Annotated in this window: 101 protein-coding genes (2 of these 101 running past the window's edge); 40 read left to right on the top strand and 61 right to left on the bottom strand. The window is 63.2% G+C overall.

All coding sequences use genetic code 11. The annotated features are described in order from the left end of the window. From astA to acs, 9 genes are all read right to left on the bottom strand, one after another. Positions 1 to 168, bottom strand: the 5' end (the start) of a protein-coding gene (gene astA / locus ACTORR_RS21995; protein WP_313365811.1) for an arginine N-succinyltransferase. Its footprint begins 861 nt before the window's first position; the window shows 168 of its 1,029 coding nt (coding positions 1-168); it begins with the start codon at positions 166 to 168; its stop codon lies off the left edge, out of view. A 79-nt stretch (positions 169 to 247) separates the two neighbouring features. Continuing rightward, positions 248 to 1,267 (bottom strand): arginine/ornithine succinyltransferase subunit alpha, encoded by a 1,020-nt coding sequence (gene aruF, locus ACTORR_RS21990; protein ID WP_054886211.1) that lies wholly within the window; start codon positions 1,265 to 1,267, stop codon positions 248 to 250. 138 nt (positions 1,268 to 1,405) lie between these two features. Further along, complete coding sequence (locus ACTORR_RS21985) at positions 1,406 to 2,626, bottom strand: aspartate aminotransferase family protein (RefSeq protein WP_054886212.1); 1,221 nt, start codon at positions 2,624 to 2,626, stop codon at positions 1,406 to 1,408. A 554-nt stretch (positions 2,627 to 3,180) separates the two neighbouring features. After that, positions 3,181 to 4,161 carry a transcriptional regulator ArgR gene (gene argR / locus ACTORR_RS21980; RefSeq protein ID WP_054887051.1) on the bottom strand — a complete coding sequence of 327 codons (981 nt, stop codon included), beginning with the start codon at positions 4,159 to 4,161 and terminating at the stop codon, positions 3,181 to 3,183. A gap of 99 nt (positions 4,162 to 4,260) precedes the next feature. Beyond that, entirely contained in the window at positions 4,261 to 5,025 is a 765-nt protein-coding gene (locus ACTORR_RS21975) for an ABC transporter ATP-binding protein (RefSeq protein ID WP_054887052.1), read from the bottom strand. Positions 5,026 to 5,047: 22 nt separating this feature from the next. Beyond that, a complete protein-coding gene (locus ACTORR_RS21970; RefSeq protein ID WP_054887053.1) occupies positions 5,048 to 5,746 on the bottom strand; it encodes an ABC transporter permease in 699 nt (232 codons plus the stop codon). Continuing rightward, entirely contained in the window at positions 5,743 to 6,432 is a 690-nt protein-coding gene (locus ACTORR_RS21965; protein WP_027921088.1) for an ABC transporter permease, read from the bottom strand. The genes ACTORR_RS21970 and ACTORR_RS21965 overlap by 4 nt, the downstream gene beginning before the upstream one ends. A 91-nt stretch (positions 6,433 to 6,523) precedes the next feature. After that, on the bottom strand, positions 6,524 to 7,309 hold the full coding sequence (locus tag ACTORR_RS21960; RefSeq protein ID WP_054887054.1) for an ABC transporter substrate-binding protein: 786 nt from the start codon (positions 7,307 to 7,309) through the stop codon (positions 6,524 to 6,526). 582 nt (positions 7,310 to 7,891) lie between these two features. Continuing rightward, a complete protein-coding gene (gene acs / locus ACTORR_RS21955) occupies positions 7,892 to 9,853 on the bottom strand; it encodes an acetate--CoA ligase (RefSeq protein WP_054887055.1) in 1,962 nt (653 codons plus the stop codon). Positions 9,854 to 10,273: 420 nt separating this feature from the next. Between acs and ACTORR_RS21950 the strand changes: the two genes are divergently transcribed. Further along, positions 10,274 to 10,528: a DUF2790 domain-containing protein gene (locus ACTORR_RS21950; protein WP_085675843.1), complete on the top strand. Its 255-nt coding sequence runs from the start codon at positions 10,274 to 10,276 to the stop codon at positions 10,526 to 10,528. 88 nt (positions 10,529 to 10,616) lie between these two features. Here the strand turns inward: ACTORR_RS21950 and ACTORR_RS21945 are convergent, their stop codons facing one another. Then, the gene (locus ACTORR_RS21945; protein ID WP_054887057.1) at positions 10,617 to 12,176 is read right to left on the bottom strand and encodes a sigma-54-dependent transcriptional regulator; all 1,560 of its coding nucleotides are present in this window, start codon (positions 12,174 to 12,176) and stop codon (positions 10,617 to 10,619) included. 255 nt (positions 12,177 to 12,431) lie between these two features. Here ACTORR_RS21945 and phhA point away from each other — a divergent pair, with 255 nt between their 5' ends. From phhA to ACTORR_RS21930, 3 genes are all read left to right on the top strand, one after another. Next, entirely contained in the window at positions 12,432 to 13,220 is a 789-nt protein-coding gene (gene phhA / locus ACTORR_RS21940; protein WP_313365589.1) for a phenylalanine 4-monooxygenase, read from the top strand. Between the two features lie 39 nt (positions 13,221 to 13,259). Then, positions 13,260 to 13,616, top strand: a complete 357-nt coding sequence (locus ACTORR_RS21935) for a 4a-hydroxytetrahydrobiopterin dehydratase (protein WP_054887059.1) — start codon at positions 13,260 to 13,262, stop codon at positions 13,614 to 13,616. Positions 13,617 to 14,030: 414 nt separating this feature from the next. Further along, positions 14,031 to 15,215 carry an MFS transporter gene (locus ACTORR_RS21930; protein ID WP_054887060.1) on the top strand — a complete coding sequence of 395 codons (1,185 nt, stop codon included), beginning with the start codon at positions 14,031 to 14,033 and terminating at the stop codon, positions 15,213 to 15,215. A 125-nt stretch (positions 15,216 to 15,340) separates the two neighbouring features. Here ACTORR_RS21930 and ydiJ read toward each other — a convergent pair whose 3' ends face one another. Then, a complete protein-coding gene (gene ydiJ / locus ACTORR_RS21925) occupies positions 15,341 to 18,361 on the bottom strand; it encodes a D-2-hydroxyglutarate dehydrogenase YdiJ (protein WP_441343892.1) in 3,021 nt (1,006 codons plus the stop codon). Between the two features lie 152 nt (positions 18,362 to 18,513). On the opposite strand from ydiJ, the gene ACTORR_RS21920 reads away from it, so the two are divergent. After that, the gene (locus ACTORR_RS21920) at positions 18,514 to 19,398 is read left to right on the top strand and encodes a LysR substrate-binding domain-containing protein (protein WP_313365799.1); all 885 of its coding nucleotides are present in this window, start codon (positions 18,514 to 18,516) and stop codon (positions 19,396 to 19,398) included. A gap of 167 nt (positions 19,399 to 19,565) precedes the next feature. Here the strand turns inward: ACTORR_RS21920 and ACTORR_RS21915 are convergent, their stop codons facing one another. The 6 genes from ACTORR_RS21915 to ACTORR_RS21890 form a co-directional block, all read right to left on the bottom strand. Further along, entirely contained in the window at positions 19,566 to 20,984 is a 1,419-nt protein-coding gene (locus ACTORR_RS21915) for an amino acid permease (RefSeq protein ID WP_313365800.1), read from the bottom strand. Positions 20,985 to 21,628: 644 nt separating this feature from the next. Next, positions 21,629 to 22,693 (bottom strand): 23S rRNA pseudouridine(2605) synthase RluB, encoded by a 1,065-nt coding sequence (gene rluB / locus ACTORR_RS21910; RefSeq protein ID WP_054887064.1) that lies wholly within the window; start codon positions 22,691 to 22,693, stop codon positions 21,629 to 21,631. 274 nt (positions 22,694 to 22,967) lie between these two features. After that, positions 22,968 to 23,738, bottom strand: coding sequence for an SMC-Scp complex subunit ScpB (gene scpB, locus ACTORR_RS21905; RefSeq protein ID WP_313365801.1), 771 nt, complete (start codon positions 23,736 to 23,738; stop codon positions 22,968 to 22,970). Then, positions 23,725 to 24,450 (bottom strand): segregation and condensation protein A, encoded by a 726-nt coding sequence (locus tag ACTORR_RS21900; protein ID WP_441344130.1) that lies wholly within the window; start codon positions 24,448 to 24,450, stop codon positions 23,725 to 23,727. The genes scpB and ACTORR_RS21900 overlap by 14 nt, the downstream gene beginning before the upstream one ends. 125 nt (positions 24,451 to 24,575) lie before the next feature. Then, the gene (locus ACTORR_RS21895; protein ID WP_054886972.1) at positions 24,576 to 25,205 is read right to left on the bottom strand and encodes an L-threonylcarbamoyladenylate synthase; all 630 of its coding nucleotides are present in this window, start codon (positions 25,203 to 25,205) and stop codon (positions 24,576 to 24,578) included. 13 nt (positions 25,206 to 25,218) lie between these two features. After that, the gene (locus tag ACTORR_RS21890) at positions 25,219 to 26,079 is read right to left on the bottom strand and encodes a PHP domain-containing protein (RefSeq protein WP_054886953.1); all 861 of its coding nucleotides are present in this window, start codon (positions 26,077 to 26,079) and stop codon (positions 25,219 to 25,221) included. Positions 26,080 to 26,146: 67 nt separating this feature from the next. On the opposite strand from ACTORR_RS21890, the gene ACTORR_RS21885 reads away from it, so the two are divergent. The 5 genes from ACTORR_RS21885 to ACTORR_RS21865 all read left to right on the top strand — a co-directional run bounded on the left by ACTORR_RS21885 (position 26,147) and on the right by ACTORR_RS21865 (position 29,790). After that, on the top strand, positions 26,147 to 26,740 hold the full coding sequence (locus ACTORR_RS21885; RefSeq protein ID WP_054886954.1) for a septation protein A: 594 nt from the start codon (positions 26,147 to 26,149) through the stop codon (positions 26,738 to 26,740). Between the two features lies 1 nt (position 26,741). Then, positions 26,742 to 27,041, top strand: coding sequence for a YciI family protein (locus ACTORR_RS21880; RefSeq protein WP_008091826.1), 300 nt, complete (start codon positions 26,742 to 26,744; stop codon positions 27,039 to 27,041). 132 nt (positions 27,042 to 27,173) lie between these two features. Then, positions 27,174 to 27,851, top strand: coding sequence for a response regulator transcription factor (locus tag ACTORR_RS21875; protein ID WP_054886955.1), 678 nt, complete (start codon positions 27,174 to 27,176; stop codon positions 27,849 to 27,851). Positions 27,852 to 27,975: 124 nt separating this feature from the next. Beyond that, a complete protein-coding gene (locus ACTORR_RS21870; RefSeq protein ID WP_054886956.1) occupies positions 27,976 to 28,392 on the top strand; it encodes a Spy/CpxP family protein refolding chaperone in 417 nt (138 codons plus the stop codon). A gap of 60 nt (positions 28,393 to 28,452) precedes the next feature. After that, entirely contained in the window at positions 28,453 to 29,790 is a 1,338-nt protein-coding gene (locus ACTORR_RS21865; protein ID WP_054886957.1) for a sensor histidine kinase, read from the top strand. A gap of 116 nt (positions 29,791 to 29,906) precedes the next feature. On the opposite strand, the gene ACTORR_RS21860 is transcribed toward ACTORR_RS21865, so the two are convergent. Continuing rightward, positions 29,907 to 30,464 carry a nitroreductase family protein gene (locus tag ACTORR_RS21860; protein ID WP_054886958.1) on the bottom strand — a complete coding sequence of 186 codons (558 nt, stop codon included), beginning with the start codon at positions 30,462 to 30,464 and terminating at the stop codon, positions 29,907 to 29,909. Between the two features lie 102 nt (positions 30,465 to 30,566). Here ACTORR_RS21860 and ACTORR_RS21855 point away from each other — a divergent pair, with 102 nt between their 5' ends. Continuing rightward, positions 30,567 to 32,021: a TrkH family potassium uptake protein gene (locus ACTORR_RS21855; RefSeq protein WP_054886959.1), complete on the top strand. Its 1,455-nt coding sequence runs from the start codon at positions 30,567 to 30,569 to the stop codon at positions 32,019 to 32,021. Here ACTORR_RS21855 and ACTORR_RS21850 read toward each other — a convergent pair. Further along, positions 31,978 to 33,039: an AraC family transcriptional regulator gene (locus ACTORR_RS21850; RefSeq protein ID WP_099815419.1), complete on the bottom strand. Its 1,062-nt coding sequence runs from the start codon at positions 33,037 to 33,039 to the stop codon at positions 31,978 to 31,980. The two genes, ACTORR_RS21855 and ACTORR_RS21850, sit on opposite strands and share 44 nt — an antisense overlap. Positions 33,040 to 33,193: 154 nt before the next feature. Between ACTORR_RS21850 and ACTORR_RS21845 the strand changes: the two genes are divergently transcribed. Continuing rightward, entirely contained in the window at positions 33,194 to 33,505 is a 312-nt protein-coding gene (locus ACTORR_RS21845; protein WP_054886961.1) for a DUF962 domain-containing protein, read from the top strand. An 18-nt stretch (positions 33,506 to 33,523) separates the two neighbouring features. On the opposite strand, the gene ACTORR_RS21840 is transcribed toward ACTORR_RS21845, so the two are convergent. Continuing rightward, positions 33,524 to 34,336, bottom strand: a complete 813-nt coding sequence (locus ACTORR_RS21840; protein ID WP_054886962.1) for a UDP-2,3-diacylglucosamine diphosphatase — start codon at positions 34,334 to 34,336, stop codon at positions 33,524 to 33,526. A 125-nt stretch (positions 34,337 to 34,461) separates the two neighbouring features. Here ACTORR_RS21840 and ACTORR_RS21835 point away from each other — a divergent pair, with 125 nt between their 5' ends. Together ACTORR_RS21835 and ACTORR_RS21830 are read left to right on the top strand one after the other, a co-directional pair. Further along, entirely contained in the window at positions 34,462 to 35,226 is a 765-nt protein-coding gene (locus tag ACTORR_RS21835; protein WP_054886963.1) for a helix-turn-helix transcriptional regulator, read from the top strand. Between the two features lie 179 nt (positions 35,227 to 35,405). Beyond that, positions 35,406 to 36,296: a DMT family transporter gene (locus ACTORR_RS21830; RefSeq protein ID WP_054886964.1), complete on the top strand. Its 891-nt coding sequence runs from the start codon at positions 35,406 to 35,408 to the stop codon at positions 36,294 to 36,296. On the opposite strand, the gene ACTORR_RS21825 is transcribed toward ACTORR_RS21830, so the two are convergent. Then, the gene (locus ACTORR_RS21825) at positions 36,297 to 36,578 is read right to left on the bottom strand and encodes a SelT/SelW/SelH family protein (protein WP_054886965.1); all 282 of its coding nucleotides are present in this window, start codon (positions 36,576 to 36,578) and stop codon (positions 36,297 to 36,299) included. Between the two features lie 67 nt (positions 36,579 to 36,645). On the opposite strand from ACTORR_RS21825, the gene ACTORR_RS21820 reads away from it, so the two are divergent. Beyond that, positions 36,646 to 38,832: a patatin-like phospholipase family protein gene (locus ACTORR_RS21820; RefSeq protein WP_313365234.1), complete on the top strand. Its 2,187-nt coding sequence runs from the start codon at positions 36,646 to 36,648 to the stop codon at positions 38,830 to 38,832. Between the two features lie 117 nt (positions 38,833 to 38,949). Here the strand turns inward: ACTORR_RS21820 and ACTORR_RS21815 are convergent, their stop codons facing one another. Beyond that, complete coding sequence (locus ACTORR_RS21815; protein WP_054886967.1) at positions 38,950 to 39,387, bottom strand: MarR family transcriptional regulator; 438 nt, start codon at positions 39,385 to 39,387, stop codon at positions 38,950 to 38,952. A 138-nt stretch (positions 39,388 to 39,525) separates the two neighbouring features. Then, entirely contained in the window at positions 39,526 to 41,670 is a 2,145-nt protein-coding gene (gene recQ, locus ACTORR_RS21810; RefSeq protein WP_054886968.1) for a DNA helicase RecQ, read from the bottom strand. Positions 41,671 to 41,916: 246 nt separating this feature from the next. On the opposite strand from recQ, the gene ACTORR_RS21805 reads away from it, so the two are divergent. Further along, positions 41,917 to 42,504 carry a YecA/YgfB family protein gene (locus ACTORR_RS21805; protein WP_099815423.1) on the top strand — a complete coding sequence of 196 codons (588 nt, stop codon included), beginning with the start codon at positions 41,917 to 41,919 and terminating at the stop codon, positions 42,502 to 42,504. A gap of 7 nt (positions 42,505 to 42,511) precedes the next feature. Further along, on the top strand, positions 42,512 to 42,877 hold the full coding sequence (locus ACTORR_RS21800) for a YbaN family protein (protein WP_054886970.1): 366 nt from the start codon (positions 42,512 to 42,514) through the stop codon (positions 42,875 to 42,877). 44 nt (positions 42,878 to 42,921) lie between these two features. Here the strand turns inward: ACTORR_RS21800 and ACTORR_RS21795 are convergent, their stop codons facing one another. Further along, positions 42,922 to 50,073: a retention module-containing protein gene (locus tag ACTORR_RS21795; RefSeq protein WP_441343891.1), complete on the bottom strand. Its 7,152-nt coding sequence runs from the start codon at positions 50,071 to 50,073 to the stop codon at positions 42,922 to 42,924. Positions 50,074 to 50,541: 468 nt separating this feature from the next. Here ACTORR_RS21795 and ACTORR_RS21790 point away from each other — a divergent pair, with 468 nt between their 5' ends. The 3 genes from ACTORR_RS21790 (at position 50,542) to ACTORR_RS21780 (ending at position 55,618) form a co-directional block, all read left to right on the top strand. Beyond that, positions 50,542 to 51,915: a TolC family outer membrane protein gene (locus tag ACTORR_RS21790; protein ID WP_054885664.1), complete on the top strand. Its 1,374-nt coding sequence runs from the start codon at positions 50,542 to 50,544 to the stop codon at positions 51,913 to 51,915. A 75-nt stretch (positions 51,916 to 51,990) separates the two neighbouring features. Next, the gene (locus ACTORR_RS21785; RefSeq protein ID WP_313365760.1) at positions 51,991 to 54,126 is read left to right on the top strand and encodes a type I secretion system permease/ATPase; all 2,136 of its coding nucleotides are present in this window, start codon (positions 51,991 to 51,993) and stop codon (positions 54,124 to 54,126) included. Positions 54,127 to 54,265: 139 nt separating this feature from the next. Beyond that, positions 54,266 to 55,618, top strand: a complete 1,353-nt coding sequence (locus tag ACTORR_RS21780) for an HlyD family type I secretion periplasmic adaptor subunit (RefSeq protein ID WP_099815427.1) — start codon at positions 54,266 to 54,268, stop codon at positions 55,616 to 55,618. Positions 55,619 to 55,750: 132 nt separating this feature from the next. Here ACTORR_RS21780 and ACTORR_RS21775 read toward each other — a convergent pair whose 3' ends face one another. The 3 genes from ACTORR_RS21775 to ACTORR_RS21765 form a co-directional block, all read right to left on the bottom strand. After that, a complete protein-coding gene (locus tag ACTORR_RS21775) occupies positions 55,751 to 56,344 on the bottom strand; it encodes a tRNA-uridine aminocarboxypropyltransferase (protein WP_054885667.1) in 594 nt (197 codons plus the stop codon). 72 nt (positions 56,345 to 56,416) lie between these two features. Continuing rightward, a complete protein-coding gene (locus ACTORR_RS21770) occupies positions 56,417 to 57,982 on the bottom strand; it encodes a methyl-accepting chemotaxis protein (RefSeq protein WP_054885668.1) in 1,566 nt (521 codons plus the stop codon). Positions 57,983 to 58,114: 132 nt separating this feature from the next. Then, entirely contained in the window at positions 58,115 to 59,008 is an 894-nt protein-coding gene (locus tag ACTORR_RS21765) for a LysR family transcriptional regulator (protein WP_054885669.1), read from the bottom strand. A gap of 223 nt (positions 59,009 to 59,231) precedes the next feature. Here ACTORR_RS21765 and speB point away from each other — a divergent pair, with 223 nt between their 5' ends. Both speB and ACTORR_RS21755 read left to right on the top strand, forming a co-directional pair. Then, positions 59,232 to 60,182: an agmatinase gene (gene speB / locus ACTORR_RS21760; protein WP_054885670.1), complete on the top strand. Its 951-nt coding sequence runs from the start codon at positions 59,232 to 59,234 to the stop codon at positions 60,180 to 60,182. Positions 60,183 to 60,443: 261 nt separating this feature from the next. Beyond that, positions 60,444 to 61,823, top strand: a complete 1,380-nt coding sequence (locus tag ACTORR_RS21755) for a sodium:solute symporter (protein WP_054885671.1) — start codon at positions 60,444 to 60,446, stop codon at positions 61,821 to 61,823. Between the two features lie 195 nt (positions 61,824 to 62,018). Here ACTORR_RS21755 and ACTORR_RS21750 read toward each other — a convergent pair whose 3' ends face one another. Then, the gene (locus tag ACTORR_RS21750; protein WP_256215799.1) at positions 62,019 to 62,147 is read right to left on the bottom strand and encodes a PA1414 family protein; all 129 of its coding nucleotides are present in this window, start codon (positions 62,145 to 62,147) and stop codon (positions 62,019 to 62,021) included. 125 nt (positions 62,148 to 62,272) lie between these two features. Then, a complete protein-coding gene (ptrR, locus tag ACTORR_RS21745; protein ID WP_262108882.1) occupies positions 62,273 to 63,166 on the bottom strand; it encodes a putrescine utilization regulator PtrR in 894 nt (297 codons plus the stop codon). Positions 63,167 to 63,272: 106 nt separating this feature from the next. Here ptrR and ACTORR_RS21740 point away from each other — a divergent pair, with 106 nt between their 5' ends. After that, complete coding sequence (locus tag ACTORR_RS21740; RefSeq protein WP_313365611.1) at positions 63,273 to 64,439, top strand: MFS transporter; 1,167 nt, start codon at positions 63,273 to 63,275, stop codon at positions 64,437 to 64,439. Between the two features lie 102 nt (positions 64,440 to 64,541). Here the strand turns inward: ACTORR_RS21740 and ACTORR_RS21735 are convergent, their stop codons facing one another. The 4 genes from ACTORR_RS21735 to ACTORR_RS21720 all read right to left on the bottom strand — a co-directional run bounded on the left by ACTORR_RS21735 (position 64,542) and on the right by ACTORR_RS21720 (position 66,771). After that, positions 64,542 to 65,468, bottom strand: a complete 927-nt coding sequence (locus tag ACTORR_RS21735; RefSeq protein WP_099815966.1) for a DMT family transporter — start codon at positions 65,466 to 65,468, stop codon at positions 64,542 to 64,544. 107 nt (positions 65,469 to 65,575) lie between these two features. Further along, the gene (locus ACTORR_RS21730) at positions 65,576 to 65,971 is read right to left on the bottom strand and encodes a hypothetical protein (protein WP_054885674.1); all 396 of its coding nucleotides are present in this window, start codon (positions 65,969 to 65,971) and stop codon (positions 65,576 to 65,578) included. Positions 65,972 to 66,260: 289 nt separating this feature from the next. Next, on the bottom strand, positions 66,261 to 66,515 hold the full coding sequence (locus ACTORR_RS21725; protein ID WP_054885675.1) for a BrnA antitoxin family protein: 255 nt from the start codon (positions 66,513 to 66,515) through the stop codon (positions 66,261 to 66,263). Continuing rightward, positions 66,493 to 66,771: a BrnT family toxin gene (locus ACTORR_RS21720; protein WP_054885676.1), complete on the bottom strand. Its 279-nt coding sequence runs from the start codon at positions 66,769 to 66,771 to the stop codon at positions 66,493 to 66,495. Before ACTORR_RS21720 ends, ACTORR_RS21725 begins: the two co-directional genes overlap by 23 nt. 289 nt (positions 66,772 to 67,060) lie before the next feature. Between ACTORR_RS21720 and ACTORR_RS21715 the strand changes: the two genes are divergently transcribed. Beyond that, positions 67,061 to 67,333, top strand: coding sequence for a hypothetical protein (locus ACTORR_RS21715; RefSeq protein ID WP_054885677.1), 273 nt, complete (start codon positions 67,061 to 67,063; stop codon positions 67,331 to 67,333). Between the two features lie 68 nt (positions 67,334 to 67,401). Here the strand turns inward: ACTORR_RS21715 and ACTORR_RS21710 are convergent, their stop codons facing one another. Next, positions 67,402 to 68,763 carry a DEAD/DEAH box helicase gene (locus tag ACTORR_RS21710; RefSeq protein WP_099815967.1) on the bottom strand — a complete coding sequence of 454 codons (1,362 nt, stop codon included), beginning with the start codon at positions 68,761 to 68,763 and terminating at the stop codon, positions 67,402 to 67,404. 106 nt (positions 68,764 to 68,869) lie between these two features. Between ACTORR_RS21710 and ACTORR_RS21705 the strand changes: the two genes are divergently transcribed. Then, a complete protein-coding gene (locus ACTORR_RS21705) occupies positions 68,870 to 70,171 on the top strand; it encodes a mechanosensitive ion channel family protein (protein WP_313365095.1) in 1,302 nt (433 codons plus the stop codon). A gap of 54 nt (positions 70,172 to 70,225) precedes the next feature. On the opposite strand, the gene ACTORR_RS21700 is transcribed toward ACTORR_RS21705, so the two are convergent. The 5 genes from ACTORR_RS21700 to ACTORR_RS21680 all read right to left on the bottom strand — a co-directional run bounded on the left by ACTORR_RS21700 (position 70,226) and on the right by ACTORR_RS21680 (position 74,859). Then, a complete protein-coding gene (locus ACTORR_RS21700) occupies positions 70,226 to 71,587 on the bottom strand; it encodes a purine-cytosine permease family protein (RefSeq protein ID WP_313365094.1) in 1,362 nt (453 codons plus the stop codon). Between the two features lie 214 nt (positions 71,588 to 71,801). Next, positions 71,802 to 72,737: an AEC family transporter gene (locus ACTORR_RS21695; RefSeq protein ID WP_313365093.1), complete on the bottom strand. Its 936-nt coding sequence runs from the start codon at positions 72,735 to 72,737 to the stop codon at positions 71,802 to 71,804. 1 nt (position 72,738) lies between these two features. Then, positions 72,739 to 73,614 (bottom strand): carboxylate/amino acid/amine transporter, encoded by an 876-nt coding sequence (locus ACTORR_RS21690; RefSeq protein ID WP_054885682.1) that lies wholly within the window; start codon positions 73,612 to 73,614, stop codon positions 72,739 to 72,741. Positions 73,615 to 73,834: 220 nt separating this feature from the next. Continuing rightward, the gene (locus ACTORR_RS21685; protein WP_313365092.1) at positions 73,835 to 74,434 is read right to left on the bottom strand and encodes an FMN-dependent NADH-azoreductase; all 600 of its coding nucleotides are present in this window, start codon (positions 74,432 to 74,434) and stop codon (positions 73,835 to 73,837) included. Between the two features lie 110 nt (positions 74,435 to 74,544). Next, positions 74,545 to 74,859, bottom strand: a complete 315-nt coding sequence (locus ACTORR_RS21680) for a hypothetical protein (RefSeq protein WP_054885684.1) — start codon at positions 74,857 to 74,859, stop codon at positions 74,545 to 74,547. A 48-nt stretch (positions 74,860 to 74,907) separates the two neighbouring features. On the opposite strand from ACTORR_RS21680, the gene ACTORR_RS21675 reads away from it, so the two are divergent. From ACTORR_RS21675 to ACTORR_RS21660, 4 genes are all read left to right on the top strand, one after another. After that, positions 74,908 to 75,831 carry a LysR family transcriptional regulator gene (locus tag ACTORR_RS21675; protein ID WP_027918709.1) on the top strand — a complete coding sequence of 308 codons (924 nt, stop codon included), beginning with the start codon at positions 74,908 to 74,910 and terminating at the stop codon, positions 75,829 to 75,831. Positions 75,832 to 75,844: 13 nt separating this feature from the next. Continuing rightward, positions 75,845 to 76,657, top strand: coding sequence for an alpha/beta fold hydrolase (locus ACTORR_RS21670; protein WP_054885685.1), 813 nt, complete (start codon positions 75,845 to 75,847; stop codon positions 76,655 to 76,657). Next, positions 76,651 to 77,208 (top strand): peptidylprolyl isomerase, encoded by a 558-nt coding sequence (locus ACTORR_RS21665; RefSeq protein ID WP_054885686.1) that lies wholly within the window; start codon positions 76,651 to 76,653, stop codon positions 77,206 to 77,208. The genes ACTORR_RS21670 and ACTORR_RS21665 overlap by 7 nt, the downstream gene beginning before the upstream one ends. Before the next feature lie 62 nt (positions 77,209 to 77,270). Continuing rightward, a complete protein-coding gene (locus ACTORR_RS21660; RefSeq protein ID WP_099815973.1) occupies positions 77,271 to 79,103 on the top strand; it encodes an ABC transporter ATP-binding protein in 1,833 nt (610 codons plus the stop codon). A 123-nt stretch (positions 79,104 to 79,226) separates the two neighbouring features. Here ACTORR_RS21660 and ACTORR_RS21655 read toward each other — a convergent pair whose 3' ends face one another. Next, positions 79,227 to 80,354, bottom strand: a complete 1,128-nt coding sequence (locus tag ACTORR_RS21655; protein WP_262108894.1) for a GNAT family N-acetyltransferase — start codon at positions 80,352 to 80,354, stop codon at positions 79,227 to 79,229. 261 nt (positions 80,355 to 80,615) lie between these two features. Between ACTORR_RS21655 and ACTORR_RS21650 the strand changes: the two genes are divergently transcribed. Further along, positions 80,616 to 81,860, top strand: coding sequence for a putative porin (locus tag ACTORR_RS21650; RefSeq protein WP_054885688.1), 1,245 nt, complete (start codon positions 80,616 to 80,618; stop codon positions 81,858 to 81,860). Between the two features lie 141 nt (positions 81,861 to 82,001). On the opposite strand, the gene ACTORR_RS21645 is transcribed toward ACTORR_RS21650, so the two are convergent. Both ACTORR_RS21645 and hrpA read right to left on the bottom strand, forming a co-directional pair. Next, a complete protein-coding gene (locus ACTORR_RS21645; protein WP_099815549.1) occupies positions 82,002 to 83,123 on the bottom strand; it encodes a beta-ketoacyl-ACP synthase III in 1,122 nt (373 codons plus the stop codon). A gap of 208 nt (positions 83,124 to 83,331) precedes the next feature. After that, the gene (gene hrpA / locus ACTORR_RS21640; RefSeq protein WP_441343890.1) at positions 83,332 to 87,237 is read right to left on the bottom strand and encodes an ATP-dependent RNA helicase HrpA; all 3,906 of its coding nucleotides are present in this window, start codon (positions 87,235 to 87,237) and stop codon (positions 83,332 to 83,334) included. A 523-nt stretch (positions 87,238 to 87,760) separates the two neighbouring features. On the opposite strand from hrpA, the gene ACTORR_RS21635 reads away from it, so the two are divergent. Together ACTORR_RS21635 and ACTORR_RS21630 are read left to right on the top strand one after the other, a co-directional pair. After that, positions 87,761 to 89,125 (top strand): glutamine synthetase family protein, encoded by a 1,365-nt coding sequence (locus ACTORR_RS21635; protein WP_441343889.1) that lies wholly within the window; start codon positions 87,761 to 87,763, stop codon positions 89,123 to 89,125. 30 nt (positions 89,126 to 89,155) lie between these two features. After that, the gene (locus ACTORR_RS21630) at positions 89,156 to 90,463 is read left to right on the top strand and encodes an NAD(P)/FAD-dependent oxidoreductase (protein WP_313365628.1); all 1,308 of its coding nucleotides are present in this window, start codon (positions 89,156 to 89,158) and stop codon (positions 90,461 to 90,463) included. A 127-nt stretch (positions 90,464 to 90,590) separates the two neighbouring features. On the opposite strand, the gene fadD1 is transcribed toward ACTORR_RS21630, so the two are convergent. Together fadD1 and fadD2 are read right to left on the bottom strand one after the other, a co-directional pair. Further along, complete coding sequence (gene fadD1 / locus ACTORR_RS21625; protein WP_054885692.1) at positions 90,591 to 92,288, bottom strand: long-chain-fatty-acid--CoA ligase FadD1; 1,698 nt, start codon at positions 92,286 to 92,288, stop codon at positions 90,591 to 90,593. 356 nt (positions 92,289 to 92,644) lie between these two features. Further along, positions 92,645 to 94,333, bottom strand: coding sequence for a long-chain-fatty-acid--CoA ligase FadD2 (fadD2, locus tag ACTORR_RS21620; RefSeq protein WP_441343888.1), 1,689 nt, complete (start codon positions 94,331 to 94,333; stop codon positions 92,645 to 92,647). Between the two features lie 210 nt (positions 94,334 to 94,543). On the opposite strand from fadD2, the gene ACTORR_RS21615 reads away from it, so the two are divergent. Continuing rightward, a complete protein-coding gene (locus tag ACTORR_RS21615; RefSeq protein WP_313365262.1) occupies positions 94,544 to 95,488 on the top strand; it encodes an alpha/beta hydrolase in 945 nt (314 codons plus the stop codon). Between the two features lie 33 nt (positions 95,489 to 95,521). Next, on the top strand, positions 95,522 to 95,992 hold the full coding sequence (locus ACTORR_RS21610) for a MaoC family dehydratase (RefSeq protein WP_054885695.1): 471 nt from the start codon (positions 95,522 to 95,524) through the stop codon (positions 95,990 to 95,992). 114 nt (positions 95,993 to 96,106) lie between these two features. Here ACTORR_RS21610 and ACTORR_RS21605 read toward each other — a convergent pair whose 3' ends face one another. From ACTORR_RS21605 to ACTORR_RS21570, 8 genes are all read right to left on the bottom strand, one after another. Further along, complete coding sequence (locus tag ACTORR_RS21605; protein ID WP_313365261.1) at positions 96,107 to 97,345, bottom strand: RNA polymerase sigma factor; 1,239 nt, start codon at positions 97,343 to 97,345, stop codon at positions 96,107 to 96,109. Continuing rightward, positions 97,345 to 97,830 (bottom strand): SRPBCC family protein, encoded by a 486-nt coding sequence (locus tag ACTORR_RS21600; protein ID WP_054885697.1) that lies wholly within the window; start codon positions 97,828 to 97,830, stop codon positions 97,345 to 97,347. The genes ACTORR_RS21605 and ACTORR_RS21600 overlap by 1 nt, the downstream gene beginning before the upstream one ends. A 21-nt stretch (positions 97,831 to 97,851) precedes the next feature. Next, positions 97,852 to 98,196 carry a YciI family protein gene (locus ACTORR_RS21595; RefSeq protein WP_099815542.1) on the bottom strand — a complete coding sequence of 115 codons (345 nt, stop codon included), beginning with the start codon at positions 98,194 to 98,196 and terminating at the stop codon, positions 97,852 to 97,854. A gap of 43 nt (positions 98,197 to 98,239) precedes the next feature. After that, positions 98,240 to 98,665, bottom strand: coding sequence for a YybH family protein (locus ACTORR_RS21590; protein ID WP_313365260.1), 426 nt, complete (start codon positions 98,663 to 98,665; stop codon positions 98,240 to 98,242). Between the two features lie 149 nt (positions 98,666 to 98,814). Next, positions 98,815 to 99,147 carry a type II toxin-antitoxin system HicB family antitoxin gene (locus ACTORR_RS21585; RefSeq protein ID WP_054885700.1) on the bottom strand — a complete coding sequence of 111 codons (333 nt, stop codon included), beginning with the start codon at positions 99,145 to 99,147 and terminating at the stop codon, positions 98,815 to 98,817. Then, positions 99,144 to 99,398, bottom strand: a complete 255-nt coding sequence (locus tag ACTORR_RS21580; protein ID WP_054885701.1) for a type II toxin-antitoxin system HicA family toxin — start codon at positions 99,396 to 99,398, stop codon at positions 99,144 to 99,146. The genes ACTORR_RS21585 and ACTORR_RS21580 overlap by 4 nt, the downstream gene beginning before the upstream one ends. A 47-nt stretch (positions 99,399 to 99,445) precedes the next feature. Further along, a complete protein-coding gene (locus ACTORR_RS21575; RefSeq protein WP_313365259.1) occupies positions 99,446 to 100,411 on the bottom strand; it encodes a threonine dehydratase in 966 nt (321 codons plus the stop codon). A 111-nt stretch (positions 100,412 to 100,522) separates the two neighbouring features. Then, on the bottom strand, positions 100,523 to 100,780 hold the full coding sequence (locus ACTORR_RS21570) for a DUF2790 domain-containing protein (protein WP_054885703.1): 258 nt from the start codon (positions 100,778 to 100,780) through the stop codon (positions 100,523 to 100,525). A 355-nt stretch (positions 100,781 to 101,135) separates the two neighbouring features. On the opposite strand from ACTORR_RS21570, the gene ACTORR_RS21565 reads away from it, so the two are divergent. After that, positions 101,136 to 101,504, top strand: coding sequence for a GNAT family N-acetyltransferase (locus tag ACTORR_RS21565; protein WP_099815550.1), 369 nt, complete (start codon positions 101,136 to 101,138; stop codon positions 101,502 to 101,504). Here ACTORR_RS21565 and def read toward each other — a convergent pair. The 3 genes from def to ACTORR_RS21550 all read right to left on the bottom strand — a co-directional run bounded on the left by def (position 101,459) and on the right by ACTORR_RS21550 (position 103,284). Beyond that, the gene (def, locus tag ACTORR_RS21560; RefSeq protein WP_313365258.1) at positions 101,459 to 101,995 is read right to left on the bottom strand and encodes a peptide deformylase; all 537 of its coding nucleotides are present in this window, start codon (positions 101,993 to 101,995) and stop codon (positions 101,459 to 101,461) included. The two genes, ACTORR_RS21565 and def, sit on opposite strands and share 46 nt — an antisense overlap. Beyond that, the gene (locus tag ACTORR_RS21555; RefSeq protein WP_176507871.1) at positions 101,992 to 102,945 is read right to left on the bottom strand and encodes a YihY/virulence factor BrkB family protein; all 954 of its coding nucleotides are present in this window, start codon (positions 102,943 to 102,945) and stop codon (positions 101,992 to 101,994) included. Before ACTORR_RS21555 ends, def begins: the two co-directional genes overlap by 4 nt. A gap of 159 nt (positions 102,946 to 103,104) precedes the next feature. After that, positions 103,105 to 103,284: a CsbD family protein gene (locus tag ACTORR_RS21550; protein ID WP_054885706.1), complete on the bottom strand. Its 180-nt coding sequence runs from the start codon at positions 103,282 to 103,284 to the stop codon at positions 103,105 to 103,107. Between the two features lie 222 nt (positions 103,285 to 103,506). On the opposite strand from ACTORR_RS21550, the gene ACTORR_RS21545 reads away from it, so the two are divergent. Together ACTORR_RS21545 and ACTORR_RS21540 are read left to right on the top strand one after the other, a co-directional pair. Beyond that, positions 103,507 to 104,982, top strand: a complete 1,476-nt coding sequence (locus ACTORR_RS21545; RefSeq protein ID WP_313365257.1) for a right-handed parallel beta-helix repeat-containing protein — start codon at positions 103,507 to 103,509, stop codon at positions 104,980 to 104,982. 168 nt (positions 104,983 to 105,150) lie between these two features. Next, entirely contained in the window at positions 105,151 to 105,531 is a 381-nt protein-coding gene (locus ACTORR_RS21540) for a hypothetical protein (protein WP_099815538.1), read from the top strand. On the opposite strand, the gene ACTORR_RS21535 is transcribed toward ACTORR_RS21540, so the two are convergent. After that, the gene (locus tag ACTORR_RS21535; protein ID WP_441343887.1) at positions 105,532 to 106,368 is read right to left on the bottom strand and encodes a CvfB family protein; all 837 of its coding nucleotides are present in this window, start codon (positions 106,366 to 106,368) and stop codon (positions 105,532 to 105,534) included. 130 nt (positions 106,369 to 106,498) lie between these two features. Between ACTORR_RS21535 and ACTORR_RS21530 the strand changes: the two genes are divergently transcribed. Beyond that, on the top strand, positions 106,499 to 107,359 hold the full coding sequence (locus tag ACTORR_RS21530) for a DUF6279 family lipoprotein (protein WP_313365264.1): 861 nt from the start codon (positions 106,499 to 106,501) through the stop codon (positions 107,357 to 107,359). Positions 107,360 to 107,430: 71 nt separating this feature from the next. Here ACTORR_RS21530 and aceK read toward each other — a convergent pair whose 3' ends face one another. Then, positions 107,431 to 109,146, bottom strand: a complete 1,716-nt coding sequence (gene aceK, locus ACTORR_RS21525) for a bifunctional isocitrate dehydrogenase kinase/phosphatase (protein ID WP_441343886.1) — start codon at positions 109,144 to 109,146, stop codon at positions 107,431 to 107,433. A 224-nt stretch (positions 109,147 to 109,370) separates the two neighbouring features. Here aceK and ACTORR_RS21520 point away from each other — a divergent pair, with 224 nt between their 5' ends. Together ACTORR_RS21520 and ACTORR_RS21515 are read left to right on the top strand one after the other, a co-directional pair. Continuing rightward, positions 109,371 to 110,246 carry a DMT family transporter gene (locus ACTORR_RS21520; protein WP_313365758.1) on the top strand — a complete coding sequence of 292 codons (876 nt, stop codon included), beginning with the start codon at positions 109,371 to 109,373 and terminating at the stop codon, positions 110,244 to 110,246. A gap of 13 nt (positions 110,247 to 110,259) precedes the next feature. Further along, positions 110,260 to 110,718: a DUF4265 domain-containing protein gene (locus tag ACTORR_RS21515; RefSeq protein ID WP_313365757.1), complete on the top strand. Its 459-nt coding sequence runs from the start codon at positions 110,260 to 110,262 to the stop codon at positions 110,716 to 110,718. A gap of 3 nt (positions 110,719 to 110,721) precedes the next feature. Here the strand turns inward: ACTORR_RS21515 and ACTORR_RS21510 are convergent, their stop codons facing one another. From ACTORR_RS21510 to cysK, 4 genes are all read right to left on the bottom strand, one after another. Then, positions 110,722 to 111,603, bottom strand: coding sequence for a DMT family transporter (locus ACTORR_RS21510; protein ID WP_313365756.1), 882 nt, complete (start codon positions 111,601 to 111,603; stop codon positions 110,722 to 110,724). A gap of 115 nt (positions 111,604 to 111,718) precedes the next feature. Next, positions 111,719 to 111,880 carry a hypothetical protein gene (locus ACTORR_RS21505; protein ID WP_155737893.1) on the bottom strand — a complete coding sequence of 54 codons (162 nt, stop codon included), beginning with the start codon at positions 111,878 to 111,880 and terminating at the stop codon, positions 111,719 to 111,721. Positions 111,881 to 112,041: 161 nt separating this feature from the next. Beyond that, positions 112,042 to 112,977, bottom strand: coding sequence for an aspartyl/asparaginyl beta-hydroxylase domain-containing protein (locus ACTORR_RS21500; protein ID WP_054883959.1), 936 nt, complete (start codon positions 112,975 to 112,977; stop codon positions 112,042 to 112,044). A gap of 172 nt (positions 112,978 to 113,149) precedes the next feature. Continuing rightward, positions 113,150 to 113,575, bottom strand: partial view of a cysteine synthase A gene (gene cysK, locus ACTORR_RS21495; protein ID WP_054883960.1) — the final stretch only. Its footprint extends 549 nt past the window's final position; only the last 426 of its 975 coding nucleotides appear in the window; the start codon falls outside the window, past its right edge; it ends in the stop codon at positions 113,150 to 113,152.

Raw genomic sequence — 113,575 nt, 5'->3', positions numbered from 1 at the left:
GGTGTCACCACGCTCGGCTTCGCCGCGGAAGCTCTTTTCGGCCCAGCCGACGCGGTGGCCAAGGCGCTCCTCGTTGGCCGGCAAGGTGGTCAGCCCGGTGGTGCCGGTGCTGCGGGCCAATTCGATCAGCGCGGGTAAATCGCTGCTGCGTACAGGACGAACGATCATGCTATCTCCTTGTGCGGTGGCCAGTGCCTGCCGCATGACTCTCTATACCTGCCGGTTCTCCCGGCTAGCGCACCGTGGCTCAGGCGGCGACCAGGCGCACGCTGGCGCCTTCCCCAACACCGAGGGCTTCGGCCGCCTGGCTGCTGAGGCTGACCGGCTTGCCCGGCACCCAGTCCAGCTCCAGCAGCACGGCGCGGTAATCCTGCAACTGGCCGTTGCACACCAGGTAAGGACGACCGCCCTTGACCGGGGTGTCGTCCACCTTGACCGGCACCACGCGGCTCTGGGCGATCGAGCGGATGCCCGAGGTACGCGCATGCAGCGTCGGGCCGCCGTCGAAGATATCGATGTAGTGCTCGGTCTCGAAGCCTTCGCGCATGAGGATGTCGAAGGTGATCTGTGCCCGTGGGTGCACCTGGCCCATCGCTTCCTGGGCGTCGTCGGGCAGCAGTGGCACGTAGATCGGGTAATGCGGCATCAGTTCGGCGAGGAAGGTGCGGCTCTTGAGGCCACACAGGCGCTCGGCGTGGGCATAGTTGAGGTCGAAGAAGTTGCGACCGATGGCATCCCAGAACGGCGATTCGCCTTGTTCGTCGCTGTAGCCGACGATCTCGGTAACCACCGAGTCGGCGAAGCGCTCCGGATGCGAGGCCATGAACAGCAGGCGGCCACGGGAGTTGAGCTCGGCCCAGCCACTGTTCACCAGTTCCGGCAACACATAGAAGCTGGTCAGCAGGCTGTTGCCGGTCAGGTCGTGGCACAACGAGAGGACGTGGATCTTGTTGTGAATCTTCAGTTCACGCGAAGCATGCACGAAGGTTTCGTTGCGGAAGCTGTAGAACGGCTCGGAATAGCCAGCCGAGGCGACGATGGCCGAACACCCCGAAAGCTTGCCCGTCTCGCTGTCCTCGAGCACGAAGAAGTAGCTTTCCTCACCGTTGAAGCTGACTTCAGCGGCGAAGGAGGTTTCCGAGGCGGCAATCTTGTCGCCCAGGCGGGCGGCATCGTCCGGCAGCGAGGTGACACCAACGGGGCTGTCGGCAGCCATGCGCTGCACTTCGTTCAGATCAGCCATTTGCGCGGGGCGCATCACCAGCATGGTGTCACTCCTTTGGAAAAACGGGCCATTCACGACGGCACGGAAAATCGGCGGGCGCATCAGCCCCCGCACTGGAATTCGAGGTTCACCGGCCCGAGGCCTCGAACGGCCCCGGCCGGTGAACGGACCGCAGGCCGATCAGCCTTGGGTCAGTTGCGCCACAGCGCGTTCGAAGCGATCGAGTCCTTCATCGATGTCGGCATCTTCGACCACCAGGCTTGGCGCGAAGCGGACCACATCCGGGCCGGCCTGCAACACCATCACGCCGTCTTTTTCAGCAGCGTTGAGCACGTCCTTGGCCTTGCCCTTCCAGGCTTCGGACAGCACGCAGCCGATCAGCAGGCCGACGCCCCGTACCTGGCTGAACAGACCGTACTGCTGGCCGATCTTTTCCAGGCGGGACTTGAAGCGCTCGTGCTTGGCCTTGATGCCCGCCAGGGTTTGCGGGGTATTGACCACGTCCAGCACCGCGCAGGCGACGGCGCAGCCCAGCGGGTTGCCGCCGTAGGTGGTGCCGTGGGTGCCGACCGCCAGGTGCTTGGCGATGTCGGTGGTGGTCAGCATGGCGCCGATCGGGAAACCGCCGCCCAGGCTCTTGGCACTGGTCAGAATGTCCGGGGTCACGCCGAAGTGCTGGTAAGCGTACAGCGAGCCGGTGCGACCAACGCCAGTCTGCACTTCGTCGAAGATCAGCAGGGCATTGTGCTCGTCGCACAGCTTGCGCGCGCCTTCCAGGTAAGCCTTGTCGGCCGGTACCACGCCACTTTCACCCTGGATCGGTTCGATCACCACGGCGCAGGTCTTGTCGGAAATCTGTGCCTTCAACGCTTCCAGGTCGTTGTAGGGCACATGGCTGATGCCGGTGATCTTCGGGCCGAAGCCGTCGGAGTACTTGGGCTGGCCACCGACGCTGACGGTGAACAGGGTGCGACCGTGGAAGCTGTTCACGGTAGAGATGATCTCGTGCTTCTCAGGGCCGAAGCGGTCGTGGGCGACGCGACGGGCCAGCTTGAAGGCGGCCTCGTTGGACTCGGCGCCGGAGTTGCAGAAGAACGCCCGGTCGGCAAAGGTGGCATCGACCAGCTTGTGCGCCAGGCGCAGGGCTGGTTCGTTGGTGAATACGTTGGATACGTGCCAGAGGGTGTTGGCCTGTTCGGTCAGGGCCTTGACCAGGGCCGGGTGGCAATGGCCCAGGGCGTTCACCGCGATGCCGCCGGCAAAGTCGATGAGTTCGCGGCCCGACTGGTCCCAGACGCGGGAACCCTCGCCTCGCACAGGAATGAAGGCCGCCGGAGAATAATTGGGGACCATGACCTGGTCGAAATCGGCACGTTGCACCGGGGCTTGCTCAACGGACATCTGAGTCTCCTGAAGAGGAACGCTGGCCTGGAAGTGGCGAGCGATGGGGGGATTGTAAGGACTGAACCGCGCCTGTCCTTGCGGCCAAGCGACAACTTGTTACAGCGCAAAACCCTGTTTTAGCCAGGCTTTCGGCAATGCGACAAACACTGTCGCAATCGCGCAGTGTACGGGAGAGAGAGGGCTGGGTGAACGGGTGTTCACAAGGGATTGGACGGCTGCAGGCGTATGCCGATAGTTTGGCGGCGCCTGTGAGATCGAGCGCCGCCCGCGCGGCGCATCGCGGGCAAGCCCGCTCCCACATCTGTTTCGGACCAGTCCCTCCTGTGAAGCCAACAGGGACCGCCTTGGTGCATGACAGGAGATTGATGGAAGGCAGCTGCGCAACCCTCGATATCGAAAGGAACAAACAAGGCGGATCCTGTTGGCAGCACAGGAGGGACTGGCCCGAAACAGATGTGGGAGCGGGCTTGCCCGCGATGCGCCGCGCGGGCGGCGCTCGATTTCGGCACCACCATCAAACCCAAGGCATGCGCCCGAAACACACCGACACCTCAGCCTTTTTCGGCCGGTGCCGAGCTCAATTCGAACGGGCTGCTGCTGCGCCGCTGGTTGCGATCCTCCCGCGGCGTGGCGCCGAAGAAGTTGCGATAGGCACTGGAGAAATGCGGCCCCGAGGAGAAGCCACAGGACAAGCCAATCTGGATGATCGACTTGCTGGTCTGCATCAGCATCTGCCGCGCCTTGTTCAGCCGCAGTTCCAGGTAATACTGGCTCGGCACGCGGTTCAAGTACTGCTTGAAAATCCGCTCCAGCTGCCGACGCGATACGCAGACATGCTGGGCGATTTCGTCGGTGGTCAGCGGTTCTTCGATGTTCGCTTCCATCAACAGCACGGCCTGGGTCAGCTTCGGATGGCTCGAGCCAAGGCGATTCTGCAGCGGAATGCGCTGGCGCTCGCCCCCTTCGCGAATGCGCTCGACCACCAGTTCCTCGGATACCGCCCCCGCAAGCTCCGCCCCATGATCGCGGGCCAGCACCGCCAGCAGCAGGTCGGTAACTGCCATGCCACCACAGGCGGTCAGGCGGTCACGATCCCAGTCGAACAAGTGGCTGGTAGCAATCACCTTGGGGAATCGTTCGGCAAAGTCGTCCTGCCAGCGCCAGTGCACCGCAGCGCGATAGCCGTCGAGCAGGCCGAGCATGGCCAGCGGGTAAACCCCGGCGGACAGGCCGCCAATCATGCAACCACTGCGCGCCAGCTGCTTGAGCGCCGCCGCAAGCGCCGAACCCACTGGCTGAGGCAGGTCGTCGGCCAGCAGAAAGAGCTTGTGGCAGCCCTCCAGGCGCCCGTTCCACGGCTCGCCCGGAAGGCGCCAGGCGCCCTCCCCGGCGGGCTCCGCCTGAAGGAAGGCGATCTCGTAGACGACCTCTGGGTGCACCCGCTGGGCCACCAGCAACACTTCCTCAGCCAGCGCCAGGGTCAAAGGCTTGGTGCTTGGCCAGATGAGAAAACCGATTCGCTGGGTGGTCATAGGGTGCGGTCCGAAACCTGGGTTCGTTCGAGTCTGTGGCGCCGGGTCACGCTGCGCTCGCTGCGCAGCATGCCCTATTCTGGTGCAAAGGTGCAGCCTTTACTTCAGGCTGCCGGAGAGGAACTGCTGGAGCCGCTCCGATTGCGGGTTAGCGAGCACTTCACGCGGGCAGCCGGTTTCTTCGACCAGGCCTTTGTGCAGGAACACCAGCTGGTTCGACACCTCGCGGGCAAAGCCCATTTCGTGGGTCACCACCACCATGGTGCGGCCTTCCTGGGCCAGTGCCTGCATCACCTTGAGCACGTCCCCCACCAGCTCCGGGTCGAGCGCCGAGGTTGGCTCGTCGAACAGCATGACCTCTGGCTCCATGGCCAGGGCCCGGGCAATCGCCACACGCTGCTGCTCGCCGCCGGACATATGGCCGGGGAAAGCGTCCTTGCGGTGCGCCACGCCGACCTTGGCCAGGTAGTGCTCGGCCTTCTCCAGGGCCTCCTTCTTATTCACACCCAGCACATGCACCGGCGCTTCGATGATGTTCTCCAGCGCAGTCATGTGCGACCACAGGTTGAAATGCTGAAACACCATCGACAGGCGCGAGCGCATGCGCTGCAGCTGGCGCGGGTCGGAGGCCTTGAGCGCGCCATCCTTGCCTGGTACCAGCTTGAGTTCTTCATTGTTGAGCAGGATCTTGCCTGCATGGGGCTGCTCGAGCAGGTTGATGCAGCGCAGGAAAGTCGACTTGCCCGAACCGCTGGAGCCGATGATGCTGATCACGTCGCCTGCCTTGGCCGCCAGGGACACGCCCTTGAGCACTTCATGGCTGCCGTAGCGCTTGTGCAGGTCTTGGACTTCGAGTTTATACATGCTGTCGGTTCTCACAGAGCGTTCAGTGCTTGCGCGGCGCCAGGTAGCCGAGCCAGCGGCGTTCGGCCATCTTGAACAGGCGCACGAGGATGAAGGTCAGGCACAGGTAGAACACGCCCGCCGTGATATAAGCCTCGAAAGGCAGGTAGTACTGGGCATTGACCGTGCGCGCGGCACCAGTGATGTCGATCAGGGTGACGATCGACGCCAGGCTGGTGGTCTGCAGCATCATGATCACTTCGTTGCTGTACTGCGGCAGGGCCCGGCGCAGGGCCGATGGCAGCAGGATGCGGCGGTACATCTTCATGCGCGACATGCCCATGGCCTTGGCCGCTTCGATCTCGCCATGGGGCGTGGCCTTGAGGCTGCCAGCGATGATTTCCGCAGTGTAGGCACTGGTGTTGATGGCGAAGGCCAGGCAGGCACAGAAGGTCGCGCTGGACAGCCACGGCCAGAAGATGCTTTCGCGCACCGTCTCGAACTGGGCCAGGCCATAGTAGATCAGGAACAGCTGCACCAGCATCGGCGTGCCGCGGATCACGTAGGTGTACAGCCAGGCGCTCAGGTTCACCAGCGGCTGCCTGGATACCCGCATCAGGCCCAGCGGGATCGCCGCCAGCAGCCCGAACAGCAGCGACAGCGCCAGCAGCTTGAGGGTGGTCAGCAGGCCGCCGAGATACAGCGGCATGGCTTCCCAGACGACGTTGTAGTCGAAAATCATAGTTCAGCCACCTTGACGCCAACCGAGTAGCGGCGCTCCAGATACTTCAGCGCCAGCAGCGAAATACTGGTGATCACCAGGTACAGCGCAGCCACGGCCAGGAAGAAGGTGAAAGGCTCGCGGGTGGCGTCGGCCGCCTGCTTGGCCTTGAACATCATGTCCTGCAGGCCGACCACCGAGATCAGTGCCGTGGCCTTGGTCAGCACCAGCCAGTTGTTGGTGAAGCCCGGGATGGCCAGGCGGATCATCTGTGGCACCTGGATGCGGAAGAACACCTGGCGCGCGCTCATGCCATAGGCCACGCCGGCTTCGGCCTGGCCCTTGGGGATACCGAGGAACGCACCCCGGAAGGTTTCCGACAGGTACGCACCGAAAATGAAGCCCAGCGTGCCGATACCGGCCACCAGCGGGTTCAGGTCGATGTAGTCGTCATAGCCGAGCAGCGGCGCCACCCGGTTGATGATGTCTTGGCCGCCGTAGAAGATCAGCAGGATCAGGACCAGGTCGGGGATGCCACGGATCACCGTGGAATACAGATCCCCCAGCCAGGCCAGCCAGCGCACCGGCGACAAGCGCAGCGCCACGCCGATCAGGCCGAGGACGATGGCCAGGGCCATCGACGACAAGGCGAGCTGTAGCGTCAGCCACGCCCCGTCGAGGATGACTGCCCCATAGCCTTTCAACATGATTGGGATTCCTCAGGGCTTGGGAATGAAAAATGGTGCAAACCTCAGAGCCTCTGCTGTTTGCACCATTGCACAGGTGAAACCCGACGTCTTAGTTCGAGTCTGGACCGTAGATGTCGAAGTTGAAGTACTTCTTCTCGATTTCTTTGTACTTGCCGTTGGCGCGGATGGCGTCGATGGCCTTGTTGATGCGCTCGCGGTTGGCGTCGTCGCCCTTGCGCACGGCGATGCCGACGCCGTCACCGAAGTACTTCACGTCGGTGAACGATGGGCCGACGAAGGCAAAGCCTTTGCCAGCATCGGTTTTCAGGAAGCCGTCTTCGAGCAGGGTGGCGTCGGCCACGGTACCGTCGAGGCGACCGGCGGCGACGTCCAGGTAGATTTCGTTCTGGGTGCCATAAGGCACGACAGTGGCACCCTTGGGAGCCAGCACTTCCTTGGCGAAGCGGTCGTGGATCGAGCCGCGCTGCACGCCGATTTTCTTGCCCTTGAGTTCGTCGAGGCTGTCGCTGACAGTGGTGCCTTCCTTCATGACCAGGCGCGCTGGAGTCAGGTAGTAGCGCTTGGTGAAGTCGACCGACTTCTTGCGGTCGTCGGTGATCGACATCGACGACAGGATGGCGTCGATCTTGCGCACCTTCAGTGCCGGGATCAGGCCGTCGAACTCTTGCTCGACCCAGGTGCACTTGGCCTTCATCTCTTCACAGAGGGCGTTGCCGATGTCGTAGTCGAAACCGGCGATGCTGCCGTCTGGCTGCTTGAAGGCGAATGGTGGGTAAGCGGCTTCGATGCCGATCTTCAACGGTTTTTCATCGGCCTGCGACACCAGGGAAAACACAGAAAGCGCCAGGGCGCCAAGCAGTGCGAGCTTCTTCATCAGGTAACTCCATCGGTACGGGGCAATACGAGGCAGGGGTAACAACTGCCCGATATGCGAATGGGTACAACGCGAGCCGCGCAGGTTTCGACCAAGGTCGCAGACCACGAGCGAGTGAGTGGCATTTTAACGACAGCCCGGTAGTCGATATTTCTTCAAAGCGACAACTACTTACAGAAGCGCTTGAAATCGCGGCGGGCGATGTTGACAGCTTTTGCAAAACATGCAAGAGCTCGAGAGAAATAACCTGTAAGCCAAGCAATTACCGGGCCTATTATTGGCAAACCCTTGCGATACGGCAAGTGCAGCGTTTCACCTTGCTCAGAACAGCCAGGCGAACGCACTGAAATGGCACGAACCTGTTTCCCTGCGCCCCGATCCTGTGCGAAATCGGTGACAGAAGAGTTACCGATGATTGTCGGGTAACAGTAAAGCAAAAACCCCGCCGGTTGCCCTGGCGGGGTTCAAGTAGGTCTCCCTCTTGAGGCAGCGGGTTCACCCGCGAAGACGTCGGCAGCGTTACCGGCCTCTTCGCGAGTGAACTCGCTCCCACAGGACAGGCGATCAGCCCTCAGGGCAGGGTCAGGCCGAAGCCAGGCTCATCGCTTTGTGAGTGTCGATCAGGTGTTGCACCACACTCGGGTCGGCCAGGGTCGAGATATCACCCAGAGCATCGTATTCGGCAGTGGCGATCTTGCGCAGAATACGCCGCATGATCTTGCCCGAGCGGGTTTTCGGCAGCCCCGGCGCCCACTGGATCACATCCGGCGAGGCAATCGGGCCGATCTCCTTGCGCACCCAGTTTTTCAGCTCCAGGCGCAGCTGCTCGCTCGGCTCGATGCCGGCATTGAGGGTGACATAGACATAGATGCCTTGCCCCTTGATGTCGTGGGGCACGCCAACCACTGCAGCTTCCGCCACCTTGGCATGGGCGACCATGGCGCTTTCGATCTCGGCGGTCCCCATGCGGTGGCCGGACACGTTGAGCACATCGTCCACGCGGCCGGTGATCCAGTAGTAGCCATCCTCGTCACGACGTGCGCCGTCACCGGTGAAGTACATGCCGCGGAAGGTCTTGAAGTAGGTGTCGACGAAACGGTCATGGTCACCGTACAGCGAACGCGACTGGCCCGGCCAGGAATCGAGGATCACCAGGTTGCCTTCGGCCGCCCCTTCGATCAGGTTGCCCAGGTTATCCACCAACGCCGGCACCACGCCGAAGAACGGACGGGTCGCCGAGCCCGGCTTGAGGGCCGTGGCCCCTGGCAGCGGGCTGATCAGCACGCCACCGGTCTCGGTTTGCCACCACGTATCGACGATCGGGCAGCGCTCCTTGCCAACCGTCTTGTAGTACCAGTTCCACGCCTCAGGGTTGATCGGTTCGCCCACCGAGCCCAGCAGGCGCAGGCTGGAACCGTCGGCGCCCGCTACGGCTGCCTGCCCTTCGGCCATCATGGCGCGGATCGCGGTCGGTGCGGTGTAGAGGATGTTGACCTTGTGCTTGTCGACGATCTTCGACACGCGGGTGATGTCCGGGTAGTTAGGCACTCCTTCGAACAGCAGCGTGGTGGCGCCGTTGGCCAGCGGGCCGTAGACAATGTAGCTGTGGCCTGTAACCCAGCCGACATCGGCAGTGCACCAGTAGACTTCGCCCGGGCGGTAGTCGAACACGCGCTCATGGGTCAGCGCCGCATAGACCAGGTAGCCACCGGTGGTGTGCAGCACGCCCTTCGGCTTGCCCGTGGAGCCGGAGGTATAGAGGATGAACAGCGGTTCCTCGGCGCCCATTTCCTTCGGTGCACAGTGGCTGGAAGCAACCTTCATCAGGTCTTCGAACCAGATGTCGCGGTGCTGGTGCCAGGCGATCTCGCCACCGGTGCGCTTGCACACGATGATTTTCTGCACGCTGTTGGTTTCCGGGTTGGTCAGCGCCAGGTCGACGTTGGCCTTGAGCGGGGTACGACGGCCACCACGCAGGCCCTCATCGGCGGTGATGACAACCTTCGACTTGCAGTCGATGATGCGGCCGGCCAGTGCTTCCGGGGAGAAGCCGCCGAACACCACCGAGTGGATCGCACCGATGCGGGCGCACGCCAGCATGGCGACCACGGCCTCGGGGATCATCGGCATGTAGATGGTCACCACATCGCCACGGTGCACGTCCTGACCGCGCAGGGCGTTGGCGAACTTGCAGACCTGCTCGTGCAGTTCACGGTAGGTGATGTTGCGGTGTTCGGAAGGGTCGTCGCCTTCCCAGATGATTGCCAGTTGGTCGCCGCGCTCTTCGAGGTGGCGGTCCAGGCAGTTGGAGGAGACGTTCAGAGTGCCGTCGGCAAACCACTTGATATCGACATGGTGGTCATCGAACGAGGTCTGCTTGACCTTGGTGAACGGCTTGATCCAGTCAAGACGCTGGGCCTGCTCACGCCAGAAGCCGTCCGGGTTGATCACCGATTGCTGGTACATGGCCTTGTAGGTGGCCTCGTCGGTCAGGGTAGTGGCCGCAACCTCGGGACGAACGGGATACAGTGGAGCCGCACTCATCTGTGTTACCTCGGTGTAATAGTTGTTTTTGTATGGAACCGTTTGTAACTGTACCAGAGCGGGAAAAACCATACGACGATGGTAGTAGCGCGACAGCGAAATCTTCATGCGAACGGCACAGAAGGCTCTAGCCCGCAGCTGTCGGCCCGGCAAGGGAAAAATGCGACAACGCCTCCCGGCGGATTGTTACAGATTATGGAAAAAGGCAAAAAAACTTTATCAAAACGCCATCTGTTTCCCTTAGTTGCCCAGGCATAAGATTCACCTCGCCAGCAACGGCAAGGCGATTAACTACTGGAAACAGCCCCCACGAAGGCAATCAGTTAATCCCTCTCTAATTCTGATAGTTGAACTTTGGCAGTACTCGCGGCGCCACAAGCGCCGCGTGCCCCCTCACGACCTTAGACAGGTAAAATGAAAATGAAAGCTTTACTGGTATTGGTACTTGGCGGTCTTTGCGGCGCGGCGATGGCCGGCGAAGCAAACAATGTCGAGCAGATTCCGGTTGAACAGTACAGTTACTCGCAGCACCTGGACATTGCCCGCGTCATCTCCATGAGCGAAGTGCCCAACGTGTGTGAAGTCGTGCCAGCCCGCATGACCTACGAGGACTCCAAGGGCCAGAAGCACATTCTCGAATACCGCGTGATGGGGAACGGCTGCTCCAACGGCTAAGCCTTGAGATTGGGGCCCCTGCGGGGCCCTTCGCGGGCAAGCCCGCGAAGAATATTGCACAAGATTAACAGGCTATTAATGATCCGGTTTAATCTGCGGACTTGCCCAATGAGTAATCCCTTAACTTATTGGCAATCGTAGTATGCGAAACCCCCAATCTTTTCCCTAAAGCCCGGCTACTTGGAAACTCCCCCATCAGACTTTCCAGTACGGCCTTTTCAAATCGTCCGACAATCTGCGCAAGATCCCCGTCCAGCGAAAACTCGCCCAACGGTTGCCGCACGCCGTAATCCGGCAAGCGAATGTGCTCGCCTTTCACCACCCCGCCTTCGCATAACGAAACCGCCTGGAACAGCACGTTCTCCAACTGCCGCACATTGCCCGGCCAGTGATACTGACTGAGCTTGTCCATGGCCGCCGGTGCCAGGCGTGGCATGGCGCAGCCGATCTGCCGGCTGGCCTGGTCGAGGAAATGCTGCACCAGCCCTTCCAGTCCATCCATGCACTCGCGCAGTGGCGGAATGTGCAGCGACAGGACGTTGAGCCGGTGATACAAGTCCTGGCGGAACTCGCCACGGGCACACAGCTCGGACAGGTCCACCTGGGTAGCACAGATCACCCGCACATCCAGGTACACCTCTTCGTCGCTGCCGACGCGACGGAAGCACCCGTCCTGGAGGAAGCGCAGCAGCTTGACCTGCAAGCGCGGGCTCATCTCCCCCACGCCATCGAGGAACAGGGTGCCGCCGGCGGTCAACTCCAGCAGCCCCAACTTGCCCTCGGCACGTGCCCCCTCGAAAGCCCCGGGGCCATAACCAAACAACTCGGTCTCGGCCATCGACTCGGGCAGGCCAGCGCAGTTGAGGGCCATCAAAGGCGCTTGGCCACGCGGACTGGCCAGGTGGCAGGCGCGGGCCAGCAATTCCTTGCCGGTGCCGGTCTCGCCTTCGATCAGCAGGGGCGCATCCAGCGGCGCCATGCGCCGCGCCTCACGCACCACCGCCGCCATTACCCGCGAACTCTGGAAGATGCTGTCGAAGCCGCGCAATTCCTGTTTGCGCACGTTGTAGATGCGCTCCCCGATGCGGTCGGCGCGGTGCAAGGTGAGCACGGCGCCGGCCAGGGCCTCGCTGTCGTCATGCTCGGACTGCAGCGGCGCAATATCGGCCAGGAACACGTCACCTTTGACCTTGATGCGCAGGCCATTGATGCGCGACTTGTTGGCACGCACCAGTTCAGGCAGGTCGAAATCCTCGACATAGCGCGCCAGCGGCATGCCCGGCACTTCGTCGACGCGAACCCCTAGCAACTGCGCCGCAGTGCGGTTGGCCGCCACGATGCTGCCACCCATGTCGACCGACAATACCGGGAAATCCAGCGCGCCAAGCAGTGCGTTGAGTTCCATATGCCGGCGCTCGCTGGGCATCAGGCCGACGCGCTTGACACCGAATACGCCAGCGATCGACTCGAACTTGGGCCGCAATGCCTGGAACTGCAGATTGATCAGGTTCGGGCAATGCAGGTAGATGGCGTTGCCATGGTCTCCACCCACCTCGCCGCGCAGCACGTTGATGCCGTATTCCACCAGCAGGTTGAGGATGTCGCGAAGAATGCCGATGCGGTTCTGGCAGTGCACTTTGATACGCATGGATGCTCTCGAAGCGGCGAGATTTTTCAACCTCGCTCACAAAATTCGTAAAGATAAGCTGACAAAAACCCCATCAAGGGCAGCTTGATGAGCCGGATTTTCCGGCATGCGCGGCATTTTGTAAAATAATCGTTACGCAACACAGGCCAAAGAGCCCCCGGCAGCAGCGTCGACCCTCGTGCAAATCACCCAGTGAAGGGATATTCCTAGGTCATGTCGTGGACATAACAAGAAAAGCCTCACCAGGAGAGCCACATGAAACAGACGCAATACGTGGCACGCGAGCCCGATGCGCATGGTTTTATCGACTACCCGCAGCAAGAGCATGCGGTATGGAACACCCTGATCACCCGCCAGCTGAACGTCATCGAAGGCCGCGCGTGCCAGGAATACCTGGACGGCATCGACCAGCTCAAACTGCCCGATGAGCGCATTCCGCAGCTGGGCGAAATCAACAAGGTGCTGGGTGCCACCACCGGCTGGCAGGTTGCCCGCGTACCGGCGCTGATTCCCTTCCAGACATTCTTCGAGCTGCTGGCAAGCAAGCGCTTCCCGGTCGCCACCTTTATCCGCACCCCGGAAGAACTGGATTACCTGCAAGAACCGGACATCTTCCACGAGATCTTCGGCCACTGCCCGCTGCTGACCAACCCGTTCTTCGCCGAATTCACTCACACCTACGGCAAGCTCGGCCTGGCCGCGACCAAGGAACAACGCGTCTACCTGGCGCGCCTGTACTGGATGACCATCGAGTTCGGCCTGATGGAAACCGCGCAGGGCCGCAAGATCTATGGCGGCGGCATCCTCTCCTCGCCGAAGGAGACCGTCTACAGTCTCTCTGGCGAGCCTGAGCACCAGGCCTTCGACCCGATCGAGTGCATGCGCACGCCGTACCGTATCGACATCCTGCAGCCGCTGTACTTCGTGCTGCCGAACATGAAGCGCCTGTTCGACCTGGCCCACGAAGACATCATGGCCATGGTCCAGCAAGCCATGCAGCTGGGGCTGCACGCACCGAAATTTCCACCCAAGGTCGCTGCCTGAGCGCCTTGCCGATAACAACTCGAAGCGGAAAACACACCCATGAATGCCTTGAACCAAGCCCACTGTGAAGCCTGCCGCGCTGATGCACCCAAGGTCACCGACGAGGAACTGGCGGTACTGATCCGCGAGATTCCGGACTGGAACATCGAAATCCGCGATGGCCACATGGAACTGGAGCGCGTATTCCTGTTCAAGAACTTCAAGCAGGCCCTGGCCTTCACCAATGCCGTGGGCGAAATCGCCGAAGCCGAAGGCCACCACCCTGGCCTGATGACCGAGTGGGGCAAGGTCACCGTGACCTGGTGGAGCCACTCGATCAAGGGCCTGCACCGCAATGACTTCATCATGTGCGCACGCACCGACAAGGTCGCCGAGACGGCTGAAGGCCGCAAGTAACCACCAACGACAGGGCCTGATGGCCCTGTTTTTTTGCCGCAATCCGTCCGGTATCCGCCCGCAAAACCGACAAGTGACGGGGAAAAATTACAAACTGTCATCCAGACTTGTGTATCCTGCCCACGCTTCATGAAGCTCCAAACGCGCCTGGCGCAGACTTTTCACTCACACTTGCGAGGAATGACGAGATGCATGAAATCCCGAATCTTCCCTTCCCAAGCCTGAACCCCGAAGAGCCATCCGTTACCGTCCACGCCGAACCGACGCCTGCCGTCGATCAGGATGGTGACGACCAATCCAGCGCTGACCAGGAATAAACCGCGCATCCCTCCGACTGTGTGAAAACGGCTGACCTGCGGGCTACCCCCGTCATCACGTTTTCACACCGTCACGAACCTCTGCCACGAAGATCCCATGCCTGACTCACCGCGCCCTCTTGCGGTCACCCTGCAAGTCGTTTCCATCGTCCTGTTCACCTTCATCGGCTACCTGAACATCGGCATCCCCCTCGCCGTACTGCCCGGCTATGTGCACAACGACCTCGGCTTCAGCGCCGTGATCGCAGGCCTGGTGATCAGCGTGCAGTACCTCGCCACCCTGCTCAGCCGCCCTACCGCCAGCCGTATCATCGACAACCATGGCAGCAAGAAGGCGGTCATGTATGGCCTGGCAGGCTGCGGCCTGAGCGGTGTGTTCATGCTGGCCTGTGCCTTCCTCACCCACCTGCCTTGGGTCAGCCTCGGCTGCCTGCTGGTCGGCCGGCTGGTGCTGGGCAGTGCGGAAAGCCTGGTGGGTTCCGGCTCGATCGGCTGGGGCATCGGCCGGGTCGGTGCCGAGCACACCGCCAAGGTCATTTCCTGGAACGGCATCGCCAGCTATGGCGCGCTGGCCATCGGTGCGCCACTGGGCGTGCTGATGGTCAAAAGCCTGGGGCTGTGGAGCATGGGAACGAGCATCCTCCTGCTGTGCGCCCTGGGCCTGCTGCTGGCCTGGCCGAAGCGCGCAGCGCCTGTGGTCAGCGGCAAGCGCCTGCCATTCATGCAGGTGCTGGGCAAGGTGTTCCCGCATGGCTCGGGGCTGGCGCTGGGCTCGATCGGCTTTGGCACCATCGCCACCTTCATCACCCTGTATTACGCCAGCCGCGGTTGGGCCAATGCGGCGCTGACCCTGAGCCTGTTCGGCGCCAGTTTCATCTGCGCGCGGTTGCTGTTCGGCAACCTGATCAACCGGATCGGTGGGTTCCGGGTGGCAATCGTTTGCCTTTCGGTGGAAACACTGGGGCTGTTGATGCTGTGGATGGCGCCCAATGCCGAGATGGCACTGGCGGGAGCAGCGCTGAGTGGCTTCGGCTTCTCGCTGGTGTTCCCGGCGCTGGGCGTGGAAGCGGTGAACCAGGTGTCGGCGGCCAACCGCGGGGCGGCGGTGGGGGCGTATTCGCTGTTCATCGACCTGTCGCTGGGGATTACCGGGCCGCTGGTGGGTGCAGTGGCATCGGGGTTCGGGTTTGCTTCGATGTTTCTGTTTGCCGCGGCGGCGGCGTGCTGTGGGCTGGTGTTGAGCCTTTATCTGTACCGGCGGGCCCGGCTGGAGCGCGGCTAGTAAAGCTGGGAGCGCTTTGCGCTCCTTTCGCGATACAAGGCCGCTCCTACAGGGGATCGCATTCTCTTGTAGGAGCGGCCTTGTGTCGCGAAAGGGCTGCATAGCAGCCCCCGGGGCCCTCAAGGTCAGCGCTTGGCGTACTGCAACACCACTTCCAGCGGGTGGCGCATCTGCCGCTCGGTCATGCGCTTGACCTGGCTGCGGCACGAGTAGCCGGTCGCCAGCGCCTCGCCTTCCTTGTCCAGCTTGGTCGCCCACGACTGCTCGAAGATGGTGCGTGAAGTCGCCTGGTTGCGCGCCTCGTGCCCGTAGGTACCGGACATGCCACAGCAGCCGGTCGCCTCGGTCACCAGCTTCAACCCCAGGCGGGCAAACACCTGCTCCCACTGCTTGGTACTGGCTGGCACGTTGGTCTTCTCGGTGCAGTGCGCCATCAGGCGGAAGTTGCCCGGCGCGGTCGGCGCCTGTTCCGGCAGCACATCCATCAGCCACTCCTGTGGCAGCTTCACCTGCGGGCACTCTTCCAGGCCCGGCACCTTCTGGTACTCCTGGCGGTAGACCAGGGTCATCGCCGGGTCCAGGCCCACCAGCGGCACGCCGCAGTCAGCCAAGGCCTTGAGCTGGGTCGCATTGCGGATCGCCGCCTTGGCGAAGGCGCCGAGGAAGCCCTGCACATGCAGCGGCTTGCCGTTGGCGCTGTACGGCGCCAGGAACACCCTGTGCCCCAAGCGATGGGCCAGCTCGATGAACGCGGCCAGCAGCGGCGTTTCGAAGTAGCGGGTGAAGGCATCCTGCACCAACACGATGCTGCGCTCGCGCTGGGCCGGGGTCAGCTCGCGCAGGGCCGGCACGCTGGCCACGCCGACGCGGCAGCGGGTCAGGGTCGACTGGAAGTTGAAGCGGCTGATCAGCGGGCTGTCGACCATGCCGACCTTGTCCGCCAGCAGCTTGCTGACCCACTTCGAGCCCATCACCGCGTTGTACAGGCCAGGCGCATGGGCCAGGTACGGAATGGTGAATTCCAGCGAGCCGATCAGGTAGTCACGCAGCGGGCGCTGGTAGCGGCCGTGGTATAGCTCGAGGAAGCGCGAGCGGAAGTCCGGCACGTTGACCTTGATCGGGCACTGCCCGGCGCAAGACTTGCAGGCCAGGCAGCCGGCCATGGCGTCATACACCTCATGGGAAAAGTCTTCCTGGCCCTGGTTGCGGGCGCGGTTGTTGCGCAGCCGCGCCGGCAGCCCCTTGAGCCACGACACCTTGTTGCGCGCCGCCGCCAGCACGTCGATGTTGGCCTCGCCCTGCAAGCGCAGCCATTCGCGCATCAGCGAGGCACGGCCCTTGGGCGAATGCTGGCGTTCGCGGGTGGCCTTCCACGACGGGCACATGGCGTCGTTGGGGTCGTAGTTGTAGCAGGCGCCGTTGCCGTTGCAGTGCACGGCGCTGGGGAAGTCCTGCCACACGCGCTCATCGATGGTGCGGTCGAGGTCGCCTCGCAGGGTCACGCCGTCGACCTTGGTCAGGCCTTCGGCGCTGTCTGGCGGGGTGCAGATCTTGCCAGGGTTGAGCTGATTGTGCGGGTCGAAGGCGCCCTTCAGACGCTGCAATGCAGGGTACAGTTCGCCGAAGTACTCCGGCACGTATTCCGAGCGCAGGCCCTTGCCGTGCTCCCCCCACAGCAGGCCGCCATAGCGTTTGGTCAGCGCGGCCACGGCGTCGGAGATCGGCTTGACCAGCGCAGCCTGGGCCGGATCTTTCATGTCCAGCGCCGGGCGCACGTGCAGTACGCCGGCATCGACATGGCCAAACATGCCATAGGCCAGGCCGTAGCCGTCGAGCAGCGCGCGGAAGTCAGCGATGTAGTCGGCCAGTTGCTCTGGCGGCACGGCGGTGTCTTCAACGAACGGTTGCGGGCGCACTTCACCTTCGACGTTGCCGAGCAGGCCCACCGAACGTTTGCGCATGGTGTAGACGCGGGTCACCGCTTCGGCGCCCTCGGCCAGGGTATGGCCCAGGCGCTCGACACTGGTATCGCGCTGCAGGTGGTCGATGAAAGCCTGGACCCGGGCATTGACCTCGGCCGGCTCGTCGCCACAGAACTCCACCAGGTTGATGCCCAGGGTCGGGCGCTCGGGGTCGGCCGGGAAGTACTCGGCAACGCTGTGCCAGACAATGTCCTTCATTGCCAGCATCAGCACCTTGGAGTCGACCGTCTCGATCGACAGCGGCTTGAGCGCCATCAGTGCATTGGCGTCGCGCAGGGCGTCCATGAAGCTGGTGTAGCGCACGTTGACCAGCACGGCATACTTCGGGATCGGCAGCACATTGAGCTTGGCTTCGATCACATAGCCCAGCGAGCCTTCGGCACCGCACAGCACACTGTTGAGGTTGAAGCGGCCTTGTTCGTCACGCAGGTGCGCGAGGTCGTAGCCGGTCAGACAGCGGTTGAGCTTGGGGAAAGTGGTCTCGATCAATTCGCTCTGGGTTTCCTGGATCTCCCGGGCAATGCGGTACACCTCACCAACCCGGCCAGGCGCGGCGCAGGCCTGCTCCAACCCAGCGTCGTCAATCGGCAGGCTGTGCAGGCGCTCGCCGCCGAGCAGCACAGTGTGCAGTTCCAGCACGTGGTCGCGGGTCTTGCCATAGGTGCAGCTGCCCTGGCCGCTGGCGTCGGTGTTGATCATGCCGCCGACAGTGGCGCGGTTGGAAGTCGACAGCTCAGGGGCGAAGAACAGGCCGTGGGGCTTGAGCGCGGCGTTGAGCTGGTCCTTGACGGTACCGGCCTGGACCCGCACCCAGCGCTCCTCGACGTTGATTTCGAGGATCTGGTTCATGTGCCGCGACAAATCGACGACGATACCGTCGGTCAGCGACTGGCCGTTGGTGCCAGTACCACCGCCACGTGGGGTCAGCTTGACCTGCTGGAAACGCGGCTCACCCATCAGGGTGGCGACACGCGCCACGTCATCGGCGTCCAGCGGGAACACCGCCGCCTGAGGCAGGCGCTGGTAGATCGAGTTGTCGGTGGCCAGCACCGTACGGGTGCCGTAGTCAGCGCTGATCTGGCCACGGAAGCCGCTGTTGCGCAGGGCTTCGAGGAATTCGGGGTAGTTGGCGCTCGGCGCAAGGGTCGACAGCTGGGCGATCATCGAAGGATGGCCTCTTGATAGTGGCTAATTCACGGGAATCCTGTCGCTCCGGCATGCATTGCTTCATGCAGGGATGACGTATAGACCAATGTTCCTGTAGTTTCGCTTCAGGGGCAAACGGATAATCCTGCCGCTATCAATGACTTTTATGAATGAATTACCGCCACCTGACTCCATCCATGTCGCTGCTGCTGGCTTTCGAGGCCGCGGCCCGGCATGAAAGCTACACCCGCGCCGCCGCCGAACTGTCGCTGACCCAGAGCGCGGTCAGCCGTCAGGTGCAGGCCCTGGAGCAGCAACTGGGCCTGACCCTGTTCCGCCGCGAGGGCCGCCAGGTGCAGCTGACCGACGTCGGCCGGCTGTACCAGCGCGAGCTGAGCGAGGCGCTGGGGCGCATACGCAGCGCCACCTTGCAGGCGCTGGCCTACCAGACCGGGGTCGGCACCCTGCGCCTGGCGACCCTGCCCACCTTCGGCTCGAAGTGGCTGCTGCCGCGCCTGCATGCGTTCTACAGCGCCCACCCGGGCATGCTGGTGCATATTCATTCACGCATCGAAGCGATCAACTTCGACACCAGCGAGATCGACGCCGCCATCGGTGTGGCCAGCCATGACCTGCCGGGCCTGATCTGCCATCGGCTGCATGCCGAGGAACTGGTGGTGATCCTGCCGCCTGAAGCGGGTGGCGACGCCCAAGGCTGGAGCCCGGCGCGGATCAGTGAAGAGGTACTGTTGAACGTCGCCAACAACCCGCACGCCTGGGGCGAGTGGTTTTCCCACCACGCCCTGCCGCACCGGGCGATGCGCCTGGGGCCGAGCTTCGAACTGACCTCGCACCTGATTCAGGCGGTGCGGGCCGGGATCGGCATCGGCCTGGTGCCGAGGATCCTGGTGGAGGAAGAGTTGGCCAAGGGCGAGTTGTTCAGCCCGGGGGCGACGTTTGCCAGCCAGCGCAGTTATTACCTGATCTATCCGCCCAGGAACGAGGCATTGCCATCCTTGAGGGCGTTTCGCAGTTGGCTGCTGGAACAGATCTGAAACCTGTGCCGGCCTCTTCGCGGGCAGGCCCGCTTCCACAGGTACTCCACAAGTCTCAGGCCTGTGGTGATCCTGTGGGAGCGGGCGCGCCCGCGAAGAGGCCGGTACAGGCAACAAAAACCCGACGCCAGTCACCTGACATCGGGTTTCTTCAACTAGCCAAAGATTTACTTGGCCACGGCACCGGCAGTGCCATTGGCCTGCGGCCGGCGCTTGCCCTTGGCCAGGTACGCCAGCAGTATCGCCGCCAGCCACACCGGGATCGCATACACCGACACCTGGATGCCTGGAATCATCAGCATGATGCCCAGGATCAGCACCACGAAGGCCAGCACCACATAGTTGCCGTACGGGTACCACAATGCCTTGAACAGCGGCTTCTGGCCAACACGGTCAAGGTGCTGGCGGAACTTCAGGTGCGAGTAGCTGATCATCGCCCAGTTGATCACCAAGGTCGCGACCACCAGCGACATCAGCAGCTCCAGCGCATTCTGCGGCATCAGGTAGTTGAGCAGCACAGCTATCAGGGTCACACCCGCCGACACCAGGATCGAACGCACCGGCACGCCGCGCTTGTCGACCTTGGCCAGCGAGGCCGGAGCATCACCCTGCTCGGCCATGCCCAGCAGCATGCGGGCGTTGCAGTAGGTACCGCTGTTGTAGACCGACAGCGCTGCGGTCAGCACCACGAAGTTCAGCAGGTTGGCCGCCACATCGCTGCCCAGCAGCGAGAACACCTGGACGAACGGGCTGCTGCCATAGCTGCCGCCGGACGCATCGATGCTGGAGACCAGGTTGTCCCATGGGGTCAGCGACAGCAGCACGACCAGAGCGCCGACATAGAAGATCAGGATGCGGTAGATGACCTGGTTGATCGCTTTCGGGATCACGGTCTTTGGCTTGTCGGCCTCGGCGGCGGTGAAACCGAGCATTTCCAGGCCACCGAACGAGAACATGATGAACGCCAGGGCCATCACCAGGCCGCTGACACCATGCGGGAAGAAGCCGCCGTGGCTCCACAGGTTGCTCACCGAGGCGTCAGGGCCGCCGTTGCCGCTGGTCAGCAGGTAGGCACCCAGGCCGATCATGCTGACGATGGCTACGACCTTGATGATGGCGAACCAGAATTCAGCCTCACCGAAGAACTTCACGTTCATCAGGTTGATGGCGTTGATCAGCACGAAGAATGCGGCTGCCGTGACCCAGGTCGGGATCTCCGGCCACCAGTAATGCACGTACTTGCCTACCGCCGACAGCTCCGACATGCCCACCAGGATGTACAGCACCCAGCAGTTCCAGCCCGACAGGAAACCGGCAAAGCCCCCCCAGTAGGTGTGTGCGAAGTGACTGAACGAGCCGGCCACCGGCTCTTCGACGATCATTTCGCCGAGTTGGCGCATGATCATGAAGGCGATGAAGCCGCATATCGCGTAACCGAGGATCATCGACGGGCCGGCTGATTTCATCACGCCTGCCGAGCCGAGGAACAGGCCGGTACCAATCGCGCCGCCGAGGGCGATCAACTGGATGTGGCGGTTCTTCAGGCCCCGCTTGAGCTCGCCTGAATGCATGTTTTGTCCACTCATGAACGAAGTCACCTGCATTGTTTTTATCTGTGACGGAATCGGACCCACCGCGCTCGTGGCGCAGCGGAATGGGCAAGGTGGTTACCTTGGGTTTCCTGCCAACGGATACCGCCGGGGCGGATCAGCCAGGTGTGGGCAGGAGTGCGCGGTACGCAAGAGGGTCACAGGTAAAACGCGGCGCACTGTATACCCCTGCAAACGCGCAGGCGTCAACGCGTTGCATCGTTTCCTTGGGAAAAAACGCAGCGATCCTGTGGTAGGAGCCTGAAAAGGCGAAGTGATCGGCGTACATGGCGCCTCCATTTGTTGTTCTGTCGGCCCGGCTCTGTGGACGGGCTTTTGCACATGGCAATGAGCGCTATATCACCGTGGTACGGGGGTTCGGGCAATATGGAGCAATGAGGAAGCTGGGGGTTTGCGGAGGGTGGCGCGGCAAGTTCTGTTTACACCAACAAGAAAAATCCGAATTGCGGGCTAATTTCAGCCCGTTCTGTATAAATTTCTTTACATGGTGGTTTGCAAACTTGCCAGTCGTCCGAAAATTTCTTTTTGTTCAATATCTTGGGGCCGCTTTGCGGCCCCAAATTCTCACAGGCATAAAAAAACCAGCCCGAAGGCTGGTTTCTCATGGCTGCAAAGAGCAATCAACCCCGCGGCTTGCCGCGACCACGGCCGGCCGGCTTATCACCGTCAGGCTTGCCTGGGCGCTTGCGCATCTCGCTCGGGCGTTCGGCCACGGCGCTGCCACGGCTGCCTTTGCGCGGTGCTTCGTCACGCGACTGACGTGCCGGACGCTCGGCCGCGGCCCCCTCATGGGCCGGGCGCAGGCTGCGCACGCGCTCGTTGCGCCCCAGCGGACGGCTCGACTTGCGCTGCAGGCGCTCCATCTTGTCCTTGGCCTTGAGGTTCAGGGTCGGCAGCGCTACTGGCTGCAGGCCCACTTCAGCGGCGAGGATGTCGATTTCGCCCTGGGTCATTTCACGCCAGCGGCCCATCGGCAGGTCGGAGTTGAGGAACACCGGGCCGAAGCGCACGCGCTTCAGGCGGCTGACCACCATGCCCTGGGATTCCCACAGGCGGCGCACTTCACGGTTACGGCCTTCCATCACCACGCAGTGGTACCAGTGGTTGAAGCCTTCGCCGCCTGGCGCCTTCTGGATGTCGGTGAACTTGGCCGGGCCGTCTTCGAGCATCACACCGGCCTTGAGACGATCGATCATTTCGTCATCGACCTCACCACGCACGCGCACGGCGTACTCGCGGTCCATCTCGTAGGACGGGTGCATCAGGCGGTTGGCCAGTTCGCCGTCGGTTGTGAACAGCAGCAGGCCTGTGGTGTTGATGTCGAGGCGGCCGATATTGATCCAGCGCCCTTCTTTTGGCCGCGGCAAGCGGTCGAACACGGTCGGGCGGCCTTCCGGGTCGTCACGGGTGCAGATCTCGCCGTCGGGCTTGTTGTACATGATTACCCGGCGCGTGGCCTCGGCGGCCTCTTCACGCTTGATCAGCTTGCCATCTACGGTAATGGCGTCGTGCAGGTCGACGCGCAGGCCGAGGGTGGCTTCGACGCCGTTGACCTTGATGCGGCCCTGACTGATCCAGGCTTCGACGTCACGGCGCGAGCCGACGCCAATGCGTGCCAGCACTTTCTGCAGCTTTTCGCCGGCTGGTGGGGTAATTTCGGTATTTTGCAGGTCTTGCTCACTCATCTGGGCACCTCCCGGTGTAGGAATGAAATAAGGGTCTTGGCAGCGAACGCGCCAAAGGGCCGCGCATCATACGCGGTTCGCTGAGGGAACGCACTGCAGGGTAGAGGGTTTTGTCGGCTTTGGCAGTGAATTCTGCCTAATGGTGATGAGTAGGCAGTACCGGCCTCTTCGCGGGTAAACCCGCTCCCACAGGTACCATGCCGCATTCAGCCACTGTGATTTCCCTGTGGGAGCGGGTTTACCCGCGAAGAGGCCGGCGCAGGCAGCAGAAGAGTCAGGGCTGCGACTTGCCCTCTTCCTCCCCCGAGGCCTCAGGCTCTTCCTCGCGCAGGTCGTCGAAGTCGGTCTTCAGCCCCTCCTCCATGGCATCGAGCTCCACCAGTAAACTGCGGAAACTGGTCTCTTCCTTGGGCTCAACCTGCACCTCTTCGTCACCCAGGCTGGCATCGGCCAGGGCCTGTATGTGCGCCGGCACCGGGGCATCATCCGGATCAAGCACCGGTTGAGGTTCCATCTCGCGCAGGTCGGCCAGCGCTGGCAGCTCGTCCAGGCTCTTGAGATTGAAGTGATCGAGAAATGCCTTGGTGGTGGCGAACATCGCCGGGCGCCCGGGTACCTCGCGGTAGCCGACCACGCGAATCCACTCGCGCTCCATCAGCGTCTTGATGATGTTGCTGTTGACCGCAACACCCCGCACATCCTCGATCTCGCCACGGGTGATCGGCTGGCGGTAGGCGATCAGCGCCATGGTTTCGAGCAACGCACGGGAATATCGCTGCGGGCGTTCTTCCCACAGCCTTCCGACCCAGGGCGCGAAGTCTTCACGAATCTGCAGGCGGTAACCGGTGGCCACCTCCTTGAGCTCGAACGCCCGCCCGGCGCAGGACTTGGCGAGCACTTCCAGGGCCTTCTTGAACACCTTCGGCTCGGGGCGCTCGGCCTCCTCGAACAGCTCGTAGAGGCGTTCGAGGGACTGCGGCTTGCCCGAAGCGAGCAGGAAGGCTTCGATCAGCGACGCCAGGTCGCGGGGTTCATTCAGGTTCATCAGGTTCTTCGACAGACTCGGGACGCAGCCGCACATGGATCGGCGCAAAGGGCGCATTCTGCACCAGTTCGACCAGCGATTCCTTCACCAGCTCGAGGATCGCCATGAAGGTCACCACCACGCCAAGCTTACCCTCGTCTGAGGAGAACAGCTCGGCAAACGGCACGAAAGCGCCACCTTTGAGGCGCTCCAGTACATCACTCATGCGCTCGCGGGTGGACAGCGTCTCGCGAGTGATCTGGTGGCTCTCGAACAGATCGTTGCGGCGCATGACTTCGGCCATGGACACCAGCAGCTCTTCCAGGCTGACCTGCGGCAGCAGCTTGCGCACCTTGGCCTGGGGGGCCTCCAGACGCGGCACGATGACCTCACGGCCCACCCGCGGCAACTCGTCGATGCCTTCGGCGGCAGCCTTGAAGCGCTCGTACTCCTGCAGGCGGCGGATCAGCTCGGCGCGCGGGTCGCCCTCCTCTTCCTCGACCTCGGCCGAGCGCGGCAACAGCATGCGCGACTTGATTTCGGCGAGCATCGCGGCCATGACCAGGTACTCGGCGGCCAGCTCCAGGCGCACGCTCTTCATCAGCTCGACATAGCCCATGTACTGGCGTGTGATCTCCGCCACGGGAATGTCGAGGATGTTGATGTTCTGCTTGCGGATCAGGTACAGCAGCAGGTCCAGCGGCCCCTCGAAGGCTTCGAGGATGACCTCCAGGGCATCCGGCGGGATGTACAGGTCCACCGGCATTTCGGTGAGTGCTTCGCCGTAGACCAGCGCCAGTTGCAACTGCTGGGGCGAAGCGGCCTGCTCGGCCGGCGCCTCGGCTACTTCCACCTGACTCACACGTTGACCATGAACGGCGTGGGGTCGCCGCAGCCTTCGCGGATCAGCTCAGGTTCGTCGCCGGACAGGTCGATGATGGTCGAGGCCTTGAGGTCGCCAAAGCCGCCGTCGATGACCAGGTCCACATGGTGCTCCAGGCGCTCGCGGATCTCGTAGGGATCGGTCATCGGTTCGGTGTCGCCCGGCAGGATAAGGCTCACGCTCATCAGCGGCTCGCCCAGCTCGGCCAACAGCGCCAGGGTGATGCCGTGGTCAGGCACGCGCAGGCCGATGGTGCGGCGCTTTTCATGCAGCAGCAGGCGCGGCACTTCGCGGGTACCGTTGAGAATGAAAGTGTAGGGCCCGGGCACATGGGCCTTGAGCAGGCGGAAGGTGCCGGTGTCGACCTTGGCGTACAGCCCCAGTTGCGACATGTCGCAGCACATCAGGGTGAAGTTGTGGGTCTTGTCCAGGCCGCGCAGGCGGCGCACGCGCTCGATCGCCGCCTTGTCGCCGATCTGGCAGCCCAGGGCGTAGGCCGAGTCGGTCGGGTAGACCACCACGCCGCCCTTGCGGATGATCTCCACCGCCTGGCGGATCAGGCGCGGTTGTGGGTTCTCCGGATGAATCTGGAAAAATTGGCTCACAAAGTCGTCCTGTTCATAGCGCCATAGGCTGTTCATGGCTGAATCGACGCCACAGAGGTGGCAAGTCCTCGGGCAATGGCCGGTAGGCACCGATCTCGCCCCAGGTGCCGGGGCCGTGGAAATCGCTGCCAGCGCTTGCCAGCAGGCCGAACTCACGGGTGAGGATGGACATCGTGCCCACCTGCTCGGCCGGCATCATCCCGTTGACCACTTCAAGCGCCTGCCCGCCTGCCTGAATATAGTCGGCAATCAGGCGCCTGCGCTTGCTGCGGGTCAGATCGTAATGCATGGGATGCGCAAGGCTCACCCAGGCGTTGGACTGGCGCAGGGTGGCGACAGTTTCATCGAGCGTCGGCCAGTGCTGCTTGACATCGCCCAGCTTGCCGGCCCCGAGCCACTTGCGGAAGGCCTCGGCGCGGTCCTTGACATGGCCGGCGCGCACCAGGAATTCGGCAAAGTGAGGCCGCGCCGGGGCGTTGCCGCTGTCGCCCAGCTCCTGCTGCACGGCCCGTGCGCCGTCGAGGGCGCCTGGCATGCCCTTGGCTGCCAACCGTTTGTCGATTTCCTCGGCGCGCAACCAGCGGCCGCGGTGCAAGGCCTCGATGGCCTGGAGCAGGGGCGGCGCTTCGAGCGGGAAGTTGTAGCCCAGCACGTGAATGGTCGCGCCACCCCAGGTGCACGACAGCTCAACGCCGCTGACCCAGTGCATGCCACGGGCGTGGCAGGCCTGGCGCGCCTCGGCCAGCCCTTCGAGGGTATCGTGGTCGGTCAGTGCCAGCGTTTGCACCCCGTGCTCATGGGCCCGGGCGACCAGGTCCGTAGGCGACAGGGCGCCGTCGGAGGCCGTGCTGTGACAGTGCAGATCAACATTCATGGAGGAGCGCTTTCGCTGGAATCGATGTTTGTTATTATGCCGTCACATCCCGATCCTGGCTGCCATTGTGAAACAATTCATCGATTTCATCCCGCTGCTGCTGTTCTTCATCGTCTACAAGCTCGACCCGCGCCCGGTGGAAGTCGCCGGTCACAACTTCGAATTCGGCGGCATCTACAGCGCCACGGCGATGCTGATCATCAGCTCGCTGGTGGTTTACGGTGCACTGTTCCTGCGCCAGCGCAAACTGGAAAAGGGCCAGTGGCTGACCTTGATCGCCTGCCTGGTGTTCGGTGGCCTGACCCTGACCTTTCACAGCGAAACCTTCCTCAAGTGGAAGGCGCCGGTGGTCAACTGGCTGTTTGCCCTGGGCTTCGCCGGTAGTCACTTCATCGGCGACCGGGTGCTGATCAAGCGCATCATGGGCCACGCCTTGACCCTGCCCGATGCCATCTGGTCGCGCCTGAACGTGGCCTGGGTCGCCTTCTTCGTGTTCTGCGGCGCCGCCAACCTGTTCGTTGCCTTTACCTTCCAGAACTTCTGGGTCGACTTCAAGGTGTTCGGCAGCCTGGGCATGACAGTGCTCTTCCTGGTGGCGCAGGGTGTGTACCTGTCGCGTCACCTGCACGACGACCCCTCCACCTCCAAACCCAAGGATTGACATGCTCTACGCCATCATCGCCAGCGACGTCGCGAACTCCCTGGAAAAACGCCTGGCCGCACGCCCGGCGCACATCGAGCGCCTGCAGCAGCTCAAGGCCGAAGGCCGCGTGGTACTGGCCGGCCCGCACCCGGCCATCGACAGCAACGACCCGGGTGAAGCCGGCTTCAGCGGCAGCCTGATCGTCGCCGAGTTCGACTCCCTGGCCGCCGCCCAGGCCTGGGCCGATGCCGACCCGTACATCGCCGCGGGCGTGTACGACAAGGTCATCGTCAAGCCGTTCAAGCAAGTCCTGCCTTGAGCTGCCACCGCGTCGCCGATCAAGCCGGCGACGCGGTCTCCCCCGCTCGAATTGCACGCTCGCCCTCAGTCTGCGGTATCTTTGCCACTGGCGGACACAGAAGACGCCGTCAATGGTTGAATTGAGTGAGTCATGAGCGAGCTGTTACTGATTGATGATGACCAGGAACTCTGCGAGCTGCTCGGCAGCTGGCTGACCCAGGAAGGGTTTGCGGTACGCGCCTGCCACGATGGCTTGAGCGCGCGCCAGGCCTTGGCCGAGCATGCCCCGGCGGCCGTGGTGCTGGATGTGATGCTGCCCGACGGCAGCGGCCTGGAGCTGCTCAAGCAACTGCGCAGCGAACATGCCGAACTGCCGGTGCTGATGCTGTCGGCCCGTGGCGAACCGCTGGACCGCATCCTCGGCCTGGAACTGGGCGCCGACGATTACCTGGCCAAGCCCTGCGACCCCCGAGAGCTCACCGCGCGCCTGCGCGCCGTGCTGCGCCGCAGCCACCCCACCGCCACCACCACCCAGCTGGAAATCGGTGACCTGGCGTTCAGCCCGGTGCGCGGCGTGGTCAGCATCGATGGCCGCGACATGAGCCTGACCCTGTCCGAAAGCCGCATCCTCGAAGCGCTGCTGCGCCAACCGGGCGAGCCGCTGGACAAGCAGGAACTGGCGCAGATCGCACTGGGGCGCAAGCTGACCCTGTATGACCGCAGCCTGGACATGCATGTCAGTAACCTGCGCAAGAAGATCGGCCCGCATGCCGATGGGCGGGCGCGGATCGTCGCGCTGCGTAGCCGCGGTTACTATTACTGCCTGTAAGCCTGCATGGGGCCGCCCGCGCCCCATCTTTACCCTGCCTTTACCGTGAGCTGACTGCGCTTGACCTTGATCTCCCTAGACTGAGCTCATCCGGTAACCACCGGCCCATGACAGGAGAGACACCATGCGCAAGACCCTTATCGCCCTGATGTTCGCCGCCGCCCTGCCGACCGTGGCCATGGCCATGCCTGACGGCGGCCCGCGTCACGACGGCCCGCATCATCGCGGTGATGCGCCTTTCGCCCAACTGGACCTGAGCCGCGACCAGCGCCAGCAGATCGGCAAGTTGATGGGCGAGCAGATGCACAACCGCCGCGAAATCACCGAGCGCTACCTGAACAAGCTGCCAGCCGCCGAGCAGAAGGCCATGAAAGACGAACTCAAGGCCAGCCATGACAAGACCGACAGCCAAGTCCGCGCGCTGCTCAAGCCTGACCAGCAGAAGAAGTTCGATGAACTGCAGAAGGAACGCGAAGCACGCAAGGCTGAATGGAAGGAATTCCAGGCCTGGAAAGCTGAAAAGGCTGGCAAGGCCCAGTAAGCTGTCAACCCGATGCCCGGCCCGCCCTCAAGCGGGCCGGGCTTTTCCCGTTTTCAGGAGGTGCTCTTGCGTTCTCTGTTCTGGCGCATCCTGGCCAGTTTCTGGCTGGCTATAACCCTGGTCGCGGGCCTGTCGATCCTGCTCGGCCACGTGCTTAACCAGGACGCCTGGATCCTCAGCCGTCACCCGGGCCTCAAGACCATGGCCAGCGATTGGGCCAAGCACTATGAGCAGGAAGGCCTGGAATCTGCCCAGGCCTTTTTGGAACGACGCAAGGAGCGCTACAAGATCGATGTGCAGGTGCTCGACGACAGCGGCGATGCCGTGGTGCCGGGTACCTTCCCGCGCCGCGCTGCGGCGTTCGAGGCGCGCCAGCACAATGACGAGCGCCACCTGCCGTGGCGGCGCCTGACCGAGGAATACACCAGCCCCGAAACCGGCAACACCTACCTGCTGATCTACCGCATCCCGCACCCGGAGCTGGACGCCTGGCACCGCGAGAGCCTGCTCTGGCCGTTGAGTGCGCTGGGCATCGCCTTGGTGGTGCTGACCTTGTTCAGCCTGCTGGTGACCCTGTCGATCACCCGCCCCCTGAACCGCCTGCGCGGCGCCGTGCACGACCTTGGCCAGGCCAGCTACCAACAGAACAGCCTGGCCCGCCTGGCCGCCCGGCGTGACGAGTTCGGCGTGCTGGCCAAAGACTTCAACAAGATGGGCGCGCGCCTGCAGAGCCTGATCGGCAGCCAGCGCCAACTGCTGCGTGACGTGTCCCACGAGCTGCGCTCGCCACTGGCGCGCCTGCGCATCGCCCTGGCCCTGGCCGAGCGCGCCGAAACCGAACAGCGCCAGGCCTTGTGGCCACGCCTGACCCGTGAATGCGACCGCCTGGAAGACCTGATCAGCGAAATCCTGACGCTGGCCCGGGTCGATGCCGAGCAGGCCCACGCCGAGCCTGTCGACCTCAACGCCTTGCTCGGCAGCGTGCGCAAGGACGCTCAGCTCAGCGCACCGGAGCAGGAGGTGAAACTGGAGGCGCAGCCGGGGCTGACGCTGCAAGGCTGGCCGACGCTGATCGAGCGTGCCGTGGACAACCTGGTGCGCAATGCCCTGCGCTTCAACCCGGAGGGCCAACCGATCGAGATCAGTGCGCAGCGCGAGCAGGACAAGATCGTGCTGAGCGTGCGCGACCATGGGCCAGGGGCGGCGCCGGAGCATCTGGCGCAGTTGGGTGAGCCGTTCTTCCGGGCGCCGGGGCAAGAGGCGGCGGGGCATGGGCTGGGGCTGGCCATTGCGCGCAAGGCGGCCGAGCGGCACGGCGGGAGTCTAGTGCTGGAGAATCACCCGCAGGGTGGGTTCGTGGCCCGGTTGGAGTTGCCTGAGAACATTGCTGCCAACTGACAGAATGCCGGGCTGCTTTGCAGCCCTTTCGCGACACAAGGCCGCTCCTACAGGGGATCGCGTTACCTGCAGGAGCGGCCTTGTGTCGCGAAAGGGCCGCAAAGCGGCCCCCTACGTTATTCGCCCCAGCCGCTGACGTAATCGGCGGTTTCCAGAATCGGCGCCGTGCGCGGCTCGGCCATCGGCGTGCCGACATACAGGTAACCGATCAGCTCCTCGTTCTCCGCCAGCCCCAAGCCCTTGTGCACATGCGCATCGAAGGCCATGTCGCCGGTACGCCACACCGCACCGATCCCCTGGGCATGCGCCGCAATCAGGATGCCATGGGCCGCGCAACCGGCCGCCAGGCGCTGCTCGGACTTGGGCACCTTGAAGTGATCCTGCAGCTTGGCGATCACCACGATCAGCAACGGCGCACGCAGCGGCATCGCGCGCGCCTTGTCCAGCGCAGCCTGGCTGGCGTCGCCCTTGTGCTGCAACGCTTCGGCAAACAGTTCACCGAGCTTGTCGCGGCCCTGGCCCTCGATGGTCAGAAAGCGCCACGGCCGCAGCTGGCCGTGGTCCGGTGCGCGCAAGGCGGCCTGGAACAGCGCCTCACGCTGGGCCTCGTTGGGCGCAGGGTCGGTCAGGCGTGGCACGGAAACACGGTTGAGCAATGCGTCGAGAGCCTCCATCGGCTACCCTCCTGGCAGGTAAATGTGCGGCCATTCTAGCGTTTACATCACCAGACCCATAGGTAGAATGGCGCCCTTCCGTTTCGAGTCAGAGCAGATCACATGGCGTTGCCGACCTTAAGGATCATTGGTTTCATCATCGGCATCTTCCTGATCACCCTGGCAGTCAGCATGGTCGTGCCCATGGCGACCCTGGTGGTGTTCGAACGCACCGGCGACATGCCGTCGTTCCTCTGGTCGAGCCTGATCACCTTCATCGCCGGCCTGGCCATGGTGCTGCAGGGGCGCCCCGAGCACGTCCACCTGCGCCCGCGCGACATGTACCTGCTCACCGTCAGCAGCTGGGTGGTGGTGTGCGTCTTCGCCGCACTGCCCTTTCTGCTGACCCAGCACATCAGCTACACCGACGCCTTCTTCGAGAGCATGTCCGGCATCACCGCCACCGGCGCGACGGTGCTCAGCGGGCTGGACAGCATGTCGCCGGGCATCCTGATGTGGCGCTCGATGCTGCACTGGCTCGGTGGCATCGGCTTCATCGCCATGGCGGTGGCGATCCTGCCGCTGCTGCGCATCGGTGGCATGCGCCTGTTCCAGACCGAATCGTCGGACCGTTCGGAAAAGGTCATGCCGCGCTCGCACATGGTCGCCAAATCGATCGTCGGCGTTTACGTCGGCTTCTCCATCTTTGGCGCACTGGCCTTCTGGTGGGCCGGCATGAGCCCGTTCGATGCCATCAACCACGCCATGTCTGCGATCTCCACTGGCGGTTTCTCCACCTCTGACCAGTCCCTGGCCAAGTGGGACATCCCCGCCGTGCACTGGGTCGCGGTGGTGGTAATGATCCTCGGCAGCCTGCCCTTCACGCTGTATGTGGCAACCCTGCGCGGCAACCGCAAGGCGCTGATACGCGACCAGCAGGTGCAGGGTTTGCTGGGCATGCTGGTGGTGACCTGGCTCGTGCTCGGCACCTGGTACTGGCACACCACCAACCTGCACTGGCTCGATGCCCTGCGCCACGTGGCACTGAACGTGACCTCGGTGGTCACCACCACTGGCTTCGCGCTGGGCGACTACAGCCTGTGGGGCAACTTCTCGCTGATGCTGTTCTTCTACCTGGGCTTCGTCGGTGGCTGCTCTGGCTCGACGGCCGGTGGCATCAAGATCTTCCGTTTCCAGGTCGCCTACATCCTGCTCAAGGCGAGCCTCAACCAGCTGATCCACCCGCGCGCGGTGATCAAGCAGAAATACAATGGCCATCGCCTGGACGAAGAGATCGTGCGCTCGATCCTGACCTTTTCGTTCTTCTTCGCCATCACCATCTGCGTAATGGCGCTGCTGCTGTCATTGCTGGGCGTGGACTGGATGACCGCGCTGACCGGTGCCGCCGGAACGGTGTCGGGCGTTGGCCCGGGCCTGGGCGAAGTGGTCGGTCCTTCGGGCAACTACTCGACGCTGCCGGATGCCGCCAAGTGGATTCTCGCTACCGGTATGCTGCTGGGCCGCCTGGAGATCATCACCGTGCTGGTGTTGTGCATGCCGGCGTTCTGGCGTCATTGACCTCGGCAGGCTCCGCACCCAGCCGGGCGCGGTATTCGCTGGGGGTCTCATCGAACCAGCGGCGGAATGCCCGGTAGAAGTTGCTCGGGTCGGCAAAGCCCAGCAGGTAGGCGGTTTCCAGCAGGGTCATGCCTGGCTGGGCCAGATACTGTTCGGCGAGTTCACGACGGGTATCGTCGAGCAACGCCTGGAAACTGGTGCCCTCTTCCTGCAAACGGCGCTGCAGGGTGCGCTGGGACAGGTGCAGGGCCTGGGCCAGGGTTTCACGCTTGGGTTCGCCCTGGGGCAGGATACGGCACAGCACCTGGCGCACCCTATGGGTCACGCGGCTTTCGGAAAAACGCGCCAGGTATTCGCCAGCAAAGCGGTCATGCAAGATGGCCATGGCTTCGTTGGCAGTGGGCAACGGCGCTTCCATGTCGGCCCGTTCGAATACCAGGGCATCGTGCGGAGCGCCGAATACCAGCGGGGAATGAAAGGCCACCTTGTACGGCTCGATATCCTTCGGCTGCGGCCCTTGCACCAGCACCCGCCGCGGCTGCACCGGCCGGCCACTGAGCCATTTGCACAAGGCCAGCGCGCAGGCCAGGGACGCTTCGGCGCTGTGGCGGGTGGGGGGCAGGTGATCACCATGCACGGTCAGAATCAGCGAATAGCCTTCAGGGCCAAGGGTGAAACTCAGGTCGGAGCTTTCGGCAATGATGCGTTGGTAACGCACCAGCCGCCCGAAGCCTTCGGCCAGTGTGCGGCTGGACATCAGTGCGTAACCCACCACATGGAACGAAGCCGGGCGCACCACCCGCGCCATGTTCAGGCCAATCGCCTCGTTGCCCGAAAGTTCGACCGCGAGCTGCCAGAGGCGGGTCATGGCGTCCTGCGGAAAACGTGCATCCGGATCGTCGAGTGCGGCGAAATCCAACCCCAGCTGCTTGAACATCGCCGGGCAATCGAGCCCTTCGAGCTCCAGCGCCTTCACAATCCCTGATGCCCAGCTGGCTGACGTGGTTCTCTCGCTCATGGCAGGCTTCTTGTGCTGACCGCTTCATGCGGTGACCTCAAGGATACTCATTTGGCGCCTATTGTCACTGGCCGGCCCCGCCAATGACTCTAGACTCGATTCAGGCTCCACGCCGTGTATCCTGTCCAGAAGTGATAATCCCGGAGCACTGCCCATGACCCGCACAGCGCAGTTTCGCAGTTTTGCCGAGTTCTATCCCTATTACCTGGGCGAGCACAGCAACCCCACCTGCCGGCGCCTGCACTTCGTCGGCACCAGCCTGGTGATTGCCTTGCTGGCCTACACCCTTGGCAGTGGCAAGTGGTTGTTGCTGCTGGCGGTACCGATCTGCGGCTACGGCTTCGCCTGGGTGGGGCATTTCTTTTTCGAGAAGAACCGGCCGGCGACCTTCAGTCACCCCTGGTACAGCCTGGTTGGCGACTTCGCCATGTTCCGCGACATCCTGCTCGGCAGGATCAGCCTCTAGCCTGGGGGCGCAGCCGGCTCATGCCGGCTCGCGCACCGCAGCAGCTTCCGCGGCCAGCCGCGCCTGGGCATCGGCCAGCCGATACAACGCGATGCTGCCATCCCAATGCTCGATCAGCGCCGTGCACGATTCCACCCAATCGCCGCAGTTGAGGTACTCCACCTCCCCCACCTGGCGGATCTCGGCATGGTGGATATGCCCGCACACCACCCCGTGAAAACCGCGACGGGTGCATTCATGGGCAATCGCATCCTCGAAGTCGCTGATGAAGTTCACCGCCCCCTTGACCTTGTGCTTCAGGTACGCCGACAGCGACCAGTAGCCATACCCATAGCGGGCACGCCAATGGTTGAGCCAGCGGTTGAGCACCAGGGTGAACTCGTAGGCACGGTCGCCAAGAAAAGCCAGCCAGCGGTGATAGCGGGTGATCACGTCGAACTGGTCGCCATGCACCACCAGCAGGCGACGGCCATCGGCGGTCAGGTGCTCGGCCTCGTCCACCAGCTGGATGTTGCCCAGCATCAGCTTCGAGTAACGGCGCAGGAATTCGTCATGGTTGCCGGTGACGTAGATCACCTCGGTGCCGCGCTTGCTCATGGTCAGCAAGCGGCGGATCACATTGGTATGGGCTTGCGGCCAATAGATGCCGCTGCGCAGCTTCCAGCCATCGATGATATCGCCTACCAGGTAGATACGGTCGGCCTGGTAACCCTTGAGGAACTGCGACAGGTGTTCGGCCTGGCAGTCTCGCGTGCCCAGGTGCACATCGGATATCCACAGCGTGCGCACGCGCTGCTTGCGTGACGGGCGAGAAAGTTCGACATGGGTCATGGCAGGCTCCGGCGCTGTTTGCTGGAGACTGGCAGGCACAGATGACAGGTTGGTGGCAGGGATGTGACGAGTGATGGTCTGCCAGGAATGCGGCACAATGGCTGGCAGCCCCACGAGGAAACCCCATGGCCGGCCCGATACTTTCCATGCGTCATTACCGCGATGAGCTGATCGCCCACAGTCACGAACACCCGCAGCTGGTGTTCGGCCTGCACGGTCGCCTGGACTTCGAGGTGCAGGGCCACAGCGCCAAGGTCGCCCGCCAGGGGCTGGTGGTGGTGCCCGCTGGCGCCCATCACACGTGCGGCAGTGACGTCGGCAGCGATTGCCTGGTGCTGGATGTACCGGACGAACGCTGGCTGCACGAGCAGTTGGGGGCGCATGCCGATGCCAGCCGGCGCCTGCTCGACCAGCCTGGCGCACGAGGGCTGAACGAGCGCCAGCAGCAACTGGTGGACTGGCTGGCGGCGAGCCCCATGGACGACCCGCTGATCGCCCGGCAAGGCGCGGTACTGTTGTTGGCCAGCCTCAATCCCAGCGCTTCGGCCATCGTCACGCCCAGCCATCGCCTGCCCTACGCCGCATTCGATGTGCATATCGAACAGCACGCAGCGTACCCCTTGCAGGTGGCCGACCTGGCGCGCATCGCCGGCTTGTCCAGTACCCGGCTGCATGCCCGGTTCAGCGCCGAATGTGGCATGACGCCAATGGACTACATTCGCCAGCGACGTCTGCTCAAGGCCAGGCGGCTGGTCACGCAGACCTTGCTACCGATGGGGGAGATTGCGGCGCAGGTGGGGTACAGCTCGCAGAGTGCATTTTCGGCGGCGATGCTGCGGGCGTTTGGTTGCTCGCCGCTGGCGCTGCGGCGAGCGCCTGGCGACAACTGACAGCAGGATGGCGACAGAACATGTTGGCCTGTAGCTTTACACTTTGCGGCACCGGCCCTTTCGCGGGTAAACCCGCTCCCACAGGGATCTTGCAGAATCTGAAACCAGTGCAGTACTTGTGGGAGCGGGTTTACCCGCGAAGAGGCCAGCAAAGCCAGTAAAGAATCAAAGGACTTGCAATGAACCACCGCACTGCCCTCGGCGCCCTGCACATCGGCGCGCTGTTCTTCGGCCTGACCGGGGTGTTCGGCAAACTGGCCACCAGTGCCAGCCCGACGATCATCGTCTTCGGCCGCGCCGCCTTTGCCGTGCTGGCCCTGGCATTGTTCGCCAGCCTCACCGGCCCCGGCTGGCGGCGCCTGAGTGGCCATGACATGCGCCGCCTGCTGCTCGGCGGCGTGCTGCTGGCAGGGCACTGGGTCAGCTTCTTCATCGCCGTGAAGGTTGGCGGCGTGGCCATCGCCACCCTGGGTTTCGCCAGCTTCCCGGCGTTCACCGTGATCCTCGAAGGCCTGCTGTTCCGCGAGCGCATCCGCCGCAACGAAGGTGCGCTGGTGGTGCTGGTCAGCATCGGCCTGATACTGGTCACCCCACAGTTCGACCTGGCCAGCCAGGCCACCGGTGGCCTGCTCTGGGCCTTGCTCTCCGGTTTGTTGTTCTCGCTGCTGTCACTGACCAACCGCGCCGGCTCCGGCCGTTTGCCGGCCGTGCAGGCAGCGCTGTGGCAAAACCTGGTGGTCGGCCTGTGCCTGCTGCCTTTCGCCGGCCCAGGCTTGAGCCACGTGGAACGCATGGACTGGTTGTGGATCGCCCTGCTCGGAATCTTCTGCACCGGCGTCGCCCACAGCCTGTTCGTGGCCAGCCTGGGGGTGATCAAGGCGCGCACCGCCGCCGTGGTCTTTGCCATGGAACCGGTCTACGGCATCGCCGTGGCCTGGGCGGTGTTCGCCGAAACGCCAACCCTGCGCATGCTGCTGGGCGGCATGCTGATCATTTTCGCCATCGTGCTGTCGAGCCGCATGGCCGCCGAGCAGCCGCCGCGGCACAAGGTCGCGGCCGAGGGCGCCTGATCAGCGATCGTTGTGGCCCAGGTCGCGCTGCGGGTCGATCTGGTCGCGCACGCGCTGCTTCAGCACCTTGGCCTCGGGGAAGCCACCGTCGGCCTTGCGCTCCCAGATCTGCACGCCATTGCAGGTGATGCGGAAGATGCCGCCGGTGCCGGGCTCCAGCGCTACCCGGCCAAGGTCGTCGCTGAAGGTGCTGAGCAGTTCCTGGGCCAGCCAGGCGGCGCGCAGCAGCCATTGGCATTGCGTGCAATAAGTGATGACGATTTCCGGCTTGTTGTCGGCCATGCTGAAGCATCTCCAGGTGAGGGGCCGCTTATACTAGCGGTCTTTAGCCTTCGGTTTGAGACTCACGATGCGCCGCCTGCTGCTCTGCTTTTTGCTGACGCTCACCACCCTCACCGTATTCGCCGCCGAGCCAGCCCGCCCCAAGGTCGGCCTGGTGCTGTCTGGCGGCGCGGCCCGTGGCCTGGCTCATATTGGCGTGCTCAAGGCACTGGAGGAACAGGGCGTGCGCATCGACGCCATCGCCGGTACCAGTATGGGCGCGGTGGTGGGCGGGCTGTATGCCTCCGGCTACAGCGTCGAAGAACTGGAGAAACTCGCCACCACGCTGGACTGGCAACAGGCGCTCTCCGATGCGCCACCCCGCAAGGACGTGCCGTTCCGGCGCAAGCAGGATGACCGCGACTTCCTGGTCAAGCAGAAGCTGAGTTTTCGCGACGACGGCAGCCTCGGCCTGCCGCTGGGGGTGATCCAGGGCCAGAACCTGGCGCTGCTGCTGGAAAGCAAGCTGGCCCACACTGCCGACACCCGCGACTTCGACAAGCTGCCAATCCCCTTCCGCGCCGTGGCCACCGACATCGCCAGCGGCGAAAAGGTGGTGTTCCGCCGCGGCCACCTGCCGCAGGTGATTCGCGCCAGCATGTCGATCCCGGCGGTATTTGCCCCGGTCGAACTCGACGGTCGCCTGCTGGTGGATGGCGGCATGGTCGACAACATCCCGCTCGACGTGGCCCGGGACATGGGCGTCGACCTGGCCATCGTGGTCGACATCGGCACCCCGCTGCGCGACCGCAAGCAACTGGCCACGGTGGTAGACGTGCTCAACCAGTCGATCACCCTCATGACCCGGCGCAACTCCGAGGAGCAGCTGGCCAGCCTGCACCGCGACGACATCCTCATACAGCCGCAGCTGGCGGCCTTTGGCGTCACCGATTTCGGCCGTGCCCACGACATGATCGACGCCGGCTACCGCGCGACTCGCCTGCTCGACACGCGCCTGGCCGCGTTGCGCCAACCGGAGCATGACGCCAGCCTGGCCGTGGCCCGCTCACCAGGCCAGCGCACACCGGTGATCACCGCGATCAGGATAGAGAACGACTCGAAAGTCAGCGATGACGTGATCCGTTACTACATCCGCCAACCCATCGGCGAGCCCCTGGCGCTCGACCGCCTGCAGACCGACATGGGCACCCTGTATGGCCTGGACTACTTCGACCGGGTGCAGTACCGCGTGGTGCACAAGGGCGATGACAACACCCTGGTGATCAATGCCCGTGGCAAGCGCGGCGGCACCGACTACCTGCGCCTGGGCCTGAACCTGTCCGACGACCTGCGCGGTGACAGTGCCTTCAACCTCGGTGCCAGCTACCGCATGAACGGCATCAACCGCTTGGGCGCGGAGTGGCTGACACGCGCCCAGATCGGCGACCAGCAGGAGCTTTACAGTGAGTTCTACCAGCCGCTGGACGTAGGCTCGCGCTACTTCGTCGCGCCTTACCTGGACCTTGGCTCGCAGAACATCGAAGCGACCCTGGACAACGACCCGATCGCCGAGTACCGCCTCGAGCGCTACGGTTTCGGCCTCAATGTGGGCCGCCAGATCGGCACCTCCGGCGAGGTGCGCCTGGGTGTCGGCAAGGCCTGGGGCGAGGCCGAAGTGCGTATCGGCGATCAGGACCTGCCCAGCGTCAGCTTCAACGAAGGCTTCTACGAGCTGAAGTATTCGTTCGACACCCTCGACAATGTGTACTTCCCGCACCGTGGCGAGGACATCGGCCTGACCTTCCGCAAGTACGACAAGTCGCTGGATTCGGACGAGAACTACCGGCAGTGGCTGCTGAACCTGGACAAGGCATTCAGTGTAGGCCCGAACACTTTCGTGCTGGGTGGGCGCTATGGACGCACACTGGACCCAACGGAGGTGGTGACGTCGAGCTTCGTGCTGGGTGGTGCGAGGGAGCTGTCGGGCTTCCGCCAGGACTCGGTGTCAGGGCAGAACGTCAGCCTGCTGCGGATGGTGTACTACCGGCGCCTGACCCCGCGGGCCTATCTGCCGCTGGACTTCCCGCTGTACATCGGTGGGTCGCTTGAGCGTGGGCGGGCGTGGAACAATGACAATGAGTTCGACAGCGGCTACATCAATGCGGCGAGCATCTTCTTGGGGCTGGAGACGCCGCTCGGGCCGTTGAACCTGAGTTATGGGGCCAACACGGCGAATGAGCAGGCGGTGTACCTGAACCTGGGGCACACCTTCTAGATGGCCGGGGCCGCTTTGCGGCCCTTTCGCGACACGAGGCCGCTCCTACAGAAACATGCGATCCCCTGTAGGAGCGGCCTCGTGTCGCGAAAGGGCTGCGAAGCAGCCCCAGAAAACTCAGGATTTTTCGAGGTTGGCGAGGATCTTGGCATGCACCCGCATGCACACTTCCAGATCAGCCTCATCGACGCCGGTGAAGAGCTCCAGGCGCAGGGCATTGGCAATGGTCTCGATCTGCTCGATCAGCGGTTTGGCCGGTGGGCACAGCAGGATCTTCTTCGCCCGCCGGTCCTCCAGCACCGCCTGGCGACGCACCAGCCCCTGGCTTTCCAGGCTGTCGAGCAGCCGCGCCAGGGTCGGGCCTTCGACGCCCACGCTCTGCGCCAGCTCACGCTGGGTGGGCGCTTGTTCGAAGCGAGCGAGGTGCAACAACACCAGCCAGCGGGCCTGGGACAGGTTGAGCCCGGCCAGGCGGCGGTCCAGCTCGGCACGCCAGCCGCGGGACATCTGCGCCAGCTGCATGCCGAAGCGGTGTTGGTTGTCGGTCAGGGGCATAAGCAACTCATAGACTAGAACTAATTATTAGTCAGCTAACCATGCTCCGGAGCATCAGGCAAGGCTGCCCGCCGCCGAAACTTCTGATAATCGTCAAAAAGGATGACAAACATCAGCAGTTGACGGAAATGCCGCCCTTTAAAGCTCGAACTCCGCTGCCAGTGCCGCACGCACGCAGTACAGCACGCCTTCCGGCACCCGAGCGCCGAACAACGGGGCAATCGCCGATACCGGCGGCAGCTCGCCTTCGCCGTCGAGGAAGGCGTCCTGCACCTCCATCATCAGGTCTTCCGGCAAGTCCAGGGCCTGCTCCAGGCTCAGCTCCTGGCGGCCAAGGGCCTCGGCCAGCAGGCTGTAGACGTTCTTCTCGCTGCAGTTGAGCTGCCCGGCGATCTGCGCCGGGGTCATGCCGGCGCGCGCCAGGCTGACCAGTTCGTGGCGCAGGTCGAGCACCACCTTCGGCGCCTCTTCGGTGCCACCAGCGCCGTTGAGCACTTCGAGGAAGGCCTGGCCATAGCGCTCCAGCTTGCGCGCACCGACGCCGCTGACCTGTGCCATGTCGCTGAGGCTGGTCGGCTGGCTGCGGAGCATTTCCAGCAGGGTGGAATCGGGGAAGATGACGTAGGGTGGCACGCTGTGCTCTTCGGCCAGCTTGCGCCGCAGGGTGCGCAGCGCCTCCCACAGTTCGCGCTCCTCGGTGCGCACCAGCTGGCTGGCCGGGCTGCCGCCGCTGGTCGACGTCTTGGCCACGGTCTGTGGCTTGAGGTCGCGACGCAGCTGCAGGTTAACCTCGCCGCGCAGCAGCGGCCGGCAGCTGTCGGACAGGCGCAAGCCACCGTAGCCTTCCAGGTCGATGTCGACCAGGCCGCGTGCCACCAGCTGACGGAACAACGAACGCCATTCGGCTTCGGCCAGGCCCTTGCCGACCCCGAACACCGAAAGCTTCTCATGGCCGAAATTGCGTACTTTCTCGGTGTCCTTGCCCAGCAGCACATCGACCAGATGGCCGACGCCGTAGCGCTGGCCGGTGCGGAACACGGCCGACAACGCCTGGCGGGCCGGCTCGGTGGCGTCCCAGGTCTGGATCTGGTCGACGCAGTTGTCGCAGTGGCCACAGGGTTGTTCGAGGGTTTCGTCGAAATAGGCCAGCAGTGCCTGGCGGCGGCAGCGGGTTTCTTCGCACAGGGCCAGCATGGCGTCGAGCTTGTGCTGTTCGATGCGCTTGTGGCGCTCGTCACCCTCGGAGTTCTGCAGCATCTGCTTGAGCATCACCATGTCCTGCAGGCCGTAGGCCATCCAGGCATCCGATGGCAGACCGTCGCGGCCGGCGCGGCCGGTTTCCTGGTAATAGGCCTCGAGCGACTTGGGCAAGTCGAGGTGGGCAACGAAGCGTACGTTGGGCTTGTCGATACCCATGCCGAAGGCAATGGTGGCGACCATGATCAGCCCTTCCTCGTTGAGGAAGCGATGCTGGTTGGCGGCGCGCGTCTCGGCGGCAAGGCCGGCGTGGTAGGGCAACGCCGGGAAACCCTGCTCGCAGAGGAACGCTGCGGTTTCATCGACCTTCTTGCGCGACAGGCAGTAGACGATGCCGGCGTTGCCTCGCCGCTCACCGAGGAAGGCCATCAACTGCTTGCGTGGCGCCTCCTTGGGCACGATGCGGTAGAAGATGTTCGGCCGGTCGAAGCTCGACAGGAAGCGCTCGGCGCCCTGCAGGTGCAGGCGCTGGACGATCTCCTCGCGGGTCCGCATGTCGGCGGTGGCGGTCAGGGCGATGCGCGGCACATGGGGGAACAGTTCGGCCAGTTGCCCGAGCTGCAGGTACTCCGGGCGGAAGTCATGGCCCCATTGCGAGACGCAGTGGGCTTCATCGATGGCGAACAGCGAAATGTCGAGGCCGCGCAGGAAGTCGAGCATGCGCGGCTGCACCAGGCGCTCCGGCGCCAGGTAGAGCATCTTCACTTCGCCGCGGCGCAGGCGCCCGGCCAGGTCCCGCTGCTGCTCCGGGCTCAGGGTGGAGTTGAGCGCCGCGGCGGCGACACCGAGTTCGTCGAGGGTGGCGACCTGGTCGTCCATCAGCGCGATCAGCGGCGACACCACCACCGTCAGGCCCGGGCGCAACAAGCCAGGCACCTGGAAGCACAGGGACTTGCCGCCGCCGGTGGGCATCAGCACCAAGGCATCGCCGCCATTGGCCACGCATTCGATGATCGCTGCCTGGCGCCCACGGAAACTGTCGTAACCGAAGATATCCTTGAGAACGCGCTGAGCCTGTTCGAGCATGTGCAACTCCACAAATCGCCGTACCATCCTGGACACAGGCTGGACGATAAACCCGCTCCGCACACGCCAAAAGCGTAAGCGGCTTTTGCCAGATGGCCGGGGAAAACCCGGCCCTGGATGAAAAACGGCGGAGTATACCGTAGTGACGGCCCGCACAGGATGCCCGGTGACAGACGTTCCCTTTGCCCCGCTGCCGCCGCATGGTGCTAGAATTCACTATCGTTTATTCCCCAAGGTAGCCCTGTAATGTCCTTCGCCGAGCAACTGACCCGCCTGCAAGCCTTCCTCGACGCCGATGAGCTGCACGAAGAAGCGCTGGACTACGTCGCCGCACACGGCTACCTGACCGCGCTGTCGATCTGCTCCGAGGACGTCCCCGAGCGTGAATGGATCGACGCGCTGTTTGCCGAAGAGCCCCATTACGCCAGCGATGCCCAGCGCACCGAGATCGAAGCGACGCTGGTGGCCCTCAAAGCCCACATCGCCCGCCAGCTGGCCAGCGACGAGGAATTCGACCTGCCCTGCGACCTGGACCTGACCGACGAGCCGGACGATTCCGACCTGCGTGGCTGGTGCATCGGCTTCATGGAGGGCGTGTTCCTGCGCGAAGAGGCCTGGTTCGAGGACGCCGAGGAAGAAGTCAGCGAGATGCTGCTGCCGATCATGGTCGGTTCCGGCCTGTTCGACGAACAGCCTGAGTTCGCCGACATCGCCAGCAATGCCAACCTGCAGGACGACATGATCGTGCAAATCCCGGAAGCGCTGAGCGCGCTGTTCCTGCTGCTGCACGCTCCAGACGAAAAGCCGGCGCTGCTCAAGCCACGTCACCATTGAGTCGGCCGTGCGCTACCTGCTGCTGGCCATCGGCTGGCTCAGTGTTGCGCTGGGGGTGCTGGGGATCTTCCTGCCGGTGTTGCCCACCACACCGTTCCTGCTGCTGGCGGCGGCCTGCTTCGCCCGCAGCTCGCCGCGCTTTCACGATTGGCTGGTCAACCACCCCAAGCTGGGACCGTGGATCCGTGACTACCTGAGCGGCGAAGGCATACCGCTCAAGGGCAAGGTCTACGCCATCGGCCTGATGTGGGCGAGCATCGGCCTGTCCTGTTACCTGGTGCCGCTGTTCTGGGCCAGGGCGTTCATGCTCACCAGTGCGGTGCTGGTGAGCCTGTATATCCTCAAGCAAAAGACCTTGCGCCGGCCGGGCTGAGCCCTGCTACCGCCTGTGCCCGCGAAGAGGCCGGCACAGGCAAATTAGACCGTATCCACCTTCAACGAATGATCATTGATCATCCCGTTGATGATGGTCGCAGTATCCTGCCCTGCCGAAATCACTCCGCCCGCCCCCGCGGTCACCCCGTAATGCTGGGCCAGGTCGACCCCTGCCAGGTCGATGGTCTGGGTCGGCGCCGCCCCTGCCACACTGCTCACTTCGATGGTCGAGACCACGCTGGTACCGCTGCCGCTGACCTTGAAGTGCAGGTAGTCATCCAGCGAGGCCGCCGTGGCATTCTCACCCTGCAGCAGTTGCGACAGGTCCAGGTGGTCGCTGCCCGGGGTGAAGTCGGTCACCGTGTCATGCCCAGTGTCGCCCTTCTGCCAGACGAAGGCGTCGTTGCCGTTGCCTCCGGTCATGATGTCGTCGCCTGGCCCGCCGATGAGGATGTCATTGCCATCGCCACCCTTGAGCACATCATTGCCCAGGCCACCGTTGAGCAAGTTGTCGCCGGCATCACCGATCAGGGTGTCGTTGTGGTCGGAGCCGATCAGGTTCTCGATGCCGATCAAGGTATCGATGCCGGCGGCACCGGTATCCTGCGGGCCAATATGGCTCAGGTCGACCGTCACCCCTCCAGTGGCCGAGGCATAACTGACGGTGTCGTTGCCCGCCCCGCCATCGAGCAGGTCGTTGCCAAGGCCGCCGATCAGCAGGTCATTGCCATTGCCGCCGTGCAGGGTGTCATTGCCCGAACCACCTACCAGCACATCATGGCCGTCACCACCATCGAGGAGGGTGTCGACGTTGCTTGCCATCAATACATCATTGCCTGCCGTTCCGTTCAGGGTAGTGCCGGCGTGGTAGGTGATATCCACCGCGCCAATAGCACTGCCGCCATGACCATCGCTGACCGTGTAACTGGCCTGATGCACTTCGTTCACGGCATTGCTGTAGTCGACCACCAGGCTCAGCTTGTAGTTTTCGGCGGCCTTGCTGTAGTCCGACGGGTTGGCCTGATTGACCACATGGATGCTGTACACCCCGTCATGGCTGGCAGTGAAGCTGCCACCATCGGCGATGGGCTGGTAGCTGCCATTGGCATCCTTCCACTCCAGGCTCAGGTTGCCGTCGGGGCGATCATGGTCCAACTGCAGGGTTTCGCCCTTGCGCAGGCTGACGGTGATCACGTCCTCGCCATTGGCGTTGCTGCTGCTGATGTTGCCGAGGTAGCCGAGCACCACGAGCGCCGCGGTCATGCTGCCGGCGGCAGTGATGAACGCACTGCGGTCCAGGGCCTTGAACTGGTTGTCGAGGGTATCGCCCTGGCCATCGAAGGTGATGGCAGGCACGCCATTGCCGAGCGTGAAGCCGGCTCCCTTGTCGGCAAAGTGGGTGTTGACGGTGATCGGCTCCGCGTTCAAGTGGTCGTTGTCCAGATCACTGTCATTGGCCAGCAGCACTTCGGACGGCAAGGTGATGCTGGAACCGGTGATGTTGGTGATGACATGGTCGGCCACCGCCACCGGTGCATGGTTGCCATTGATCATTATCAGCAGGTCAGCACTGCTGGTATCGCCGTCATTGTCGCTGACCATGAAGCCGATACGCTCGGGCGGGCTGCTGTCATTGCCATTGGGTGGCGTGTAGGTGAACTCGCCAGTGTCCATGTTCACCAGCAGGCTGCCGCCCAGGCTGGTCTTGATGGTGAGGGTGTTGCCCGTGGTGTCGAAGCTGGCGTTGTCGGCGCCACCGCTGGCCAGGTAACCGCCCTGCCCCGCATTGGCTTTCGGGTCATAGGTGTAGGTGGTGCCGTCCACCAGCAGGGCCTTGATGAAGCCGCCATCGGCACCGAAGGTGCCATCGCTTAGCAGGCTGCCGGTAATCGGCGAACCTTGTACGGTGCCCGACAGCACGCCATAAAGTTGGTTGAAGTCGTTGACGATCACCGCGTTGGTGTCGGTATGGCTGTTGCCGTCATAGGCCAACGGGTTCAGGTTGCCCGCGTTGACGTCCTGGCCCAGGCCAATGGCGTAGGATTTGATGCCATTGCTGTCGAGGAACGTCTCCCAGCTGGTTTCGCGGGGCGCGGTCATGGCATGCCCGGAGCTGGGCTCGCCATCGGAGAAGAAGTAGCTGACATTCTGTGCACCGGCCAGCTTGCCATTCTGGGCAAAGGCCGTCTGGGCAGCGGTGGCCGCGCTGTCGTAGTAGGTCGAACCGCCAGCATGCAAGCCGCTGACGATCGACTTGGCGACCTCGATGCTGACCCACTCCGCCGACTGAATGTGCGCCCCACCGCTGAAGGTGACGACCTGCACCTTGATGTCGCCCATGCCGTCGTACTTGTCGAGCAGCGCAGCGATGGCGTGTTTGGCCGCGTCCAGGCGGGTCAGGCCGGGTATGCCGGAAGCAGAATCCATGCTGCCGGACACATCGATCACCAACAGGATGTTGGAATCCAGCTTGCCCGGCGTGATGCTGCGTTCGGCGCAGACCGCATTGGGTACGTCGTCGACAACGGTGATGGCGATGTTGCTGGTGACGCTGTGGCCCAGCGCGTCGGTGGCCTTGTAGGTGAAGTAGTCGACTGCCGAATCGGCACCCGGGGTATGGGCCGGCGAAGTCAGCGTGTAGGTGTAGCTGCCGTCAGGGTTGACGCTGATCTGCCCGTACTGGCCGACAGCGTTGCCCACCAGGCTGTAGGTCAGCGCCCCCACGCCACCGGAAACCGACCCAACCAGCGAGCCGGATGCGGTTTCGCCGGTCGATGTCGGATCGCTGCCAACGGTGGTGCCCGCAGCCAGGTCGTTGCCATCCTTGTGCAGGTCGAGGGCTTTCTCGTACACCGTGACATCACGGTCCCCGCAGGCCACGAGGCTGGCATCGTGCACGTTGATGGTGATCGTCGTGGTGCTTTCGTCACCGTCGGCATCGCGAATGGTGTAGACGAAGGTGTCAACGGCATCCCGTGGCGACACCGCGTCCGGGTTGGAGTGGTAAACCGCGTTGCCCTTTTCATCGAGGGTCAGGTAGCCATACTGGCCATTGACCTGGGTGTTCAGCTGGCCGATGGCCGAGGTACTGGTGTCGTTACCGGCACGCACGCCAACCACGTAGTTGCCATCGCTGCGCACATCGGCCCCGACCACGTCGTTGTACATCACATTACCGCGCACCTCGTCACCCTTGTACACGCTGACAAAATCGCAATGGGCTTGGGGCACGTCGTCGACGATGGAGATGACGATGGTGCTGGTGGCCGAATGGCCATAGGCGTCCTGGACCTGGTAGGTAAAGGACTCCGTCACGGTGTTGGCGCCGTCGTTGGCATGGGTCGGCGAGTTGGCCGGTGAGGTCAGGGTATAGGTGTAGCTGCCGTCGGCATTCAGGTGAAGCTGGCCGTACTGCCCGACAGCATTACTGACCAGGCTGTAGGACAACGCGCCTAAACCACCACTGGCCAATCCGACCAAGCTGCCAGACGCGGTTTCGAGAGGTGATGTCGGGTCGCTGCCGGTAACGGTACCTGCGGCGAGATCGCTGCCGTCCTTGCTCAAGTCCAGCGCTTTTTCGAACACCGTGACGCCACCGTCCCTGCACACTTCGATACGCGGGTCATGCACGTTGATGGTGACCGTCGTGGTGCTTTCGTCACCGTCGGCATCGCGAATGGTGTAAACGAAAGTGTCCACTGCATCACGCGGCGACACCACGTCCGGGTTGGAGTGGTAAACCGCATTGCCCTTTTCATCGAGGGTCAGGTAGCCGTACTGGCCATTCACCTGGGTGTTCAGCTGGCCGATGGCCGAAGTGGATGTGTCGCTGCCAGCGCGCACACCGACCACATAGTTGCCATCGCTGCGCACATCAGCCCCGACCACATCGTTGTACATCAGGTTGCCGCGCACCTCGTCGCCCTTGTACACGCTGGTGTAATCGCTGTGGGCTTGCGGCACGTCGTCGACGATGGTGATGGCAATGGTGCTGGTGGTTGAATTGCCGACCGCGTCTTTCACCTGGTAGGTGAAGGTTTCGGTCACGCTGTTGGGGCCGTCATTGGTGTGGGTCGGCGAGTTGGCCGGTGAGGTCAGGGTGTAGGTGTAGGAGCCGTCGGCGTTCAGGTGAAGCTGACCGTACTGGCCCGTGGCATCGCTCACCAGGCTGTAGGTCAACGCACCGACACCGCCGCTGGCAGAGCCGACCAGGGTGCCGGAGGCGGTTTCGCGGCTCGAGTCCGGGTCGCTGCCGGTAACGCTGCCTGCGGCCAGGTCACCGCCATCCTGATGGGTATCCAGAGCGCTCTCGTGGACCGTTACCCCGCCCACGGGGCCGGCAACGAGCGAGCAGTCCTGCACATTGATCGTGATGGTCGTGGTGCTCTCGTCACCGTCAGTGTCGCGAATGGTGTAGACGAAAACGTCGCTGGCGCCTTGCGGCAGCACCGCATTCGGGTTGGCGTGATAGACCGCATTACCCGCCGCATCAATGGTCAAGGTGCCGTACTGGCCCAGGATCTCGGTGTTGAGATTGCCGATGGCCGATGTCGACGTATCGGAGCCGGCACGCGCACCGATCACGACATTGCTGGTGCCCGCCTGGTCCGCACCCAGTTTGTCGTTCCACAAGACATTGCCTGTGGCTGTCCCGCCTTCAACCACGCTGGTGCTATCCGCGCTCGCCTGCGGCACGTCATCGACGATGTTGACATCCAGGCTGCCGGTGGCGGTGCTGCCATCGACATCCTTGGCGACCACGTCGAAGTGTTCGCTGAGGCTGTTGGCACCGGCACCGTTGGGGTGGCTGCCGTTGTCGGTCAAGGTGTAGCTGTAGCTCACCACCCCGGTGGCAGAGTTGTAACCGGTGATGGTCAGGGTGTTGCCTTGCGCCGTGACCAGCGATTGCGGGAAGCCGACGGCCACGCCGTCAGTTACCACGGCGATGCCGCCCACGCTCAGGCTTTGCAGGCCATCCGGTGCAGTGACCTTGAACGTGCCTTGCTGGGTCAGCGCATTCGCATCCGGCGAGGTGCCGTCGCTCAGGTTCTTCTCGTAGACGGTCAGCTCGCCGTTCTGCAGGTCCAGGCCGTTGAGGGTCACCGGGTCGTTGAGGTTGCTGATGTTCAGCGTCAGGGTCGCCGTGCTGGTATCGCCGTCAGCGTCCTTGATCGTGTAGGTGAAATGCTCCACACCCTCGCCGCCACCGCCCAGGTTCTTGAAGTCCGGGGCGTTGGGGTTGAGCGTGTAGGTGTAGGATCCGTCTGCGGCCAGGACCAACGTGCCGTAGGTGCCGGTGTAAGTACCTGCGATCACAGGGCCGCCAACAACGCGGTCAGCGCCCTGGATATCGTTGCCCAACACGTTACCGGTCAGCTCGACGTGCTGTTCGGTTGCCGTCACCGCGTTGCTGTCGTCCACCGCTTTCGGCACGTCGTCGACGATGTTCACATCCAGGCTGCCGGTGGCGGTGCTGCCATCGACATCCTTGGCGACCACGTCGAAGTGTTCGCTGATGCTGTTGGAACCGGCACCGTTGGGGTGGCTGCCATTGTCGGTCAGGGTGTAGCTGTAGCTCACCACCCCGGTGGCAGAGTTGTAACCGGTGATGGTCAGGGTGTTGCCTTGCGCCGTGACCAGCGATTGTGGGAAGCCGACGGCCACGCCGCCGGTGACCACGGCGATACCGCCCACGCTCAGGCTTTGCAGGCCATCCGGTGCAGTGACCTTGAACGTGCCTTGCTGGGTCAGCGCATTCGCATCCGGCGAGGTGCCGTCGCTCAGGTTCTTCTCGTAGACGGTCAGCTCGCCGTTCTGCAGGTCCAGGCCGTTGAGGGTCACCGGGTCGTTGAGGTTGCTGATGTTCAGCGTCAGGGTCGCCGTGCTGGTATCGCCGTCAGCGTCCTTGATCGTGTAGGTGAAATGCTCCACACCCTCGCCGCCACCGCCCAGGTTCTTGAAGTCCGGGGCGTTGGGGTTGAGCGTGTAGGTGTAGGATCCGTCTGCGGCCAGGACCAACGTGCCGTAGGTGCCGGTGTAAGTACCGGCGATCACAGGGCCGCCAACAACGCGGTCAGCGCCCTGGATATCGTTGCCCAGCACGTTACCGGTCAGCTCGACGTGCTGTTCGGTTGCCGTCACCGCGTTGCTGTCATCGAATGCCTGCGGCGCATCATCATGGATGATCACATCGAGCGAGCCTTGGGCGACATCGCCGTCACTGTCACTGACGAGCACCTGCAAATGCTCGGTCAACGACTTGGCCCCATCGTTTTCGATATGTTGTCCGGATGCAGTGAGTGTATAGCTGTAACTTACCTGGCCAGTGTCAGGGTTGTAGCCAGTAATCGTCAGGATGTTACCTAGCCCGGTGGTGATCGACTGTCCAACGCCCGTCACCACACCGCCCGTCACCACATTGATGCCACCGACACTGAGATTGAACACGCCATCCTGTGCCACCACGGTAAAGCGGCCCTGTTGGGTCAGTGCCATCGCATCACTGGCAGAACCCAGTGGCAGATTCGCCTCGTTCAGGCTCAGTTCACCCGGGGCGATGTTCAGGCCCAGCAAGGTGACGGGATGATTTTCGTCTACTGACGGGATGGTCGGCTCCGTAGGTCCCGTGCCGCCATTGCCGTTGTCACCTGCCACGGGCCGACCGTTGAGCGTACTGCCATTGCTGGGGTCGAGGCCGCCTACTTCGCGGTTGGCAAGTTCGGGAAAACCATTGAAACCTGCCGTCGGGAAGCCCACCACCGGATCGACACGGGCGCCGACCTCATCAAGTATGACGAAACTGTGACCACCTCCCAGCGCCCCGGAAACACTAGGGCTGCCTGAGCCGGCGGCGGTTGCCTCGGCGCTCTGGGTCGGGTCGTCGCCTGCGGCAATCGCCTGCTGGATACGCTCCACATCAGTCAATTGTGCGTCGCTCGGCGCTACGTCGTGGGCCGGTGCATGGGGGGCCCGGTTGGCCAGCAGGTCTGGCGTCATCTCCAGGCTGCTGTCGCGGCCCAGGGTCAACTCGGCACCGTTCTGCAGGCGCACCGCCACGGCCCCTGCAGCCCCCGTCTCCAGCTGCTCGCCCACGAACAGGCGGTCACCTTCGATCAAAGGGCGCCGACTTCCATCGCTGGCGACTGCGAATACCTGGCCAATCACCTTGCTGACCACACCGACATACTTAGCCATGAGCGCACGCCTCCCCTTACTGGTGGGCTACATCAGCCAGTGACATTGCGCAGGCAGGTGCAGGCATGGGCTACGAAACCGTTCGACGGTAAGACTCGTACGCTCAGGCACTACTTTGGCGATAGTAATAATGTAAGTTGGCCATCAATTTCTGCCAATTTTTTGTCGCCAAATACTGCTTTCACCCAACCCCTCTACGTCCTTAGCTGCAAAAAATATGGAACTTGCCGCAGTGCTTGTACATCGCGCCCTGTAACGACTCGCGAATTCACTTGGATGAAACAATGTCTTGCTTTCCTTAGACCGCATAAGTTTTTTTTCGCATAACCATTATGAAAAAATCTTCTTAGATCGCCCGTCAAATGTTCTTAGCTCTGTTGTTACAAACATGAAACGGTTTGGATAATAAAATTCGTCATTTTTTTGGCGAAAAGCAGGAATTTATTGTGACCAGGGAGAAGTAGCCCCATGCGCGTTTTAACCCCCCTCGCCAGCGCCATGTTGATAGCCATGGCATGCACGAACGTCGAGGCGATGTCCCTCAACGAAGCCATCCAGAGTGCCGTGGATTACCACCCGCAGATCAGCTCCAATCGCAACAGCAAGCTTTCGGCCGATGAGGATGTCAAATTCGCCCGCGGTGGTTACTACCCGACCGTGGATCTGGTGGCAGGTTATGGGCGTCAGCGCTCGGACAACCTCAACACCCGTGGTATCAACCCGGACGGCACGACCAACCACAACAAGGAAACCCTCAACTACACACAGTCGGAACTGCGCCTGCGGCAAATGATCTTCGACGGTTTCAACACCGCCAATGAAGTGGGCCGCACCGAGGCGGTGGCGACCTCTCGCGCCTACTACACCCAGGCCATCGCCCAGGATGTCGCCTTGCGCACCGTGGAGGTGTACCTGGAAGTGCTCAAGCGCCGGGAGCTTGTGGACCTGGCCAAGAACAACCTGCAGGCGCACTTGCGCGTCAACGACCAGATCGGCCTGCGTAGCGAACGCGGTGTCGGCAGCACCGCCGACCTCGATCAGTCCCGCGCCCGTCGCGCCCTTGCAGAAAACAACCTGGACACTGCCGAAGTCGACCTCGCCGATGCCGAAGCCAACTTCTATAGTGTGGTCGGCCGGATGCCAGACGAACTGGAAGGGCCGCGCTCGATCAAGGTTGATGTGCCAGGCACGCTGGACGAAGCACGCGAAGCCATGCGCCAGAACAACCCTTACCTGAAGTCGGCCCAGGCCGACGTCAATGCCGCGGAACAGCAATACGAAGTCGCCAAGTCGCCGTTCTACCCGCGTCTGGACGCGGTGCTGGCCACCGGTGCCAACAACAACATCGGCGGCGAGCGAGGCCACAGCAACAACGACTGGCAGGCCGGCGTCGAGCTCAGTTACAACCTGTTCCGTGGCGGCAGTGACAAAGCCCGGCTGCAATCTGACGCGCACAAGATCAACCAGGCCCTGGACATCCGCAACAATGCCCTGCGCGAGCTGACCGAAAACCTCAGGTTGTCCTGGAACGCGATGAACAACGCCCGCAAGCAGACCCCGACCGCACGCGAATACGCCGAGACCACTCAGCGCGTGCGCGCCGCCTATCAGGACCAGTTCGGCCTCGGCCAGCGCACCCTGCTCGACGTGCTCGACAGCGAAAACGAGCTGTACAACGCCAACCGCCGTTACACCGAAGTGCGTTATACCGAAGAGTATTCGATGTACCGGGTACTGGCGACCATGGGTGAACTGCTCAGCAAGCAACGCATTTCGCTACCACCAGAGGCTATCGCCAACAACGACGTCCGGACCGAAGCCAGATTGCCCGACATGCGCTGAGCGTCGCCCGCACTGGCACGGATCGCCTGCACAGCAAAACCATCCACCTGGCGGGAGTAGGCCATCGTGACCAGTATGCAAAGTGCGCAACCGCGCCCGGATGTCGATGACCCGCTGCTCGATGGCCTGCTGATACTCTGCCGGCTGCATGGCCGCCCGGCCAGCCGCGCCAGCCTGTGCAGCGGCCTGCCATTGGCCCAGCAACGTCTGGGCGCGGACTTGCTGCCGCGGGCTGCGGCGCGTGCCGGGCTGCAAGCGCGGGTGCTGGAGCGGGCGCTGGATGATATCTCGGCGCTCAACCTGCCAGTGCTGCTGTTGCTCGACAATGGCCGCAGCGCGGTGTTGCAGCGCTGGGGCGATGACGGCCGAGCGCTGATCCTGCCCTGCGAAGCTGAAGGCGGCGAACAATGGGTCGAGCGCGAAGCACTGCAGCAGGCCTACAGCGGCCACGCCCTGTTCGCCCGCCCACGGCATACCCTCGAAGACGTGCGCTCACCGCTGTTGCCGCGGGTCAACGCCTGGTTCCGCGACACCCTGCGCCATTCCCGTTGGTTGTATGGCGACGCCCTGCTGGCCAGCCTCCTGATCAACCTGCTCGGCCTGATGGTGCCGCTGTTCGTGATGCAGACTTACGACCGCGTGGTCCCCAACCAGGCGCTGTCGACCTTGTGGGTGCTGGTCGCTGGCCTGTTCATCGGCACCGCCTTCGAGCTGGTGCTGCGCATGGTCCGCGCCCACTTGCTGGACCAGGCCGGCAAGAAGACCGACCTGATCCTCTCCGCTACCCTGTTCGAGCGCATCACCGGCATGGCGATGAAGGCCAAGCCCGCCACTATCGGTGGTTTCGCCCAAAGCATCCATGACTTTCAGGGCCTGCGTGAATTCCTCACCGCAGTCACCCTGACCAGCATCATCGACCTGCCCTTCGTGGCGCTGATGCTGCTGGTGATCGGCCTGCTCGGTGGCTGGCTGGTGCTGATCCCGCTGATCGCCTTCCCGCTGGCAGTAGGCTTTGCCCTGGCCATCCAGGCCCGCCTGCGCGACACCGTGCAAAAAAGCCTGAGCCTCGGCGCCGTGCGCCAGGCGCTGTTGATCGAAACCCTCGGCGGCCTGGAAACCCTCAAGGCCTGCGGCGCCGAAAGCGAACGCCAGTATCAGTGGGAGCACACCAACGCCGCCATCGCCCGCCTCGACGCCCACGCCCGCAACCTGTCGTCGCTGGCCAGCAACGGCACGCTGTTCATTCAGCAGTTCTGCGGCATGGCCACCATCGTTGCCGGGGTGTACAGCATCATCGCCGGCAACCTCAGCGTTGGCGCCCTGGTCGCCAGCTACATGCTCGGCAGCCGCGTCCTCGCCCCGCTCGGCCAGATAGCCGGGCTGATCACCCGCTACCAACAGGCGCAGCTGACCATGCGCAGCACCGACGCACTGATGGCCCTGCCCCAGGAACGTCAGCTCGATCAGCAGGCCCTGGAGCACACCACGCTCAAGGGCGGTCTGGCGCTGAGCCACATCACCTTCCGCTACCCGGGGCAAGTCAGCCCGGCACTGCACGATGTGAACCTGACCATCACCCCCGGCGAGCGCATCGGCATCATCGGCCGCAGCGGCTCGGGCAAGAGCACCCTCGGGCGCCTGCTGATGGGCTTCCATCACCCCGACGAAGGCCAGGTGCTGCTGGACAACCTTGACCTGCGCCAGCTGGACATCGCCGACCTGCGCAGCCAGATCGGCTACGTGGCCCACGACCTTTCACTGCTGGCCGGCAGCCTGCGCGACAACCTGACCCTCGGCGCCCGCCACATCAGCGATGCGCGCATGCTCGAAGTGGCCGAACTGACGGGCGTCAGCGAGCTGGCCCGGCAACACCCCAACGGTTTCGACCGCCCGGTAGGCGAGCGCGGCCAGTTGCTCTCCGGCGGCCAGCGCCAGGCTGTGCTGCTGGCTCGCGCACTGCTGCTGGAACCGCCGATCCTGATCCTCGACGAACCCACCAGCCACATGGACAACAGTAGCGAAGAGCAACTGCGCCAGCGCCTGCTGAGCTGGGTGCCAGGCAAGACCGTGCTGCTGGTCACCCATCGCACCGCGATGCTCAGCCTGGTGGAGCGGCTGGTGGTACTGGACAACGGCAAGATCGTCGCCGACGGGCCGAAGGATGCGGTTGTCGACGCCCTGCGCAAGGGCCGTATCGGCTCGGCCCTTTGACTCAAAATACTCAACCCTGTGGGAGCGGGCGCGCCCGCGAAGCAGACACCGCGGTGTGTGGCACCGGCTTTGCCGGTGTTCGCGGGCAAGCCCGCTCCCACAGGGACCGCGCCTTGCCACTGAGACAAGTGAGGTAGGCATGTCCTTGAGCCACAACATCCGTAGCAGCCATGGCGCCGACAAACGGGCCGAACGCGACTACATGCCGGAACTGGCCGGCGCCACCCTTCAGGACTCGCCACGCCTGTCGCGGCTGACAGTGTGGCTGGCCGCCGCGCTATTGCTGGTGGCGCTGGTCTGGGCCAGCCTGGCGGTGCTCGACGAAGTGACGGTCGGCGAAGGCAAGGCCATCCCGTCGAGCAAGGTGCAGGTGGTGCAGAACCTCGAAGGCGGCATCGTTACCGAGATTTTCGTGCGCGAAGGGCAGATGGTCGAAAAAGGCGCCACGTTGCTGCGCCTGGACGACACCCGCTTCAAGTCCAACAAAGGCGAAAGCGAGGCTGACCGTTATGCCCTGACCGCCCAGGTCGAGCGCCTGTCGGCGGAAGCCGAGGGCCGCCCGTTCGTGCTTTCGGATGAAGTACGTGCCAAGGCGCCGCAGGTCGCCGAAGACGAGATCGCCCTGTACGGTTCGCGCCAGCGGCGCCTGGCCAGCGAAAAACAGACCCTCAACGAACAACTGCGGCAGAAGAACCAGGAGCTGGCCGAGTTCCGTTCCAAGGTCGACCAGTACCGCTCGGCCGTAGCACTGCTGCAGCAGGAGACGGACATGTCAGCGCCGCTGGTGAGCAAGGGCGCCATCTCGCCGGTGGAGATCCTGCGCCTCAAGCAACGCACCGTGGAAGCCCGCGGCCAGCTCAATGCCACCAGCCTGGCCATTCCCCGCGCCGAGGCAGCGATCGCCGAGATCAAGAGCAAGATCGAGGAGTCTGATGCAAGCTTCCGCTCGGACGCAGCCAAAGAGCTGAATGACAAGCGCACCGAGCTGTCCAAGATCACCGCCACCAGCATCGCCATCGACGACCGGGTCAACCGCACCACAGTGGTGTCGCCCGTGCGCGGCATCGTCAAGTTGCTCAAGGTCAACACCATCGGCGGCGTGGTGCAGCCGGGCAGCGACCTGGTGGAGATCGTGCCGATCGAAGACAACCTGCTGATCGAGGCCAAGGTGCGCCCGCAAGACGTGGCCTTCCTGCACCCGGGGCAACCGGCGATGGTCAAGTTCAGTGCCTATGACTACACCATCTACGGCGGGCTCAAGGCCAAGCTGGAGCTGATCAGCGCCGACACCGTCACCGATGACAAGGGCAATGCGTTCTACCTGATCCAGGTGAGGACCGAGAAGAACCACCTGGGTGGGGACAACAAGCCATTGCTGATCATCCCCGGGATGGTGGCCACGGTGGATATCATCACCGGGCAGAAGAGTGTGCTGGATTATCTGCTCAAGCCGGTGCTCAAGGCACGGACCGAGGCGCTGCGGGAAAGATGAACAGCCTTTCAGGCCCTCTTCGCGGGCAAGCCCGCTCCCACAGGATCACCGCTGGCCGTGAAATCTGCGCAGTACTGTGGGAGCGGGCTTGCCCGCTAACAGGCCGGCACAGAAAAAGCATGACCTCAACCCTCACCCATGATTACGGGCAAATGTCTCGGCGCCCATGGCCTTGATCTGCCCTTCGATCAACGCCTCGAACGGCCGCAACAGGTCATCGAAATTCACGGGTTGTTCCAGCACGTTCAACGCCTGCACCACCGCCTCGAGGGTCGACACCGCCCCCGGCTCCGGTGCCTTGCGCAGGCGGTAGCGTGAAGGCGCCACCTCGGCCAAGGTCATGCGAGGCAGCGCGTCGAGCAGCGGATTCAGGTACAGCAGCTTGCGTGCCTTGCGCCAGGTGCCGTCGGGGACGATCAGCATCAATGGCCTGTCGTCCGTTTCGCCGTAGGCCGTCAGCGCTTGCGCCTGTTCGCCCGGGAACAGCAGCACAGGCCGATAGCCTGGGCTGGCCAACAGCTCGCCAAGGTCAGTGAACACTTCGCCGACCCGCAGTTCGGCATTGACCAGGCCCAGGGCGGCCAGGCGGGCGGTGTTCAAGGCGTGGGCGGTTTCACTGGGGTGCTGCAGCAGGACCACGCGGGTGCGGCTTTCCAGGCTGGGGATCAGTGGGCAAAGGCAATGGTCGAGCGGGCGCTGGCAGCGTTCGCAGCGGGGTCTGGGCATGGGGGTCTCCGTTGGCGGAGGGATTTTGCCACAGGCTGGAAGTTTGGGCCCGCTTTGCGGGCCCCAAAGCCTTCAGCGGTTGAACCGCTCTGCCAGGCTATGCAGATACTCGGCCATCCGTTCCAGGTCCTGACTGATCTCGGCCCCCTGTTTGGCCTGCCCCGCCGACTGGTCGCACAGTTGGGCAATGCGCACGATCTGTTGATTGATATCCTCGGCCACATGGCTCTGCTGTTCCGACGCCGTGGCCATCTGCTGGCTCATGCCGGTAATGCGGCTGACCGCCTGGGCAATGCCGGCCAGCGCCGTTTGCACCGCCTCGACACTTTGCACACTGTCGCGCGAGATCTGCTCGCCGCGGCTGGCAGTGCTCACTGCACGCTCGGCGCCAGCACGCAGCGAGGCGATGATCTGATGGATTTCGTCGGTGGAAGCACGTGTGCGCTGCGCCAGCGAACGCACCTCGTCGGCGACCACGGCAAAGCCCCTGCCCTGCTCGCCGGCGCGGGCTGCCTCGATCGCGGCGTTGAGCGCCAGCAGGTTGGTCTGCTCGGCAATCGAAGTGATCACATCGACCACACTGCCGATCGACTGGGTCTGCTCGGCCAGGGCGTTGACCGCCTGACCGATATCACTGACCGCCTCGTTCATGCTGCCCATGGCCTTCAGGCTCTGCTGCGCCAGCTCGCTGCCGTGCTGGGCCAGCTGGTCGGCGTCACCGGCAGCATGGGCCGTGCTTTGCACGTTGTGGGTGACCTCCTGGATGGTCGCGGCCATCTGGGCGATGGCCGTGGCCGACTGGTCGGTCTCGCTGCGCTGGCGATCGAGCATCTGCGCCTGGGCATCGGACAGGTCGGCCGACTGAGCGGCCCGCGACTTGACCCCCACACCGGCGTCCACCAGGCGAGTAAGCGCGGTTTGCAGGCGCGCTTCTTCGCTGATGATGGCCAGGTCGAGCTGGCCCAGCAGGCCAGGATTGTCACTGTAGGTCAGGGCCACCAGGGGGCTGGTGAACGCCTTCGGGTGCTCCGCAAGCGTGCGGCGGATCGTTTGGCCTTGCTGGCGCTCGATCAGGTACCAAGCCACCAGCAAGCTGGTCATCAGCACGCCCAGCGCCAGATATGGCGCCAGCCAGAGGTAGCCGGCAGCCGACAGCAGGCCGGCGCCGATCAACGGCCCGCCGTGGGCCACGCCACGCGCCAACCGGGCTGCCCAGGGCGCCGGCGACTTGCCCGCGCGCAGCCGCGCGTACAGGGCTTCGGCACGGCGGATCTGCTCGCGGGTCGGCACCGAACGCACCGACTCGTAGCCACTGATGCGACCATTTTCGTAGATCGCCGTGACATAGGCGCTGACCCAATAGTGATCGCCGTTCTTGGCGCGGTTCTTGACCACCCCCATCCAGGGTTTGCCTTGCTTGATGGTCTCCCACATGTGGCCGAATACGGCGGGGGGCATGTCAGGGTGACGCACCAGGTTATGTGGCTGGCCGACCAGTTCGTCGTAGGTAAAACCGCTGATCGCGACGAAGGCGTCATTGCAGTAGGTGATGCGGCTATTGAGGTCCGTGGTGGAGATCAGGCGCTGCTCGTGGGGAAAGGTTCTTTCGTGCTCAGTGACGGGCAAGTTCATGCGCATCTTGAACGGTCCTTCGAAGAGGGGGTATTGAGGGTGCAGCGCAACTAAATATCTAGCAGAGCGTGGAGGGGTTAGCGGCTAATTTGAAAATTTATTTAGCGCACTCAGTCGGATTGTCCTACGAAACATCCTTCAACCGACATTCAACTGGCTCTTGAGCAAGTCCCGGAATGTTTGAATCAGCGGCTCACGACTACGCCCCCTGCGCACGATCAGCGAGAATGGGGCCTGATACCCGAAAGTAGCTGGCGATAACACCCTCAGGTCGCCCTTGTCGACCCAAGCCTGGGCGTAGTGCTCGGGCAGGTAGCCGATGTAGGCGCCCGAGAGAATCAGGATCAGCTGCGCCTCCATGCTTTCCACCGTCGCCGCACTGTGCTTGAACCCGTGCCGGGCCAGTTCGGCCTGGCTCCAGTAGCCACGCCCCACCATGCGCTGCTGCGTCACCACCTGCTCGGGGATGCGCCGCTCGGCGAACAACGGGTGCCGGCTACTGCAATACAACCAATGCTGCTCGCGGTATAGCGGCAGATAAAGCAAGCCGCTCATGCGTGAAGAAAACGCACCAATGGCCAGGTCCAGACGATTGTCCTGCACACCGAGTTGCAATTCGTAGGGGCTGGACACCGACAGGTGCAGGTGGACCGCCGGGTGTTCCTGGCTATAGGCCCCGATGGCCTCGGCCAAGGGCAGCGCCTGGTCGCCAACGGTGGAGTCGATCACCCCCAGGTTGAGGGTGCCGCGCAGCTCGCCCTTGAGCGCTGCGGCGTACTGTTCGAAACCGTCCAGCTCGGCCAGCAGGCGCAGGGTCTCCTGATGGAACAGCTCGCCCTTGCTGGTCAGGCTGAAGCCGCCCCGGCCACGGTGGCACAGCACGATCCCCAGGGCGCCTTCGAGCTGGCTCATGTAGGTACTGATGGCCGAGGTCGACAGGTTGAGTTCGCGCTGGGCATTGGCGAACCCCTGGTGGCGCACCACGCTGACGAAAATGCGCAGCAGTTTCAGGTCGGGCAAGGTCGAGGCCATGGGCAACGGTTCCGCAGGGTATTTGCGCGCAGTCTAACCGCTCCGGCGCGCGATAGTTCAGAAATTCCTGAAGTAAGTATTTGCCGGTAGCGATTTTTCTCACTCACTACCTTGCGCAGACTTGGCCGAAATGGCCCTGCCCGCCGGCATATACAAAGCTGAAAGGCGTGCGGCGGCACAGGTTCGAACAAACAGAACAATCGACCGACTGATGAGGCCCACCGTGGACAAAGTTCTCCACCAACCACTGGGCGGCAACGAAATGCCGCGTTTCGGCGGCATCGCCACCATGCTCCGTCTCCCCCACCTGCAAAGCGCCGAAGGCCTTGACGCCGCGTTCATCGGCGTACCACTGGACATCGGTACCTCGCTGCGCTCCGGCACCCGTTTCGGCCCGCGGCAGATCCGCGCCGAATCGGTGATGATCCGCCCGTACAACATGGCCACCGGTGCCGCTCCGTTCGACTCGCTGTCGGTGGCCGACATCGGTGACGTGGCGATCAACACGTTCAACCTGCTCGACGCCGTGCGCATTATCGAACAGGCCTACGACGAGATCGTCGAACACAACGTCATCCCGTTGACCCTGGGGGGCGACCACACCATCACCCTGCCGATCCTGCGCGCCCTGCACAAGAAGCACGGCAAGATCGGCCTGGTGCACATCGATGCCCACGCCGACGTCAACGACCACATGTTTGGCGAGAAGATCGCCCACGGCACCACCTTCCGCCGCGCCGTGGAAGAAGGCCTGCTCGATTGCGACCGCGTGGTGCAGATCGGCCTGCGCGCCCAGGGCTATACCGCCGACGACTTCAACTGGAGCCGCCGCCAGGGCTTCCGCGTGGTGCAGGCCGAAGAGTGCTGGCACAAGTCGCTGGAACCGCTGATGGCCGAAGTGCGCGAAAAGGTCGGCGGTGGCCCGGTGTACCTCTCGTTCGACATCGACGGCATCGACCCGGCCTGGGCCCCTGGCACCGGCACCCCGGAAATCGGCGGCTTGACCACCATCCAGGCGATGGAGATCATTCGCGGCTGCCACGGCCTGGACCTGATCGGCTGTGACCTGGTCGAAGTCTCCCCGCCTTACGACACCACCGGCAACACCTCGCTGCTTGGCGCCAACCTGCTGTTCGAGATGCTCTGCGTACTGCCGGGCGTCGTGCGTCGCTGACCGCCGGCATTTGCAACACCCTTGTAGGAGCGGCCTTGTGTCGCGAAAGGGCCGCAAAGCGGCCCCCGGATTTGGCGGCACCGCATAGATTGCCGGGGCCGCTGCGCGGCCCTTTCGCGACGCAAGGCCGCTCCTACAGACCCCGGCAGGAGCCATGAGGGAGGGCCATAGAGGCCCGCCAACACAAGACAGGACCGCCGGGCGCCGTGAACCCGCCTTGCGGTCGATCTCGCCATAATAAAGATAATCGGGAGACCCCCAATGGCCTTGGACATCATTGTTGTAATGATCTATACCGTCGGCATGCTCGGGCTGGGCTGGTATGGCATGCGGCGCGCCAAAACCCACGAAGACTACCTCGTGGCCGGGCGCAACCTCGGCCCGACCCTGTACATGGGCACCATGGCCACCACCGTGCTCGGCGGCGCCTCCACCGTCGGCACCGTGCGCCTGGGCTACGTCCATGGCATCTCTGGCTTCTGGCTGTGTGCCGCCCTGGGCCTGGGCATCATCGCCCTCAACCTGTTCCTCGCCAAACCGTTGCTGCGCCTGAAGATCTTCACCGTCACCCAGGTGCTGGAACGACGCTACAACCCCATGGCCCGCCAGGCCAGCGCGGCGATCATGCTGGCCTATGCACTGATGATCGGCGTCACCTCGACCCTGGCCATGGCAACCGTGCTGCAAGTGCTGCTCGACCTGCCCTTCTGGGCGTCGCTGCTGCTCGGCGGCGGTGTAGTGGTTATCTATTCGACCATCGGTGGCATGTGGTCGCTGACCCTTACCGACATCGTCCAGTTCGTGATCAAGACCGTTGGCCTGATGTTCATCCTGCTGCCGATCTGCCTGTACAAGGCCGGTGGCTGGGATACCCTGGTGGCCAAGCTGCCGGCGGCCAGCTTCAGCTGGACCACCATCGGCTGGGACACCATCATCACCTACTTCCTGATCTACTTCTTCGGCATCCTGATTGGCCAGGACATCTGGCAGCGGGTATTCACTGCCCGTGACGAAAAGGTCTGCCAGCGCGCCGGCACCACCGCCGGTGTGTACTGCGTGCTGTACGGCCTGGCTTGCGCCCTGATCGGCATGTCCGCCCATGTGCTGATGCCGGACCTGGCCAACCCGAACAACGCCTTTGCCGAGATGATCAAGGGCCAGTTGCCGGAAGGCATTCGTGGCCTGCTGATGGCAGCCGCGCTGGCGGCCATGATGTCGACCGCCAGTGCCGGCTTGCTGGCAGCCTCGACCACCTTGACCGAAGACCTGCTGCCCAAGCTGCGTGGCGGCAAGCAGTCGAGCCTGGGCGTCAGCCGCCTGTTCACCCTGATTACCGGCCTGGTGGTGCTGGGTATCGCCATGGCGGTGAACGATGTGATCAGCGCCCTGACCCTGGCCTACAACCTGCTGGTCGGCGGCATGCTGATCCCGCTGATCGGGGCGATCTTCTGGAAGCGTGCAACCACTGCAGGCGCCATTGCCAGCATGTCGCTGGGCTTTGCCACCGCATTGTTCTTCATGTTCAAGGACGGGCTGGATGCCAACACGCCGATCTACTACAGCCTGGCGGTTGGCCTGGTGAGCTTCGTGCTGGTGAGCGTGCTGTCGCGCAAGCCGCTGGGTGAAGTGAAGCTGGCCTGATCGGTCAGCCTGCACCGGCTCTTCGCGGCGGTTCGGCGCCCCGATAAACCCGCTCCCACAGTGTCAGCACATCGTTGAGCCTTGTGCGATTCCTGTGGGAGCGGGTTCACCCGCGAAAGGGCCGGCCCAGGCAATGCAAATGCAGCAGAAACAAGAAGGCCGCAGCATCGGACAGATGCTGCGGCCTTTTGCAGTTCAGCGACGACGCGGCTGGCGCTTGCGCTGCTCTTCATCAGTCGGGATCGGCACCGGCTGCAAAGGTGGTGGAATCAGCCCCAAGGCGACGGCCAGGTCGTGGAGCCAGTTGAACATTTGGTTTTTCATAATGCCCCCTTGACGGGTCAGCCTCACGGCAAATTCAATCCTGCGATGTTTCATACAGATCATAGTCCGATGTCCTGTACTACGCATGCTCTTGTTCCTACAGATATGGGCTAGATTGACGCGGATCAAGCGGAAACGGCGTATTCCGACGACTGGTTAATCGTTTCGGTTTGTTGCAGATCGATCCAGGCCTGCAAATTCGCCCCGCGCATGCCCTGGCGCCACATCAACCAGGTTTCAGCGTGATCGAAGGGTGAATGCAACCGATGCGCGCTGACTCGATCACGCCCAGGCAGGCTGTCGAGCATCGATTGCGCCATCAAGGCCACGCCCGCACCCGCAATCACGCAGGCCAGCATGCTCTGGTACGACTCGATTTCCATCACCCGCCCCATCGGCGTGTGGTCATGGGCATACCAGGCCTCCAGGCGCATACGGTAGGAACAGCCCTGGCGGAAGGTGAACACCGCCTTGCCGGCCACGTCCCTGGCACTGCGCACCGCCGGGTGTTCCGGGCTGGTGATCAAGACCAGCACTTCATCGCACAGCGGCACACCATCAAGCCCGGCCAGGCTTGGCGGGCCGTCCACCAGTGCGGCATCCAGGCGATGGCTGAGCAGGCCTTCAAGCAGATCGCCGCTGGGGGCTGCCTGTACCTGCAGGTTCACCGCCGGGTATTGCTGGTGATAGCGCGCCAACAACGCCGGCAAGTGGATGGCGGCAGTGCTGTACATGGTGCCCAGCACGAAATCGCCGGCCGGCTGGCCGCCTTGCACCGCCGCCACGGCTTCATCACGCAGCGCCGACAGGCGGTTGGCATAATCCAGCAGCACCTTGCCAGCGGGCGACAGCTGCAAGCGCTGGCGTTCGCGCAGGAACAATTCCACCCCCAGTTGCTCTTCGAGCTGGCGCAGGCGCGTCGACAGGTTCGACGGCACCCGGTGCAGGCGCTCGGCGGCGCGGGTCACCGAACCTTCCTCGGCCACGGCCTGGAAGATGCGCAGTTGGCTGAACTCCATGACATTCTCCAAAACAGAACAACTTGATCATCATTATTCAATTTTATTGAAAGTCAATCCGCCCTAACCTGCCATCCATCGCATCGCTTCGCGCAGGAGAGTTCTCATGTCGCCGCTCGTACAACTGCTGGCCAGCGCCGTGGCCCTGATGATGGCCATGGGCATCGGCCGCTTCGCCCTCACCCCGCAACTGCCGCAACTGATCGCCGAAGGGCAGTTCGACCTGACCGCCGCCGGGCTGGTGGCGGCAGCCAACTACCTGGGTTACTTCCTCGGCGCCGTGGACGCCATGTATGCCCGTCGGCCCAACCAGGTGAAACTGCGCCTGCATGGTGGCCTGTGGCTGTGCGTGCTGCTGACCCTGGCCTCCTGGGCTGCCGACGGTTTCTGGAGCCACCTGCTGCTGCGCTTCGGCACCGGCGTGGCCAGCGCCTGGGTGCTGGTGATGATTACCAGCCTCAGCCAGCAAGTGGCCAATGCTCACAACCGCCAGCGCCTTGGCGCGATGGTGTTCGCCGGGCCTGGGGTCGGCATTGCGCTGACCGGCTTTCTGGCCTTGGCTGCGCATCTGCTGGGGCTCGGTTCGGCAGCACTGTGGCTGGTCTATGCCGTTGCGGCGCTGGTGATGCTGCTGGCCGTACGCTCCTGGCTGCCTCGCGCCCTGCAACCCGCCATGACGCCAGCCGCCCAGCAGCTCCCAAGCCGCAGCGTCGGTATCGGTCGCCTGGGCCTGGTTTATGCCCTGTATGGCGTGGGTTACATCCTGCCGGCCACCTTCCTGTCGCAGATGGCCAACCAGCAGTTTCGCGGCCACTGGATGGCCGACCTGTTCTGGCCGGCGTTCGGCCTGGCGGCGGCACTGGGTGTGGTGCTGGTGAGCCTGCGACGGGGACGCCGCACTTCGGCCTGGCTGACGGTCACCTTGTGGTTGCAAGGGTTGGGGGTACTAGCCTGCCTGATGGGAGGTGGCGTTGGCCTGGCCTTGGGCGTGGTGCTGTGCGGCGGGCCTTTCCTGGCGTGCATGCAACTGGTGATGCAACGCTCGCGGGAACTGGCTCCGCACGCCACACAGCGCAATGCCGGGCTACTGACCGCGTGCTTTGCCCTGGGGCAGTTGAGTGGGCCGTTGCTGGCGGCGTTGAGCAACCACTACAGCGGAAGTTTGCAGCCGGCGCTGGTGCTGGCTGCGATGGGCCTGGGGGTCGCGGGCGTACTGGTGCTGACCGGTGGCCGCAGCCTTCAAGATTGCCCGGCGGCGACTCGGGTAGCCTGAACTTTCAAGGCTTGCAGTACCGGCCCTTTCGCGGGCAGGCCCACTCCCAGAGGATCACTGTGGGAGCGGGCGTGCCCGCGAAAGGGCCGGTACTGGCAACCTTCACCCCACAAACTTACGCAGTTGCTGCTTCACCCAAGGCTCGGCACTCACGAGGATCACCCCCAGCAGTACCATGACCGCCCCAAGCACAAAATTCAGACTCAACGGCTCACCCAACAGCACCACGCCGAAGGTTACGCCGAACAATGGGGTGATGAACGAAAACACCGCCAGGTTGGAAGCCAGGTACTTGCGCAACAACCAGAACCAGGTCAGGTAACTGACGAACGACACCACGATCCCCTGGAACAGTACGCTGCCCACCGCCAGCGGCGTGAATGTCACATCGCCAATTTGCCCGCTGACCAGGGCGATCAGCAGCAACCCGGCAAACCCCACCGCCAGTTGGTAGAACAAGGTCAGAGTCGCGGGTGCTTCCGAAAGACGCGAGCCACGTACCACCACCGTGGTCGCACCCCAGGCCAGCCCGGCAAGTACGCCAAAGGCGTCTCCCAACAGCATCCGCCCATCCATTTCGGCGAACGACATGCCGCCGGCAAATGCCATCGCGATGCCGGCAAAGGCCAATAGAATCCCCAGCCACTGCAACAACCGCAGCCGCTCACTGGGCAGCATGAAGTGCAGGCCCAGCGCAGTGAACACGGGGGCGGTATAGAGGAACACCGACATGTGCGCTGCGGAGGTCAGCTTCAGGCCCTCGGCGATGAACAGGAACTCCAGGCCGAACAGCCCACCGGCCACGAGCCCCGCCCGCCAGGTGCTGCCCACCTGTTCCCAGCCACCGCGCCAGCAAATCATCAACCCCACCAGCACCGCGGCGATGCAGTTACGCAGCGCGGCCTGCATCACCGGCGCGATATCCACTGCTGCGGTCTTGATCAGCACCTGCTGGCAGCCCCAGATCAGGCACAGGCCCAGCATCACCTGGAAGGCAAAGGCGTCGGGGTTCTTGCGGGCCGCGCTCATGGGCGGGCCTTTTGGTTGGTCGAGGGCATCGGCAAGGGCTCGGCAGTGGGCAAAGGAATACCGATTATCGGGTTTCCCTGCCCGCCCTTGCCAGCCTCAAAGCGACCTCAAGCGATCTGTGCCTTGGCCGAAACGTGCTCGAAGGTGGTTTCATCCAGCGCATCTTCTTGTTCATCCAGCACTTGGCGCGGGTGCTCGAAGCCGGGGATGCTGCTGTCGATCAGGCTGAGCAAGCGCGAACCACGCTCGGTGAGCACGAAGTTTTCGCCATTGCCGCCGTCTTCCGGAGGCCGAGTCTCTATGAAACCGCGCTCGAACAGTAGCTTCTCGTATTCGCACGCACGGGTCTTCAAATGGTCCAGGTCACCCACCGGCTGGCCCTTGGCGGCCAGCGCCGCAGCGTGCTGCTCGGCATAGGGGCGTGGCGTGAAGCTGTGACCGGCGCCGTTCTGCACTTCGTGCAGCAAACGCTCGATCAGGTCCCAGTCGTAGGTGCTGCTCATGGAGATGGCCTCCTGCTGTGGACGAAGGGGGGATACACAGGTTGGGACCTGTTGGCAGGCGGGAGTGTTCCAAAAGTTATCCAGACACGAACGTTGCCGAATTGGACTACGGCTAAATCCGCAACTGGAACAGGCTGAAACAAGGTGGCTCACATCGTGTATCAGGTGGCAAAAGGTAGAAACTATTTGCTGTCGACATGGCTGCCAAACCACATCTGGCCCATTAATGCATCACCTCCCCTTCGGCACTGTTCATGGAGAAGGGGCGGACGTAACCATTGCGTACCTATCAGCGCTGGCGTTGTTGCGCCTGCATGTATTGGCGCAGCAGCTGGTTGATCCGGGTCTGATATCCGGCTCCCTGCTCCTTGAACCAGGCAAGAACATCAGAATCCAGGCGTATGGTAACCGTCTGCTTGGCTGGAACGCGCAATTCGGCTTCACGGAAAAAGTCTTCTCCCAGTTCGGGGATATCAGAGGTGTCGATGTCCCTGTCACTCTGTTGAGCCAAGCGACTCCAATCAGTTTTCGATGTTTTGGTCATAATTTTTGGCCTCCCATCTGGTGGCTTTTCGCGCAGAGATGATTCGAATGACATCACCCTGCCTTTCCGTGTAGACGACAACGCCTATCAGGCACTTCAACCAGCCAAGGCTGACCCAGCGCTCCTCATCGTGGCCCGGACAATCATCCCGGCGAATCAGCATCGGGTGATTGAACATATCCGGTACATCGCAGAAATCGATGCCGTGTTTGCGGATGTTGATCTGGTTCTTTGCTTCGTCCCACTCAAAGAACATGGGACGCTCCGTATTTACATCTGTACATACGATACCTCCTGTTTGATGGCGAGACTAGAGGGCAATTGCTCGCCCTTCAATAGCGCCAGGAGGCTTTGGGAACAGGACTACAGCATGAAGCGGAAGCTGCCTGAACAAGTGCCTGGCGAGGCTCCGCTACGACTTCAAACTGGGGCCGAGGGGGATCGCTGTACTAGTACTTCGGGGTTGTAGCCGTCGGTCGTTGGGGCTGAACCAACTCGCCGGCACGCGCCTCCACCGGGCAACACCACCGCCGGAGGTAGAAAGGATGAAACCGCTGCTGCGCATCGCCTGTGCCACCGCCCTGTGCTGCGCCCTGCCCGCCTGGGCCTGCACGCCGGAAGAGGCAACTCAGAAACGGGAGGAGCTGGCCGGACTGGTCAGTCAGCTGACCGAGCAGAACCCGCAGAAGGCCAAGGAGATCAATGACGAACTGCAGGGGATGGAGCTGGGGACGGCGAGCAAGGATTTGCCCGACAAGTGCCAGTTGATCGACAAGCGGATAAAGGAGCTGAAACAGGCGGAGAAAAAGGCTGAATAAGTATTGGCCTGTGCTGGCCTCTTCGCGATCCGACTTGCCCGCGAAGAGGCCAGCACCGCTATTGAGCCTTACTCAGCCGCCGGCTTGCGCTTCTTCAGAGGCGCCAGGCCATCGGCGCTGGCCAGCGGTGCATTCGGCCGCGGCTTGGCGGTCGGCTTGCGCTTGGCTGCGGCTTTCTTCTCGCCAGTCTTCTTGTCGACCTTCTTCTTCTTGGCACCCGCCGCCTTGCCCGAGGCCTTGACCTTCTTCGGCCCGCTGTAGGTGCCTTTGACTTCCTTGATCACCCGGCGCTCGAACTGCTGCTTGAGGTAGCGCTCGATGCTGGACATCAGGTTCCAGTCATTGTGGGTGATCAGCGAGATCGCCAGGCCCTCGCCACCGGCACGGCCGGTACGGCCCACACGGTGCACGTACTCGTCACCGCTGCGCGGCATGTCGAAGTTGATCACCAGGTCCAGGCCGTCGATGTCCAGGCCACGGGCCGCCACATCGGTGGCCACCAGTACCTTGGAGCTGCCCTGCTTGAAGCGCTCGATGGCCAGCTTGCGGTCCTTCTGGTCCTTCTCGCCGTGCAGCACGAAGGCCTTCACGTCCTTGGCCACCAGGTGACCATAGATGCGGTCGGCCAGGGCGCGGGTGTTGGTGAAGATGATCGCCTTGTCGAAGGTCTCGTTGGCCAGCAGCCACTGCACGATCTGCTCTTTATGCTGGTCGTGGTCGGCGGTGATGATCTGCTGGCGGGTGCCCTCTGCCAGCTGCGAGACGCTGTTGAGCATCAGGTGCTCAGGGTTTTTCAGGACCTTGCCGATAATGTCGCGCAGGGCCGCGCCGCCGGTAGTGGCGGAGAACAGCAGGGTCTGCTCGCGGTTCTCGCACTCCTTGCACAGGCGCTCCATGTCTTCGGCGAAGCCCATGTCGAGCATGCGGTCGGCTTCGTCGAGGATCATCACTTGCACGTGGGACAGGTCGAGGTTGCCGGCGTTGAGGTGCTCGAGCAGGCGGCCCGGGGTGCCGATCAGCACGTCCGGCACCTTGCGCAGCATGGCGGCCTGCTCCTTGAAGTCTTCACCGCCAGTGACCAGGCCGGCCTTGATGTAGGTGAACTGCGAGAACAGCTGCACTTGCTTGAGGGTCTGCTGGGCCAGCTCGCGGGTCGGCAGCAGGATCAGCGAGCGGATCTCGACGCGCCCGCCTTTCAGGTCGACCAGGCGGTTGAGCAGCGGCAGGACGAATGCCGCGGTCTTGCCGCTGCCGGTCTGCGCGGTCACGCGCAGGTCGCGCCCTTGCAGGGCCAGGGGGATGGCCGCGGCCTGCACCGGGGTTGGCTCGACAAATTTAAGCTCGGCCACGGCTTTAAGCAGGCGTTCATGCAGGGCGAATTGGGAGAACACGGAGGTAACCTCAGGCAAGTGCGGGAAATTCAGTTGCATAGGGTAACGTTTTCTGCCGCCTTAGCCGAATTTCTTTTGGCAACTTCGTCGGCTTCCGCGCTCTAATGGCGCTTCGTTTTGCTGCAATAGACCGGTTTACAAGCTCATGGACATCCAACGCATCTGGCGTGACAGCCTCGACCTGTGGGGCACCCTCGATCAACATCCGCTGCTTCACGCCTCTATCGGCCTGGCCGTACTGCTACTGGTTTCACTGGTGCTCGGGCGCCTGGCACGCTTCCTGGTGCTGCACGGCGCTCGCCTGCTGGCCCGGCAGACGGCACTCAAGTGGCTCGACGACCTGCGCCACAACAAAGTCTTCCATCGCCTGGCCCAGACCACCCCGTCACTGGTCATCCAGTTCGGCCTGAAACTGGTGCCGGAGCTGTCCGACACCGCCCAGCACTTCCTCGGCAACCTTGCCCTGGCCTTCACCCTGCTGTTCATGACCATGGCGCTGTCGTGCCTGCTCGATGCCCTGCTGGACATCTACGCCCGCACCGAACACGCCCGCACCCGCTCGATCAAGGGCTACGTGCAGTTGGCCAAGATGATGCTGTGGATCTTCGCCTCGATCGTCATCGTCGCCACCCTGATCGACCGCTCGCCGCTGTTGCTGCTGTCGGGCCTGGGTGCGATGTCGGCGGTGCTGCTGTTGGTGTACAAGGACACGCTGCTGTCGTTCGTCGCCAGCGTGCAACTGACCAGCAACGACATGCTGCACGTGGGCGACTGGATCGAAATGCCACAGGTCGGTGCCGATGGCGATGTCGTGGATATCACCCTGCACACGGTCAAGGTACAGAACTTCGACAAGACCATCGTCTCGATCCCGACCTGGCGCCTGATGAGCGAGTCGTTCCGCAACTACCGCGGCATGCAGCAGTCCGGTGGCCGGCGCATCAAGCGCAGCCTGTTCATCGACGCCGCAGGTGTGCGCTTCCTGACCCCGGACGAGGAACAGCGCCTGGGCCAGGTGAGCCTGCTGAGTGACTACCTGGCCGGCAAGCGCCAGGAACTGCTGGCCTGGAACGAAGCGCTGGGGCCGGTAGCGGAGCTGTCGGCCAACCGCCGCAGGCTGACCAACATCGGCACCTTCCGCGCCTTTGCCCTGGCCTACCTGAAGAAGCACCCCAACGTGCACCCGAACATGACCTGCATGGTGCGGCAGATGCAGACCACCGCCGAAGGCGTGCCGCTGGAGATCTACTGCTTTACCACCACCACGGTGTGGGCCGATTACGAGCGGATCCAGGGGGATATCTTCGATTACCTGCTGGCGGTGTTGCCGGAATTTGGCCTGAGCTTGTATCAGCAGCCGAGTGGCAATGACATGCGCGTGGGGCTGGCGGGGCGAGCGGCATCCGAGCCGATGCCGCGCCGCCTTGAAGAAATGAACGAGGCTTGAGATGGCCGGGGGCTGCGTTGCAGCCCCTTGACGCCTCAACGGCGAGTCAGAGGCCTAGCTTGCCAGAAGCGGCCTGCTTTCCCGGGCGTTTACCATGCAGTACAGCACACCAGCCAGGATCAAGCCCATCGCCCAACTGATATCCGCCCCCAGCCACTCGGCCACGAAGCCCGTGTAGAACGACAGCTTCATGAACGGGATGGTCCCGATGATCGATACGGCATACACCGCCAGGCTTCGACGATTGAAGCAGCCATAACGCCCCTTGGCGTCGTACAACGCCCCCACGTCATACTGGCCCCGGCACACCCAGTAGTAATCCACCAGGTTGATCGCGCTCCAGGGGATCAACAGGTACAGCTGGCCGATCAGGATGTCGGCGAAGAACGTATCGAAATTGTGTTGGGTCGCGATGGCAATCAGCGTTGCCGCAGCAGTCAGGCCCGCCATCACCAGTGCCTTGGCTGTCGCAGTCACGCGCCTGATGGTCTTGAAGGCACCGAAGATCGTGACCGAGGACATGTAGGCGCTGTAGAGGCACAAGACGTTGTACTGGATCACCCCCAGCGCAATCACGGCCAGTGCCAACGGCGCCCACGGGCCAAACAGCCCGGCAATGGCCGTCGCAGGGTCATGCCCCAGTGCCGAGGGTAATTGCACAGCCACCAGCGCGCCCAACGCCATCATGGCGAACGAGCCCAGCGCGCAACCGCAATAGGTGGCCCAGAACGTGGCACGCGGGTTGACGTTGGCCGGCAGGTAGCGCGAATAATCCGCCACATAGGGGCCATAGCCCAACGTCCAGGACGCGGCCTGGGCCACGATCAGGTTGAAGGCGGTGAATGAAAAACCGGTCGTCACTGCCGTCGTGCCTGTGGTGTCGCCGGGGTGCAGCAGGATCAGCACCAGGGCGCCGGCAAACACCAGTGTCGACAGCAGGCTCATCCACGCCCCGAGGCGGTGGATCAGTTCGTACCCGACAAAGCCGATGACGAAGGTCAGCACACCGACGACCACGATGGCCTGGTCGTCGCTCATCGGCACCAGTGCCTGCACGGCATTGCGCATCAGCACGCCACTGGCGGCGAGAAACAGTACGGCGGCCGTGACCATCACCAGCAAAGGCAGCGCCGCGCCATGTACACCGAACTGGGCCCGGCTCTGGATCATCTGTGGCACGCCCAGGTGCGGCCCCTGGGCAGAGTGCGCGGCCATGAACACGGTGCCGATCAGGTTGCCGACCAACAGGGCCAGCAAGGTCCAGGCAAAGCTCAGCCCCGAGGCAACGCCCAGGGTACCGACCATCAGTGCGGTTATCTGGAAGTTGGAGCTGAACCAGATGGTGAACAATCGTTTGGGCGTGCCATAACGCTCAGCGTGTGGGACGAATTCGATACTGCGCGTTTCTAGCTTCACGCCGGTCTCCCGATTTTTATTTTCATGATTATCGGGTAGGCGCCGGCCGGGCTTGAGTTTATTAACGAACGCGTCTTAGCTGGCAGCGCCATGCCTTGCTTGATAACGTCAGGCTACCCAACGGCCCGTGCTGGTTCAGATGAGCAAACTGGCATGAGAGAGTCGGGGCTGCTCTGCAGCCCATTCGCGGGTGAACCCGCGAAGAGGCCGGCAGCTACCCGGCATACCCCAGCAGGTACAGCAGCCCGGTCAGGGTCACCAACGACGCTACGGTCGACAACAGGATCGTCCGCGAAATCAGCCCCGCCTCGCGGTTGTAGTACTCCGCCAGCATGAACGGCCCGGTACCGGTCGGCAGCGCCGCCAGCAGCACCGCCGACGCCGCCCACATGGTCGGCAGGCTGAACACCTTGAACGCCAATACCCAGGTCAACGCCGGCTGACCAATCAGTTTCAGCGCCACCAGCGGCCACGGGCTTGCCTGCGAACCGGTGCGTTTCTCAGCCAGAAATGCCCCCAGCGAGATCAACGCGCAAGGTGTGGTCGCCAAGGCCAGCATGTCGAGAAAATGCATCACCGGCTCGGCCAGCCCCAGACCGCTCATGGCCCACCCTGCCCCCGCCAGCGGCGAGATCACCAGCGGATTCTTCGCCAGCGCCTTGCTCACCAGCAAAATGGCGCGGCCGATCTGCCGCTCCTCCTGCAGGCCGATCTCGATCAGCGTCAGGGAAATCGCGAACACCAGGCACACCACGATCAATGACGAGATCAGCGCCGGCTGCAGCCCCGGCTGGCCGAACAGCAGCAGGCACAGCGGGATACCGATGTAGCCGGTATTGGCATAACCGGCACTGAGCCCGTCGATGCTCGCCGCCACCAGGCCGTGGCCGCTGTGCAGGCGCCAGGCCAGGGTCACGACGAACATCGCCAGGGCGCCGGCGCCGAAGGCGACGATGAACCCCGGGTGCCAGATCTCGCTCCAGGTTGCCGTGGCGGTGACCTTGAACAGCAACGCCGGCAGGCACAGCCAGACCACCATCTTGTTGATCTCGGCGGCGGCCTTGTCACCGAGTTTGTCTGTCTTGCGGCACAGGAAGCCGACCAGGATCAGGGCGAAGATCGGCGCGACGATGACCAAGACGGTGTGCATGTCAGGCCTTGCCGGTCGCTGGCGCCGTCACGCGGTTGCCCAAGCGGCTCAGCCATACCGATGCGAGGATGATCGCGCCACCGAGCAGCAGCCGGCCAAGCGGTTCGTCGCGGTTCCATATCAGCAGGTTCAGTAACAGCCCCACCGGTACATGCAGGTTGTTCATCACCGCCAGCGTGGCGCCGGAGACCAGGCACGCGCCCTTGTTCCACCAATACAGGCCCAGGGCCGTCGGGCACAGGCCGAGGAACAGCAGCACCGCCCATTGCACGCTGGTGCTCGGCAGGTGCTGGGCGTTGCCGAACAGCAGGAACGCCGGCAGCACCACGATCAGCGCGCCCAGGTAGAAGTAGCCGAAGCGCTTGTAATGCGGCAGGTCGCTGGGGTGGCGGGCGACCAGGTGGCGGTACAGCACCTGGCCGGCAGCGTAGGTGAAGTTGGCCAGTTGCAGCAGCAGGAAGCCCATGAAGAAGTCGCCGCTGATGCTGTCGAAGCGGATCACCCCTGCCCCCGCCACCGCCACCAGGGCCGCGAGCAGCGCCCACGGGTTGAAGCGCCGGTTCAGGGCGTCTTCGATCAGGGTCACGTGTAGCGGCGTGAGGATGGTGAACAGCAGCACTTCGGGCACGCTCAGCACGCGGAAGCTCAGGTACAGGCAGACGTAGGTGATGCCGTATTGCAGCGCGCCGATCAGCAGCATCGAGCGCAGGAAGCGTGGCTCGACCTGGCGCCAGCGGGTCAGCGGCAGGAATACCAGGCCCGCCAGCACGACGCGCGCGAGCACGGCGAAGTAGCTGTCGACGTGGCCGGCCAGGTATTCGCCGATCACGTTGAAGGAAAACGCCTGGATCAGCGCGACGATTATCAGGTAGCCCATGGTTGCCTCTCGTGGATCAAGGGCGCGACCTTAGCGGGTTGCGCCCTTTGTGTTCAACCATGAGGAATGTGGGGGCTGTACCGGCCTCTTCGCGGGCACGCCCGCGAAGAGGCCGGTACAGGCGATGCAAGCATCCCAGGCATAAAAAAGCCCGGCCATCAGGCCGGGCAGGTACACCCAAGGAGCAAAACAGGTGTCAGGGATGGGAATTCGTTGAGCCTCAGGCTACCGCAGCCAGCTTGGCCTTGGCCTGGTTCAGGCCTTTTTCGTGGAACTCGCCGCTCATGTTCAGGCCTTCGGCATGGATGAAGTCGACATCGTGGATACCGATGAAGGCCATCACCTGGCGCAGGTACGGTTCCTGATGGTCGCTGGTGGCGCCGGCATGGATACCGCCACGGGCAGTCAGGACAATGGCGCGCTTGCCGGTGAGCAGGCCTTGCGGGCCGGTCGGGGTGTACTTGAAGGTGATGCCGGCACGCAGCACGTGGTCCAGCCAGGCCTTGAGGGTGCTGGGGATGGTGAAGTTGTACATCGGTGCAGCCATCACCAGCACGTCGGCCCCCAGCACTTCATCGGTCAGCACGTTGGAGCGGGCCAGGGCTTCCAGTTCGGCAGCGCTGCGCTGTTCTTCAGGCTTCATCCAGCCACCAAGCAGGTTGGCATCCAGGTGCGGCACCGGGTTCAGCGCCAGGTCACGTACGGTGATCTCGTCGGCCGGGTGCGCCGCTTGCCACTGCTGGATGAAGTCACGGGTCAGTTGACGGGAAACGGAATCCTGCTGGCGAGCGCTGCTTTCGATGATCAGTACGCGGGACATGGGTGCCTCCATCGGCAAAAAACGGTTGCGATTCGATGGAGGTGAGACTAAGGCTTGACCTATCGATAAAAAAGCGTAAAAAGTGGGTGCAATCTATCGATTAATCAGTTTTATTGCGCAGTGCAGTCCAGCGCGATGCGCAGCTTGATGATCTGCCGATTGAATTTGGCGGTTACATCGACATGCTTGCCAGCCGGCACGTTGACCCGGCGCACTCGCGGCGCCTCAGGCCCATTGCGGAAGGTCACCTTGCAAGCCGCCGGCACTTGCCCATAGTTGTTCAGGGTAATGGAGCCGATGTCGTAAGCCGTGTCGTAGGTGGTGTAGTCCAGCTTGACCCCGGTCAGTTCCTTCTCCACATCGATGGGGTAAGCCATGGCCCCGAGGGGCAGGCACATCAAAATTGCCGCACAACATTTCTTCATGGGGCGCTCTCCTTGAAAGAGCGCAGCTTAGGACAACAGGAGCCAAACATGAAAGCGCCGCGCGTGACCCTGGATCAGTGGCGGACCTTGCAGGCAGTGGTCGACCATGGCGGTTTTGCCCAGGCCGCCGAAGCCCTGCACCGCTCGCAGTCGTCGGTCAGCTACACCGTGGCGCGCATGCAGGAGCAACTGGGTGTGCCGCTGCTGCGCATCGATGGCCGCAAGGCGGTACTGACCGAGGCCGGCAACGTACTGCTGCGCCGTTCGCGGCACCTGGTCAAGCAGGCCAGCCAGCTGGAAGACCTGGCGCACCACATGGAGCAAGGCTGGGAAGCCGAAGTGCGCCTGGTGGTCGATGCCGCCTACCCCAGCGCCCGCCTGGTGCGCGCCCTGGCAGCGTTCATGCCGCAAAGCCGTGGTTGCCGGGTGCGCCTGCGTGAAGAAGTGCTGTCCGGCGTCGAGGAAGTCATGCACGAAGGCATCGCCGACCTTGCCATCAGCAGCTACAGCATTGGCGGCTACCTGGGCACTGAACTCAGTTCGGTGGAGTTCGTCGCCGTCGCCCACCCCGAACACAGCCTGCATCGCCTGGGCCGGGAGATCACCTTCCAGGATCTGGAAAGCCAGTTGCAGGTGGTGATCCGCGACTCCGGTCGCGCCCAGCCGCGCGACGTTGGCTGGCTCGGCGCCGAGCAGCGCTGGACAGTCGGCAGCCTGGGCACTGCCGCCACATTCGTCGGCAGCGGCCTGGGCTTTGCCTGGTTGCCGCGGCACATGATCGAGCGTGAACTGCACGACGGCGTGCTGAAGCCGCTGCCGCTCGATCAGGGTGGCAGCCGCCACCCACTGTTCTACCTTTATTCGAGCAAAGAGAAGACCCTGGGCCCGGCCACGCAGATTCTCATCGACCTGCTGCGTAACTTCGACACTGCGCCGCTGGACGTGCCCTTCGCAGCCCCCCCACAAGCCTGAGAGGACCGCGCCCATGGCCTATTTCGAACATGAAGGATGCTCGCTGCATTATCAGGAATATGGCCAGGGCGAGCCCTTGGTGCTCCTGCACGGCCTGGGCTCCAGCAGCCAGGACTGGGAACTGCAGGTGCCCGAGCTGAGCCGCCGCTACCGGGTGATCCTCATGGACATCCGCGGCCACGGCCGCTCCGACAAGCCACGCGACGGTTACCAGATCGCCACCTTCAGCGCAGACCTGCTGGCGCTGCTCGAGCACCTGCAGACTGGCCCGGTGCACTTCGTCGGGCTGTCCATGGGTGGCATGGTCGGGTTCCAGTTCGCCGTGGACCACCCGCAATGGCTGCGCAGCCTGTGCATCGTCAACAGTGCCCCCGAAGTCAAGCGCCGCACTCGCAGCGACTGGCTGTGGTGGCTCAAGCGCTGGGGCCTGGCGCGCATCCTCAGTGTCGAGACGGTCGGCCAAGGCCTGGCCGCACGCCTGTTCCCCAAGCCGGAGCAGGCCGAACTGCGCAAGAAGATGGCCGAACGCTGGGCACGCAACGACAAGCGTGCCTACCTCAAGAGCTTCGACGCCATCGTCGACTGGGGCGTGCAGGAACGCATCGGGCAGATCCACTGTCCCACGCTGGTGATTGCCGCCGACCACGATTACACCCCGATACACCTCAAGGAGCGCTACGTCGCCCTGATGCCCCACGCCAGGCTGGTGGTCATCGACGATTCCCGGCACGCTACACCCCTCGATCAACCCGAGGTCTTCAACCAGACCCTGCTGCAGTTCCTCGCAGCCGCTTCCACCTCTCAAGGATCATTGAGCCCATGCTGAAAAAACTCCTGCTCACCGCCTGCTCGGTCGCCTTCGCCACCAGCGTCATGGCTTCCGACAAGACCCCGCACGTACTGCTGGACACCAGCTTCGGCCAGGTTGAAATCGAGCTCAACGCCGAGAAGGCACCGATCAGTACCAAGAACTTCCTGCAGTACGTAGACAGCGGCTTCTACAACAACACCATCTTCCACCGCGTGATTCCGGGCTTCATGGTCCAGGGCGGCGGTTTTACCGAGCAGATGGTGCAGAAAGACACCAAGGACCCGATCAAGAACGAGGCCGGCAACGGCCTGCAGAACACGCGCGGCACCCTGGCCATGGCGCGCACGTCCAACCCGAACTCGGCCACCAGCCAGTTCTTCATCAACGTGGCCGACAACGACTTCCTCAACCCGGGCCGCGACGCCGGTTACGCCGTGTTCGGCAAAGTGACCAAGGGCATGGAGGTGGTCGACCAGATCGTCAACTCGCCAACGACCGTGAAGAAAGGCATGCGCGACGTGCCGACCGACCCGGTGTTCATCAAGTCCGCCAAACGCATCGACTGACCACAGGTTTCACAGGGACGTGAAACCTTCCGGGGTCGGGTAGCACAGGAGTCTTGTCACCCATGCTGTACCGCCGTTTCGAGCAACTGATCGATATCTTCCGCGACGCGCCCAGCGACTCGCCGCCCGGCAAGGTCTGGCCGTTCTACCTGTACTACCTGCGCCAGGTCTGGCCGAGCTTTCTCGCCCTGCTGGTGGTGGGCCTGTTCGCCTCGCTGATCGAGGTGGCGATGTTCAGCTACCTGAGCCGCATCATCGACCTGGCCCAGGGCACGCCCAACGCCAACTTCTTCAGCGAGCACAGCGGCGAGCTGATCTGGATGCTGGTGGTGATCCTGCTGCTGCGGCCGGTTTTCTTCGGCTTGCACGACCTGCTGGTGCACCAGACCATCAACCCGGGCATGACCAGCCTGATCCGCTGGCAGAACCACACCTATGTGCTCAAGCAGAGCCTGAACTTTTTCCAGAGCGACTTTGCCGGGCGCATTGCCCAACGCATCATGCAGACCGGCAACTCGCTGCGCGACTCGGCCGTGCAGGCCGTGGATGCCCTATGGCATGTGCTGATCTACGCGGTGACCTCGCTGGTGCTGTTCGCCGAGGCCGACTGGCGCCTGATGCTGCCGCTGCTGGTATGGATCGTCGGTTACATCGCCGCGCTGTACTACTTCGTGCCGCGGGTGAAAGAGCGCTCGGTGATCTCTTCCGATGCACGTTCCAAGCTGATGGGGCGCATCGTCGATGGCTACACCAACATCGCCACCCTCAAGCTGTTCGCCCACACCGACTACGAACAGCAATACGCGCGCGAAGCGATCCGTGAACAGACTGAAAAAACCCAGTTGGCGGCGCGCGTGGTCACCAGCATGGACGTGGTCATCACCACCCTCAATGGCTTGCTGGTCGTCACCACCACCGGCCTGGCCCTGTGGCTGTGGAGCCAGTCGCTGATCACTGTGGGTGCCATCGCCCTGGCGACCGGCCTGGTGATCCGCATCGTCAACATGTCGGGCTGGATCATGTGGGTGGTCAACGGCATCTTCGAGAACATCGGCATGGTCCAGGATGGCCTGCAGACCATCGCCCAGCCGGTCACGGTGACCGACAAGCCCCAGGCGCCGCCACTCAAGGTCAGCCGCGGCGCGGTGCGCTTCGACGACGTCGACTTCCACTATGGCAAGGCAGCCAATGTGATCGAAGGGCTCAACCTGGACATCCGCCCGGGCGAGAAGATCGGCCTGATCGGCCCGTCCGGCGCCGGCAAGTCGACCTTGGTCAACCTGCTGCTGCGCCTGTACGACGTGCAGGGCGGGCGCATCCTCATCGACGGCCAGGACATCGCCGAGGTCAGCCAGGCCAGCCTGCGTGCCCAGATCGGCATGATCACCCAGGACACCTCGCTGCTGCACCGTTCGATCCGTGACAACCTGCTGTATGGCCGCCCCGGCGCCAGTGAAGCGGCGCTGCACGAAGCCGTGCGCCGGGCGCGGGCCGACGAGTTCATTCCGCAGTTGTCGGATGCCCAGGGCCGCACTGGCTTCGATGCCCATGTCGGTGAGCGTGGCGTGAAACTGTCAGGTGGCCAGCGCCAGCGCATCGCGATTGCCCGGGTACTGCTGAAGAATGCACCGATCCTGATCATGGACGAAGCCACTTCGGCGCTGGACTCGGAGGTCGAGGCGGCCATCCAGGAAAGCCTGGAGACGCTGATGCAAGGCAAGACGGTGATCGCCATCGCTCACCGGCTGTCGACCATCGCCCGCATGGACCGCCTGGTGGTGCTGGACAAAGGGCGCATCGTCGAGAGTGGCAGCCACAGTGAGCTGCTGGAACAGCGGGGGTTGTATGCCCGCTTGTGGCATCACCAGACCGGGGGCTTTGTCGGGGTCGACTGAGTCCTGTTCCGGCCTCTTCGCGGGCACGCCCGCTGCCACAGGTACTGCACAGATTTTGAGAGCTGTGGTGATCCTGTGGGAGCGGGCGTGCCCGCGAAGAGGCCAGCGCAGGCGGCAGAATTCTCAATCCTTACGAAATGGCAGCATCGCCCTGGCGTCCTCGGCGTACCCCCTTACCCCTTCCCGCTCTTGCTGCAGAAAATCCTCCACCGCCCGCCGCAACCCCGGGTGCAGCAGGTAATGCCACGAACGCGTCAGCACCGGCTCGAACCCGCGAATCAGCTTGTGCTCCCCCTGCGCCCCGGCATCAAAGCGCTGCAACCCTTCGGCAATCGCAAAGTCCATGCCCTGGTAGAAGCAGGTCTCGAAATGCAAACGGTCGAACTCATCGATGCAGCCCCAATAACGGCCGAACAGGCTATCGCCGCCGACCAGGCTCAAGGCCATGGCCACATCACGCCCGCCCTGGCGCGCCATCACCACCCTTACCGCCTCGGGCATGCGTTCAGCCAGCAGGCTGAAGAACGCCCGGGTCAGATAGGGCGAACGCCCGCGCACCGCATAGGTATTGGCATAGCACAGGAACACAAAGTCCCACTGCGCCTCGTCCAGCTCGTCGCCGCGATACCAGCGAAAATCGATGCCCTGCCCCGCCACCTGCTCACGTTCCTTGCGCATCTGCTTGCGCTTGCGTGAGCTGAGGCTGTCGAGAAAATCCTGGAAATCGCGGTACCCGTGATTGCGCCAGTGAAACTGGCAGCCGAGGCGCTCCATCCAGCCCGGCAGGTCCGCCATCTGCGCATCCAGCTGTGGGTCGGTGAAATTGATGTGCGCCCCCGACAACCCGCCTTTGCCCAGATATTGCGGCAATGCCTGCAGCATCAGCAGGCCATCGGCAGCGTCGGCCGCCAGCAGGCGCGGGCCGCTGACCGGGCTGAACGGTACGGCACCGAGCAATTTGGGGTAGTAGGCGATGCCAGCACGCTCGCAGGCATCGGCCCAACCGTGGTCGAACACGTACTCGCCATACGAATGCCATTTGCGATAGGCCGGCAGCAGTGCACGCACCTGCCCGTCACGCTCCAGCACCAGGTGCTCGGCGGCCCAACCGGTGCTGCGGGCAACGCTGCCGCTGTCTTCCATGGCGCTGAGAAAGGCATGGCGCAGGAACGGTTGGCCAGGGGGTACCAAAGCATCCCAGGTCGCCGCTGGCAGGTCACGCAGGTGGGCAAGGCTGTAGAGACTGGTCACGTTTTCGACTCGCTGTGCAAGGCCATCAGTATCAGCCAACAGAGGCCCATCGCTCAAATCAGCATCGGCCCGTTTCGCCTTTCATTCTCAATTACTTAACAGCAGTGCCACTAATTGGACATTATTCTGTCATTCGCCCCCGCAATACTTGCGCCTGTTTTCCGGAACCCTAGAACCTGTCTAGTCAGGCCCTTTCCGAAGACATGCCAACATGGGGGTGGGCGCTGAGCCTCCCCGAATCTTTCAAGTAGGGAGAACCTTATGCGTCTTGTTTCTACACTTACCGGAGTGAGCCTCACCGGCATGATGCTGGCTCTGAGTACTCCGGCCAGTGCGGCCGTCGACGCCAAGCTGCTCGAAATGCTCCGCGCCAATGGCTCGATCAACCAGGCGCAGTACAACGAACTGCAGGGCGACCTGGCACAAGAAACCAAGGAAAAGGCCGACCAGAAAGCTCAGTCCGACCGTATGAGCTCTTTCGAACAAAAAGTGGCATGGGCCGCCAAGACCCAGATCAAAGGTGATGTACGCCTGCGTTACGAAGACGTCAACGTCGACAACCCGATCGCCCGCAGTGGCAACCAGGACCGTGAACGCGTCCGTGCCCGCGTCGGCTTCTACAGCGAGATCAACCCGCAGGTCGACGCCGGTGTGCGCGTGGCCACCGGCAGCAGCGCCGATGCCCGCTCGACCAACCAGAGCCTGGACAACTACTTCGAGAAGAAATCGCTGTGGGTCGACCTGGCCTACCTCGACTGGCACCCGACTGCCGTCCCTAACCTGCACCTGATCGGCGGCAAGATGATGCAGCCGTGGGTGAGCATGGGCGACATCATCTGGGACAGCGATATCAACCCGGAAGGCGTGGCCGTCACTTACAAGACCAACGCCGGCCCGGCCGAAGTCTTCGGCAGCATCGGCCACTACAACCTGAAGGACAACGTCGACGGCGACGGCGTGCAGTACAAGCACGACGCACAGCTGTACGCTGCCCAGCTGGGGACCAAGTTCAACGCGGCTGACGCCGTCAAGGTCACTGTCGGTGCCAGTATCTATGGCTACGACAACGACAAGGCCTCGGCAGCCCTGGCCTCGCTGGGCAACACCACCAACGAGTTCCAGCTCGTGGAAGGCTTCGGCCAGCTCGATTTCACCGGCTTCGCCATCCCGCTGTCGGCTTACGGCCAGTACGTGAAGAACACCGAAAGCACCGATGGCAAGGACACTGCCTGGCTGGCTGGCCTGAAGTCCAAGATCGGCGCCTGGAGCCTGGACTACAACTACCGCGACGTCCAGCGTAACGGCGTAGTCAGCCTGTTCACTGACTCCGACTTCGGTAACGGCTTCACCGGTTCCCGTGGTCACAAGTTCAAGGTCGGTTATGAAATCGACAAGAACTTCGGCGTCGGTGCGGCCTACATGATGGCCAAGACCGACTACTCCAACCTGCCGAACAGCGACGCCGACGTAGACACCCTGCAGGTGGACCTGGAAGCCAAGTTCTAAGCTGCAGACTCCTCTGCTTCACTCTGAGGCGGGAAATGCCGACCCCATCCGGCGTTTCCCGCCTTTTTTTGCCTGCCAGAAATGCATCCGGCCCCTTCGCGGGCACGCCCGCGAAGAGGCCGGCACAGTCTCCAAAATGACTCAGCGCTTGCGCAGAATCACACTACCAATCGAATAGCCCGCACCAAACGAGCTCAGCACGCCAAGGGACCCCTTGGCCAGATCATCCTGGTACAGGTGGAAGGCAATCACCGACCCCGCCGAACTGGTGTTGGCATAGCGGTCGAGAATCACCGGTGCCTCTTCCTCGCTCACCTCACGCCCCAGCAGTTTCTTGACGATCAGATGGTTCATGCTCAGGTTGGCCTGGTGCAGCCAGAAGCGCTTGACGTCGGACGGTTGCAGGTCGTTTTCGCCCAGGTGCTTGCCGATCAGCTCGGCGACCATCGGGCAGACTTCGCGGAACACCTTGCGGCCTTCCTGCACGAACAGTTTGTCCGGCGCACCGATCCCCTCTTCCGCTGCGCGGTTGAGGAAGCCGAAGTTGTTGCGGATGTTGTTGGAGAACGACGTCTGCAGCTTGGTGCCAACGATGTCGAACTGGTGCGCCGAAGTGGCCTGGTCGGCACGCTCGACCAGCACCGCCGTGGCGGCATCACCAAAGATGAAGTGGCTATCGCGGTCGCGGAAGTTCAAGTGGCCGGTGCAGATTTCCGGGCTGACCACCAGCAGTGCCCGCGCCTGGCCCAGTTGCACGCTGTTGGCAGCGGTCTGGATGCCGAAGGTGGCCGACGAGCAGGCCACGTTCATGTCGAAGGCGAAGCCGTCGATGCCCAGCGCCTGTTGCACTTCGATGGCGATGGCAGGGTATGGGCGCTGCAGGTTGGAGCAGGCGACGATCACGCCATCGACATCCGCCGGGGTACGACCCGCGCGCTCCAGGGCTTGGCGTGCAGCGGCCACGCCCATTTCGCAGAGGATCGACAGCTCATCATTTGAGCGCTCTGGCAGGCGCGGTTTCATGCGTTGCGGGTCGAGGATGCCGGCCTTGTCCATGACGAAACGGCTCTTGATGCCCGAGGCCTTTTCAATGAAGGCGGCGTCGGACAGGGGGGCTGCTTCGATTTCGCCACGCTCGATGGCGGCGGCGTTGTCCTGGTTGTACTGCTGCGACCAGGTATTGAAGGAGGCCACCAGTTCTTCGTTGGAAATGCTCTGGGCCGGGGTATACAGGCCGGTGCCGCTGATCACGACGTTATGCACGATCGGTCCTCTGCTCAAAGGCCATCGCCACGGGGCGCTGGCTGGGAATATGACAGAACAATGGCACTTTAGTACCAATTTCACGGCGAGGGCTGCGCCCTCGATCGCGGATAGATCCGCTCCCACAGAACGGTGTAGGAGCGGATTGATCCGCGATGGGCCGCAAAGCGGCCCCAAATTCGATCAAGTGTGCCACAAATCCAGGCAGTTAGCCTTCCACCTGGCCCCACTGCTTGCTCAATCTCTTGTCGGAAATCGGCACTTTGGTGCCCAGCTGCTGGGCAAACAGCGACACCCGATACTCCTCCAGCCACCAGCGGTACAAGGTCAGTTGCTCATCACGCTTGCCTTCCTGGGCATGCTTGTCGGCCCGCGCCTTGTATTGCGCCCACAAGTTGCCCAGCTCGCCGCTCCACACGCGGTCCTTCTGCACTTGGGCGCCCAGCTTCTCCAGGCGCAATTCCACCGCCTTGAGGTAGCGCGGCAATTCCTTGAACCAGGCTGCCGGGGTCTCGCGCACGAAGCCCGGATACACCAGATTGGCCAGTTGCTGCTTGATATCGTTCAGCGCCACGGCCTGGCTCAGGTCGATCTTGCCCTTGAAGCGCTTTTGCAAACCGTGCCACAGCTTCAGCACTTCCAGCGTCTGGCGGGCGAGCCGTTCGGCATGCTCGGCCCAGCTGCCGCGCTTGCGCTCGGCCAGCCCGGCCAGGGCTGCCCCGTCACGCGGTAACGTGGCTTCACCGTCGAGGATGCAGCTGTCCAGGCTTGCCAACAGAATGTCCTCCACCAGCGCTTCGATCCGGCCCAGTTCACGATACAGCAGGCCCAGCTCGGTCAGCCCCGGCAGCTTGCCGCGCAGGAACTTGGCAGGTTCTGCCAACTGCTGCAGCAACAGGCGCTGCAAGGCCCGACGGTGCTGGAACTCGGCTTCGGCCTGGGTCGAGAAACGGCCCTCACGCACAGTGCCGTTTTCTTCCACCAGCGCCGGGTACACGGTCATCGACAGGCCGGCGATCTTCTGCTGGGCGGTCTGCTTGACCTCGCTGAAGGCCTTGGCCTGCACCGGCTGCTCGCTCTTCTCGGTACGCGGCACGGCCAACGCGGCCTGGCTGGCGGCGGCAAAGCGCGCGGTCAGTTCGGCCAGGTCACGGCCTTCGCCAAGGAACTTGCCTTGGCCATCAACCACTTCGATGTTCATGCGCAGGTGCCCTTCGACCAGGTTGACCGACTCGGCCCAGGCCTCATCGGAAACCCGCGCGCCGGTCATGCGCAGCAACTCCTGGCCCAGCGCCTGGGGCAACGCGCCCTGGCCAAAGCTCATGCGCGCCAGCGAGGCCTTGACGAAGTCCGGCACCGGCACGAAGTTCTTGCGCAGCGCCTTGGGCAAGTTGCGCACCAGGGCTACGCACTTGGCCTCCAGCAAGCCCGGCACCAGCCACTCCAGGCGCTCGCCCGGCAGGTTCGGCAACAGCGGCGCCGGCACCCTGACGGTCACGCCGTCACGCGGGTGGCCCGGCTCGAAGTGGTAGGTCAGCGGCAGGCGCAGTTCACCCACTTGCAGGTTGTCTGGGTACTGCGCGGCGGTGACCTCGCTGGCCTCGCGGGCCAACACGTCTTCCTCGCGCATGATCAGCAGGTTCGGGTCCTTCTGGCTGGTCATGCGGTACCAGGCATCGAAGGTCGCGGTCTGATGGATCTCCGCCGGTAGACGTGCTTCGTAGAAGGCGTACAGGGTTTCCTCATCGGCGAGAATGTCACGCCGCCGGGCCTTGGCCTCCAGTTCGTCGAGCTCTTCGAGCAGGCGCTTGTTGGCGGCCAGGCATTTGGCCTTCGACTGGATTTCACCACCCACCAGGCCCTCGCGAATGAACAGCTCACGCGAGGTGACTGGGTCGATCGGGCCAAAATGCACCGGGCGCCGGCCCACCAGGATCAAGCCGTACAGGGTGATCTGCTCATAGGCCACCACTTGCCCACGCTTCTTTTCCCAGTGCGGCTCGAAGTGATTCTTCTTGATCAGGTGGGTTGCCAGCGGCTCGATCCAGTCAGGCTCGATCTTGGCGACCATGCGCGCATACAGCTTGGTGGTTTCCACCAGTTCGGCGGCCATCACCCACTGCGGGCGCTTGCGACCGATGCCAGAAGACGGATGCACCCAGAAGCGCCGCTGGCGGGCGCCCTGGTAATCGCCCTCTTCGGTCTTCTGGCCGATCTGGCTGAGCAGGCCACTGAGGATTGCCTTGTGCACCTTCTGGTAGTCGGACGGCTCTTTGTTGACCGTCAGTTGCAACTCGCGGCAGATCAGCGACAGCTGGCGATGGGCATCGCGCCACTCACGCAGGCGCAGGTAATTCAGGAAGTTCTTGCGGCACCAGTTGCGCAGCGGGCTGGCCGTCAGCGCCTGGCGCTGCTCTTCGAAACCGCGCCACAGGTTGACCAGCGCGGCGAAGTCGGTGTCGGCGTCCTTCCACTGGGCATGGGCCTGGTCGGCGGCCTGCTGGCGCTCCGGCGGGCGCTCGCGTGGGTCCTGCACCGAGAGTGCGCTGGTGACGATCAACACTTCCTGCAGGCTGCCCTGGCGGGCACCCTCGAGCAACATACGGCCCAGCCGCGGGTCGATCGGCAGGCGTGCCAGCTGCCGGCCGATCGGCGTCAGCTGGTTCTCCCGGTTGACCGCCGACAGCTCCTGCAACAGGTTGAAGCCATCGCTGATGGCCTTGCCATCGGGCGGCTCGATGAACGGGAAAGCGTCGATGGCGCCCAGGCGCAGGTGCAGCATCTGCAGGATCACCGCCGCCAGGTTGGTGCGCAGGATCTCGGGGTCAGTGAAGGCCGGGCGGCTGTTGAAATCTTCTTCGCTGTACAGCCGGATGCAGATGCCCGGCTCGACCCGGCCGCAGCGGCCCTTGCGCTGATTGGCGCTGGCCTGGGACACGGCCTCGATCGGCAGGCGCTGGACCTTGGCGCGGTAGCTGTAGCGGCTGATGCGCGCGGTACCGGTATCGATCACGTAACGGATACCGGGCACGGTCAGCGAGGTTTCCGCGACGTTGGTGGCGAGCACCACGCGGCGCCCGGTGTGCGACTGAAAGATGCGCTGCTGCTCGGCCGGCGACAGGCGCGCATACAGCGGCAGGATCTCGGTGTGGCGCAGTTGCGCCTTGCGCAGGATCTCTGCGGCATCGCGAATTTCCCGCTCGCCCGGGAGGAACACCAGCACATCGCCGGGGCCTTTGCCCACGCTGCGCTCGTGCTGCGCGATCTCGTCGAGGGACGCGAGAATCGCCTGGTCGACGGTCAGGTCGTCCTCGACCTGATTGCCTTCCTCGTCCTGCTCGCTGGTCAGCGGGCGGTACCAGGTTTCCACCGGGAAAGTACGGCCCGACACCTCGATGATCGGCGCATTGTCGAAGTGCTTGGAAAAGCGCTCCAGGTCAATGGTCGCCGAGGTGATGATCAGCTTCAGGTCCGGACGGCGATGCAGCAGGGTCTTCAGGTAGCCAAGCAGGAAATCGATGTTCAGGCTGCGCTCGTGGGCTTCGTCGACAATGATCGTGTCGTAGCGTTCGAGGAAGCGGTCGTGCTGGGTTTCGGCCAGGAGGATACCGTCGGTCATCAGCTTGACCAAGGTGTTGGCATCACTCTGGTCTTCGAAGCGCACCTGGTAGCCGACCAGCCCGCCCAATGGCGTGCCGAGTTCTTCGGCAACCCGCGCGGCGACGCTGCGCGCTGCAATTCGCCGCGGCTGGGTATGGGCGATCAGGCCATGGCTGCCGCGGCCCAGTTCCAGGCAGATCTTCGGCAACTGGGTGGTCTTTCCCGAACCGGTTTCGCCGGCGATCACCAGCACCTGGTTTTCGGCCAGGGCTTTCTTGATCTCGTCACGCTTGGCGGCAATCGGCAGGCTGTCGTCGTAGCGGATCTGCGGCACGCTGTTCTGGCGTGCGGTGACCTGGGCACAGGAGGCCTGGACCTTTTCCACCCACTGCGCCAGCTTGGCCTCGTCGGGGCGCTTGCGCAGCTCATGCAGTTGCCGGCGCAGGCGGTGGCGCTCGGCGATCATGGTGTGGTCGAGGTTTTGCAGCAGTTTGTCGATGGCTTGGTCAGTCATGGGGCTTTTTAGTGATGCAGGTGGGCCTGCTTTTTCATGATCGGCATTCGAAGGATGCGCGATTGTCGCAGATTTGCCGGCTCTCTGCTGCCTGTACCGGCCTCTTCGCGGGCAAGCCCGCGCCCACAGGGACCGCACCAATCCTGAATGCAGTGCAATACCTGTGGGAGCGGGCTTGCCCGCGAAGAAGCCACCACAATGTTTAGCCAGGTGCGATGTGAACGTTGCCATTCACTGCTTTAATCAACCCTACGCCGCATGTGAGTATCAAAGGCATGACTCCCGTCCAGACCATCGCCCCACCGTCGTCCCGCCCTTCGCTAGCGAAGGCCCGGTCCCGCGCCGGTGAAAATCCGCTGGTCCACATCATTCTCGCCTTCTGGGCCCTGTGGCATTGCCGGCATGCGCGCCCACCGGATGCTTCGCTCACGCCTGTGTGACCAAACCCGGCCGCCGTGCGGCCGTTTGTCTCCGCTGGACCGCGCCTGCGCGCGGGTCCCATGCGCCTGTGAGCGAATCCATCATGCACTTTGCACCTGTAGAGCACGCCAGCCGTTTCCTGGCCGAAAACCCAGATATCGAACTGTTCGAACTGTTCATCCTCGACGCCAACGGTGTGCCACGCGGCAAGCTGCTGCACCGCGAGGAACTGCTGGCGGTCTACCAGAGCGGCCGCCCGCTCCCCAGCACCATCCTCGGCCTGACCCTCAATGGCGATGACGTGGAAAACTCCGGCCTGGTCTGGGATGTCGGTGACATCGACTGCCGCGCCTACCCGTTGCAAGGCAGCTTGGTGCGCCTGCCTTGGCGCCGCGTGCCGACTGCCGCCGTGCAGGTCAGCATGCACCCCAGCGAAGGCCTGCCCGCCAGTGTCGCCGACCCGCGCCATGTATTGCTGCGTACCATCGAAGCGCTCAAGGCTGACGGTTACCACCCGGTAATGGCCTGCGAGCTGGAGTTCTACCTGCTCGACCAGCAGCGCGACGCCCAAGGCCGCCCGCAACCGGCACGGGACAACGACGGCGGCCGGCCGCGCACTACCCAGGTCTACGGCCTGCGTGAACTGGAACAGATCGAACCCTTCCTCGCCGACCTCTACGCTGCCTGCAAAGCCCAGGGCATTCCGGCGCGCACGGCGATTTCGGAATACGCCCCCGGCCAGGTGGAAATCACCCTGGAACATGGCGACGCCCTGGAGGCGATGGACCAGGCCGTGCGCTACAAGCGCCTGGTCAAGGGCGTGGCCCATGCCCACGGCATGCAGGCCTGCTTCATGGCCAAACCCTTCGCGCAACTGGCCGGCACCGGCATGCACATGCACCTGAGCCTGGCCGACAGCGCCGGCAACAACCTGTTCGCCAGCGATGACAAAGCCGGTACCCCACTGCTGCGCCAGGCAGTGGCCGGCATGCTCCACCACTTGCGTGACTCGCTGTTGCTGTTCTGCCCCAACGCCAACTCGTTCCGTCGTTTCCAGGCCAACAGCTACGCCCCGCTGGCACCGACCTGGGGTGTCGACAACCGCACGGTCAGCCTGCGTGTCCCCGGCGGACCGGCCAACAGCCGGCATGTCGAGCATCGCATCTGTGGCGCCGATGCCAACCCGTACCTGGCTGCCGCGGCGATTCTGGCTGCCAGCCATCGTGGCATCCGCGAGCAGCTTGACCCGGGCGCGCCGGTCGAAGGCAACGGCTATGCCCAGGCCACCGAGCACCTGCCCACCGACTGGCTGACAGCCCTCGATGCGCTGGAGCATTCGCACTGGGCGCGGGAAGCGCTCGGCGACGCGTTCCTCGGCGTCTACCTGAAGGTCAAGCGCGCCGAGTACCGCCAGTTCATGGCCGAAGTCAGCGAACAGGACTGGCGCTGGTACCTGCACCAGGCCTGAGCCCTACCCCATTCAGAACAAGGAACACCCATGAACGCAGTATTGAACACTGGCCCAGCCCAGCGTGCACCGTCCTATTACAGCGCCTCGCTGAACGACCACACCGAGTACCCGCAACTCAAGGGCACGGTGCAGGTCGACGTGGCAATCATCGGTGGTGGTTTCACGGGCTTGGCTACTGCGGTGGAGCTGGCCGAGCGCGGCCTGAAGGTGGCGATCGTCGAGACCAACCGGATTGGCTGGGGGGCCAGCGGTCGCAACGGCGGCCAGGTCACCGGCAGCCTGTCCGGTGACGAGGCCATGCGAACACAGATGCGCAACCACCTGGGCGCCGAAGTCGATGATTTCATCTGGCACCTGCGCTGGCGCGGGCACCAGGTCATCGAGCAGCGGGTCGAGCGTTATGGCATCGACTGCGACCTCAAGCGCGGCCATCTGCATGCGGCGATGAAACCTTCGCACATGGAGGAGCTGCGCAGCTTCCAGGCCGAAGCCGAACGCCGCGGCATGGGCGACCAGGTGCAACTGCTCGACCGCGACGGTGTCGCCCGGCACCTGCAGAGCCCGCTGTACCTGGGCGCGCTGAAGAACCTGCGCAACCTGCACCTGCACCCGCTCAACCTGTGCCTGGGCGAGGCGCGCGCGGCCCACGGCCTGGGCGCGCTGATCTTCGAAAACTCCGAAGTCCTGGACATCGTCCACGGGCCACGCCCAGCGGTCGTCACCGCCCACGGTCGGGTCGAAGCACGCCAGGTGATGCTGGCCGGCGACGTTTACCACCGGCTGGAAAAGCGCCAGCTCAAGGGCAAGATCTTCCCGGCCATGGGCGGTATCGTCACCACCGCCCCGCTAGGCGAACTGGCCGAGCAGATCAACCCGCAGGACCTGGCGGTGTACGACTGCCGCTTCGTGCTCGACTACTACCGCCTGACGGCCGACAAGCGCCTGCTGTTCGGTGGCGGAGCCAACTACTCAGGCAAGGATTCGCGCGATATCGAAGGCGAACTGCGCCCGTGCATCGAGCGCACCTTCCCGGCGCTCAAGGGTGTGCCGATAGAGTTCAAGTGGAGCTGTGCGATGGGCATCGTGGTCAACCGCATCCCGCAACTGGGCAAGCTGTCGGACAACGTATGGTACTGCCAGGGCTATTCCGGGCACGGCATCGCCACCAGCCACATCATGGGCGAGATCATGGCTGAGGCACTGACCGGAACGCTGGAGAAGTTCGACACCTTCGCGCAGTGCAAGCACGTGCGGGTACCGATGGGGGATTTGCTGGGCAATCCGCTGCTGGCGGCGGGGATGTGGTACTACCAGATGCTGGAAAAACTGCGCTGATTTCGCTGCCCTCTTCGCGGGCACGCCCGCTCCCACAGGTACTGCACGAGCCTGGAAGGTTGTGCTGTACCTGTGGGAGCGGGCGTGCCCGCGAAGAGGCCGGTCAAGCCAGCAAAGATTGAGAAGATCAGGCGATCTTCTTCAAGCCCTGCTTCTTCAGCTCTTCATCGCGCAGCTCACGGCGCAGGATCTTGCCGACGTTGGTGGTCGGCAGTGCATCGCGGAACTCGATGTAACGCGGCACCTTGTAACCGGTGACGTTGGCGCGCATGTGCTCCATCACCTGCTCCTTGGTCACGGTCATGCCCGGCTTGACCACGATGAACACCTTGATCACTTCACCCGACTTCTCGTCCGGCACACCGATGGCTGCGCACTGCAGCACGCCCGGCAAAGCGGCGAGCACGTCCTCCAGCTCGTTGGGGTACACGTTGAAGCCCGAGACCAGGATCATGTCCTTCTTGCGGTCGACGATGCGCATGTAACCATCGGGCTGGATCAGTGCGATATCACCGGTCTTCAACCAGCCATCGGCGTCGAGGATCTCGGTAGTGGCGTCTTCACGCTGCCAGTAGCCTTTCATGACCTGCGGGCCCTTGACGCACAGCTCGCCGGTTTCGCCCAGCGGCAGTTCGTTGCCGGCATCGTCGATGACCTTGCACAGGGTCGAGGGCACCGGGATGCCGATGGTGCCTACCTGGTTGGCCTCGGCCGGGTTCACCGCAGCCACCGGGCTGGTTTCGGTCATGCCGTAGCCTTCGCAGATGGCACAGCCGGTGACGCTCTTCCAGCGCTCGGCCACGCTCAGTTGCAAGGCCATGCCCCCGGACAGGGTGATTTTCAGCGCGGAGAAGTCCAGGGCACGGAATGCCTCGTTGTTGCACAGGGCCACGAACAGCGTGTTGAGGCCGACGAAACCGCTGAACTTCCACTTGCCCAGCTCCTTGACCATTGCCGGCAGGTCGCGTGGGTTGCTGATCAGCACGTTGTGGTTGCCGATCAGCATCATCGCCATGCAATGGAAGGTAAAGGCATAGATATGGTACAGCGGCAGCGGGGTGATGAGGATCTCGCAGCCTTCCTTCAGGTTGGCCCCCATCAGCGCCCGGCACTGCAACATGTTGGCCACCAGGTTGCGGTGGGTCAGCATCGCGCCCTTGGCCACGCCTGTGGTACCACCGGTGTACTGCAGTACGGCCACGTCGTTGGCCTGGGGGTTGGCTTCAGTGACCGGCTGGCCCTTGCCCAGTGCCAGCGTATCGTTGAAGCGCACGGCGTGCGGCAGGTTGTAGGCCGGCACCATCTTCTTCACGTACTTGATCACGCTGTTGATCAGCAGGCGCTTGAGCGGTGGCAGCAGGTCGGCTACTTCGGTGACGATGACATGCCTGACCTGGGTCTTGGGCACCACCTTCTCGGCGAGGTGCGCCATGTTGGCCAGGCACACCAGCGCCTTGGCACCGGAGTCGTTGAACTGGTGCTCCATCTCCCGCACGGTATACAGTGGGTTGGTGTTGACCACGATCAGGCCGGCGCGCATGGCACCGAATACCGCTACCGGGTATTGCAGGACATTGGGCAGCTGGACGGCAATGCGGTCACCCGGCTTGAGGTCGGTGTGCTGCTGCAGCCAGGCAGCGAAAGCGCCTGACAGCGCGTAGAGCTCGCCGTAGGTGATGGTTTTGCCCAGGTTGCTAAAGGCCGGTTTATTGGCAAAGCGTTGGCAGGATTGCTTGAGTACCGCCTGGATATTGGGGAATTCGTCAGGATTGATTTCCGCCGTAATCCCGGCTGGGTATTTATCCTTCCAAAAATTTTCGATCATGGAAGCCCACTCCTTCAGCAACAGCGAAGTTCGATTCACGCGTCTATGCGTTTATTATTGATATGAGATGGCGGTTCGTTGCAAACCGGATCATCTGAAAAGCGCGCCGAGAGTAACAGCTTTGACTGGGGTCGCCTAGAGGCCAAGAAAGGCCTCACGGTCACAAAAATGACTCAATGAAATATACGAGTCATTTTTAGAGTAATTGACCAAAATGTCGCAAATCGGGCTGTAAACTGCCTGCTAGAGCACCTGAAGCCTTCGCGGGCAAGCTCGCTTCCACAGGTACTACGCAAGCTTCGAGCATGCGCGGTGTCTGTGAGAGCGGACTCGCCCGCGAAGCAGCCAGCGCGGTCTCACGCGATGTCGCGCAACTCCCTGCGCAGGATCTTGCCCACGGGTGTCATGGGCAGCGACTCGCGCACCACGATGTGCTTGGGCACCTTGTAGCCGGTGAAGTTGGCTTTGCAATAGGCCTTGAGGTCGTCGACATTCACCCCACCTTCCCGCGCCACCACGAACAGCTTCACCGCCTCGCCTGAGCGCTCGTCCGGCACGCCGATGGCGGCGCAGCTGGCTACCTGCGGATGGGCCATCACCACATCCTCGATCTCGTTGGGGTACACATTGAAACCGGAGACGATGATCATGTCCTTCTTGCGGTCGACGATGCGGGTGAAGCCATCCGGGTCGATCACTGCGATATCGCCGGTCTTGAACCAACCCTCGGCATCCAGTGCCTGCGCCGTGGCCTCCGGCTGTTGCCAATAACCCTTCATCACCTGTGGCCCCTTGATGCACAACTCGCCGCGTTCGCCCAACGGCTGTTCGTTGCCGTCATCATCGATGACCTTGAACGCCGTGCCCGCCACCGGAATGCCCACGGTACCCAGCCGCGCCAACTGGCCATAGGGGTTGGTGCTGGCTACCGGTGAAGTCTCGGTCAGGCCATAACCCTCGACGATGCGGCAGCCTGTGAGTGTTTCCCAGCGTTCGGCAGTGGCCTTGACCAGCGCCGTGCCACCGGAGTTGGTGACCTTCAGGGCCGAAAAGTCCAGCTGACGGAAGCCCGGGTGGTCCATCAGCGCGACGAACAAGGTGTTCAACCCCAACAGCGCCGAAAACCGCCACTTGCCCAGCTCCTTGATGAAGCCGGGGATATCGCGCGGGTTGGTGATCAGCACGTTATGGTTGCCGGTGACCATCATGCACATGCAGTTCGCGGTGAAGGCATAGATGTGGTACAGCGGCAGCGGTGCGATCATCACTTCCTGGCCCTCCTTGATCAGCCGCTGCCCGTCCGGGCCGTGCTGGGAGAAGCAGGCCAGCACCTGCAGCATGTTGGCCACCAGGTTGCCGTGGGTGAGCATGGCGCCCTTGGCCAGGCCCGTGGTGCCGCCGGTGTATTGCAGCACGGCGATGTCATCGAGGATGAGCGGCACCGGCTTGTGCATCAGGCTGCGGCCCTGGCGCAATACCTGCTTGAACGGGACGGCCTGGGGCAGATGATAGGCCGGGACCATCTTCTTGACCTTGTCGACCACGGTATTGACCAGCCAGCCCTTGGCGACGGGGAGCAAGTCGCCCATTTTCGCCTCGATCAGGTACTCGATGCCGGTATCGGGCAGCACTTCCTGCACGCGCTTGCCGAACATGTTCAGGTACACCAGGGCGCGCGCGCCTGCATCCTTGAACTGGTGACGCATTTCGCGCTCGGTGTACAGCGGGTTGGTATTGACCACGATCAGCCCGGCGCGCAGGGCGCCGAACACGGCGATCGGGTATTGCAGGACGTTGGGCATCTGCACCGCGATGCGGTCACCGGGTTTGAGGTCGGTGTGCTGCTGCAGCCAGGCAGCGAAGGCTGCCGAATGGCGCTCGAGTTCGGCGTAGCTCAGGGTCACGCCGAGGTTGCTGAATGCCGGGCGCTCGGCAAAGCGCTTGCAGCTGCGCTCGAACACCTCGACGACCGAGGTGTATGCGTGGATGTCGATGGTGGAAGGCACGCCCTCGGGGCGTTTGTCATTCCAGAAGTCGGCTTGCATTTATTATTGTTCCTCTGCCTGAGCCCGCACGGATCCTTTGCCCTGTCTGCCAGATGGCAGACAGGCGTTGAACCGACGTTAGCAGGTAAGCCCGAGGCGGCATATACGCCAAGTGCCGCCATTAACATTGTGAATCTTATTTGTGCCCTTCCTGCAATTCGACGGGTTGTGCATACACTGTGCGGGTCACCTTCGCGCAAAGGACTCGCCATGCCCCATGACGCATTCTGGCTAGCTGCCAGCGAACATTGCAGGCTGTACGTGCACCAATGGCTGCCGGCCACACCGGTCAAGGCCGTCGTGCTGCTGGCGCATGGCATGGCCGAGCACGCCGGGCGCTACCAGCGCCTGGGCGAGGCCCTGTGCACTGCTGGCTACGCCCTGCTGGCAGCGGACATGCGCGGCCACGGGCGCACCGCCGAGCAGGGCAGCCTCGGCCTGTTCGCCCGGCAACATGGCTGGAATGCCGTGATCAACGACCTTGGCCTGCTGGCCCAGCACATCGGCCAGCAGTTCCCTTGCACACCGCTGTTCCTGTTCGGTCACAGCATGGGCAGCTACATCGCCCAGGCCTACCTCATGCACCACAGCGCCAGCCTGCAAGGGGCGATCCTCAGCGGCTCGAACTTCCAGCCCGCTGCGCTGTACCGGGTGGCGCGCCTGATTGCACGCGTGGAAGCCTGGCGCCAGGGGCCACTGGGCAAGAGCGCGTTGATCGAGTGGCTGTCGTTCGGCTCGTTCAACAACGCCTTCAAGCCCACCCGCACGGCGTTCGACTGGCTCAGCCGTGACCCGGACGAAGTGGACAAGTACGTCAACGATCCGCTGTGCGGCTTTCGCTGCAGCAACCAGCTGTGGCTCGACCTGCTACAGGGGCTGGCGCAGATCAGCCAGGCACACAACCTGGCGCAGATCGACCCGAACCTGCCCCTGCTGGTGATTGGCGGTGAATGTGATCCGGTGAGTGCTGGCAAGCGTCTAACCCATCTGGCCGACGCCCTGCGTGCGACCGGCAATAGACATGTACAGCTGCGCGTCTATCCTGATGCGCGGCACGAAGTACTCAACGAACTCAACCGCGACGAGGTCACCGCTGATATCCTCGCTTGGTTAGAGCAAGCGCTGGCCCTTGGCCGCCCTGCGCGCAGTGAATGATAGGCGCCCTCGCCCGCCCCTTAAGGAAGCCCAATGACCCAGGTCACCAACACGCCTTACGAAGCCCTTGAAGTCGGCCAGAAGGCCACCTATGAAAAATCCGTGGAAGAACGTGATATCCAGCTGTTCGCCGCCATGTCCGGTGACCACAACCCCGTGCACCTGGATGCCGAGTTCGCCGCCAAGAGCATGTTCAAGGAACGCATCGCCCACGGCATGTTCAGTGGCGCGCTGATCAGCGCTGCGGTGGCCTGCACCCTGCCGGGCCCTGGCACCATCTACCTGGGCCAGCAGATGAGCTTCCAGAAGCCCGTGAAGATCGGCGACACCCTGACCGTGCGCCTGGAAATCCTTGAGAAGCTGCCGAAGTTCAAGGTGCGTATCGCCACCAACGTCTACAACCAGAACGATGAGCTGGTGGTCGAGGGCGTGGCCGAAATCCTCGCGCCGCGCAAGCAGCAGACCGTCGAGCTGGTATCGCCGCCGAACTTCGTCGCCAGCTGAAATCGGCGTTGGATTCTTCGCGGGCACGCCCGCTCCCACAGGGTTCAGTAGAACCTGGCAGGCGCTGCAGCACCTGTGGGAGCGGGCGTGCCCGCGAATGGGCCGGCAAAGCCCCTACCTCAATCCGCGCAATCGCCTTTCGATATGCCGCCGCTCCGGCGCTTGGCTAGTCAACTCCAGCGCCCGCTGCCAGGCCGCTCGCGCCTCTTCGACATTCCCCAACTGCTGGTGCATCTCTGCCCGCGCCGCATGGGCCAGGTGATAGTCACGCAAATCACCCGCCGTCAGAATTGCCTCCACCGCGTCCAGGCCCGCCTGCGCACCGTCGCGTTTGGCCAGCGCCACCGCCCGATTGAGCGCCACCACGGCTGACGGCCAATGCCGTTGCAGCACATCATATAGCCCGACGATTTCTGCCCAATCGGTTTCTTCAGCCGTCACGGCCTCGGCATGCACGGCCGCGATCGCCGCCTGCACGGTATAGGCACCAAAAGCCCGGCTGGCCAATGCCAGGCGCACCAGCTCGCAGCCTTCGGCGATTTGCTCGCGGTCCCACAGGCTACGGTCTTGCTGGTCAAGCAGCACCAGATTGCCCTCGGCATCGCAGCGTGCCTGCTGCCGCGATGCCTGCAGCAGCATCAGCGCCAGCAACCCGACGGCCTCGGCGTCCGGTAGCAGTTGCACCAGCAAGCGGCCGAGGCGGATCGCCTCGTCACTCAGTTCCTGTTGCAGCACGGCCTCGCCCGAGGACGCCGAATAACCTTCGTTGAATACCAGGTAAACCACACGAAGCACGCTCTCCAGGCGCTCGGGCAGCTCATGCATTTCCGGGACCTTATAGGGAATGCCGGCATCACGAATCTTGGCCTTGGCGCGGACGATGCGCTGGGCGATGGTCGCAGGGCTTTGCAGGAAGGCGCGAGCGATTTGCTCGGTGGTCAGGTCGCAGACTTCACGCAGGGTCAGCGGTACCTGGGCATCGGCCGCCAAGGCCGGGTGGCAGCAGGTAAAAATCAACCGCAAGCGGTCATCGGCCAGCAGTTCCTCTTCACTGGGGTTTTGCCCCTGGCCTTCGATCAACATGATCAGGTCGGCCTGGGAGCGGTCGAAGCGGGCACGCCGGCGCAACGCGTCAATGGCCTTGAAACGCCCGGTCGAGACCAGCCAGGCCCGTGGATTGTCAGGGATGCCGTCACGCTGCCAGCGTTCGACGGCGACAAAGAAGGCATCGTGCAGGGCCTCCTCGGCCAGGTCGAAATCCCCCAGCAGGCGGATCAACGTCGCCAGGATGCGCCGTGAATCCCGCCGGTACACCGCTTCGACTTCAGCACGAACCTGCGCCGGCCCCGTCATCAGTCCGGCATCCGCTGGGTCACGACCTCCACCAGGCGGTCCAGGCTCTCTCCCCAGCCCTGATGGAAACCCATTTCTTCATGGGCGCGGCTGTCGGCAGCGTTCCAGTGCCAGGCACGTGCGGTATAGCGGGTCTTGCCGTGTTCTTCGTCAAAGCTGATCACCGCAGTCATGAAGGCTTTGTCCGACGGCACCCAACCTGGCGTGAAGGCATCGGTGAACACCAGCCGGCGCGGGGCGGCGATTTCCAGGAACACGCCCTGGGTAGGGTACTCGGAGCCATCCGGGGCACGCATGAGGGTACGGAAAAGGCCACCGACCCACAGCTGCATCTCGCATTGCGGGGTGGTCATCCCGTGGGGCCCCCACCACTGCATCAGCCATTCGGGCTCGGTCCAGGCACGGAACACCTTGGCCGGCGGGGCATCGATCAAGCGACTGATGGACAGCTCGTGCTGCGCAGGCGCGGGTTGGACAAGTGTCATTCTTGTTGTTCTCCGTTGCTGTCAGGGTTGCAGTTCACGCACTGGCCGCACTTCCACGCTGCCGACTCGCGCCGCCGGAATGCCCTTGGCGATGTTCAGCGCCTCGTTGAGGTCACGGGCATCGACCAGGTAAAAACCGGCAAGCTGCTCTTTGGTCTCGGCAAATGGGCCATCGGTGATGCTCATTCGCCCGGCACGAACACGCACGGTGGTGGCGGTCTGCACGGTTTTCAGCGCCTCGGCCGCAATGATGCGCCCGGAGCTTTGCAGGGCTTCGGCGTAAGCCATGCACTCGGCGTCTTTCGGGCTGTCGGGCAGGCTGTGCAGCAGCCCTTCGTCACAATAGACCAGGCACAGGTATTTCATGGTCGCCTCCAGGCGTTGGCAACGTGCATTTGGCGATAGCCGATCAAGGCTTGAGATCGAACAGTGCTTTCTGGGTCTGCATGTCGAACGGAGCCGACCAGTGCTCGTGAATCACTTGCCACTGGCCAGCGGCCTTGCGGTAACCGACGGTGGCACGCATGAAGCCGCACTGGCTCTCGTCATCCCCGGGGCCGCAACGGTTCAACCAGTGAGCCAGGCCCAGCTCGCCCTCGGCGTGCACGGTGAGTTGGGCAAGTTCGAAGACCATTGGCCCGGGGCACATGCTCATGCACATTTCCCAGTGCGCCTGGTAGGCGGTCTTACCCTTGAACTGCAGGGACTGGATGGCATCGAAAGCGACGATGTCGTCGGCGTAGGGCGCCGTGATGGCGGGGATATCACGGTCACGCACGGCTTGCATCCAGCGGTCGATAAGCTGACGGATTTCATTTTCGGCTGCCGTGTTCATCGGGTGTTCCTCCGATCGTTCATGAGCGTTCTGGCACAAGGATGTCTTGCACCTTCAGCTCATGGTCGAACGGTAGCCGGAGAAATCGACCGGCCACGGGATAATTTTGCTGGAGACAGGCATGTGTCCACAGCCAACAGGGTGAGTGATCAAGCCAGAGCTGCCTGCTCGAACACCTCATCCGCCCACTGATTGAGACTTTTGCCGGCAGCGCGGGCTGCAACACTGGCTGCCGCATGCACCTCTGGACGAATGCGCAGCATGACCTTGCCTGAAGCCGGTTTTTCCGGGGTAATGCCTTGCTCCGCGCAGTCGGCCAGATAATCCTCCAACGCCTCCCGGAAGGCTTCATGAAGCTCGGGCACCGAGCTTGCGTGAAAACTGATGATGTCGCGCATGCCCAGCACACGGCCAACAAAAATATCATCACGCTCATCGTATTCGATACGGGCGGCATAGCCCTTGTAGCGCATGCAACTCATAGGCTTACTCCTGCCCGCAGCAAAAATTCGCGGGCCTCTTCAATCTGATACCGTTTGGCTTCCTTGCCAGGATGGGGGCGATGGCACCTCCAGCTCTGGCCGCCAAGCACCAGCTTGACCCTGGAGCCTTGCCGCTCAAGCACCTGCCCACCCAGGTGAAGCACCAGGGCTTCGACCTCGGAAAACGCCAGAGAGGCCGTGGTGGGCGTTCTGAAGATAGCGTCGTAGATTTTTCGGTATCGAGTGTTCATCGAAAAATGCTATCAAATTAAGATAGCATTTATTCCCCGATATCCATTCAGGATTTTTCCGTACCTGCCAGCACCTGCGCATAACGCTCGCGGTCGACGTTGGCCCCGCTCAGCACCACGGCCACACGCTTGCCGGCCTGGCGCTGGCGCTCCTGCAGCAACGCGGCCAGCGCTGCGGCACCAGCGCCTTCGGCGGTATTGTGGGTGGTTTCGTGATAGATGCGCATGGCCGCTGCCACTTCACTGTCGGTCACCCGCACGATGCGTGCGGCATGTTCACGGACCAGGGCGAAGGCATCCGGGTGAGGTACCCGGCAGGCCATGCCATCAGCAAAGGTATCGGCCGTGGCCGTGGTGACGATGCGGCCCTGCTCGAAACTCTGCGCATAGGCATCGGCGGCACTGGAGACCACACCGACGATCTCGGTCCTGAGCCCCAGCAGGTTGCGCGCCTGGATCAGCCCGCAGATGCCCGAGCCCATGCCAATCGGCACGTACACGCAATCCAGCTCGCTCACCGCCTCGAACAGCTCCAGGGCATAGGTGGCCACACCGCGTACCAACTCTGGGTGGAACGAGGGCACCATGTCATAACCCAGCTCCTGCGCCAGGCGGGCTGCCTCTTCGCGGGCCACGTCGAAGTCGACACCGTGTTCCACCAACTCGGCGCCCAACGCACGCATGGCAGCGTTCTTCTCTTTCGAGTTGCCCTCAGGCACCACGATCACCAACGGCATGCCCGCCTGGCTCGCAGCCAGCGCCATGCTCTGGCCGTGGTTGCCGCGGGTGGCGGTAACCAGGCCCCGCGGTGGCTTGCCGGCGGCCAGTAGCGAACGCACATACACCAAGCCGCCGCGCACCTTGAAGGCACCCGTAAGGGCGTGGTTTTCGTGCTTGACCCACAGCTTGCAGCCGACTCGCTCGGCTAACAGCGGCCAGACGCGCTGTGGCGTCGGCTGGACGTGCTGGTGAACGAAATCGGCGGCTTCGCGCAGGGCGGCGAGGTCGAACATGGCGATCATCCTTATCGGTCGGTAAGGCACCGATCCTAATCGCCTTGGGCAGGTTTGGTAAATTGCTCAGGGCCCTGTCACCGACCAAGCGGCGACAGGGCCATCAGCGCATCAGCCTTGCTGGCAACCTTCGCCCATCGCCCGGTACTGAATGGTATGTACCTGGCCATGATGGTCTTCATAGGTCATGGTCGCAGGCACCACTTCGCAGACATTGGGGATGGTCGACAGGTTGATCACCCGCTTGATGTCAAGGTTCATGGAATAGTCGTACTGTTGGGCCACGGGCTCGCTGGAGACCGGCTTGGCCTCATCGGCGAGGGCGAACGAGGACATACCGACCAGTGCAAGAATCAGTAATGGTTTCATGAGGTTTGGCCTTTAGAGCTATCCAGCTGATCGAGTGACTTCTGATGCCGTCAATGGCGCGGAGAAGTTGTCATCAACTGCAAAGATGACACGAAGTACCGATCCCGCTTCGTCTACTGCGAGTGGGAATAGCTGAAATTCTACTCTCGAGCAAAAATAGTTGAATCCTGAACTCGGATATTCACCCTTGCGGGATTTGCAACAATCTGCGACAAAGCGCAACGGCTCGCTGACCTGGAACCCCTGGGTAGAGCCCATCGCTCCAGGTATCGCCATGACTGCCCTGCATTGCACCCGGCTTATCGGCCCCGAGCGTCGATTGCTCGAACATTTCTACAAGCACCAGGGTTCGCGCATGCGCGCAGCCAATGACGGTGAATCATGGGTGGCACGCAGTGATGGGATCATTGCCGGCCTCTGCCTCACTGCCGTCGCTGACGGCCACTGGCTCACCGGCTTGTTCGTCGCCCCGGACCACCGTAAGCGCGGGGTGGCGGCGCAACTGGTCGAGGCGGCGCTGGCCGGGCACAGCGGCCCGAGCTGGCTGTTTTGCCACCCCGACCTCACGGCTTACTACCAGCGCCTGGGCTTCAGCATCACTGCGCAACTGCCCGAAGCGCTGGCCTCGCGCCTGCAACGCTACCAGCGCAGCAAGGACTTGCTGGCCATGGTGCGCGCTCAGTCCTCGTGGTCATCCAGCCCCGGGAACAGCACATCGGTATAGCCGAACCGGGAAAAATCCTGAATACGCGAGGGGTACAGCCGGCCGATCAGGTGATCACACTCGTGCTGCACCACCCGCGCATGAAACCCATCGGCAAAACGGTTGATCGGAGTGCCCTGCGGGTCGATGCCCTCGTAGCTGATGTGCTTGAAGCGCGGCACCACCCCGCGCAGACCGGGCACCGACAGGCAGCCCTCCCACCCCTCCTCGATCTCGGTGGTCAGCGGGGTGATCACCGGGTTGAGCAGGATGGTCTGTGGTACCGGCTCGGCATCCGGATAACGCTCGCTGCGTTCGAAACCAAAGATCACCAGCTGCAGGTCGATGCCGATCTGCGGTGCAGCCAGCCCTACCCCACCCACGTGGTGCATGGTTTCGAACATGTCATCGATCAAATGCTGCAATTCGCTGCTGCCGATCAGATGTTCAGGCACCGGCGGCGCGATGCGAAGCAGGCGCTCGTCGCCCATCTTGAGAATGTCACGGATCATCGCGGGTTCGGCTCGGTCGGTTGGGGCTCGACCGGGTGTTCATGGCCGAGCACGGTGATGGTTTCCTGAGGTTTGGCGCCCTCGAATTCCTTCTCGCCCGGGTCCTTGCCTTCGCTGGACATGTGCTCGATCACCGCGTTCATTTCAGCGCCCAGCAGCAGTACGGCGGCAGATATGTAGAAATACAACAGCAGCACGATGATCGCACCGATGCTGCCATACATGGCGTTGTAGTCGGCAAAGGTCTTGACGTAGTAGGCAAAGCCCAGAGAGGCGATGATCCATACTACTACCGCCAGCACCGAGCCGGGGGTAATGAAGCGAAACTTCTGTTTGACGTCCGGCATCACGTAATAGATCAATGCCACCGCAATCATCATCAGGATGATGATCGCCGGCCAGCGCAGCACGGTCCACACGGTGACGATCACTTCCTGCAGGCCGACCTGAGCGGCAATCCACTCCATCACCTGCGGCCCCAGCACCATCAGCGCGGCTGCCGCCAGCAGCATGCCGGCAATACCGACGGTATAGATGATCGACAAGGGAATGCGTTTCCACACCGGGCGGCCCTCAGGCACGTCATAGGCGGCATTCATGGCGCTCATCATCAGGCGCACGCCGGCCGATGCAGTCCACAGCGCGATCACGATACCCACCGACAACAGCCCGCCCTTGGACTGCTGCAGCTGGTCGATGACCGGGTTCACCTGCTCCAGCGCCTGGGGCGGCAGTACCAGCTCTGATTGCAGGCGTAACCAGGAGAAGAAATCGGGAAGGTGCAGAAAACCGATCAGGGCAATCAGGAACAGCAGGAACGGGAACAGCGAAAACAGCATCTGGTAGGCCATTGCTGACGCATAGGTCGACATCTCGTCATCGAGGAACTCCTTGACGGTGCGTACCAGTACGCGGTGCACGGGCAGCCCGCGCAGGTCGGGGAAAATCATAGCGTCTCCTTTCGCCGCTTGATTCGTAAGTACAACGGGTAAGTCTAATAGACCGCGCCGGTGATGTACTGCTCCCGGCCATGCCAGAAGAAAATGCCTGTACCTGCACGGCCTCTTCGCGGGCGTGCCAGCGAAGAGGCCGGTGACAGCCATTTCAGATCAAGGCTTTTTCACCGCATCCTTCACATTGCCCTTGATCTGCTGTGCCTCGCCCTTGAGTTCCTGGGCCTTGCCCTCGGCCCGCAGCTTGTCGTTGTCGGTCACCTTGCCGACACCTTGCTTGACGTTACCGACCGCTTCGTTGACCAGGCCTTTGGCTTTGTCTTTGGTACCGCTCATGGCAAAACTCCTGCGAATGGAGACACGTGGACCGTGTCGACAGTCGGTGGACCTGACACCTTCTCCAAGAGTTTCAAACAATTTGCCCGGTTCAAGCCAAGCGGTGAATCTGCGGGCGAATATCGCACCGAATAGGGCCCGGCGCACTGCTCAAGGGCCGAAGGCTGGCTAGAATCGATGCCAACCTGCGTATAAGAACAACAGTTTCCGGATATTTGCCCCATGCGTTTGATGCCCCTGTTCGCGGCCATGCTGCCGTTGTTGCCCTTGCCTGCCCTGGCCGCCGCACCGGCCAGCGAAACCCTTAAAGTCGAGCGTTACGCCGACGATGGCCAACCTGGCACCCTGCGCTGGGCCATCGAGACCAGCAACCAGAACCCCGGCCAATACCGCATCGAGATCGCAGCCGTCGGCAAGCCGCCTTATGTAATTCGCCCGACCCGTGCGCTGCCGGAGATCAAGGGGCCGGTACAGATCACCGGCTTGCCCTGGGCCCGTGACGGCCAGTACATCGCCATCGACGGCTCGGGCTACATCAAGGACCAGGGCGTGCGCACCTGCCCAGGCGCCCTGCCCGGCCAGTTCGGCACCAACGTGCGCACCACCACCAACCCGGGGCTGGTGCTGCGCGACACCCAGGGCGTGCACCTGAGAGGCCTGGAGGTGCGCAACTTCTGCATCGGCATCCTGGTCAACCGCGCCAGCGGCAACGTCATCGAAGACAACCGCATCGTCGCCAACAAGGGCGGCGCCGGCATCATGCTCACCGGCGACGACGGTGCCGGCAACCCGACTGCCACCACCACGGTCAACAACAAAGTGCTGCGCAACCAGCTGATCGACAACGGCGATGGCCTGGAGCTGACCCGCGGCGCGGCGTTCAACCTGGTGGCCGACAACCTGTTCCGCTCGACCCCGGCCAACCCTGAGCCGTCACAGGGCATCGAGATCCTGTTGGGCAACGACAACAGCGTGGTGCGCAACCGCTTCGAAAACTACTCCGACGGCCTGCAGATCAACTGGGGCAAGCGCAACTACCTGGGCGCCAACACCTTCAGCGGTAACTCGATTGGCGTCAGTGTCACCGGCGACAGCAACATCCTCGACGGCAACCTGATCCACGGCAACCGCATCGGCGTAGCCTTGCGACCGGAACCGGACGTCACCACCACGCGCCTGAGCGGCAATCGCATCTGGGGTAACAGCCAGGACATCCGCCGCTGTGAAGCCGGTGGTTCCTGCGTGCCGAACCAGCGTACCGGCGCCATCGTCTTTGGCGTGCCGGCCCAGGCCCATGCGCTGTACGTGGGATCGCGCGGGGTCGGTGCGGATCTGCCGAAGAAGGACCAGGCGATCATTTGCGATGCCAAGGGCGAGCCCACGCCGTGCCAGCCGCTGCCCAACCACAACCAGCAGGCGCCACGGCTGATCGCCCTGGACGGCAATGTATTGCGCGGCGAGGTGCAGGGGCCGGTATCGAGCCTGCTGCGCATCGAGGTGTTTGGCAATGCCCGGGCGGATGGGACCGAGGCGGAGCGGTATCTGGGGGATGTGCTGGTGAACACTGATGAGCAGGGGCAGGCGCGGTTTGCCCAGGTTCTGGAGAACATCAGTGAGTTGAAGAGCTTCACTGCGACTGTCACTACGGCGGACGGGGCCACTTCAGAGTTGAGCCTGCCGGTTCGTCGCCAGGGCTGATGGCCCTTTCGCGGGCGAACCCGCTCCTACAGGGATACCGCTGCCTTCGAGGTATATGCTGAACCCGGGGCAGCGGGTTCAACTGCGAAGAGGGCCTCAAACCTTGCGAGGGCCGGTGGCACCCCTCACAATGCAGCCCTAATCAAGCGTCAACCCGCAGGAACCTGCATGAAACTCGACAAACCCACCGCCATCGCCCGCCGTAACCAGGCCTTGGCCAACCCGGTGCTGACCAGCGCCAACACCCTGTTCGCCATCCTCGACCGCAAGCGCAACCTGTGGTGGTTCGAGGTGCCGGTGGCATTGCTGCGCAAAGGCCAGCCCGACTGGGTCAACCTGCTGCTGCACACCCCGGAAAGCGACGAGCTGCAGCACCTGAAGGTGCCGGTCAACTTCCTTCGTGCTCACCAGGAGCAGATGGAAGTGCGCAACCCCGGCAAGCGCCGCTCGACCATCAGCCTGGCCCTGAGCGCCGACCGTGACTCGCTGCTGCGCGACACCCGCCCGGGTGGCGAGCAGCTGGACTTCCGGACCTTCGTGCAGGCCTGATCAGGCCTTTTCGATGCGATCGTCATGGATGACGATGCGCCCCTGCTTGAACAACCCACCAATGGCCTTCTTGAAGTTGCCCTTGCTGACGTTGAACATCTGGCTGACCAGTTCCGGAGCGCTCTTGTCGCTCACCGCCAGCACCCCGCCTTCGCTCTCCAGGCGCGCCATGATCCGGGCATGCAGGTCATCGCCCAAGGCCTTGCCGACTGGCTGCAGGCTCAGGGCGATCTTGCCGTCATGGCGCACTTCCTTGATGAAACCCTCCACATGCATGCCCGAGCGCAGGAACTTGAACACCTCGTTCTTGTGGATCAGGCCCCAATGGCGGTTGTTGATGATGGCCTTGAAGCCCATCGGCGTTTCGCCGGCCACCAGCAACTGGACGGGCTGGCCAACCTGATAGTCGGCCGGGGTGCGGTCGAGGTAGCGGTCCAGGCGCGAGGTGGCGGTAATGCGCCGGGTACGCTTGTCGAGATAGGCGTGCACCACGCAGTAGTCGCCGATCTTCAACTGGCGTGACTCTTCCGAATACGGCATCAGCAAGTCCTTGGACAGGCCCCAGTCGAGGAAGATGCCGGCACCGTTGATGTCCTTGACCTTGAGGCTGGCGAACTCGCCAACCTGCACCTTGGGCTTCTCGGTGGTGGCAATCAGCTGGTCTTCGCTGTCCAGGTAGATGAACACGTTCAGCCAGTCGTCGACCTCGGTTTCGGCGTCCTTCGGGATGTAGCGCCCGGGCAGCAGGATTTCGCCATCGGCGCCGCCGTCCAGGTACAGGCCGAATTCCACGTGTTTCACGATTTGCAAACTGTTGTAACGCCCAAGCAGAGCCATTTCTGATGTTCCTCAAGACAAGGCGGCTATTCTACACCTGAAGCCACTGCGCTGCCCGATCGCCGATGCGGCGGAACCGCGCTGGCGCCCATTGCGTCATACCCGTATCCGTCAGCACCAGGACCTGAACATGCCGGTACGCCTGTGCAAAGCCCTGCTCATCGCCATCGCCTGCGCCGTGGTGCTGGCGGCCTGTAGCCGCATCGACCTGGCGTATCGCAACCTCGACCACCTGGTGCCCTGGTCGCTGGGCGACTACCTGGCGATGAACCGCGAGCAGAAGGCATTGCTCGACGAACGGCTCAAGGAGCACCTCGCCTGGCACTGCAAGACCCAGCTGCCGGGCTACCTCGACTGGCTCGACCGGGTGCGCGACATGGTCGCCGGGGACCAGGTGACCGACCAGGCCCTGCAGCAACGCACTGTCGAGGCGCGCCAGGCAATCGGCCGGGTAGCGGAAGCGATCACCCCTTCGGCCACCGAACTGCTGCGCGGCATGAGCGACAAGCAGGTGGCCGAGATGCAGCAGGCCTTTAACGATGATATCCGCGAGCGGCAGAAGGAATACGTCGACACCCCGCTGCCCAGGCAGATAGCCCGCCGCAGCGAACGCATGGAAAAACGCCTGAACAACTGGTTTGGTGAGCTCAATCCCGCCCAACACCAGCGTGTCCAGGCCTGGTCGCAAGCACTGGGTGACCAGAACCGCCAGTGGATCGCCAACCGCCAACACTGGCAGCAACAGTTGATGCTGGCCATGAACCAGCGCAACGACGCCAGCTTCGCGCCGCGCCTGGCCACCTTGCTGCAACGCAAGGAAAGCCTGTGGACGCCGGAGTACCGGGCGGCCTATCAGAATACCGAGCAGCAGGCGCGTAGTTTGCTGGTTGACCTGATGCACTTGAGCACACCGGCGCAGCGGCAGTACCTGCAGGAACGGCTGGCGAAAGTCCGCACGGATTTCAGCGAGATGAAGTGCCTGAAAAGCTGAATGTGATCTGCACGGCCGGCCCCTTCGCGGGCAAGTCGGACCGCGAAGGGGCCGGCCCTGCAAAGCCAGGATCAGCGCCCCTTGCGCCGATAGGGAAACACATCGATCACCTTGCCTTCGCGGATCGCCGCCTGCAGCCCCTTCCAGTAGTCCGCGTCATACAACTCCCCATGCAAGCGGCTGAACAACCGGCGCTGGCCGATATCGGCAAACAGGAACGGCGGGAACTCTTCGGGGAACACATCGTGCGGCCCGATCGAGTACCACGGCTCGCCAGACATCTCATCCTCCGGGTAGCGCGGTGGCGGGATGTGCCTGAAGTTCACCTCGGTCAGGAAGCTGATTTCGTCGTAGTCGTAGAACACCACCCGCCCATGCCGGGTAACACCGAAGTTCTTCAGCAGCATGTCACCCGGGAAGATGTTCGCCGCCGCCAGTTGCTTGATGGCCAGCCCGTAGTCCTCGAGCGCTTCGAGCACCTGCCCTTCACTGGCATGCTCCAGGTACAGGTTGAGCGGGGTCATGCGCCGCTCGGTCCAGCAGTGGCGCACCAGCACCGTGTCGCCTTCAAGCGCCACGGTCGAGGGTGCCACTTCCAGCAGTTCGGCCAGGCATTCGGGCTCGAACTTGCCACGCGGGAAGCGGAAATCGGCGAATTCCTGGGTATCGGCCATGCGCCCGACCCGATCGACGCTTTTCACCAGCCGGTACTTGTCGATCACCGTGGCGCGATCCACGGTCTTCGATGGCGAGAAGCGGTCCTTGATGATCTTGAACACGGTATTGAAGCCCGGCAGGGTGAACACGCTCATGACCATGCCGCGCACCCCGGGGGCCATGACGAAGCGGTCGTCGCTGCTGGCCAGGTGGTTGATCAGGGCGCGGTAGAATTCTGACTTGCCCTGCTTGTAGAAGCCGATCGAGGTGTACAGCTCGGCAATGTGCTTGCCCGGCAGGATGCGCTTGAGGAAGTTGACGAACTCCGCCGGTACCGGCACATCGGCCATGAAGTACGAACGGGTGAACGAGAAAATGATCGACACCTCGGCCTCGTCGGTGATCAAGGCATCGGCCTCGATGCCATGGCCCTCACGGTGCAGCAGCGCGATCACCAGTGGCCACTGCTCGTCACTGTTGTACAGGCGGCCGACCAGGTAGGCGCCCTTGTTGCGGTACAGCACCGGTACGAACAGTTCCACGGCCAGCGCCGGGTCTTTGCACACCCAGTCTGGCAGGCATTCGCGCAGTTGCTCCTCGAGGCGTACGAGGTCGCCTTCCAGGTCACCGTAGGGGGCGTCGAACGGGTAATCGGCGAAGATGGCCCGCAGCAGGCTCTTCAGCCCGGCCCCGAGCGTGTAGGTGCGGGTCTGTGCCGCGCGCTCGTGGGCACGGATCGACGGCCGGGTGGTGTGGATGAACATGCAGCCGTCGCTGATCTGGTCGTGGCTGAACAGGCTGCAGAACAGCGAGTTGTACCAGGTCTCCGCCAGCTCGTCGTCCAGCCGCGGGTCGATCAGGCGGATGTAGGCGTTTTTTACCAGCGGCCACTGTTCCACATCCAGCAATATCGGCTCCGGGAAGCCCTGGCGCAGCCAGCCGTTGACCTCGGCGACCTTTTCTTCATAGAGGTTGATGCGCGCCGCCGAGGCCTGCTGGATGTCCTGCCAGCGCGCCTGCTCGAAGCGCTCGCGGGCGCCCAGGGTGATCTGCTGGAAGTGCTCGCGGTAGTTGTCGAAGCCGTCGAGGATTGTCCGGGCGATATCGGCTGCGGGCCAGGGCTGGGGCATGCGAGGAACCTCGGGTTGCTGAGATAAAGAGCTTAGCCTGTACCGGCCTCTTCGCGGGCTCGCCCGCTCCCACAGGATCTCCACATTGCAGAAGGCGGTGTTATCCCTGTGGGAGCGGGCGTGCCCGCGAAGAGGCCGGTACAGGTTTACAGCGCAAGAAAGCACAAGAATCCCTCCGCCCGCCTGGCGTACACTCGCGCCCTGCCCTGTACCCGGAGACCGCTGTGAGCCCCATCGCCCTAGCCCGCCTGCTGACCCTTGCCGCTGTCTGGGGGGCGAGCTTCCTGTTCATGCGCATCATCGCCCCGGACTTAGGCACCCTGCCCACGGCGTTCTTCCGCGTTGCCATCGCCTGCCTGGGCCTGATCGCCATCCTCGCCGCCACCCGGGTGCGCTGGAACTTCGATGGCAAGCTCGGCGCCTGCCTGGTGCTGGGCATGATCAACTCGGGGATACCCGCTACCTTCTATTCCGTGGCCGCACAAGTGCTGCCCGCTGGCTATTCGGCCATCTTCAACGCCACCACTCCGCTGATGGGGGTGTTGATCGGCGCGCTGTTCTTCCGCGAAGCCATGACCCTGCCCAAGCTGGGCGGCATTTTCCTCGGCCTGTTCGGGGTCGGCATCCTCAGCGGCGCCGGCCCGGTCGCCCTGGACATGGCCCTGGTGCAAGGCGCCCTGGCCTGCCTGGCTGCCACCACCTGCTACGGCTTCGCCGGTTTCCTCGCCCGGCGCTGGATCAGCGGCCTGGACAGCCGCCTGTCGGCCCTGGGCAGCATGCTCGGCGCCACCTTGATGCTGAGCCCGCTGTTCGCCTGGAGCGCCCTGACCCAGCCACCGGCGAGCTGGGGCGGCTGGCAGGTATGGCTGTCGCTGCTGGGCCTGGGCCTGCTGTGCACCGCCTTCGCCTACATCCTGTACTTCCGCCTGCTGGCCGAGATCGGGCCGGTCAAGGCCAGCACGGTGACCTTCCTCATCCCGGTGTTCGGTGTGCTGTGGGGCGCTTGGCTGCTGGACGAGCCGCTGTCGATGGCGCACCTGTACGGTGGCGTGTTGATTGGCGTGGCACTGTGGCTGGTGCTGCGCCCGGCGCGCACGTGAGGCGATGCGGACCATGAGCAACACAGTCAAGAAGGTGCTGTTCCGCCTGGAACAGGACGCAAGCGGTTACCCGCCAGCCTCGGTGGAAGGCTTGTGGACACGGTTGGTCGCAGGGGGCTATCGGGTCGACAGCATCCCCTTCCACGTCTATGGAATCGCCCCCGGCGACATCATCAGCATTCGCCACGAAGGTGACCAGGCCTGGTTCGACGCCTTGCAGCAAAGCGCCGGGGCGTCGGTGTTCCGGGTCGTCGTCAGGCCACCGGAAACCGTGGAGCAGGTGCACACGGCCCTGACCGAGTTCGGCTGCACCTGCGAGGTGGAAAAAGCGGTGAGGATGCTAGCCGTCGAAGTGCCGGAAAGCCAATCGGCCGACACCCTGCTCTATTACCTGCTGACCCAGCGCGAAGCCGGCACCCTGGACTTCGAGGAAGGCGTGTTGCGCCACGCCATCCCCGAAGAGTTCCGCTAGGCCTTACGCCTCGGCCAGCCGCGCCGCCGGCTTGCGGAACACGAACAGCAGGCCGACCACGATCAACCCCATGCCCAGCAGGCTCATGGGCGCCAGGCGGTTGCCGAAGATCAGCAAGTCCATCACCGCGGTCACGGCCGGCACCAGGTAGAACAGGCTGGTGACGTTGACCAGGTTACCCTTGGCGATCAGCCGATACAGCAGCAAGGTGGCCAGCAGCGACACCACCAGCCCCATCCACAGCAGCGCGCCGATAAAACCACCGGTCCAGTCGACCTGCAACGGTTGCAGCGGCGCGAACACCGCGCACAGGGCGAAACCGGCGAGGTACTGCAACGGCAGTGTGCCCATCGGGTTGTCGGTGATGCGCTTCTGCAGGATCGAACCAAAGGTCATGCTGGCCAGTGCCAGCAGGGCGAACAGCATGCCGAGCAGCGATACCCCGCCGAGGTTGATGCCCTGGTAGACCACCATGACCAGACCAGCAAGCCCCAGGCTCAGGCCGAACAGGCGACTCCAGGAGCGCTGGCGCTCCATCAGGACCACGGTGAGGATCGGTTGCACCCCCATCACCGTGGCCATCACGCCAGGGGTGACGTGGGTGTTGAGCGCCAGCAGGTAGAAGATCTGGTAGGCGCCGAGCAGCACGCAGCCGGTGCCCAAGGCACGCAGGATCGACCCCCGTGTTCGTGGCCAGCGCAGGCCAAGCAACGGGCCGATCAGCAGCAGGCCGGTCAAGGCCAGCGCCGAGCGCAGCAACAGGAAGGCGAAGGGGCTGGCATGGGCCAGGCCGAGTTTGGAAACGATCGCGCCACTGCTCCAGAGCAGGACGAACAGGCTGGTGGTGGCCGCCGAGGCCACGGATGCTTTGTTGAAGACAGACATGTATTGCCACCTGATAAGGCAAAGTAAGCCAGACGGCGGGCGTGAACTTCAGCGAGGGAAGGTGCCGACCGTGTTCAGTAGGTTGCGGGTGCGAAGGGGAGCGGCCAGAAGCCGATCAGCCCAGTACGACCACGCAAGGAGGCGGAGCTACGCCGCCTACGACGCCACTGACAGGTGGTGGGTAGTGACTGATCATGACCGGCTGCTGGCTGCCACGCACGACCATGCCCGCGACTGGCGCGATGGCAAAGCATGTGGTGGAAGGGATGGCTGGCATGATCGGGTCTTCGGGGAAGAGAAGTGTTTCGGAATATAGCGGTGAATTCAGGCTTGGGCAATAGCCTGTTCCGGCCTCTTCGCGGGCATGCCCCCACAGTATCTGGAACCTGCACAGTACTTGTGGGAGCGGGCATGCCCGCGAAGAGGCCGGCCCTGTAATCAGAACAACCAGCGGTACAGGAAATAAGCCACCACCACCGCCAGCACCGGCCGCAGGATGCGGTAGGCCTTGGGGTTGGCGCGCTTGAACTGCTTCATGCGGCTGCTGATCTTGTTGCTGAAACGCTTGCTCCAGGCATAGGCCTGGTTGATCCCGCCGACACGCTCGTCATCGGTGTTCTGCGGTGCGGTGGCGCGGCCGAGGAAGGCACTGACCTTGCGGTTGATGCGGGTCATCAACGGGCTGCTCAGCGGGCGCTCGATGTCGCAGAACAGGATCACCCGGGTCACGTCGGTTTCGTTCTTGACCCAGTGCACATACGTCTCGTCGAACATCACGTCTTCGCCGTCACGCCAGGCGTATTGCTCACCATCGACGTAGATGCGGCAGGCGTCGGAGTTGGGGGTCGACAGGCCCAGGTGGTAGCGCAGGGAGCCGGCAAAGGGGTCGCGATGCGGGTTCAGGTGGCTGCCACCGGGCAGCAGGGCGAACATCGCCCCCTTGACGTTGGGAATGCTACTGACCAGCTCGACGGTTTTCGGGCACAGGGCTTCGGCAGACGGCAGCGGCTTGTCGTACCACTTCAGGTAGAAGCGCTTCCAGCCCTTCTTGAAGAACGAACCGAAGCCGGCGTCGTTGTCCTTCTCGGCGGCACGGATGTACCCCTCGTCGAACAGGCGCATGGCCTCTTCGCGGATCACCTGCCAGTTGTCCTTGAGCACATCCAGCTCCGGGAAACGCTGGCGGTCCAGGTAGGGCTTGGACGGCACCCCGGAAAAAAGGTACATCAAGCTGTTATAAGGTGCGAACAGCGCCGAATGGTTGACGAACTGGCGCAGTACTGGCAGGCGCGCCTTGCCGCGCAGGTGCACGTACAGCACGCTGCCGAAGAACACCAGCAGCACACCTGCCTTGGCGAGGAAGGAAAAGGTCATGCAACACTCCTTGGAGTGGGAGCAGGCCAGCGCTGCCAGCTCCCAGAAAAATCATCCGGCCATCATAAACCCATCCCGCCCAGGTAAAAACAACCCGGGCGGGATCTCACTCATGAAGATTTTGCAATGAACCATGCCGCCGAATGTTGCGCCGGATCAGCGGCAGGGCCGATTACTGCTGGTTTTCCTGCTCGCTGAACAGGTCGCTGAACAGCATGCTGGACAGGTAGCGCTCGCCCGAGTCGGGCAGGATTACGACGATGGTCTTACCTTGCATCTCCGGTTTTTCGGCCAGACGCACCGCGGCTGCCATCGCCGCGCCACAGGAAATACCGCAGAGAATGCCTTCTTCCTGCATCAGGCGAATGGCCATGGCCTTGGACTCTTCATCGGTCACGGTCTCGACCTGGTCGACAATCGACAGGTCGAGGTTTTTCGGCACGAAACCGGCGCCGATGCCTTGGATCTTGTGCGGGCTGGGCTTGAGCTCTTCACCGGCCAGAGTCTGGCTGATCAGCGGCGAAGCCACCGGTTCGACCGCCACCGACAGGATCGACTTGCCCTGGGTGTGCTTGATGTAGCGCGACACGCCGGTAAT

This window comes from Pseudomonas sp. SAR267, from assembly GCF_052077595.1.
Taxonomy (GTDB): Bacteria; Pseudomonadota; Gammaproteobacteria; order Pseudomonadales; family Pseudomonadaceae; genus Aquipseudomonas; species Aquipseudomonas vlassakiae.
The sequence above is the reverse complement of the archived record's forward strand: the minus strand, read 5'-3'. Positions and strand labels throughout refer to the sequence as shown.

Excerpts from the sequence above, each read along its gene's own strand:
- aruF (WP_054886211.1), bottom strand. The coding sequence starts at position 1,267 with ATGCTGGTGATGCGCCCCGCGCAAATGGCTGATCTGAACGAAGTGCAG.
- ACTORR_RS21985 (WP_054886212.1), bottom strand. The coding sequence starts at position 2,626 with ATGTCCGTTGAGCAAGCCCCGGTGCAACGTGCCGATTTCGACCAGGTC.
- argR (WP_054887051.1), bottom strand. The coding sequence starts at position 4,161 with ATGACCACCCAGCGAATCGGTTTTCTCATCTGGCCAAGCACCAAGCCT.
- ACTORR_RS21975 (WP_054887052.1), bottom strand. The coding sequence starts at position 5,025 with ATGTATAAACTCGAAGTCCAAGACCTGCACAAGCGCTACGGCAGCCAT.
- ACTORR_RS21970 (WP_054887053.1), bottom strand. The coding sequence starts at position 5,746 with ATGATTTTCGACTACAACGTCGTCTGGGAAGCCATGCCGCTGTATCTC.
- ACTORR_RS21965 (WP_027921088.1), bottom strand. The coding sequence starts at position 6,432 with ATGTTGAAAGGCTATGGGGCAGTCATCCTCGACGGGGCGTGGCTGACG.
- ACTORR_RS21960 (WP_054887054.1), bottom strand. The coding sequence starts at position 7,309 with ATGAAGAAGCTCGCACTGCTTGGCGCCCTGGCGCTTTCTGTGTTTTCC.
- acs (WP_054887055.1), bottom strand. The coding sequence starts at position 9,853 with ATGAGTGCGGCTCCACTGTATCCCGTTCGTCCCGAGGTTGCGGCCACT.
- ACTORR_RS21950 (WP_085675843.1), top strand. The coding sequence starts at position 10,274 with ATGAAAGCTTTACTGGTATTGGTACTTGGCGGTCTTTGCGGCGCGGCG.
- ACTORR_RS21945 (WP_054887057.1), bottom strand. The coding sequence starts at position 12,176 with ATGCGTATCAAAGTGCACTGCCAGAACCGCATCGGCATTCTTCGCGAC.
- phhA (WP_313365589.1), top strand. The coding sequence starts at position 12,432 with ATGAAACAGACGCAATACGTGGCACGCGAGCCCGATGCGCATGGTTTT.
- ACTORR_RS21935 (WP_054887059.1), top strand. The coding sequence starts at position 13,260 with ATGAATGCCTTGAACCAAGCCCACTGTGAAGCCTGCCGCGCTGATGCA.
- ACTORR_RS21930 (WP_054887060.1), top strand. The coding sequence starts at position 14,031 with ATGCCTGACTCACCGCGCCCTCTTGCGGTCACCCTGCAAGTCGTTTCC.
- ydiJ (WP_441343892.1), bottom strand. The coding sequence starts at position 18,361 with ATGATCGCCCAGCTGTCGACCCTTGCGCCGAGCGCCAACTACCCCGAA.
- ACTORR_RS21920 (WP_313365799.1), top strand. The coding sequence starts at position 18,514 with ATGAATTACCGCCACCTGACTCCATCCATGTCGCTGCTGCTGGCTTTC.
- ACTORR_RS21915 (WP_313365800.1), bottom strand. The coding sequence starts at position 20,984 with ATGAGTGGACAAAACATGCATTCAGGCGAGCTCAAGCGGGGCCTGAAG.
- rluB (WP_054887064.1), bottom strand. The coding sequence starts at position 22,693 with ATGAGTGAGCAAGACCTGCAAAATACCGAAATTACCCCACCAGCCGGC.
- scpB (WP_313365801.1), bottom strand. The coding sequence starts at position 23,738 with ATGAACCTGAATGAACCCCGCGACCTGGCGTCGCTGATCGAAGCCTTC.
- ACTORR_RS21890 (WP_054886953.1), bottom strand. The coding sequence starts at position 26,079 with ATGAATGTTGATCTGCACTGTCACAGCACGGCCTCCGACGGCGCCCTG.
- ACTORR_RS21880 (WP_008091826.1), top strand. The coding sequence starts at position 26,742 with ATGCTCTACGCCATCATCGCCAGCGACGTCGCGAACTCCCTGGAAAAA.
- ACTORR_RS21875 (WP_054886955.1), top strand. The coding sequence starts at position 27,174 with ATGAGCGAGCTGTTACTGATTGATGATGACCAGGAACTCTGCGAGCTG.
- ACTORR_RS21870 (WP_054886956.1), top strand. The coding sequence starts at position 27,976 with ATGCGCAAGACCCTTATCGCCCTGATGTTCGCCGCCGCCCTGCCGACC.
- ACTORR_RS21860 (WP_054886958.1), bottom strand. The coding sequence starts at position 30,464 with ATGGAGGCTCTCGACGCATTGCTCAACCGTGTTTCCGTGCCACGCCTG.
- ACTORR_RS21855 (WP_054886959.1), top strand. The coding sequence starts at position 30,567 with ATGGCGTTGCCGACCTTAAGGATCATTGGTTTCATCATCGGCATCTTC.
- ACTORR_RS21850 (WP_099815419.1), bottom strand. The coding sequence starts at position 33,039 with ATGAGCGAGAGAACCACGTCAGCCAGCTGGGCATCAGGGATTGTGAAG.
- ACTORR_RS21845 (WP_054886961.1), top strand. The coding sequence starts at position 33,194 with ATGACCCGCACAGCGCAGTTTCGCAGTTTTGCCGAGTTCTATCCCTAT.
- ACTORR_RS21840 (WP_054886962.1), bottom strand. The coding sequence starts at position 34,336 with ATGACCCATGTCGAACTTTCTCGCCCGTCACGCAAGCAGCGCGTGCGC.
- ACTORR_RS21835 (WP_054886963.1), top strand. The coding sequence starts at position 34,462 with ATGGCCGGCCCGATACTTTCCATGCGTCATTACCGCGATGAGCTGATC.
- ACTORR_RS21830 (WP_054886964.1), top strand. The coding sequence starts at position 35,406 with ATGAACCACCGCACTGCCCTCGGCGCCCTGCACATCGGCGCGCTGTTC.
- ACTORR_RS21825 (WP_054886965.1), bottom strand. The coding sequence starts at position 36,578 with ATGGCCGACAACAAGCCGGAAATCGTCATCACTTATTGCACGCAATGC.
- ACTORR_RS21820 (WP_313365234.1), top strand. The coding sequence starts at position 36,646 with ATGCGCCGCCTGCTGCTCTGCTTTTTGCTGACGCTCACCACCCTCACC.
- ACTORR_RS21815 (WP_054886967.1), bottom strand. The coding sequence starts at position 39,387 with ATGCCCCTGACCGACAACCAACACCGCTTCGGCATGCAGCTGGCGCAG.
- recQ (WP_054886968.1), bottom strand. The coding sequence starts at position 41,670 with ATGCTCGAACAGGCTCAGCGCGTTCTCAAGGATATCTTCGGTTACGAC.
- ACTORR_RS21805 (WP_099815423.1), top strand. The coding sequence starts at position 41,917 with ATGTCCTTCGCCGAGCAACTGACCCGCCTGCAAGCCTTCCTCGACGCC.
- ACTORR_RS21795 (WP_441343891.1), bottom strand. The coding sequence starts at position 50,073 with ATGGCTAAGTATGTCGGTGTGGTCAGCAAGGTGATTGGCCAGGTATTC.
- ACTORR_RS21790 (WP_054885664.1), top strand. The coding sequence starts at position 50,542 with ATGCGCGTTTTAACCCCCCTCGCCAGCGCCATGTTGATAGCCATGGCA.
- ACTORR_RS21785 (WP_313365760.1), top strand. The coding sequence starts at position 51,991 with ATGCAAAGTGCGCAACCGCGCCCGGATGTCGATGACCCGCTGCTCGAT.
- ACTORR_RS21780 (WP_099815427.1), top strand. The coding sequence starts at position 54,266 with ATGTCCTTGAGCCACAACATCCGTAGCAGCCATGGCGCCGACAAACGG.
- ACTORR_RS21775 (WP_054885667.1), bottom strand. The coding sequence starts at position 56,344 with ATGCCCAGACCCCGCTGCGAACGCTGCCAGCGCCCGCTCGACCATTGC.
- ACTORR_RS21770 (WP_054885668.1), bottom strand. The coding sequence starts at position 57,982 with ATGCGCATGAACTTGCCCGTCACTGAGCACGAAAGAACCTTTCCCCAC.
- ACTORR_RS21765 (WP_054885669.1), bottom strand. The coding sequence starts at position 59,008 with ATGGCCTCGACCTTGCCCGACCTGAAACTGCTGCGCATTTTCGTCAGC.
- ACTORR_RS21755 (WP_054885671.1), top strand. The coding sequence starts at position 60,444 with ATGGCCTTGGACATCATTGTTGTAATGATCTATACCGTCGGCATGCTC.
- ACTORR_RS21750 (WP_256215799.1), bottom strand. The coding sequence starts at position 62,147 with ATGAAAAACCAAATGTTCAACTGGCTCCACGACCTGGCCGTCGCCTTG.
- ptrR (WP_262108882.1), bottom strand. The coding sequence starts at position 63,166 with ATGGAGTTCAGCCAACTGCGCATCTTCCAGGCCGTGGCCGAGGAAGGT.
- ACTORR_RS21740 (WP_313365611.1), top strand. The coding sequence starts at position 63,273 with ATGTCGCCGCTCGTACAACTGCTGGCCAGCGCCGTGGCCCTGATGATG.
- ACTORR_RS21735 (WP_099815966.1), bottom strand. The coding sequence starts at position 65,468 with ATGAGCGCGGCCCGCAAGAACCCCGACGCCTTTGCCTTCCAGGTGATG.
- ACTORR_RS21730 (WP_054885674.1), bottom strand. The coding sequence starts at position 65,971 with ATGAGCAGCACCTACGACTGGGACCTGATCGAGCGTTTGCTGCACGAA.
- ACTORR_RS21725 (WP_054885675.1), bottom strand. The coding sequence starts at position 66,515 with ATGACCAAAACATCGAAAACTGATTGGAGTCGCTTGGCTCAACAGAGT.
- ACTORR_RS21720 (WP_054885676.1), bottom strand. The coding sequence starts at position 66,771 with ATGTTCTTTGAGTGGGACGAAGCAAAGAACCAGATCAACATCCGCAAA.
- ACTORR_RS21715 (WP_054885677.1), top strand. The coding sequence starts at position 67,061 with ATGAAACCGCTGCTGCGCATCGCCTGTGCCACCGCCCTGTGCTGCGCC.
- ACTORR_RS21710 (WP_099815967.1), bottom strand. The coding sequence starts at position 68,763 with ATGCAACTGAATTTCCCGCACTTGCCTGAGGTTACCTCCGTGTTCTCC.
- ACTORR_RS21705 (WP_313365095.1), top strand. The coding sequence starts at position 68,870 with ATGGACATCCAACGCATCTGGCGTGACAGCCTCGACCTGTGGGGCACC.
- ACTORR_RS21695 (WP_313365093.1), bottom strand. The coding sequence starts at position 72,737 with ATGCACACCGTCTTGGTCATCGTCGCGCCGATCTTCGCCCTGATCCTG.
- ACTORR_RS21690 (WP_054885682.1), bottom strand. The coding sequence starts at position 73,614 with ATGGGCTACCTGATAATCGTCGCGCTGATCCAGGCGTTTTCCTTCAAC.
- ACTORR_RS21685 (WP_313365092.1), bottom strand. The coding sequence starts at position 74,434 with ATGTCCCGCGTACTGATCATCGAAAGCAGCGCTCGCCAGCAGGATTCC.
- ACTORR_RS21680 (WP_054885684.1), bottom strand. The coding sequence starts at position 74,859 with ATGAAGAAATGTTGTGCGGCAATTTTGATGTGCCTGCCCCTCGGGGCC.
- ACTORR_RS21675 (WP_027918709.1), top strand. The coding sequence starts at position 74,908 with ATGAAAGCGCCGCGCGTGACCCTGGATCAGTGGCGGACCTTGCAGGCA.
- ACTORR_RS21670 (WP_054885685.1), top strand. The coding sequence starts at position 75,845 with ATGGCCTATTTCGAACATGAAGGATGCTCGCTGCATTATCAGGAATAT.
- ACTORR_RS21665 (WP_054885686.1), top strand. The coding sequence starts at position 76,651 with ATGCTGAAAAAACTCCTGCTCACCGCCTGCTCGGTCGCCTTCGCCACC.
- ACTORR_RS21660 (WP_099815973.1), top strand. The coding sequence starts at position 77,271 with ATGCTGTACCGCCGTTTCGAGCAACTGATCGATATCTTCCGCGACGCG.
- ACTORR_RS21650 (WP_054885688.1), top strand. The coding sequence starts at position 80,616 with ATGCGTCTTGTTTCTACACTTACCGGAGTGAGCCTCACCGGCATGATG.
- hrpA (WP_441343890.1), bottom strand. The coding sequence starts at position 87,237 with ATGACTGACCAAGCCATCGACAAACTGCTGCAAAACCTCGACCACACC.
- ACTORR_RS21635 (WP_441343889.1), top strand. The coding sequence starts at position 87,761 with ATGCACTTTGCACCTGTAGAGCACGCCAGCCGTTTCCTGGCCGAAAAC.
- ACTORR_RS21630 (WP_313365628.1), top strand. The coding sequence starts at position 89,156 with ATGAACGCAGTATTGAACACTGGCCCAGCCCAGCGTGCACCGTCCTAT.
- fadD1 (WP_054885692.1), bottom strand. The coding sequence starts at position 92,288 with ATGATCGAAAATTTTTGGAAGGATAAATACCCAGCCGGGATTACGGCG.
- fadD2 (WP_441343888.1), bottom strand. The coding sequence starts at position 94,333 with ATGCAAGCCGACTTCTGGAATGACAAACGCCCCGAGGGCGTGCCTTCC.
- ACTORR_RS21615 (WP_313365262.1), top strand. The coding sequence starts at position 94,544 with ATGCCCCATGACGCATTCTGGCTAGCTGCCAGCGAACATTGCAGGCTG.
- ACTORR_RS21610 (WP_054885695.1), top strand. The coding sequence starts at position 95,522 with ATGACCCAGGTCACCAACACGCCTTACGAAGCCCTTGAAGTCGGCCAG.
- ACTORR_RS21605 (WP_313365261.1), bottom strand. The coding sequence starts at position 97,345 with ATGACGGGGCCGGCGCAGGTTCGTGCTGAAGTCGAAGCGGTGTACCGG.
- ACTORR_RS21600 (WP_054885697.1), bottom strand. The coding sequence starts at position 97,830 with ATGACACTTGTCCAACCCGCGCCTGCGCAGCACGAGCTGTCCATCAGT.
- ACTORR_RS21595 (WP_099815542.1), bottom strand. The coding sequence starts at position 98,196 with ATGAAATACCTGTGCCTGGTCTATTGTGACGAAGGGCTGCTGCACAGC.
- ACTORR_RS21590 (WP_313365260.1), bottom strand. The coding sequence starts at position 98,665 with ATGAACACGGCAGCCGAAAATGAAATCCGTCAGCTTATCGACCGCTGG.
- ACTORR_RS21585 (WP_054885700.1), bottom strand. The coding sequence starts at position 99,147 with ATGAGTTGCATGCGCTACAAGGGCTATGCCGCCCGTATCGAATACGAT.
- ACTORR_RS21580 (WP_054885701.1), bottom strand. The coding sequence starts at position 99,398 with ATGAACACTCGATACCGAAAAATCTACGACGCTATCTTCAGAACGCCC.
- ACTORR_RS21575 (WP_313365259.1), bottom strand. The coding sequence starts at position 100,411 with ATGTTCGACCTCGCCGCCCTGCGCGAAGCCGCCGATTTCGTTCACCAG.
- ACTORR_RS21570 (WP_054885703.1), bottom strand. The coding sequence starts at position 100,780 with ATGAAACCATTACTGATTCTTGCACTGGTCGGTATGTCCTCGTTCGCC.
- ACTORR_RS21565 (WP_099815550.1), top strand. The coding sequence starts at position 101,136 with ATGCGCGCAGCCAATGACGGTGAATCATGGGTGGCACGCAGTGATGGG.
- def (WP_313365258.1), bottom strand. The coding sequence starts at position 101,995 with ATGATCCGTGACATTCTCAAGATGGGCGACGAGCGCCTGCTTCGCATC.
- ACTORR_RS21555 (WP_176507871.1), bottom strand. The coding sequence starts at position 102,945 with ATGATTTTCCCCGACCTGCGCGGGCTGCCCGTGCACCGCGTACTGGTA.
- ACTORR_RS21550 (WP_054885706.1), bottom strand. The coding sequence starts at position 103,284 with ATGAGCGGTACCAAAGACAAAGCCAAAGGCCTGGTCAACGAAGCGGTC.
- ACTORR_RS21545 (WP_313365257.1), top strand. The coding sequence starts at position 103,507 with ATGCGTTTGATGCCCCTGTTCGCGGCCATGCTGCCGTTGTTGCCCTTG.
- ACTORR_RS21540 (WP_099815538.1), top strand. The coding sequence starts at position 105,151 with ATGAAACTCGACAAACCCACCGCCATCGCCCGCCGTAACCAGGCCTTG.
- ACTORR_RS21535 (WP_441343887.1), bottom strand. The coding sequence starts at position 106,368 with ATGGCTCTGCTTGGGCGTTACAACAGTTTGCAAATCGTGAAACACGTG.
- ACTORR_RS21530 (WP_313365264.1), top strand. The coding sequence starts at position 106,499 with ATGCCGGTACGCCTGTGCAAAGCCCTGCTCATCGCCATCGCCTGCGCC.
- aceK (WP_441343886.1), bottom strand. The coding sequence starts at position 109,146 with ATGCCCCAGCCCTGGCCCGCAGCCGATATCGCCCGGACAATCCTCGAC.
- ACTORR_RS21515 (WP_313365757.1), top strand. The coding sequence starts at position 110,260 with ATGAGCAACACAGTCAAGAAGGTGCTGTTCCGCCTGGAACAGGACGCA.
- ACTORR_RS21510 (WP_313365756.1), bottom strand. The coding sequence starts at position 111,603 with ATGTCTGTCTTCAACAAAGCATCCGTGGCCTCGGCGGCCACCACCAGC.
- ACTORR_RS21505 (WP_155737893.1), bottom strand. The coding sequence starts at position 111,880 with ATGCCAGCCATCCCTTCCACCACATGCTTTGCCATCGCGCCAGTCGCG.
- ACTORR_RS21500 (WP_054883959.1), bottom strand. The coding sequence starts at position 112,977 with ATGACCTTTTCCTTCCTCGCCAAGGCAGGTGTGCTGCTGGTGTTCTTC.